Here is a 115,343-nt window from a genome sequence, read left to right on the forward strand (position 1 = left end):
CTTTCATTTAGAGGATAATATTCTTTTGATACACCATTATAAATAATTCTTATTTTATTATCGGGGACAGCGCAAAAAATTTGTAAATCTTTGGCTGTATTTTCAGAAACACAGATCACCAAATCACTATTATCTATAGCCCTCTTCTTTTGCCAGGAATGAACCCATTTAGCAGGCCCTTGAATGAATCGTTCATAAGTAAAATCATGTACAGTAGTAACTGTAGGCAATTTAATTTTTGGTATTCTATAATAAGATGAGTGGAATATTGAATTATCATAAATCTGGCTATCTATTAAATCAGTGACAAAGAAATCGCGATATCTTTCAAGAAAACGAGGAGAAAGAGTGACGCTATTAGATGGGCCAATATCAGAGAATTTATCATCATATTGATACCAACGAAAATCATCAGGAGAGATGCGTGATAGTAACTCTTTGAAATAAACAGTTATTCCACCATTCTTTTGGAGAGAACTAATTATTCCGTCATAAATTATATCCACTACCTACCCCATTTTGTTTTTTGATAAAAAGGCTTTATTAAATACGATAATAAAAATAATATTATCGCATTAGACTATTTCCCTATCACCTTAATATAAAGACTTCTTAGGCATGTTCTTACTAACATTAGCAACAGATGACAAGTGATTAAAAATCTACTTTTATTTAATAACAGTGAGTTTTTATATACAGATAAATAGCTCTCAAATCTCTTCTTATCAGAAACTCCTCCACCAGAATAATTTGCAATAGGTATATTTTCTAGCATCAGAAACTGCTCATTTGCAAGATATTTTCTTATTAATAAATTATGGTCAGCTGCTGAACCTGCATTAATATCATATTCTATAGGTGTTACAGATCGTCGTTTAAATACCATCGCCTGATGAGATGTTGGCATCTCTTTCCATAAGTTATCTATTTTTTTTGCAATCCTATAGCCATTATGCCTAAAAGCATCGTGAACATAATAGTCACCGTATATAACATCGTAATCACTGATAGCTGGGTATGACATAACATTATCTATTGAATGTTCATTAAAAAAAGTATCACCTGCATTCATGAAAATAATAAAATCTCCTGTTGCTAATTTCACTCCTTTATTCATTGCATCATAGATACCATTGTCTTGTTCGCTGCACCACCAATAAATTTTGTCCTCATTATTTTTTATAATTTCAACAGTTCCATCATCTGAGCCACCATCAACAACAATAAACTCTACATTTTTATATGTCTGTGATGTAATCGAATCGATGGTTTTCTTAATCTCAGATACATTATTATACACGACGGTAATAACACTCACTTTTGGGTGAGCAATACACTCATTATTATTTTCCAAATTTAAAACCGCTCCATACTTTTCTCGTCGCATAGCATTTTATATACGTTATTATATTCAGAAGCGATTACATACTCTGAGCGAATAGAAGCGCTCAAAGTTGACAGTATATTGCTATTACGCTTGACTGATAGTTGTTCTTGAATAGCATTATACAAGCTATCTACATCAATGGGATTCACTAGATGCCCATATTCGGATGTTGATATCAGATCCGGCATACCTCCGAGATCAAAAGCGATACAAGGAGTTCCACATGCAAGAGACTCGACTATAGTATTAGGTAAGTTATCTTGCAACGAAGGTGCAATAAAAATATCTACCGCTGAGTACAGCAAACAAAGTGTTATATCATCATAAATTCTCCCCATATAATGGGTCGGAATTCCTACATCTTCATCTGATTTTTCACCGCTGGAGCCAAAGATGATTAACTCTACGTCATTAATTTCATTACTTTGCTTTAGCTTGAGTAAAGCATTTTTAAGTAAAGCATATCCTTTCCGCGGATCGCTAGTACTAGACATAGCCCCAAAAAGCAGCAATTTCTTGTTCATTGGTAAACGCATTATTTCGCGAGCGATCTTTTTATCTATAGGACGATAGAGTTCATGGTCTATACAATTACTGATTACTGTAACTGGATGTTCCTTGAACAAGGAACTAGAACTTACGCACCCACCAAGCCATCTGCTTGGTGAAACAAAAAGTATAGATTTATTTCGTAAGTGATTATATTTATGTTTATAAATTATGCGATCTATATCAATGCCAATAATACCCTTCACCCGATTTAATTTAGAGTATGCATTTTTATAGCGTTCTGCAAATGTATCATCATAGTGTTTACAACCCGAGAAGGCCCACATGTCATGTAAAGTCCAGACTATTGGCTGCTGAATACGGCTAATTTCTTTTATTGATAACATTTCCCCTCCAATCCAATGTAAGTTAATAACATCAGGGGAAATAGTATTAATATATGAGTGTAGACCAGAAGGAAATATATTAAGTGAACGTCGAGCAGTACTTGAATCTTTCTGCAATTTAAGAAGTTGTACTGAAACAAAATTCATTATTTTTATTCTTAACTTTATTAATTTAGAAACAGTAAAAACATGAGGGTCATCAGACATTTTATGCACGACCAACATATTACTATCTAGCCCAATCTTACGTTGAGCTCTATGTAATCTATATGCTGCTCTTGCCGCTCCACCATCGAGATCACTATAGCAAATATGTAATATTCTCATTTCAGTTTTTGTTCAATTTATTTTTAAGTAGTGTGCTAAAAGTTAGTATATCTTTAGATAAAGGCAGAGGTTTGGGGGATTTCAATGCTTTTTCTAGAGTAGTAACTAATTGATCAGCGTCCATTGTTATCATAGAAATTAGTTCTACTCCGTATTTTTCTGCCAAAGAGCATACTTTCCCTTTTCCCAGCGTATAATCTAGTGCTACTGAATTAGTTCCCAATCCAAGAGAAAAGACTAAGGAATGAAACCTCATACCTAATAAAGCATCAGCAGTGCTAAACGCATTGCAATACTCAATAGGGGACATTTCGGGTCCGAGTAATGATTCATCGGTACTGGCCATTATGTCTTCATGCCCACGGAAAAGTTTTCTGTAGAACCAACGATCGTCAGATCCAAAGTGGTTTGTGCACATCGGTAATGGACGGATAACCAGAGATGGATCTTTTGCAATTAATTGCTTTAATGCATCAACTATTGTTTTTTCATAATTATTTTTAATTGCGATGCATTCATTTTCTGATAAGTCACGAGCATATTCTTTATAAGGAAAATCGCGTAACCCTAATAGCAGAATTTTTTTACTTCGATCATCTTTTTCTGTATGTAGCGACGGCTGGATAGTAGACAACCATGTGAATGCTGGATCTTCCGCTACAACATCCTCTTGCGTGTCAATACCTAATTCAGAGGCATAGTCTTTTGAACGTTTATCTCGATAAATTCGGATATCTGATAGTCCTAAAATACTAGCCATACTACGGTTATGCCACTTACTTCCGTAGGGACCAACACCACATCCTGCGAGGATTGTTTTTGTACCAGCTGATTTAGCTCGTTTGAATATAGCCTCAATAGGTGCTAGAGAGTTAATTCCCATTATTGGACCACCACCAAAGACTACATAATCCATATTAGCTGCCATCGACGCACCTCCTTCAGGCGTCACGATATGTGTATTATGAAATTCAGGCATCTGAATACGCGTCATTTGGCTTACATACGGGAATAGCGAGACAACTATAAATTGTGTATCTTCTCCGAGATATTCTCGTAAACAATGCATCACTCCAGCAATGATACCTTTATCACCTAATGTTTCGGTACCATACCAACCACAAATCAATACACGCTTGCCAATTTTTAATTTTATTGTCGGCTGTTCTTCAATAGAAAGATAATATTTAAGATTCTTTGCAAACTGCATTTTATGTCGTAGTTCATTTAAAAAATTAAATCCTGGGATTTTTTTGGCTTTATCTTTTAGTTTTATTTTAAACTTCTCTTCTAGTCGTTCAATAAATATTGAACGATATAGTTTTTTATCCGGTATCCCTACATAATCATGATGACAGCTATCACATTTAGTTTGTATGATTTCTTTTAGATGATCTTTATTGTCGAAAAATACCTTTAGAGGATCTCCTTCTGAAATATCCTTCATTAATACTTTACTTTGTACAGCACAATAAGCCAATTCTCCTTTTGCAGTAATTGTTGCACCGCGATGTTTCCAATCACATCCGGCGCCCCTTGGCTTATCCAATATTATTTGATTGATTAATGAACGATAAAACAAACGTTGCATTGAATCTGTTTCGTAAAATTTAATAACACCTTCAAGAAACTCAACAAATTCATATTTTTCTTCAAATGTTAATGCGTAAGGATCAAGCAAATTTGCTGTATAAAGGCGTTGATGAGGAACACCCTGTCGAAATTTTATATAAACTCCCTTTCTTATACAAAATTCGAGTAAATCAGGCAAATGGAATACATTTTCACGTATTACGGTACATCCAATTCTCACATTATCGACCAATGGGTACTCGATAATAAAATCAATGACTTTTTGAGCATTTGCAAAGTTACCACTTCTTCCTCTAACCAAATCATGAATTTTTTCAAAACCATCTAGTGATACCATTACGTCAAACTTAATATTTTTTTCGCGTAGTATCGGTGCAATAGTTTTTATTTTTTCAATAACTTGAATGTATTTATACGCATTAGTTATTAGAGATACATGCTTCAATTTAGGTAGCGATGCAACTACAACCTCAACTAGTTCATGTAAATCCTCTCTAAGGGTCGGTTCTCCTCCATTAAAACCAATTCCTTCGACTTCACTAAAAAGCTCACTAGCCAACCCTTTTCGTAGTTGCATTACTGTTATGTCAGTACTTTTTTTATTTTCCCAAATACGACACATTTGGCATTTTGAATTACAAATATCGATAACTGGAAATTGGATTACTGTTGGCTTTTGTAATGGTAATGGCCGCGGAGCGAACAAACATCTAAGTTGGTTTATAATTGATACTAGTTTCATAAAAATCCTACAAGTTACTTTTTTTGCATCCAGTTATAATTTAATAGGGTCACTATTAATTTATATGCTTGTGTTGGTAGAAAAGATTTTGTTTTCAACCAAAACATGCCTCTTAATGATGGTATAAAAAAATCAAAAATATAAAATGCTGATGCTAATCCTGCAACCGTGGCTATTGCTGCACCTTTCACGCCGTATATTGGTATTAATGCAATATTTAAAATGAAATTAATAAGCAATCCAAATAAATTTCTGTACAAATTTAATTTTAATTTTTTCTCTGCAACAAGCCATGAACCTGAAGATATTCCCATACAAAGAAATACAGCTCCCCAAGTATGTAGTATAACTACGCCAGCACTATCTAAGTATTGACCACCATAGATAACTCTAATAATAAAACCACCAAACAGAGTAAAGAAAATAGCCATTAATAGTGACATATAAACCAGGAGTGTACTTAACATAGACACCCCGTTAAGAAAGCTTATATTAGATACTTTTCTTAGTTCTATTAGCTTTGGAAAAGTCGCTGCGACAATAGCTGTGGGAACAAAGTACCAAGCTTCACTAATTCTTGTTGCAGCTGAATATATACCAACACTAGCTGGACCTTTCATTAACTGCAACATTATTTGATCCATTTTCATAAATAGTATCGCACCAAACCCCGCGATTATTTCTGGCCATGACTCAATTAATAACGCTTTAGTTTTCTGCATATTAAAGTTTCGATAAGAGACAAAATATGGCCCATTACTTCTATTGCAAATAAAATAAATAATAATTGCTGTTATGGCATATTCTATTGATACTGCACTTACAAACCATATAAGTGGAAGTTCTAGTAATATAAAAACCATCCGAATTAAAGCGGATATAATAAACCCAACCGTTCGGCAAAGACTAATTATCTTAAATGATGATAAGCCTTGTTGATGATAATCTAGAACATCTATCGAAATAAAAACAACTGAAGAAAGAATAATCGCTATATTTAAACTATCTTGGGAGGTAGATATGGCATAAAAAATAAATGAGATTATTATCCAAATTAGTAACGATGCTAAAAGTCGAAGATATAATGATGTAGAAACAATAACTGAGCGTTTGGTTCGACTCATAATTTTGTCAACGACTTCTCGGACTATAATTCTATTTAATCCGAGAGAGGATAAAACCGTAGCTATCGTTAAAATTGCTATATAATAGTTTAGCTGTCCAAATTCGACAGGCCCTAAATAACGGGCTATTATAGCGCTTATAAATACGCTAACAATAAGCCTAATTACCTTTTCACTTACCATCCAAAATGTATTTTTAATTACCACCAGTTCTACACCTAATTAAGTTTTTGGAGTGTATGCCAGATCTTATCTATTAATAATATAATTTACCGCAGTGTGCCAGGAGTTCAGAAAATTGCATATCCATAAAGGTTACTTGGTTTTAAAAACGCTACCGCCCTTGGCTCACAGCAACCAATACACTGATAGATAACACACCAAACTAGTAATACTCTCCATTGAGGCCATCTGTATGTGCTTTACAATAAGCCCTTACCACACTTCAAGTAAGAAAATACAGAGCCTTGCAACTAATTATTCTTTTAATTTTCCAACATATAGCCCATCATTACAAGAGAAATGTGAAACATATCATTTTTAGATATTTCACAACACACAACTAATTACCATCATGAAAATATTGAAATATCAATTCGTCTTATTCTGATTTAAAAAATAAAAACTACTCTTTCTTACTTTATTAAATTGGAAAACCACTCTTGCACATGTAATTATTACAGATAATACGAATATAGCCACTATAAGACACTTTATAATTATCACTACAAATGTTACCTAACTAACTGTTCTAAAAGATCAATATGGCTCTCGTCGTCGTTCAGTGCCGGAATATATTCAAATTTCTCGCCGCCTGCATGTAAGAAAATTTCTCGGTTTTGCTCTTTGATCTCTTCCAGTGTTTCCAGGCAATCAGCAGAAAAACCGGGGCAAATCAGCTGAATATGCTTAACACCTTGGGAAGGTAGACTTTTTAATGTCTCGTCTGTATAGGGGGTAAGCCAAGGCTCGCGGCCAAATCGAGATTGATAAGTCATCATGATCTGTTCTGCGGGCAAAGTTAATCCTGCTCGTAATGCATAGCTGGTATCTTCACAACGCTGCGGATAGTCATCCCCTAAGCGGGCATAGCGTTTGGGAATGCCATGGAAAGAGAGCACTAGCCGATCAGGTTTCCCATGTTGCTCAAAAGCACGTTCAACACTTTGCTTCAACGCCGAAATATAAGCTGGATGTTCAGCATAATCACGGATAAATGACACCGACGGTAAGCGGCGATAGCCTTTCAAAATACGAGCAACAGCATCCCAAACCGCAGCACTTGTCGAGCAAGAATATTGCGGATAAAGCGGCAAAACCACCAGCTTGGTCACGCCTTGTGATAATAGTTTATCAATTGCATCAGGTAGATTTGGCGAACCATAACTCATCCCCAGCTCGACGGGAATATCAGGCATACGTGCGGCTAGCGCTTTTTGCTGTCGCCGACTATAAACCAGTAAAGGCGAGCCTTCATCCATCCATACTGACTGATATAATTTTGCTACGCGCGGTGAGCGAATCGGCAAAATAACGCCACGTAACAATGGCCACCACAGCAAGGGGGAAGTATCAACCACTCGGCGATCACTCAGGAACTCAGCCAGATAGCGTTTGACCGCTTGTGGTGTCGGGGCATCCGGTGTCCCCAGATTAACCATCAGTACGCCAAGCTTGCTTTGCATCATGCATAAGTCCTTGTTGTGGGTATTGCGTCGATTATTTTAGCGGGTGAAGACAGTGTCGACGATATCCGTAAAATAAGAAAGGCGACCTTAGGCCGCCTTAGCTATCTTACCATCCAGAATTAACCGAGAATAGTCGCCAGTTCTGCACTGACTTCTGCTACTTTACGGGTTCCGTCCAGTTTAAAATACTGTGTGTTTCCTGCATCAGCTTCTTTGCGATAATAAGAAACCAAAGGCGCAGTTTGTTGATGATATTCAATCAGACGTTTACGAACCGTGGCTTCCTGATCATCTTTACGAATAGTCAGATCTTCACCAGTGGCATCATCTTTATCTTCAACTTTTGGCGGGTTGAATTTAATGTGGTAAACACGGCCTGAAGCAGCATGTACCCGACGACCGACGATGCGCTCAACAATCAGCTCGTCCGGAACATCGAACTCCAGCACATAATCAACCTTGATACCGGCTTCTTTCATGGCATCAGCCTGAGGAATGGTACGCGGGAACCCATCTAACAGGAAACCGTCACGACAATCGTCCTGTGTGATGCGCTCTTTAACCAATGCGATGACCAGCTCATCAGTAACCAGCTTGCCGGCATCCATAATTTCTTTCGCTTTCAGACCTAACTCAGAACCTGCTTTTACAGCGGCGCGCAACATATCACCAGTAGAGATTTGCGGAATACCGTATTTCTCCATGATGAATTGAGCCTGAGTACCCTTACCAGCGCCCGGAGCGCCCAGCAGAATGATACGCATTGCGTAAATCCCCTTGCTATGTAGTTTTTCTATACCCTTCATCTTTCAAGTTGCAGGTGTGTTGGCTGCTCTCGGTCACCAGAATCACTCACTTATGTAAGTTCATCGGGAATTTCTCGTTTGTCGCCTTGCTGCATGATGAAATCTATTGGGTATTTGTGTTTTTACTTAAAAAAAATCGAAATTGCGGAAAACAAGCAACCATACCATTTTCAGGGGGGTTGGCTCAAGGCATGCGAGTTTGCTTCAAGAGACAGGATTAATACGAAGAAGGTAAAATAAAAAAATAACACGATGAAATTAAACAAAAAAACGCCCCAGATAAAATATCTATCCAGGGCGCTTCATTACTTAATTAAGCTGTTAATAACTGATTCATTCTACGAATGAACTGGTTAGGATCTTCTAATGTCCCGCGCTCAGCCAGCAGCGCTTGATCCAGTAATAGCTCGACCCATTCGGCAAACTGAGCATCATCAGCGACATCAGCAGCTCGTTTGACCAAACCATGTTCTGGATTCAACTCAAAGATGTACTTCACTTCCGGCGCCTGTTGACCCGCAGCAGCAAACAATTTTGCCATCTGCGTGCTCATTTCGTCAGCATCGGTGGTCACAATCGCCGGAGTATCAGTCAGACGATGTGTCAGACGGACATCTTTTACGCGCTCACCCAGCAGAGTTTTCACCCGCTCAACAAAAGGCTCCAGCGCTTTATCCGCTTCTTGCTGCTCTGGACGCTCTTCATCTGCCAGCTTGTTCAGTGAATCATCTGCTTTACTGACTGACTGGAAAGCTTTGCCATCGAATTCAGTCAGGTAGCTCATCATCCATTCGTCTATACGATCGGATAACAGCAAGACTTCAATGCCTTTTTTACGGAACAGTTCCAGATGCGGGCTGTTCTTCGCTGCGGCGTAGCTATCGGCAGTGATGTAGTAAATCTTCTCCTGCCCTTCCGCCATGCGACTGACATAGTCTTCTAATGAGACAGTCTGCGCGGAGCTGTCAGTATGGGTTGAAGCAAAGCGTAATAGCTTAGCGATGGTGTCTTTGTTGCTGCCATCTTCCGCAGGGCCTTCTTTTAGCGCCATACCAAACTGCTGCCAGAACTGCTGATACTTCTCGGCATCGTCTTTTGCTAGTTTCTCTAGCATTTGCAGCACACGCTTGGTCAGCGCACTGCGCAGGTTCTGGGTAACACGGCTGTCTTGCAGAATCTCACGCGATACGTTCAGCGGCAGATCATTCGAGTCAATTAAACCACGGACAAACCGCAGGTAATTCGGCATGAACTGCTCAGCGTCATCCATGATAAAGACACGCTGGACGTACAATTTTAAACCATGCTTATGGTCACGATTCCACATATCCCAAGGCGCTTGTGCCGGGATATACAGCAAGCTGGTGTATTCTTGCTTACCTTCAACGCGGTTATGGCTCCAAATCAGTGGGTCAGTGAAGTCATGCGCGATATGTTTGTAGAATGCCTTGTATTCGTCGTCGGTTATTTCTGCTTTACCGCGAGTCCACAGCGCCTGGGCCTTGTTAATTTTTTCCCAAGTTACAGTGCCATCTTCTTCATTTTTGCTTTGGATTTCGACCGGCAGTGCAATATGGTCTGAATACTTGCTGATAACAGAGCGCAAACGCCAGTCATCCAGATATTCATCTTCACCTTCGCGCAGGTGCAAGGTGATTTCTGTGCCGCGATCTTCTTTGGTGATATCCGCGATGGTGTAATCACCCTCGCCTGCTGATTCCCAGAACACACCGGCATCGGCTGGGGCACCCGCAGCACGAGTACGAACAGTGACTTTATCCGCCACAATAAAAGCAGAATAGAAGCCCACACCAAACTGGCCGATTAACTGGCTATCTTTGGCTTGGTCTGAACCAATAGATTCAAGGAATGCTTTGGTCCCTGATTTGGCGATAGTACCGAGATTATCAATGACTTCATCACGGCTCATACCGATGCCGTTATCACTTAGGGTCAAAGTGCGTTTTTCTTTATCAAAAGATAAGCGCACGCGCAGCTCGCCATCCCCTTCGAACAGCTCAGGGTGAGACAGTGCACGGAAACGTAGTTTATCTGCCGCATCAGAAGCGTTGGAGATCAACTCGCGCAAGAAAATTTCTTTATTGGAATAAAGCGAGTGAATCATCAAATGAAGAAGTTGTTTTACTTCAGATTGGAATCCACGGGTTTCTTGACCTTTCATACTCATTAATTACCTCAATCCAAATTACCGACAGGTAGATAAAATCGAACAATGAGTATCAAGTGGGGCCAATAGAGGGTGGTTTCAAGTCGTAATGCAGAAAAAAATCAAGAATCAGGGGCGATTCACTGAATATCAGGAATAGAAATATTCATATGATAATCAATGATAAAAACTATCGCCCACCAGATTAAATAGGATGGTACTGAGTCAGCTTGTACTTCACAAAACTAGTACTTAATGGGATTACGCCCAGCTAATGAGTGGGATAATGTGGTGCCATCGACCATTTCCAACTCGCCGCCAACAGGCACGCCATGCGCGATCCGACTGGCGAGCACCCCATACTGACCGCACATCTGGCCAATATAGTTAGCGGTTGCATCCCCTTCAACCGTCGGGTTAGTCGCCAGAATGACTTCACTGATAGTTTCAGTTTCAAGCCGTTTTTCAAGCAAATCCAAACCGATATCACCAGGACCAATACCATCCAGAGGTGATAAATGCCCCATCAACACAAAATAACGCCCACCAAACTGACCGGTTTGCTCAATGGCATGGATATCTGCCGGGCTTTCGACCACACAGATTTGGCCATTTTGCTGGCGACGTGGATTGGAGCAAATAGTGCAGCGCTCTTGCTCGGTAAATGTTCGGCAATCAGCACAGTGGCCAATTTCAGACATTGCGCGAGTCAACGATTGCGCCAGGCGCATTCCACCACTGCGATCACGCTGCAGCAGTTGGAATGCCATACGTTGCGCCGATTTCGGGCCAACACCCGGCAAACAGCGCAACGCCTCCATTAATGATTCAAGGAGTGGGCTGGTTTGCATCAGAACGGCATCTTAAAGCCTGGTGGCAATTGCATCCCACTGGATACAGAAGCCATTTTCTCTTTCTGCGTTTCATCAATACGACGTGCTGCATCGTTCAATGCCGCAGCAATCAAATCTTCCAGCATTTCTTTGTCTTCTTCAACTAACAGGCTTGGGTCGATTTCAACCCGGCGGCAGTTATGCGCCCCATTAATTGTCACTTTTACCAAGCCCGCGCCAGATTCACCGGTAACTTCCAATTTGGCGACTTCTTCCTGCATCTGCTGCATTTTTTCCTGCATCTGCTGGGCTTGTTTCATTAAATTGCCAATACCGCCTTTACCAAACATAGTCATCTCTCATAGCAAGGGGCTGCGTCGGTGCACCATGCACTTATCACAGCGATTAAACCGGCCGGATACTTTCTTCATCCAGCTCCGCGTCGAAGAAACGACGCAGTGTCTGAATATTATTATCCGCAATAATTGACTGGCGCGCTTGTGCCAGTTTTTCTTCATAAATGGCCTGCCGCCACTCCAGCGGGGTACGCTCCGCCAGATTATCATCTTCAATAACGCTAAGTGTAACCGCGTTACCGTGTAATTCACTCAGTGCATCAGCCAGCGCCTTTTGCGCCGATGGCGAATTTAAATGGCGCTGAGCAGAACGCAGGTGAAGGCGAATATTACCCGGTTCTATTTCTTCTTTAAATGCATTCAGCGCAAGTTGTTGCACCAATTTCGGAATCTGTAACTTATCTATCTCTGCGGCCCACGGGTCTCTTTCCATCGCGGCTTCAGCCAATTTTGCTGACAGCTCCGGGGTTTTTTCATGCTCCAACGCAGAACGCAATGCTTTCGGTGTGGCTACCGGCTCTGCCGACACCTCTGGTTGATTCTGAGCCGTCCAGCGATAAGCTTCTTTCTTCGCCGGTTTCTTTTCTTCCGTTGATTTAGCTGCCAGACGCTGCTGGCTACGCTCAGTCACCGAAGCTAAGCGCTCCAGTGCTGAGTTTGCCGGCCGCGCTTTTCCTGGCGCTGCCGGTTCATTCTTTTTTGGTGTGGTCGCTCCCGACTGTCGGAGTAACTGCGTTCGCGCCTGAAGCAGTTGCGCAGTCGAATCCGGTAACTGGGCGTTCTCCTGCGCAGCCGCACCTAATGGCGGGGCTTCTTGTGCAGGTGCATGCTGAGCATAAACAGGAGATTGCTGGTGTTGTTGAGCTGTGGCGTTATTGGCCACTGCCATCGGCGCACTCACTGGCACCATCTGAGACTCAGCAATTATCGCTTTAGGATGAAACGCCAGAGCACGCAAGAAGGTCATTTCAACCCCCATGCGGCGGTCAGGTGCGAAAGCGAGCTCTTTACGCCCCACCAATAAGGTTTGGTAATAGAGCTGAATATCTGTCGGAGGTAGTGTCCGGGCTAGCTCACGCAGTCGCGGCTCAATGGTGGCGTAGTGATTATCCAACATTGACGGCAACAATTGCACCATCGCAATACTGTGCAGCAAGCTTAGGGTTTCGACTAATAGATTTTCCCAGTCAATACCACGTGATGCCGCTTGTTCAAGCTGAGCCATCACCCGCGCACCGTCGGCACTCACTAAAGCTTCAATAATCGCTAACGGCTGCTCATCATCCAGTGTTCCCAACATCTGGCTGACGGTGGCTGTCGTTACACTGCCATCACCCATCGCGATGGCCTGATCCGTCAGACTTAGCGCATCGCGCATGCTACCATCTGCGGCTCTGGCCAATAACTGTAAGGCACGGGCGTCACTGCTAATCTGTTCCGCCTGCAATATTTTTTCAAGCAGCGCGCGAATGACTTCAACATCGATAACTTTAAGATGGAACTGCAAGCATCGGGAAAGAATTGTCACCGGCAACTTCTGCGGATCTGTGGTCGCCAGCAGGAATTTCACGTGAGCTGGCGGCTCTTCAAGCGTTTTCAGCAAGGCGTTGAAGCTGTGCCGCGACAGCATATGGACTTCATCGATCAAATAGACCTTGAAGCGGCCGCGGGCTGGGGCATATTGAACATTATCCAGCAGCTCTCGGGTATCTTCGACCTTCGTCCGGGAGGCGGCGTCTATTTCGATAAGATCAACAAAGCGGCCTTGCTCTATTTCCTGACAATTAGCGCAGACACCACAAGGCGTCGCGGTAATGCCGGTTTCGCAATTAAGACCTTTGGCTAACAACCGAGCAATGGTGGTCTTGCCAACACCACGGGTACCAGAGAATAAATAGGCGTGATGAATTCGCCCTAACGAAAGGCCATTAGCCAACGCCGTCAGAACATGTTCCTGACCAACGACGTCTAAAAACGTTTTTGGGCGCCACTTACGGGCAAGTACCTGATAGCTCATTAATGCTTCATCGTTGATTTATGATGGATAATTTAACCTAGTATATCTAATTTGGCCGTTTTTCGGACATATGCAAGTCGCATAATGACGATGCTCACCGTAGTGTATCAGTACGCCCATCCTCATTCCCATAAATTTACTTTGCCGATGTAACCCGGCCCTGGCAGACAATGGCGCAAGCTTGGGAGTAACACGAGGAGGAGTCAGAATTTGTTGGTAGGAATATTTTTACTACTGGGTGCACTTCCCTGACCTAAATTTTATCAGGCTTGAGGAAAGGGCTGGGGCACTTAGATATAGCCTCACGACTGACGGCGAGGCTACTATCGGCAAACAACCAATTTTCAATAAAATCAGCTATTAGTGACCGCTGAAAGAGACCAGGCTGTAGCAAGTAATCCCTTGCTGAGTCAGGCGTGTTTCGCCACCCAGTTCAGGCAAATCAATAATAAATGCAGCGTCAGTCACTTCACCACCCAGACGACGAATCAGCTTAACAGTTGCTTCAATCGTCCCACCGGTAGCCAGTAAGTCATCAATAACCAAGACTTTATCGCCTGGTTGAATACTGTCCGTGTGGATCTCGAGTTTGTCGGTACCGTATTCCAACTCATAGCTTTCGCTGATGGTTTCACGTGGCAGTTTGCCCGGTTTACGGACGGGAACAAAACCTACGCCCAGAGACAAAGCCACTGGCGCACCGAACAGAAAGCCGCGTGCTTCAGTACCCACGACTTTGGTCACGCCTGCATCCAGATAGCGCTCAACCAGTAGTTCAATGCTGGCAGCATAGGCTAACGGATCTTCCAGCAAGCTGGTCACATCACGGAACAGTATTCCCGCTTTTGGATAATCGGGGATGGTTTTGATACTGTTTTTAATATATTCAAGCTGTTGTGCTGTATTAGGTGCAGTAGCGGTCATAATTTGTGCCTGATAAAACTGCTGTACATACTAAAGCGCGGCCAGTCGGTGCTAAATTGGCATCAACTGAGTAACTTGTCCTATCTGGCAATATTTCGGTCTACCATGTCGCCATAAATGGAGCAAATTACTGCATCCTTAACCCTAAGGACGCAACGAGGGAATACCCCGCGCACGAAAACGCTCAAATCTATGCAAACTGATACCAAAAAGCAACTGATGTGAACTGCTCAGGGCTTTTTTTGTTGCGATAGGTCAATAACTGGCATCCGTAACATGAAAGTCAGCAATATCGCTAATATAACGAGCAATATGCTCCTGACCCACCAAATTTTCACCAGCCACAGCGAAAGGGCGAAAGTCAGCACGGTAACAAATATTGCTTTCCATTTTGCCCCTGGAGGCAAAGCTCGATGTTGCTGCCACGTGCGTATATAGCTACCAAACCAAGAACGGTAAAGTAGCCAATGATGAAAACGCGGAGAGGATCGAGCAAAGCACCACGCGGCCAATAATAAAAATGGCGTGGTCGGTAACAGAGGCAGCACGACACCTAAGGTCGCCAAAACTACTGCCAACCAACCCAAGGCAATTAACAACCAACGAGACATACACTCCCTTTCGTACCCAATAAAATCCAAGTTGTAACTCAGTGACAACTGATTTGTATCACGTCTGCGCTAATTCGCGGGGTGAACGATAGCCGCCAATACACTTACAGCTTGAAAGATTACCGGGATCTAATATTCATCAACGCAGCCCTATCAATAACGCATGCGCTAACCATCATCAATAGATATTCTTGGCATTATTAGCACAATAAATATATTTACTCGCCTCTTGCTTGTAACTCCGCTCTTTCAAAGGCAAGCTGGCGAAAAACGCTAAGGAGAAGCGCCATGAGTACAGAAAAGTTATTACAGGTGCTTGAAAGCCAAATTGAAGCATTGTCTGCGCAGGTAGGGCCGCAAGCTAATACACCTTCTCAGCAAGCCCGCTTTGATCTGAAATTGTTTAGCAATCATGGTAACCGCTTTCGCGATTATCTAATGGAAGTGCACAAGAATATGGCGCAACTGAAACAGGTTGTGGCTGAGAATCGGACACAGCAGGTTGCTTTTCTGGCTGAGAGATTGGTGGCACAGATATCCGCATTACAACGAGAGCTGGCAACACAGAAGTTAAGGAAATCTAACCCTGAACCGCGAGATAATAAACTGGACCCTTACCATAAACTGGCTGAACACCAAGATTATGAACGCCGCATTTTGGCCATGATTCAGGACCGAGAAAGCCAGCTTGGTAAGCAGAGTTTATTAATCGAGCAGCAAAAAATACAGAAAGAGCTCGCCGCATTAGAAGGCCGTCTAATGCGCTGCCGGCAAGCGCTGATAAAAATAGAGCGCAGTATTGAAAAGAAAGAGAACGGTTTTTGAATATTTGTCACATTTTTTGAATCATTGTGGTTCCGACAGCGTATAGTTTTCTATAATGTTAATGCCCATTAGCAGCTGTGTTCGCTACTTTAGTTTGCAGTTCTCCTGCACATTGAGATCCGTTGGGCATAAATATTGAAATCAAGTCAGGTGAGAACCCAGAACAAGGGTCTTGCTACCGGGCTTTTCCTATTAACTGAAAATCAAATGTTGGCCACGTTATGTCAGTTGAAAAAGCTTCACCAGAACTGCAACTGGCAGTAGATCTTATCTACTTGCTGGAATGCAATGAGATAGCGCCAGAAACAGCACTGGCAGCGTTAGCGATCGTGCAACTTGATTATCAGCGTAAGCTCCGTCATCAGACTACTGATTAACCAAGTTTCACTGATGCTTTGATGCTTAGCCAAGGCGATACACACCGGTATCGCCTTGTTGCCAGTAATGGTATTCACCAATACCCCCCGCTAAATGATCTCAGGCGAGTGGTTTGTTGATATCCGGTAACTTAGGTTTCTTATCCCCAGCGTCAGATTGGCCTGACGGCAAACCATGGGTATCAAACGGGCGGTTGACTTCCTGCACTTCGGTGCCATTAGCTTGGTGTAAATACACTTCTAACTGGTTGAAGGCAATATTGATGTCATTCTCATGACATAGTTTATCAATCGCTCGGTTCAATTCATCTACCGTATAACTTCGGTCACCTAATTCACGCACATACACACGCAATTCATGATCAAGAGTGCTGGCACCAAAGTTTAGGAAGAATACATGAGGTTCCGGGTCAGTCATTACTCGTGGATTTTCATGTGCTGCTTTTAGCAAAATCTCTTTTACTTTTGCTAAATCAGAACCATAGGCCACACCGACTTTAATGATAATTCGAGTGACGGTATCGGATAGTGACCAGTTGATCAGGCGCTCGGTAACAAAGGCCTTATTCGGAATAATTACTTCTTTGCGGTCAAAGTCGGTAATAGTGGTCGCGCGGATCCGTATCTTGCTGACATTCCCTGAGAAAGTGCCAATGGTAATGGTATCGCCAATACGAACAGGGCGTTCGAAGAGAATAATCAAGCCCGATACAAAGTTGGCAAAGATTTCCTGCAAACCAAACCCTAGCCCCACAGACAGTGCTGCCACCAGCCACTGTAGCTTATCCCACGAAACACCCAGTGAACCCAGCGCCGTTATCCCCCCAATCGCGGTAATCAGATAAGTCAGGATCGTGGTGATCGCGTAAGAAGTCCCCTGCCGCAGTTGCAGGCGCGACAATACAACGACTTCAAGTAAACCTGGCAAGTTACGTGTCAGAATATAAGCAACCACCAGCGCCATTAGAGCGACTAGCATATTGCCCAATGTGACAGCCTGTGTGACGCTCGCCCCCGCCACCGTCGCGCTGTAATGCCACAACGAGATGCTGTCCAGATAGGAAATAACGGTGATGAGATCTGCCCAAATCCCGTAGAAGGCACTGGCAAATATCAGGAACAGCGCCATCGTGGTCAGGCGTAATGATTGCTGGTTAATTTGATCCAACGCCAGCGGCGGTTCTTCTATTGGTTCACTGCCTTCGGCTCCCTCTTTAACCAGACTTTGTCGCCGCGCAATTGCGCGCCGGTATGCCAAACGCCGCGCTGCAACACCTAAACCACGAATAGCTGTTAGGTAAACGATATTCCATAAGAATAATAAATACAGGCTATCAATCCAGCGGCCAGCCAGCTGTAGCGTGGTATAGAAATACCCAGCAATCATCAACCCAATTAATATAATGGGGGTTACAGCCACAGCGGTAACAATGACTAACCTGACTGCATGAGAGTCTTTCTCGCGCCAGCTATCACGGCAGAAGGGATAAACGAACAAGGCCAGCAGTGCCAGAGCTATAACAATCACCACCTGTCCGATAACATCATCGACTAACCGAAGTGGGCTTTTCTCTCCGAGCACAGACCAGAAGATAACCGGCAATAATGCCGCCCCCAAGCGCACCATCTGACGGCGATAATGCGCGCATCGGTCGGCCGCTATCATAAAGTGGCGCTCAGTGATGCCACCTGGCGATAACATTCGATATGTCAGATCAAACACGAGCCAGAACAAGGCTAAACGTTGGAAGAAGCTCCAAAGCACATCACTAAGATTGAAATCTGAGCGCAAACACCAGTAACCGACGCCTAAGATGATCAGGGTGCCTGGTAGCACTTTCAGCAAAGTGAACATGATGGCAACCGGGGTGTGCATCTGGCTGTCGCGTTTTAATTGCCCAACATCATCAGCCAGGCTACCCAGATGCTTATTGATGATGGTATAGCGCGATCGGATCACCCCCACCGCAATTAGCATCGGAACCAAGAACACCAGGGATTTAAGCAAGCCGGCGAAGATATCCCCCCATGACAGAGTAAAATGGAAATTACTTATTTCTGCCTTGAGCGCCCCCGGTAGTGCTTTCAGCCAAGACCAATCCATCGGCTTGTTGCTACTAACCCAGAAAATCTGCTGCGTTAGCGTATGTTGTAGTGATTGATTGACGCTCAATAGCTGCTGCTGGTTAATTTGCAGATTAATAGCCAGTGTCAGTTGGTTACCCAGCTGTTTATTTAATTGATCCAGTAATTCGCGCCGGATATCAACAATTTGCCCCAGCGCGTCTTCCACATCAGGGCTAATTTTCTCTTTACTGTCACTCATCAGGGTTTGAATATAGTCATCCCCTTGGAAGAGTTGGTCGCGCTGCTGATTAATTTCAAATTGCTCAAGCCGTAAATCGGCAATGCGCGGCCCCATATTGGTAATCAAACCAGAGGTCGGTAAATTCAGCTGCTGCTGATACAAAATGCGAGAAAGCAATAAGCTGCCGCGTAATACGGTAATTTGTTCTTTTAAATTTCGCTCAGATTGTAGGGCGCGATCCAGCCAGTTTTTAACCCGAATATTCTGTTGAACCAGTGTATTGCCTTCTTTAGTGGCATTAATTAATCGCTGGCTCAACTCTTTGTTAATCGCTAATTCACGACTGACTAAAGGGTCATTTTGGATATCTGTCGCGTCAGCGGGTGCTTGCGCTTCTTTGGCTGTTTTCTCTGACAGAATTAACCGTTTACCACTCACCACTTCTTGCAGTAGCTGGACATAGCGCTCCAACTGATCGATGTGTGCGGTAGTGTAATCTCGTTGTTTTTGCAGCAAATCTTGCAAAGTAGTATTAGCATCCAGATTTTTACGCTGTAAATCTAACTGCGCGTTTAACATGACCTGTTCTGTCAATAACTCTTGCTGCTGGGTTGGCCGTAAAGCTTCTTGGCTCGGCGCTAAGCCATTAAGTTGATTGCGAATTTGCATTAAACGTGTCGATGCATTGTACATCGCACTCTGGACGCGTTCAGGCTGTGTTTGCAGGGAAATGAGTTGGCTATTATAGGCGGAGAGGTCTTCCTGAGCCGACTGCAAATCATCCAGCGTTTCGTTTAGACGTGTCTCCAACTGGCGTAATGAGTAGTTCGCCAGTGACTCACGGGTCATTGTGTCGGCGGAGTTATTCTTGAGTGCATCCAGCCCTTCGGTCGCCTGACGTAACTTCGCCGGGGCTTGAGCCAATTGTTGCCTAAGCTGGTTGGTTTCCTGCTTGGTTCGCTCAATAGTATCAAGGTACTCAAGCGTCTTGGTCAGATCTTGCTGCGATAGTTTTTCCGCTGGGGACAATATCTTTTGCTTTGATAATGCATCCAGTTGGCTCAGTACTTCATTGCGGGTCGGTACATCTATATTGATTCCCGCAGCAAAGAGTGACGGGGAAAATAACAATGCAATTATAAGCAGAGTAAGCATTATCTGTAGGCGTAATAAAAACGCGCTCGTTAGCGTAATTATTGGTGCAGAGAGTGGTAAAGAATATTGATTGTGAAATTTGCTGCTCATATTTGAACTTCATTTCAACACAGAGGATGAGATCCTATCACGTTCAATCTTGGCTCATAATAAGAAAAGTCTTTCAGAGCGTGAATAGCAGTAATAATGCGGGCAGTTACGCACTTGCTGCGCAATGTTATGTAACTGCCAGAAATATAAGTTGATTAGATAATAAAAATCAGGAGCGCCAAGTCACTCAGAATGTCAGGACTTTCTCAGCAGCCAGCGTCCATTGCGCAAGTTCTACCAGAGTACCAATTTCTACACCATCAACCAGCGTTAACTCACTAATACCTCGCGCATCCGCGCAGGTTTTACAAAGTTTTACCGGAACATTCTGTGCAGTTAATATTTCCAGCATCTGCTGCAAATTATAACCTTCTCGTGGCTGCTGCCCATTAAGGCCAGCAATAACCGCATCTGACATTAAGAATAGACGTAAATCGAGATTTGTTTGCTGTTCTTTCAAGGTGATGGATAAACGTAGGGCATTAAATAGTGACTCATGGCCATAAGCCGCGCCATTGGCAATCACCACCAGCGAATTGACTTCAGAACTCATATAAACCTCTCCAGTTAATCCGATACCTTGCTATTAGTCTCATTTTGCAATGAAAGGCTGTGGGCTAACATATCCAGGAAGGCATCAATTAATACCGGTGCCTCTTGTTTTATATCAAAACTTTCCGGCATAAAAAGCCAGTTTTCCATCAAACCTGTAATATAAGCTCTCATGATTATCGCAGCACGGCGAGTATCAAGATTGACGGGCAATTGATTTGCTTCAATACAGCCTTGCAAAACCGATTCAATTCGCTCATAACTAGCTAAATCAAGAACTTTACGCGCGTCATGGACGGAGGTCATCTCACCGACAAATTCACATTTATGGAATACAATCTCCATTAATGCGCGGCGTCGGCAATCCTCACGCGTAGAAACAAGTACATAGATGAGTATTTCGCGCAGAATACGTAGTGGATTATCAGGATATTTTACCTGATACTCTAGCTCGAGCTGATCAATTTTAGACTCTGATAACGCCCAAACCTCGTTAAATAGGTCTACCTTATTCTTGAAGTGCCAGTAAATCGCGCCACGGGTAACACCTGCGGCGGCGGCAATATCAGTAAGCGAAGTGCCAGAAACACCGTGCGCAGAAAATTCCCGCACTGCGGCATCTAGAATTTGTTGCCGGGTCTCTTCGGCTTGCTGTTTGGTTTTTCGTGCCATAGCGTTGTTTTTTCGAGGGGGTGCGATTTACATACATTCACGAATGTATGTACCATAGCACGCACATATAATTTACGCAGCAATGGGTTTTAAAGCTTGTGATCCATTGGATTAAATTAAAAATCGGACACTTGAGGTTTATCTATGAGCAAAAACAGAGGGGTAATGCCTCTGGCTGCAATTCTGGTACTTTCAGGCAGCTTAGTACTTATAGGATGTAATGACAAAGATGCGGCGCAAGCCCATGCTCAACAGGCACCTGAAGTCGGTATTGTGACATTGAAAGCAGCACCGCTGAATATCACAACCGAGTTGCCAGGCCGCACGTCCGCATTCCGTGTTGCAGAAGTTCGCCCGCAAGTTAGCGGGATTATTCTTAAACGTAACTATGTTGAAGGCAGTGATGTCACCGCCGGAACATCTCTTTATCAAATTGACCCAGCCACGTATCAGGCTGCTTATGACAGTGCGAAAGGTGATTTAGCTAAGGCGCAAGCTGCTGCTGACATCGCACGCCTGACTGTGAACCGTTATAAACCACTACTGGGTACCAACTACATCAGTAAGCAAGAATATGACCAGGCAGTGTCTGACTCTATGCAAGCCAATGCTGCAGTTCTTGCAGCAAAAGCGGCGGTAGAAACAGCGCGTATTAACCTGGCTTATACTCAGGTCACCTCGCCAATCAGTGGTCGCACGGGTAAATCTTCAGTGACTGAAGGGGCTTTAGTGACCAGTGGCCAGGCAACTGCGCTGACAACAGTTCAGCAGCTTGACCCTATGTATGTTGATGTCACTCAATCAAGCGATGAATTCCTGCGCCTGAAAAAAGAGCTGGCTGATGGCACGCTCAAACAAGAAAACGGCAAAGCCAAAGTTCGCTTGTTGTTGGAAAACGGTACTGAATACCCTGAAACAGGTACGTTAGAGTTTTCTGGTGTCACTGTGGATGAAACCACAGGTTCAATCACCATCCGTGCAATCTTCCCTAACCCGAATGAGGCATTACTGCCAGGGATGTTTGTCCGTGCCCGTCTGGATGAAGGTGTCAGACCTGATGCACTGTTAGTGCCTCAACAAGGTGTGACCCGTAACCCACGTGGGGAAGCAACAGCGATGGTTGTTGGTGCCGACGACAAAGTTGAAATGCGCACGTTGGTTGCTAATCAAGCTATTGGTAACAAGTGGTTGGTTACCGAAGGGTTGAAAGCAGGCGATCGTCTTATTGTTTCCGGCTTGCAGAAAATCAGACCGGGTGTGCAGGTAAAAGTGCAGGAAGTTACTGACGAGACACCAAAAGCAGCCCCAGCTGATACAGCGAAGAAGTCTTAAAAGGAGCCGGTAATTCATGGCTAAGTTCTTTATAGATCGCCCTATTTTCGCTTGGGTTATCGCTATCATAATCATGTTGGCGGGCGCTCTTGCGATAATGAAATTACCTGTTGCGCAATATCCGACCATTGCGCCACCGGCAATTACAATCTCCGCCAACTACCCTGGCGCCGATGCGACCACTGTGCAGAATACAGTTACACAGGTTATCGAACAGAACATGAACGGTATCGATAACCTGCTGTATATGTCTTCCAGCAGTGACTCCTCCGGTAATGTGCAGTTGACGTTGACCTTTAACTCAGGCACTGACCCGGATATCGCTCAGGTTCAGGTCCAGAACAAACTGCAATTAGCGATGCCATTGCTGCCGCAAGAAGTACAGCAGCAAGGTGTGAGCGTTGAAAAGTCCAGTAGTAGCTTCCTGATGGTTGCCGGCTTTATTTCTGAAGACGGTAACATGCAGCAAGAAGACATTGCTGACTATGTTGGTTCTAACATTAAAGATCCGATTAGCCGTACTACTGGGGTGGGTGATGTTCAGCTGTTTGGTTCCCAATATGCGATGCGTATTTGGATGGACCCGCACAAACTGAATAACTTCGGTTTGACGCCAGTTGATGTTATCAGCGCCATTAAAGTACAGAACAATCAGGTTGCAGCGGGTCAGTTAGGTGGGACACCACCGGTGCCAGGTCAGGAACTGAACTCATCAATTATTGCGCAAACCCGTTTAACAAATGCGGAAGAATTCAGCCAAATTTTGCTGAAAGTGAATACTGATGGTTCGCAGGTTCGCCTGAAAGACGTTGCTATCGTCAAACTGGGTGCTGAAAGCTACAACATCATTGCCCGTTATAACGGTAAGCCAGCGGCAGGTATTGGTATCAAGCTGGCAACAGGGGCTAACGCCCTGAACACCTCCGCGGCAGTAAAAGCTGAACTGGCGAAATTACAGCCGTTCTTCCCTGCCGGGTTGAAAGTGGTTTATCCGTACGACACCACACCGTTCGTTAAGATCTCTATTAACGAAGTGGTTAAAACACTGGTAGAAGCCATTATTCTGGTGTTCTTGGTTATGTACCTGTTCTTGCAAAACTTCCGTGCAACGTTGATTCCAACGATTGCGGTGCCGGTCGTATTGATGGGGACTTTTGCCATTCTCTCTGCCTTTGGCTATTCGATAAACACCCTAACGATGTTCGGGATGGTGTTGGCGATAGGGCTATTGGTGGATGACGCCATCGTGGTCGTAGAGAACGTCGAACGTGTGATGCAAGAGGAAGGGCTACCACCGAAAGAAGCCACCAAGAAATCCATGGAGCAGATCCAAGGTGCATTGGTGGGGATCGCGTTGGTGCTTTCTGCGGTATTTATCCCGATGGCCTTCTTCGGCGGCGCAACCGGGGCGATTTATCGTCAGTTCTCTATCACTATCGTTTCAGCCATGGTGCTCTCGGTTCTGGTGGCATTAATTCTGACACCAGCACTGTGCGCAACAATGCTGAAACCGATCGCCAAAGGCGAACATGGCCCGAAAACCGGCTTCTTTGGTTGGTTTAACCGCATGTTCGACAAGAGTACCCACCATTATACCGACAGTGTTGCCAACATCTTGCGCAGCACCGGTCGTTATCTGGTGATCTATCTGGCACTGGTTATTGTGATGGGCTTGCTGTTCATACGGCTCCCTTCTTCATTCTTGCCAGAAGAAGATCAGGGCGTGTTCCTGACCATGGTACAAATGCCGGCGGGGGCAACCCAAGAACGTACTCAGAAGGTGCTAAATCAGGTTACTGACTATTATCTCGACAAAGAAAAAGATGTGGTTAACTCGGTGTTTACCGTTAACGGCTTCGGTTTCAGTGGTCAAGGTCAGAACACCGGTCTGGCATTCGTTAGTCTGAAAAACTGGGACGAGCGCCCAGGTGAGCAAAACAAAGTCCCAGCCATCGTAGGCCGTGCCTCTGCTGCATTCTCACAAATTAAAGACGGTTTGGTGTTCGCCTTTAACTTGCCAGCGATTGTGGAATTGGGTACAGCCACCGGTTTCGACTTCCAGTTAATTGACCAAGGTAACTTGGGGCATCAGAAGTTAACTGAAGCACGTAACCAACTGCTTGGTATGGCAGCGCAACATCCAGATATGCTAGTCGGTATGCGTCCTAACGGGCTGGAAGACACCCCTCAGTTCAAAGTGGAAGTTGATCAGGAAAAAGCACAAGCCCTTGGTGTGTCAATTTCTGATATCAATACCACCCTCGGTTCCGCGATGGGCGGCAGCTACGTAAACGACTTTATCGACCGTGGTCGTGTGAAGAAAGTTTATGTGCAGGCTGATGCACCATTCCGCATGTTGCCGGGTGACATTGATAAATGGTATGTCCGTAACAACGCCGGTCAAATGGTGTCGTTTGCAACCTTCTCCAGTGCCAAATGGGAATATGGCTCTCCACGATTGGAACGCTACAACGGCTTACCATCCATGGAGATTCTGGGTCAGGCTGCTCCGGGTAAAAGTACCGGTGAAGCAATGGATCTGATGCAGGAATTGGCAGCTAAGTTACCAAGTGGTATTGGTTATGACTGGACGGGTATGTCCTATCAAGAACGTTTATCCGGTAACCAGGCTCCAGCACTGTACGCCATCTCGCTGATTGTGGTCTTCTTGTGTCTGGCTGCATTGTATGAAAGCTGGTCGATTCCATTCTCAGTTATGTTGGTGGTACCACTGGGTGTGGTCGGTGCACTGATGGCGGCTTCGCTACGCGGCTTGGAAAATGACGTTTACTTCCAGGTAGGCTTATTGACCACTATCGGGCTATCGGCCAAGAACGCCATCTTGATTGTTGAGTTCGCCAAGGACTTAATGGACAAAGAAGGCAAAGGGTTGGTGGAATCAACCTTGGAAGCGGTGCGTATGCGTCTGCGTCCAATCTTGATGACCTCACTGGCCTTTATCCTTGGGGTTCTGCCGCTGGTTATCAGTAGCGGTGCCGGTTCTGGTGCACAGAATGCGGTTGGTACCGGTGTAATGGGCGGTATGATAACTGCAACCGTGCTGGCTATCTTCTTTGTTCCGGTATTCTTCGTGGTGGTTCGCCGCCGTTTCAGTCGGAAAAGCGAAGATGTAGAACACGCACACACCGTTGACCATAAGGTGCCGTAAACCTTACTGACAACTGATGATGTCATACTTAGAAGGCCGCTATATTGCGGCCTTTTCTTTTATCTTTTTCTACCACTTGCACGCGTTTTTTGCCACGTTGACACAGCAGAAAACAGGGCACTATCCCCGCGCCAGAGCAGCCAATCCCGCAGTGATGATTATATTGTGATCAATATACCAAATAGCGAGTTGAGTATTTGCAGCAAGGTAATAAGTTATTATTATGTAAATATTCATAAAAATGAAGATAAAGACAAACCGCATCAAGGAAAGATAAATGGAAGTAAGATTAAAAATCCTTTATGACGCACAGGTTATTGATTCAGATGTTTATTTCGGCATGCTTAATGTTCTCAAGCGGCTGGAGCAACACTGGCAATTATCTATTCGCCATCCTCAGGGTGAAATGTTAATCACTCATATGGCCAATGCGTTGATGCGGGCAAGTCAAGGACAGGTTATTCCGGCTATCGATAACGAGATATTAACAGAGATCGAAGCCGCAGAAATTTTTGCCAATATCAGGGAAATTAATAACGATTTACTCTCACTGTTTGCCTTCGAGGTACCCGATTACGAAGTAGGATATCTATTAGCAAACTTATATGGCTTACACTTGGCCCAGTAGGCAGAGAGCTAATTATATTTACATAAGCTAAATATTCAAAAAAATGAATAATAAAATATCAATATTTGGGAATTTAATATGCTATTGAAAGCACTACAAAAACAAAATCCAGCACTCATGGATGCGGCACTTTTACTTTGGCAACAAGGGGCCATTAAACCTGACAGCTATGTCATTGATGTTGATCAGGTCAAACAAAATGCACGTTTATTGTTAGCTACAGCAGCACGTTACGGCATCACACTTTATCTCATGAGTAAACAATTTGGCCGAAACCCGCAGCTCTGCAAACTACTGCTGGAATGTGGCTATCAAGGGATTGTCGCAGTAGATTTCAAAGAGGCACGCCAACTCTATCAGCATAATTTACCCGTGGCTCATGTCGGTCATTTGGTGCAAATCCCCAGTGCTATGGTGGATGAAGTTGTTGCCCACCACCCAGAGGTGATTACGGTATACAGTACTGCTAAAGCGCGTGAAATTGCAGCCGCAGCTCTGCGTCAGAACAGAGAGCAAGCGCTGTTACTTAAAGTTTGGCACCACGGTGACCTTATTTATCCGGGGCAAGAGGCTGGATTTTCGCTAGATGAACTGCCCGGTATTATTAACGAAATAAAAGCCTTACCGGGGGTTCGTTTGGTGGGAGTCACCCATTTTCCTTGCATGCTTTTTGATAGTGAAAAAGGAAAAACATTGCCCAGCCCCAACCTCAATACACTTATTGAGGCAAAAAGTATCTTTGAGCAACAAGGGATATCTGTGGAGCAGGTCAATGGCCCTTCAGCTACTGGGGTAGAAAGCCTGCCGCAGTTAGCACGCTTTGGGGTAACACATGCTGAACCGGGACATTCATTGACCGGAACTATGCCATCCAATCAACAGGGCAACCAACCCGAGCATGTCGCGATGCTGTATCTGACCGAGATTTCCCATTGTCATCAAGGCAAAAGTTATTGTTATGGTGGCGGATATTATCGCCGCGGCCATTTAAGCAATGCACTGGTCTATGAGCAACAATGGCGCGCAAGCAAGGTACTGAAACCGGCCAATGACAGCATCGACTACACGCTCAGCCTTGTCGAACCCTTTGCCGTCGGCAGCCCAGTTATCATGTGCTTTCGCACCCAAATTTTTGCCACCCGCAGTGATGTAGCCCTGGTTGCAGGGATTCATACCGGCCAACCAACACTGCTAGGAATTTATGATAGTCAGGGTAATACCATTCCAACGTCCACAGGACAGGAGAGGTTATGAGTAAGTTTATCGTACTGGTCATCGACAGTTTTGGCGTGGGTGCCATGCCTGATGTTTGCGAAGTTCGCCCACAAGATAAAGAGGCCAACACCTGCGCCCATATTTTGCAAACCTATCCAGAGCTGCGGTTACCTAACCTGGAAAAGCTGGGGCTACTCAATGCACTGCATATTGGTTCACCTGATTTCAATGACAGTGTGATGCAAGATAATCCGCATGCCAGTTTTGGTGTGGCGCTATTGCAGCATGAAGGTGGAGACACCTTTATGGGTCATCAGGAAATTATGGGTACCCTGCCCCGCGCGCCCTTAAGCATGCCCTTCGCTACGGTAAAATCACGGGTGGCTGATGCATTACGCCAACAGGGATATCAAGTTGAAGAGCTCAGTGCTGCTGATGATAACAGCGATTTACAGTTCTTATGGGTCAATGGCTGTGTGGCAATTGGTGATAATCTTGAGGCAGATTTAGGTCAAGTATTTAATATTTGTGCTAATTTAAGCGCCATTGATTTTTCTCAGGTAGAAAAAATAGGTAGGATAGTGCGCGGTTGTGTCGAAGTGAACCGCGTCATCGCCTATGGAGGGCTACTGATGGACAGCCTGGCAATCATCAGTGCAGCTGAAGTTAAGCAAGAACACTATATTGGCATTAATAGCCCAAAATCCGGTGTTTATGATCGCGGTTTTCAGGTTATTCATCTCGGTTATGGTGTTGATACTGATGTTCAGGTGCCCCAGCAGCTAGAAAAAGTGAACATTCCAACGGTTCTGATCGGTAAAGTGGCAGATATTGTTGCCAACCCTGCCGGGCGAAGCTACCAACAATTGGTTGATTCCCAAGTTATTTTGGATATCACATTGGCCGAGGTTCAACGCGCAGGGAGTGCCTTTATCTGTACCAATATTCAGGAAACGGATCTGGCGGGCCATGGGCAAGATGTTGAACGTTATGCTGAGCGCCTGCGATTGGTTGACACAATGTTAGGTAACATTACCGCCGCTATGGCTGTAGGTGATTGTCTGGTGGTGATGGCCGACCACGGTAACGACCCAACCATCGGTCACAGTAAACACACTCGGGAGCAAGTCCCGCTGCTGGTTTATCATGCCAGCACGGATAGTTCACTACCGCGGGCCATTCGATTAGGTATCCGCAAAACAATGTCTGATGTCGGCGCGACAGTTTGTGAGTTTTTTGCCGCTCCTGCACCACAAAATGGCCACTCTTTCTGGCAGCAACTAATGAATGCCAGCAAATAAGGGAATATATCTAGGCTATTTAAAACATATTCAAAAGTGGGGAAACAGAAATGCTTAAAATCGCTATTGGTGGGCAGCTTAATAAAAACGAAATACAAGATTGTTTAATTAAATATGGTGCAGGTAAAGTCTCTTCTGAAATATTTACCGACATGGATGCCGCCATGAAAGTAAAAAATGGCAGTTTCGATTATTACGTCGGGGCTTGCCAAAGTGGCGCTGGCGGTGCACTGGCCATGGCCTATGCCCTGATAGGCCGCGATAAGTGCGCCACTATTGCTAATGCCCTAACCCAGCCCTCTGAGGCAGCAGTCAGCCAATTGATAGAACAGGGGAAAAAGGCATTTGGCTTTACCAATGATCGTGTTGAAAACTCAGTTAAAGCCCTGTGTGCCGTTTTATTAGCTGACAAATAACAATGCAAATAAATAACGCCAAGTGACTTTATTGTATATAACTAAAAAACTTGGCGTTGCCACCAACAACAATAATAAACAAATTAGCCTGGAGCTGGTTAGCTCCGATGGGGTCGTGATATGGAATCGTTTAATTTAGTTAAGATTATTCTTTTCTCGCTAATGGGGGGGTACGCCACCTTTCTGGCCAATAAATCTATCGCGGTTTATCACGATGGATTGCGGCCTATCATGCCAGAGTTTATGAATGGCAATATGAGCCGAAAAGAACTGGCCGGTATCTCGTTTGCTATCAGTATTGGCTTTATCACCGGTTTTGCCATGCCGATTACGCTGGCAACCGGGATTATTGTTATTCATATCGTGTTGCTGACCGCCGATATTATTGGGGTATCACTGAACAATACTAAGCTCGCAGTATTCATTGGTACTCTTTATGGTGCGTTAGTGACCATCGCGCTGGATGGGCTGATTAAAGGTTTCTCTTATCTGCCGGTCAATTTCCTGGATGCTCTGGCGTCAGTGGGTGACCCTATTATTTATGCCTTTGTCGCCTTCCCTGCTATTGCCGTCGGTTATCAGTTTGGTAAGAAAGCCGGGCTAATCACGATTATTATTGCCTTCTTGGCCCGCGTAGTCATTGAGCGCATAAACCCGGTCACTATTGCCGGTAATGAAGTGGCACTCAGTCCTGAAGGGATTGCGATGCTGTTTGGCATGATTTGCCTGCTGTTTTTTGCCTCGCGCGATAAACGCCATGGCGAGGAAGTGGAACACAGCCTGTTTGATGACAACATAAAGCGTATTCGGAAGAATGCTATTTATCTATTACCGATGGCGGCCTTGATCACCATCACTGCCCACTACCATTGGATCGCTGGCGAACCCATTGCTGCGGCGCTGCTTGGTAAAGGACAAATTACTTCAGCAGCTATCGTCGCCATCGTACAAGCTCTCGCCTTTATGCCGCTGATTATTACCACCGCAATGATAAGCGGTGTGTATGGTACTAACGGCTGGTGTGACTGGTTCCTCGGATTAGGCTATCTCGCTCCGAATCCAGTCGTGGCTGGCATCCTCGGCGCTGGCGCTATGGGGGTGGAGATTACCAGTTTAAGTCGAATTGGTAAGGCAATGAACCGCTTCCCATCACTGAAAATGTCGGGTGACAATATTCGTACGGCCATGACACAGATTCTTGAAATTGCACTCTTGGTTGGCGGGGTCAATGCCGCAAATCAGATCTGGCCCGGTACCGGTATTTTCGTGGTCGTCAGCTTATATATCCTTAACGAAATATGTGGCCGCCCAGTCATGAAGTTGGCGGCTGGCCCCATCGCCGCAATTATTGTTGGGATACTGGCCAACATCTTCGCTGTTCTCGGGCTGCATGTCGTCGCCTAAAAAACAGCAATAGCACCACCCAGATTGCAAAATCCGCAGATTTAGGTTTGCGGATTTTTTTTATTCGGACTTGAAACTGAAAAATGAAAGGTGCATAATTATTGTTATAGTATAACATAACATATGGAGTTCTTATGAAACCTGGCATCCATCCTAACTATCGAACCGTGGTTTTCCACGATACCAGTGCAGACACCTATTTCACTGTGGGTTCAACCATCGCCACGCAACGCACGATTGAACGTGATGGTCAGACTTATCCTTATGTCACATTGGATATCTCCTCGGCCTCACATCCGTATTACACCGGTAAACAAAAAGAGTTCTCAAAAGAGGGCAGCACTGCACGTTTCCATCAACGTTTTGGCAGTTTCCTGACCAAAAAAGCCAGCTAATTCTGAGAGTTAATCATGCAAGTATTGAGCTCATTACGTTCTGCAAAAAACCGTCATCCCGACTGCAAAATCGTCCGTCGTCGTGGTCGGGTGTATGTTATTTGCAAAAGCAATCCACGTTTTAAAGCGGTTCAAGGAGGGACACATAAGAAACGTTGATATTGAGTATATTGTCAGTCTACCAGTAAGCCCCGTTGCTGCCCAACGGGGCTTTTTTCTGTCACAAAAGGCACTAAAATTCAGCCTCTGACGCTAATTATCAGAGGCTGAATACTCTTTTCCTGCAACTACTTCATACTGGCCACCAGAGTATCTACATTGTGTTTAAATGCCTCGGCATAGGTCGTGGCTGGGCCACCTGCGGCAGACAACGCTTCTGGATAGAGTTCCCCGCCCGCTTTAGCACCACTGGCGGTGGCAATCTGTTTCACCAAGCGCGGATCGGTTTGATTTTCAATAAAATAGGTTTTTATTTTCTCTTGTTTGATTTGATTAATCAGTGCTGCCACACCGCTGGCACTGGCTTCAGATTCAGTAGAGAAACCCACTGGTGACAAGAAGTTAACCCCATATTCCTGGCTAAAATAACCAAAAGCATCATGGCTGGTTAGCACTTTTCGCTGCGCGGCTGGAATTGCTGCAAATTGTGCTTTGGCGTAAGCATCCAGTTTTTCCAACTGCTGAATATACTCCCCGCCCCGTTTGCGAAAATAATCCGCATCTTCAGGATCGGCGGCAATCAATGCATTCATTACGTTGTTAGCATATTTAATACCATTCGCCATGCTGTTCCATGCATGGGGATCAGTCACTTCCTTACCCTCTTCATCCATTTTGCGGGTATCGACTCCGGTTGATGCGATAACCACCTGGCCTTTATAACCAGAGGCGGTGATCAGCCGCTCCAGCCAACCCTCCAATCCTAACCCACTGACAAATACCACATCCGCTTTGGACAGCTGCTTGCTGTTTTTCGGCGTAGGTGCAAAACCGTGAGGATCACCATTTGGCCCAACCAAAGTCACCACATTGACATGCTCGCCCCCAACTTGCTGGACGATGTCTCCTAAAATAGAAAAACTGGCAACGGCTTCAACCGTTTTTGCCATTGCCAATGGGCTTGACAGTAGGGCAGCCACCGCCAAACTAATAGGTAAACGCTTCATTTAACTCTCCTTTTATGACAGATACTTCTCAACGGCGCGCAGTTGCCAACACACCACCACGCGTTCCAAATAAAATAGACACAAAGAAAATCAGGCTGGCGCTAAGCACGATGGCGGGCCCAGCAGGCAGCGAAGCATAATAAGACCACAACAGGCCAACAATGCTGGCAAGCATGCCAATCGCCATCGCAACTCCTAATGTTTGCGGCAGATTTTTAGCCCAAAAACGTGCGCTGGCCGCCGGTAACATCATTAATCCGACCGACATCAAGGTGCCAAGAATTTGGAACCCAGCAACCAGATTAAGAACAACCAAAGAGAGAAATAGCGCGTGGACTACCATCAGCCAACGCCCCATACTGACCCGCAAAAAAACCGGATCGAACGATTCGACGACTAACGCGCGATAAATAGCAGCCAAAGCCAGCATGGAAAATGTGGTGATCGTGCCCACCATGGTCATGGCGCTAGCATCGACGGCCAGAATAGAACCGAATAACACATGCAGCAGATCCATGCTGGAACCCCGCAGCGAAACCAAAGTGACCCCTAAAGCCAGAGAGCCAAGATAGAAGCCGGCAAAACTGGCATCCTCCTTTAATAGTGTTCGCCTACTGACCCAGCCGGACATCATGGCAACCGCCAGCCCGGCAATAAAACCACCAATGCCCATGGCAACCAGTGACATACCCGAGATCAGATAGCCGATAGCCGCACCGGGTAGTACTGCGTGAGACAGGGCATCACCGACTAAACTCATTCGTCGCAGTAATAAGAAAACACCTAGAGGTGCTGAACTGAGTGACAGTGCCAAGCAAGCCACCAAAGCCCGGCGCATAAAGCCAAAATCCATGAAAGGATCAACAAGTAAATGAAACACTGTCATGAATTGATGGCCCTCAGTGGTTGCTGTGGGAGCAAAGAGGAAAGCGCGCAAGATGAACTGTGGATATGATGCCATTGTGCTAGAACCTGATCACACGGCTGCCAGCAGCACCCTTGCGGGGTCATCCACAATGCATGGGGAAAGTGATCGGCAACCATCGACATATCGTGCAGGACAGCAATAATAGTCCGCCCCTCGTCGTGAAGTTGATGAATAACCTCAAGCAATAGCCGAACAGTTTGACTATCAATACCGGTAAAAGGCTCATCCAGCAAAATCAGTTGCGCCTGCTGCACTAACAGGCGGGCAAACAGCACCCGTTGTAATTGTCCGCCGGACAACTCACCCACTGGTTGGCACGCCATATCCTGCATGCCAACGGTGTCTAATGCCTGTTGAATGCGCTGCCGTGATTGAGGGTTAATCCCTCCGAGCAAGCCACTTTGTGGCCAGCACCCCATTGCCACAACATCTTGAACAACAATGGGAAACTGCTTATCTAATTCAGCTTGTTGCGGAAGATAGGCCATTTGCGGCGCTTTACCGCCAGTGAAAGTGATTTGCCCGGCAACTGCCGGTTGCAAGCCTGCCAATGTTTTAAGCAGAGTCGATTTACCTGTGCCATTTGCGCCGATAATAGCGGTCAGAGAGCCCGCGATAAAACAGCCGTCAATGGGTGGCGTCAGCGCATGACGTTCATAGCCAATTTCAGTATTTCTCAAATTTATCATGGCAATACATTCGCCCAATAAATAGCACACCACAGCAGCAGGCAAAGCAGAGCAACCCCCGCCATACGCTGTAACGAAGAAAGTGAGAATAATGTCCAATAAGGAAGAGAATTAAACCGAGCTGAAAGCTTATTCATATAAGGAAGAAACAGATATTTAAGTGATACATTATAACATCACATATTATCACTAAGTTCAAGAGTCGTGCACTGGCTTATCTATGTCAAAAGTAACAAACCATGACGAGATGCCCCATCGGCAGAATTGCGTGCAGGAAGTAAAACTTCCGCTGTGGATAAAACAAGCGGCACTAACATGGTTAGTTACAGTAAATTAAACTATCTTTACTGCTACTTTGCTGATGAGGACTGGTAAGCTTTTGCCACTCCAGTATCATAATTACTCGTGAATGCTCGCAAAACAGTAAATTACATAATAAAAAATAACTAATACAGCAGCACCTCTACTTGATAAAACCCGCTGAGCATTCTAAATTAATAGATATGGGGTAAATTAACTGTAGGTAATAACCTTAAATATTGAGATTTCTATTTAAGCCTTGTTATTTTATTGCAAGATAGTGTTATTGGTCGATAGTGATCCAAATAACATCACTGGGTGTTAACTAAGCCTTTTGGTTGATAAATCTCATTAAAATTGAATTTTTTGATTCAAATCATGTCAATAGTAGTTGGAAAATAAATATCATCGCATTTTTTGTAACGATAACGGCACAGTAATGAATTAATCTTACCACCATGAGCGGACAATTAATGAACAATGAAATAGCTGGGGACTTCTCATCAGGGTGTTACCCGATTTCATTACTGAAGAATGTTATCAACAATAATATCCGTGAGATTGAAGGAAATTTAGTTTCCGGGTTAATGTATTATTCAGAGGATGCTAGATACAAGGTTGGCTCATTAGAGATCCTTGATATTCACAATGTGAAAGCTAATTGTTATTCAATGACTTACTGTTATCGGTGGTATATCTTCAATCCATGTTTGGATATCAATACTGAAGAATCACTAACAAATGCTGTAACATTTATTGTACATCCCGAAAAAATCGTCTTTGATATAATTAACAATGATAGACCTTCAACCGCTGACGAATTGTAAGCTTAAGTAATAAAGTTGCGCGGTGAGCGGAGAAATGATTTATATTCATAACAAGACTAGTTTATTTACTTTACCGATAAGCTTCTTCGTTTATATGATTACCGATCTACTCACATTGTGTTATCAACACCGAATTAAGAGTTTACGGAGGGGATGATATGGATGAGTACTCACCTAAACGGCATGACATTGCCCAATTGAAGTTTCTATGTGAGAGTTTGTATGATGAAGGCATTGCTACCCTTGGTGATAGCCACCATGGCTGGGTAAATGACCCGACATCTGCCGTAAACCTGCAACTCAATGATTTGATCGAGCATATAGCTTCATTTGTGATGAGTTTTAAAATAAAATACCCAGATGGCGGCGACCTTTCAGAGTTAGTGGAAGAATATTTAGACGATACATATACTCTGTTCAGTAGTTATGGGATCAATGATCCTGAATTGCGTCGCTGGCAAAAAACCAAAGAGCGTTTATTCAGACTTTTCTCAGGGGAATACATCTGTACCCTGATGAAAACTTAAGGGATAGTTCCCCTATATTATTTGTATATTGAGAAGAAAAATTACCATGACAAAAACTGACTACCTGATGCGTTTAAGAAAATGTACGACTATTGATACGCTGGAACGTGTAATTGAAAAAAATAAGTACGAGCTAAGCGATGATGAGTTGGAATTGTTTTACTCAGCTGCCGATCATCGCTTAGCTGAACTCACAATGAATAAACTTTATGATAAAATTCCACCTACTGTCTGGCAACATGTGAAATAGTCTGCTTAACGCTGGTTAAGACACACAACGTTGAGCCGATAATCGCTATCGGCTTCAATGAGGCAAGTGCTTTGTAAGTGTTTTAATTTAGGATAAATGTGGTGACAAAACTACGGTATTGAAGGTTAGCTTCAATCCCGCGCTATTGCACATCTACACGTCAACCAAACTATTAGCGTTATCAAAGCGGTTAAGTAAAGGCACATTGTTGCTCTATTTAATTTATTAAGGCTCCAGCTGATAGCTAATAATTTAGAGACATTATTAATTCATTGCTAAACCTAAAGCGTAAATAGAAAATCTAATCTATATAAATACAAGAAAAATCCCATTTCACTGTTCAATACTCAGCCTATGCCACACCCTGCTATTTTTGATGGAAAAAGTATAAATACATAACAATAAGTAAGGGCGATGAAGAATGGTGTTTGAGGCGGTTATCAGAAAAAATCAGCTTGAGGATTAGGAGTTGATATTTTAGAAATGGTGGAGGCCCTGCCAGCTACATCCCGGCACACACCGCGCCTGCTACGGCTGCTTCCTTCCGGATCTGACCGAGTTCACAAGTTAGTGTTGCGGGAGAACCAACAGGGCCTCCATTGACGTTAACGGCTCCTTATACTCTGGAGCGGTGGGCATTATCGACCATGCCCCACCAAATAGCAAGACAACCTGCGCTAACCGGTGGTTTCTTGCCCAGTCGTGTTCAGCTATCGACTAAATTCATTTTCTTCTGGCACCAAAATCGCTGATGATGTTATTCATTTCTATACCATCATGCGGATAACAGACAACCAAGAGGATGCAGTGACATCATCAACAATGGGGCGACAAGACCAAGATGAAGCTGAAGCGCTGGATGAAATAACAGAGCAAAGCAGCCCACCAGCCATAGATAGCTTTCGCCAACGAGTATTCCACGTGGTGGCGGCAATCCCCTATGGCCAGGTAACCACTTATGGTGATATTGCCCGGCTGATAGGCTCCCCAAGAGCAGCGCGACAAGTTGGTGGTGTGTTAAAGCGTTTACCGGAAGGCTCGACATTACCCTGGTATCGGGTTATCAATCGCCATGGCGAAATTTCGTTGGTTGGGGAAGATTATCTTCGGCAGAAAAATGCATTGTTAGCTGAAGGTGTTGAGATAACGCCAGCTGGGCGCATTGATTTACAACAGTATCGTTGGCAATACCAATAATAGCAGCGCTACAGAATCATTAATACTCTGTAGCGCTCTCAGTGGTTACTGTATCGTCCCAGTACCTGATGTTGTTGCTGTTGGCGCAGTTTCGATCGCCACAGAGGTCACAGGCACCAGCAACAGGTTGGCCTGAGTACCCGTGCCATTATTAATCACTTCCTGAATGGTATCAGTGATAAACATTAGCTGACCATTATGCGTGATAGCTGCGCTGACAATAATACGGGCATTGGGCTGAATTTCTGCTGGGTTAAACGGCAAGGCAAAAGTAAAAGGTGCCTGTTTACCCTCGGTACGAATCGCTTTTTGAGCAATCACCCGAGTAGGAGCATCAGCCAGTGAAGCATCCGACAGCGTAACCGTTACGACGGAATCAGGTGGCAAGGCAATGCGCTCGCGGATATTCACTGTCCCTTGCACAGCAGGTTGCGCAATAGGTGCCGCAGCTGTCGTTGTCCCTGCGGGTGCAGGAACCGGAACATCAGCTCCCTTGTGAGCACACCCAGCCAGACTCACTACCAATGCTGCCCCACCCGCTATCTGCCAAAATTTTATTGATTGCCAAGGTTTCATAGGTCGCACTCCTTCTTATTATTAAGATGCTGGCTATTCACAGAAAAGCCCGCGTTTAATAAGTGGCTTCAACCACCTAGCAAGCTAATTATAGCACAATATGCTGAGCCATGGCGCTTGCCGCCCGATTAAGCTATTTATCAGACTATTCCTTATCAAATGCTGATCAACTGAGCAGCCGTTTCGCAGCAATATATTGACGACCGACCAATGGATTCAGCACACTGTGTATGAACTCAATCATCAGGGGCCACAACATGAGTCAGGCATTAGAAAAACTGCTCGATCTACTCGATCTGGAAAAAATTGAAGAAGGGATCTTCCGTGGCCAAAGTGAAGATCTGGGCTTGCGCCAGGTATTTGGTGGTCAGGTTGTGGGTCAGGCGATTTATGCAGCCAAACAAACCGTTCCGATTGACCGGCTTGTTCATTCATTTCACAGCTATTTTTTACGCCCAGGGGACAGCAGCAAACCCATTATTTATGACGTCGAAACGTTGCGTGATGGCAACAGCTTCAGCGCTCGTCGGGTGAGTGCGATTCAGAATGGTAAACCTATCTTCTACATGACGGCATCGTTCCAAAGCCAGGAAGAGGGTCTTGAGCACCAAAACACGATGCCAGATGTCCCCCCACCAGAGGGGTTAATGTCTGAGACTGAAATTGCCCGCCAATTTGCCCATCTCATCCCCGAAAAAGTGCGGGAGAAGTTTATCGGCCATCAGCCCATTGAAATGCGCCCGGTAAAATTCCACAACCCGCTGCAAGGTTCAGTAGAAGAGCCCAATCGTTATGTCTGGTTCCGTGCCAATGGCAAAATGCCGGATGACTTACGAGTTCACCAGTATTTACTGGGCTATGCCTCTGATTTCAATTTCCTACTGACCGCCTTACAGCCGCACGGGATTGGCTTCCTTGAGCCGGGTGTGCAAATTGCCACCATCGACCATTCCATGTGGTTCCATCGGCCATTCCGTTTGGATGATTGGCTGTTGTATGCGGTAGAAAGCACGTCGGCCTCCGGTGCTCGGGGCTTTGTTCGCGGGCAGATTTATACTCGGGAAGGGGTGCTGATAGCCTCAACGGTGCAGGAAGGGGTTATTCGCTTGCATCGTTGATAGCAAACAGTCGGTATCTAAATAGTTCAGGGGCGATGTTTCCATCGCCCCTGTTGCTATCATCATCTTTGTTATTTTTTCTAACCTATCAGCAGATAATAACCACTTAGCTTACTGGTTGTATGCATTTTCGCCGTGGCTGTTAACATCCAGACCTTCGCGTTCTTGTTCTTCTGGCACCCGCAGACCAACCACCAGGTCCGCAATTTTGTAAGCCACGAAAGCAACAACACCAGACCAGACCAAACAGACACCCACACTGAACAACTGCACACCGACTTGATGGCCCATAGTCACGCCAGTCGCGTAACCTGTACCGCCCAGAGAAGCAGAAGTAAAGACGCCAGTCAGAATACAACCGATAATCCCACACACGCCGTGGACGCCGAACACGTCACAGGTATCATCCACCCGCAGCCATTTTTTCAGCAGAACCACACCCCACAGACCAGCAACCCCACCAACCAGACCGATAATCAGTGCACCACCGACGCCCACAGTACCTGCCGCTGGAGTAATCGCAACCAGACCGGCGATACAGCCAGAACATGCACCTAACAGTGAAGGTTTGCCACGTAAAATCCACTCAGCAAATACCCAAGAAAGGATGGCACCGGCGGTAGCAACAACAGTATTCAAGAAGGCAAGTGCGGCAATTTCGTTAGCGGCACTGGCAGAACCGGCATTGAATCCAAACCAGCCGATATACAGGATAGCTGTACCAGTGAACACCATCGGTAAGTTGTGTGGTTTGAAAGCTTCTTTGCCAAAACCAGCACGTTTACCCAGCAAGTATGCCCCCACCAAGCCAGCAATCGCGGCGTTAATATGCACCACAGTGCCGCCTGCGAAGTCCAGCGCGCCATCCAGTGCCAGGAAACCGCCGCCCCATACCATGTGCGCCATTGGCAGGTATGAGAAGGTGAACCACAGCACCGCAAAAATTAATACTGCGGAGAAACGAATACGTTCGGCGAATGAACCCACCACCAACGCGACGGTAATACAGGCAAATGAGGCTTGGAACGCCACATGAATATATTGATAGAAAGTGCCGCTCAGGCTGGTCAAACCAATACCTTTGAGCATCGCCATATCAAAACCACCGAAGAACGCATTACCACCGGTACTGAACGCCAGGCTGTAGCCATACAGTATCCACAGCACGCAAATCAGTGCAAAGGTCACCATGACCTGAGTCATCATCGATAATACGTTTTTAGAACGCAGCAGGCCGCCATAGAACAGGGCAATACCGGGCACAGTCATAAACAGCACTAAAGCGGTGCAAATCATCATAAAAGCGTTATCGGCTTTGTCAGCTACAGCCGGTGCTGCGGCCATTGCCAAAGAGGGCAGCATCGCTACCGAACTCAGGCCCAACACGGATAAAAGTTTTTTCATCATCAACCCATCCCTATTCACTAAATTTGAGCCTGCAAATTACAGTGCTGCTTCGTCTGTTTCGCCGGTACGGATGCGAATAACACGTTGCAATTCAGCAACGAAAATTTTGCCATCACCAATTTTGCCGGTATAGGCGGCCTTACTGATCACATCAATGACTTCGTCCAATTGATCATCAGCAATAGCGATATCAATTTTCACTTTAGGTAAGAAATTGACGCTGTATTCAGCTCCCCGATAGAGTTCTGCATGTCCTTTCTGGCGACCAAATCCTTTTACTTCGGTTACGGTCAGCCCCTGAATACCTACAGAGGACAAGGCTTCACGCACATCCTCCAACTTAAATGGTTTGATCACCACGGTAACCAGCTTCATATTTGCCCCTTCTCGAATTAGGTCGAATTCATGTCTGCCACGCAACAGATAAAGCAAAGGCTATGCCATAAATATGAGTCATGAGAATTTAATCTAGAAAGGGCGAACAGAGGGCGGTTGAGATAACTCATCCAACGGAGCAGCAGCTGAATCGATATTATCGAACAGTTTTTGTGCACCAAATTAGTGCGACGCGCGTCACAGAAGTGCAGGGTCGCCTCTGCGCGCTATAGTCTTGCCAGATTATGGTGCGCGAGTCGCACCGAGTGGACATTAACGGGGATATTCACGGGAAGGATTAAAGCGAAAAGCTCTCAGATATAAGTTGCAGGGCCCATCAGCCCCGCAGCTTATTGTTTAACTCACCGCGGTTTCTACTTGGTCTATAGCGGCTAAATCTTCACTGACCAACTGCAACTGATACATTTGATAATAACGCCCATGAGCCGCCAATAACTCTTGGTGCTTACCTTGCTCAACTGCGACACCACGGTGCAATACCAAGATGGTATCCGCATCGACAATGGTTGAAAGGCGGTGAGCTATCACCACCAACGTGGTGTTTTTCCGGATAAGTTGCAGGGCTTTCTGGATTGCTTGCTCAGTACCAGAGTCAATATTCGCCGTGGCTTCATCCAAAATCAGGATTTGTGGTGCCTGCACCAATACTCGCGCCATCGCCAGCAACTGTTTTTGCCCAACTGACAGGGTGTTGCCCTGCTCGCCGAGCAAACTGTGCAAGCCATCAGGTAAAGCATGGACTAACGGGGCCAGTTGCACGGTTTCCAGTGCATCCCACACTTGTTGCTCACTGATATCACGGCCTAAAGTTACATTGGCAAAAAACGAATCAGCCAGTACCACCGGGTCTTGCTGCACCATCGCCACGCCTTGGCGCAATGTTTGGTGTGATAATTGTGGTAGCGACCGGCCATCAAGCAGAATTTCACCTTTTTGCACCGGATAGTAGCCCATCAACAGATTAGCCAATGTGCTCTTACCACTGCCGGTGTGCCCCACCAAGGCGACAAAACCGCGCGAAGGCACATCAAGGGAAATATTTTGCAGTACCATTTTATCGCTACGGTAAGCAAAACTGACGTTTTTAACCTGAATGTGACCACTGGACAGTGGGCGGTCATCAGTACCATAGCCTTGTTGGGCACGATCCATCAGCTCGAAAATACGCTCCCCGGCCACCACAGCTTGCTGCATGATCGACTGTTGTGAGGTCAGTTCAATCAGCGGTTCATTGAGTCGGCCCAAATAGTTAATAAATGCATACAGCACACCAACCCCGACAGAGCCTTCTGGACTGAAGCCAAAAAGCAGCAACAAACCACACAACACCAAAGCAGAAAATAAGCTCAGCAGCGGACGCAATAGAAAACCTTCCAGACGCAAGGTTTGCATACGCGCGACATAATGCGCGCGGCTGGCTGATTCCATACGTTCCCCAAAGCGCGCTTGCTGACGGAACTGCTGAATCACGCCCATACCATTTATGACTTCATTGAAACCGTCATTAATATCCGCCAAATAGGCCCGAACACGGCGGACAACTGGCGTGCTATAACGCTGAAAAATAGCCATAACCACCAGCACAGCAGGGAAAATACAGATCGAAATCAGCGCCATGCGCCAATCCAGACTGAACATCGCCACCAGCATCGCACCGATTAATGCCGCACTTTTCAGTACGGTGGACACCACCATTACATACAAATCTTTTATAACTTCGGTGTCATTCGTCACGCGGGAAATCAATTGCCCGACTGGTTGGGTATCAAAAGCACTGAGCGGCTGGCGTAAAGCCGCATCCATCACTTCAATACGTAACCGTTGAACGACGCCCACGGCGGCCCGATTGAACAGCAATGCCTGAAAATAGTGCAACGCTGCCGCCAGTAATTGCAACAGCAAATAAGCTAATGCCAAGCCACTAACCAGCCCCAGAGGCAGAGTCCCCTTGGCGACCACATGGTCAATGAAATAGCTAATTAGCAGCGGGCCGCTGACCTCAGCGGCCGCGGCCACCCACAGCATCAATACCGCCAACCCGAGGGGCTTACGATAAGGCGATCCATAAGAGAGTAGGCGCTTTAGAGTGGGCCAGAGTTTACGTATCGGCAGAGGTTGCTGAGTTTTACTCATCAGTTTTAACCTCCGGTTCGCCCTCATCCAAGGCGGCCTCCAGTTGCTGATAACGGTACATTTCCCGATACCATCCAGACTGATTAATCAACACGTTATGGGTGCCTCGTTGCATTACGCCACCATGTTGCATAACCAAAATTTCGCTAGCTTCGGTCAAAGCAGAAAGACGATGTGCGCTGATAATCACAGTGCGGTGCTCACCCCACTCCCGCAGGTTTTTTAAGATTTCATGCTCTGTCTGACCATCAACCGCAGAGAGCGCATCATCAAGAATTAAAATTTCGGTGTCTAACAGCAGAGCGCGTGCAATGGAAATGCGCTGCTTTTGCCCACCGGATAACATCACACCGCGCTCACCTACTTCAGTGTCATAGCCGTGAGGAAGGCGCAAAATATCTTCATGCACACTGGCTAAACGAGCGGCTCGTTCAATCTGTGCTTGAGTAGCATCGGGTTTACCTAATGCAATATTGCCCGCGACGGTATCAGAGAACAAAAATGGGGTCTGGCTAACCACAGATAAACGCCCGCGCCAGTCATTTAAGCGGATATCAGATAGCAGATGCCCTTGATAGCAGATCCCGCCGTCATCAATATCAAATTGCCGCTGAATTAATGCCAGCAAGGTACTTTTGCCGGAGCCTGTCGGCCCGCATAAGCCCAGCATTTGCCCCGGAGCCAGTGTCAGCGAAACATCATGCAGTGATGGCTGTTCAGCCCCCGGATATTGGAAACGGTGAATATTGACGACTAAGGTGCCGCGCTCGTCAGACAGTGCAATGTCGCCGTCTTTTACCACCGGCGCTTCTTCCAGCAAGCTGCGAATGCGGCTATAAGCAGCACTGCCTCGCTCAACAATATTAAACATCCACGCCAAGGCCAGCATCGGCCAAATCATCAATCCCAAATACATCACAAAACTGGTCAGTTGCCCCAAGGTGATACTGTAATTTACTACCATCCAGCTACCACCGCCGATAGCCAGTAAATTCGCGACACCAATGGCGATATAAATCGTCGGGTCAAAACGGGCATCAATACGTGCAACATACATATTCTTAGCGCCCGCCTCTTCTGCGACTTGCGCAAACTGTTGCGACTGATGATTTTCCAGGCCAAAGGCCTTGATCATACGGATGCTGGTCAGGCTCTCTTGCGCCTGATTATTGAGGGCAGAAAATGCTCCCTGAGCTGATTTAAAGCGCTGATGCAGTTGGTCGCCGTAATACTTGATGACTACCGCCATGACCGGCATAGGCAACAGTGACAGTAAGGTCAATTGCCAGCTAATTTGGGTGCTCATCACAATCAGCACCGCACATCCCATCACTAGTGAATCGACTAACGTCAAAACCCCTTCCCCCGCGGCAAAAACCACACGGTCGACGTCATTAGTGGCGCGCGCCATTAAATCGCCGGTACGGTGACGTAAATAGAAGCCAGGGGTTTGCCGGCTGAGTTGGCGATAAAAGTTTGCCCGCAACTCTACGGCTAATTGATAGGAAGCACCAAAAAGTAAGACTCGCCACACATAACGCAACAGATAGACCACAATGGCGGTCACCAGCATCACACCGATCCACACCAGTAACATATTGGTCGACATCTGTTTTGTGCTGATGCCATCCACAATGACGCCGACCAACTTAGGTGGCAATAATTGCAAGATAGCAATAATGATCAACAATAATACCGCGCCAATATAACGGCGCCATTCACGGCGGAAATACCAGCCTAATTGTGCAAACAATCTCACGCAGTTTTATTCCATGGTCTGACACCGAAGAGCCTCGGTATTGCTCGTTATACGCGATAAGTAGAATACCATCACTTAAAAGGCTTTTTATACTGTATCGACTTCAAGAAGCAGGAAGTTGGCAGAGGCGTTCACCCCATTAAGCTGACGTAAGTCAGTGATTGCAGTGAGTGGGAACAGCCAACACGGCTACAGCTTGAAAGATAAAAAGTATAGTTACTCAGGAACCGGTAACACAGTCGTATATTTAATCTTTTCCATCGCAAAGCTTGATGTCACATCAATCAGCCCCGGAACACCGTTAACCATACGTTTGTAAAAGCTGTCGTAGCTTTTCATATCGGCAACTTCGACCTGCATCAGATAGTCATACTCCCCCGCCATACGATAGAACGCCAACACCTCTGGCATTTTGCGGATAAATTCGACGAACTCCTGATACCAGCCGCTATTATGCTGTTGCGTTTTGATCAGCACAAATGCGGTGAGTCCTAATCCTAGCTTTTCGCTATCCAACAGAGCGACTCGCCCACGAATAAAGCCTTCATCCTCAAGGCGTTTCAAACGTTTCCAGCATGGCGTAGAGGTCAAATTGACCGCTTCTGCCAACACTTGCAGTGATTGCGTGCAATCTTCTTGCAGCATGCACAGGAGCTTACGGTCAGTTTTATCTAACATATCCAGTAGCCATAGAATAAATTTCTACCATTTGGCGATATAGAAGTAAAAATAGCAACGTTTTTTTCTTCAGGAACCGTTAACCTAATCATCATTAGTTTACTACCTACATCGCAGGCCATAAAATGACCAATACTTGGGTAAAAAATGCTATCAGTGAAATAGAAGCCGATTTTCAACGCTCCGCTGATACTCACCTGATCCGCTTAAATCTGCCAGCATTCCCCGGCATTTATCTCTATTTAAAAGATGAAAGTACCCATCCAACCGGCAGTTTGAAGCACCGTTTAGCCCGCTCATTATTTCTCTATGGCTTATGTAATGGTTGGATCAAAGAAGACACCACCATTATTGAGGCCTCCTCAGGAAGCACCGCGGTGTCTGAAGCCTATTTTGCGCGTTTGATTGGTTTGCCTTTTATTGCCGTTATGCCAAGTTGCACTGCACGGCGTAAAGTCGAACAAATTACCTTTTATGGCGGCCGCTGCCACTTTGTAGAAAGTGCTGGGCAAATTTATGCTGCATCCGAACAATTGGCTCGTGAACTTAACGGCCACTATATGGACCAGTTTACTTATGCGGAGCGGGCTACAGACTGGCGCGGTAACAATAATATTGCTGACAGTATCTTCCGCCAAATGGCCCGCGAACCTTTCCCAGTACCGGACTATATTGTGATGAGCGCAGGTACCGGCGGCACATCGGCAACCCTAGGCCGTTATATCCGCTATCAAGGTCATGATACTCAACTCGTCGTGGTCGACCCGGAAAACTCGGTATTTTATGACTGTTTCTGCAACCGTGACCGCACCGTAACCGGCAGCTGTGGCAGCCGCATTGAAGGTATTGGTCGGCCGCGCGCGGAGCCTTCATTTATTCCAGAAGTGATCGACAGTATGTTGCGCGTACCGGATGCCGCCAGTGTTGCCACCATCCATTGGTTGGAAGGCATTCTTGGCCGCAAAGTGGGAGCTTCAACCGGCACTAACGTCTGGGGGGCATTACAGTTAGCTAAACAGATGCGTGAACAGGGTAAAACTGGCGCTATCGTGACATTACTCTGTGATAGCGGTGAGCGTTATCTCGATACCTACTATAACCCTCAGTGGGTGAGTCAAAATATTGGCGATTTGACCTCATTCAGCAATGAGCTAAATAACCTGTAACTGATCGACAAAAGGGGCCGGTTTAAGGCCCCTTTTAGAAGAAAAAAACCGGATGGTCATCCGGCTGGCTAATAGCTATCCCCAACGTCAAAGACGAAGGAGATAAACCTCAGAATTCGGGGGAATAGGTGAGGTGTGGTGAACTTAGCCAATGTTGCAAATAGTGCGCTACGCCTTGTTGTTCGCAGCGGCCAATAACCTGTAACTGGGGTAACTCTAGCTTCAATTGCGGTAATGCATTCCCCATTACCAGCCCACGACCCACTCGCGACAACATCTCTTTATCATTCATCGCATCGCCGAATGCCATACAATCCGCCAGGGTTAAATCAAGGTGGTGGCTTAATCGCTCCAGCGCCGTTCCTTTATTGCAACCCAGAGGCAATACTTCCAGACATTCCAGAGCAGAGAAACAGAAATCAGCTTTCCCTCCCATTTGCTGCTCAAGCTGAGTCTTCAGCTCAACCAGTTCTTCATGCGGCGCAATAAAACAAATTTTGTGGTTGCCGGTCAGAGGTAATGCATCCCATGCGGTATGCTGGAACTGAAAACCGCTGGTTTTATGTGCCGTCAGCAGGGCGGGATCATTGCAGTTGGTAAACCAGCCTTCATCACGGAAAATATGGATACTGGCATCGGTTTTCCACGGCGTGTGCAGTGCAAATTCCACCAACTCGGCGGGCAAGTCCATACCATAGAGCTGTTCGCCATCCATGTCGCAAACTCGGGTACCATTACCGGTAATCAAATAACCATTAATACCGGAGTGGGATAAAATCCCTTTCATATCAATATAATGCCTGCCAGTAGCAAATGTCAGAATGATTCCGTTCTCCACTAACTGATGCAACGCATTCAATGTCGCGCCACCAATATTATGGTCACGCATCAGTAAGGTTCCATCCATATCAAAAGCGGCTAAACGGTACATTCAAAACCTCATAAAGAGTGAAACTGGTGGTATGCATAAAATTATGGCGTAGTATTTACGGAACTAATAGTGAACAATTAATTTAAACTGTTCCGTATTTAGAACCGATGCCAATCAGTACGGCTATGCGGGCACTGGATAGGCTTAAACTAGCTGATAACATAATGGAATAGGTTATTGATTATGCGAATTATTCACCGACTAGCTCAATATCAGCGTTTATATCAGAAATTCGCCGACCAGCAAGTCTCAACCACGGTAGGTGAAGTCGCTGGCCTATTATTTTGCAGTGAACGCCATGCCCGCACGCTAATCCAGCAGCTACAGGCGAATGACTGGCTTAGTTGGCATTCACAAGTTGGCCGAGGAAAGCGAGCGCAACTGCAATGTCTGAAAAGCCCGGATACACTCCGCGCAACTTACCTGCAAATATTCCTTGAGCAAGGTGATCATCAGGTGGCACTCGAATTAGCTCAACTGGAACCTGAGCGCCTTCAAGCTTTACTTAACCCTCATATGGGTGGGCAATGGCAAGCGGACAGCCCAATATTGCGAATTCCTTATTACCGCGAGCTTGAATCGTTAAACCCACTCACCGCCACTGGCCGAGCTGAACAACACCTAATTTATACTTTGCATGCGGGCCTGACCAGATTTAACACCGGTGATCCACAACCAAAACCTGATTTGGCCCATCACTGGCAAGTGAGTGAGGATGGCTTAACCTGGCAATTCTTTTTACGTAGTCAGTTGCGTTGGCACAATGGTGAACACATTCGGGGCGAGCAGCTATTACAAACATTGGCACAGCTGCAAGCAAATACGCGCAGTCGACCCAGCTTTACTAATATTCGCTCTATCACCCTCCCCCATGCTCTCTGCTTGCAATTTACTCTTTCACAGCCAGATTACTGGCTGGCTCATCGACTGGCTGATTTACCCTGCCGGCTGTTTCATCCAGACTATCCACTATTGGGCGCAGGTCCATTTAAACTGGCGACTTTCGAACAGCATCTGGTGCGGCTAGAGCAACATGAGTTTTATCACTTGCAGCACCCCTATCTGGAAATCATCGAATACTGGATAACCCCGAGCCTGGTGGTGCAAACAGCAGACGGCAGTTGCCAACATCCGGTGCGCATTACTATCGGTCAGGAGGAGGACTTCCCGCTAGCTCGCCCTGTTCAGCGCAGTATGAGCCTTGGGTTTTGTTATCTGGCCATTAATCAGTACCGGCGTAACATTATACCGCAGCAAATAGCTAAGTTACTGATGCTAGTGCAAACCTCCGGCATATTAGAGCAACTATCCATTATGCGCGGCATCATAACTCCTAGCCATGAAATGCTGCCCGGCTGGCCAATTCCACAATTTACATCTGATGAAAACCCACCATTGCCACCCCGCCTAACGCTGGTATATCAACCACCAATGGAGCTTAAAGTTGTTGCCGAACAACTCAAAACAGTATTGGCAGCGCATGGTTGCACATTAGAGATTTACGCCAGCCATGATAAGCAGTGGAAAAATACCGAACAAATCGAAGAGGCTGACTTACTACTTGCAGACCATTTAGTGGGTGAATCACCAGAAGCCGCAATGGAAAGTTGGTTGCGCCTTGATCCACTCTGGCGTGGCATTCTCTCGCCAGAACAGTGGGAACAGCAGCAAGTGACATTGACCCAGATTCAGCAAATCGAACCGGCTCCAGAACGTTTTCGCCAATTACGTGAACATTACAATGAGCTGATGTTGTCAGGGCTGATTCTCCCGCTGTTCAACTATCAATATCAAGTCAACGCCCCACCGCGCATTAACGGTGTTACGTTAACCGCGTACGGCTGGTTCGACTTCAGCCAGGCATGGTTGCCACCAGCCACCACCTAACGACTAAACTCAGCTAACTACCCTTTCTCACACTAACTGAGTACCATACGGTCAGTTTTTAATTTTGCTGTGGGATGACACATTAAGATACCCATAGCCGCACGAGGTAACTACATGAGACGCGCCGTCGTTGTTTTTAGTGGTGGGCAAGATTCCACAACCTGTTTAATCCAAGCATTACAGCAATATGATGAAGTCCACTGCATTACATTCGATTACGGGCAACGCCACCGCGCAGAAATAGAGGTTGCCCGCAAACTGGCAGCCCAACTTGGCGTCAAAGCACACAAAGTGCTGGATGTCGGCATGCTTAATGAATTAGCGGTTAGCAGCCTGACCCGAGACAGTATTCCAGTCCCTACCTACAATGAAGACGAAAAGGATAGGGTTCCCAGCACCTTTGTACCTGGGCGTAATATTCTATTTCTCACCTTAGCGGCCATTTATGCTTATCAGGTACAAGCAGAAGCGGTTATCACAGGCGTCTGCGAGACAGATTTCTCCGGTTACCCGGATTGTCGGGATGAGTTCGTTAAAGCACTCAACCATGCGATAGATTTAGGTATTGGCCGAGATATCGCCTTTATCACCCCTTTGATGTGGTTAGATAAGGCTGAAACATGGGCCTTAGCCGATTATTATCAGCAACTAGAACTGGTTCGCCATAGCACCCTCACCTGCTACAACGGGGTTCAGGGCGATGGTTGCGGTCAATGCGCAGCCTGCCACTTGCGCGCCAGAGGGCTTGAGTCTTATCAAGCCAATAAGGCCAAAACTCTGCTAAGCCTGAAACAAAAAACCGGGCTGGTTTGATCCATTTGCTACTGTAGCGCGGATGACCGCCCTACTTTCACTACCTCACTCCATCGGGGCGAGGTAGTGATTGATAAATAACAGAACAACCTCCTTTAGCACCCTCGGTTAACAAACTCCTCCAACTTGGCGCGTAATTCTCCCTCAATAGGCAATGCCTTTTGACTACGCAAGTCAATGCAAACAAAGGTTAATTCTGCGTCAGCCACAGGAGTAGACTCGGGCTCCAGCGTGATAGTTTGTTTCATCACACCACTTTTACCATTCAGTTTTAGCAGTTGGCTGTCGATACGCAGTAGGTCGCCCAACACAGAGGGCCGACGATAGTTAATATTGATATTAACGACGATAAAAGCGATTTGGTTTTCAGCCATCCACTGCGCTGCTGGCTCACCATCGAGCCATTCCCAACGGGCTTCTTCGAGAAACTCTAAGTAGCGGGCATTATTAACATGTTGAAAAACATCAATATGGAAACCCCTGACTTTAATATGAGTATGCATGACGACGAGCTTCTCCAAACAGTTAATAGTCATTATAGAGTGGCATACACAACTGGTATGACCTCAAAAAGAAAGATTAGCAGAGGAAAAACTCTTCATAGCACGCTTACTATATAATCTAGAACAACGTCACAGTTTTACCCCGCAATTACACCTTACAGTATGAAATGCTGGGAGTTATTTGTTATGAAGATAGCGAGCTGAAATAGCCAGACAAATACTCGTCAGTACCTGCCTGACTGCAATATTCACATTCTAAGCTTGCTACCGTTCTTCTCTAAGAAAGAGGGACCAATGCCAGGAACTTCAAGCAACTGCTCAGCATCCGTAAAAGGGCCGAACTGTTCACGATAGTTAACAATTGCCTCAGCTTTCTTCCTACCAATGCCACTGAGGAACTGCGCCAACTGTTCAGCATCGGCACTATTGATATTTATTAGGCTTGGGTCACTTGTTGCTGTCGCCGTGACAACCATTTTATCCTGCACAGTTTTTACCTGAGGACTGGCTGTTGTGGCCTTGGTCGTTTGACTAAGGGCTTTTTCCTGCGAGGGGCTGGCGGGTACCGCATAAGCTAAGGGCTGGATATTAAAGCCGGCTAATAATGTCGTGATTACAAATAATTTTCCTATAAATTTCATGCTGTATCCTCCTTGTATTTGACAGCATGACTACCTTGCCGCAGCCTTCGATTCACCGCAAAGGGCAGGTTTCAGATATGCGAAAGGCCGCCAAAGCGACCTTTCGTTGTTACATTGATTTGCAAATGAATGCGAGGCTTATTGCGGTTGCTGCTGCTCCGCAGGGCCCATTTTGATAGTGGCCTGTTTGTGCAGGTTCGCCATCAGCGCATCGAAGGTCACGCCACTGGAGCCCTCTTGCATTTTAGCTATAAAGGTCTTCATCTCGCCTTCCGGCAATTTACCCGGCGTTACCGATAACAGCTCGATCAATACAATGTTGTCTTGACGATCCTGAGACAAGCCATAAACCGGCTGATCTTTTTGTGGATGAGGCAATGCAAAGACAGTCTGTACTAACTGATCGTCGTCCGGCGCGCGCGACAAGGTTTTCTTCTCACCGAAGCTGATACCAGCGGCTTTCATGGCTTCATCGCCTTTGCCTTGTTTCAGCGCGGTTAGGATCTTCTCGCCATCAACGCGAGCCACTTGTTCCGCTTTCTGACGTTTCACCAATTCGGCAACTTGATCACGGACTTGAGAGAATGGCTCAATACCTTCTGGTTTATGGCCATCGATACGAATAACAAACGCGCGATCACCATCAACGGTAATGACATCTGAGTTGCTGCCCGGCGCGCCATTCTCGCCCACTAAACCACCCTCAAAGATGGCTTGGATAACAGGTTTGAAATTGATTTCAGCAGGCACTGCATCACGAGTAAACCAACCCGTCTGCTTAGCTTTAGCTCCAGCGGCTTCTTCGGCAGAAGCTAAAGATTCGTTATCACTGGTTGCCGCTTCGCTCACTTTTTGCTGCAAGGCATAATAAGCATCAACAGCTTTTTCCTGCTTAACCTGCTTTGCCAACGCATCATGCACTTCTGACAGCGGTTTAACCTGCTCTGGCTTGATGTCATTTAAACGAACAATCAAATAACCAACAGAGGATTTAACCACATCAGATAACTGACCTTTTTCAGTCAGATTGGCTTGCTTCAGCTCATCAGCGGTAGTTTCCGGCTCTAACCAACCCAATTCACCGCCATTTTTACGGGAAATGATGTCAGTCGATTTCTCTTTTGCCATCGCGGCAAAATCAGCCCCTTTCTTCAGCTCTTCCAACGCAGCTTTGGCTTCAGCTTCAGTCTTAAACTGAATAACACTGTAATTGCGTTGTTCTGGCTGGGTATAGCTACTTCTGTGTTGGTCGTAATAGGCAGCGATATCTTCTTCAGTAACGGTAATTTTGTCCTGCATCGCTGCGGCATCCATGGCAATGAAACTGATTTTCATCTGTTCCGGTGCAATGAAGTTATTTTTGTTCTGATCGTAGTAGGCTTGTAGCTCTTCATCAGTGACTTTCTGCTGCGCTTGAAGTGCTTTAAGGTCGATTGTCGCCAGACGGACATCACGCTGCTGCAAAATCAGCTCTGACATCGCCTGTGCTTCGACAGGAAGAACAAAGCCAGTGTCACCAAAGGCTTGTAGCAATTGTTGATTAATGAGCTGCTGACGCTGCAATTGAGCGAATTGGTCTGGGGTGTAACCCATCCGATTAACCAGCTCAAGATATTTGTTATTGTCGAACTTACCATCAGTCTGGAAGTAAGGTGCCTGACGAATGGCATCTTTAACTTGTTCATCGCTGGCAGTCAGGCCCAATTTTTTAGCATATTGGTCAAGTAACATATTGTTGACCAACTGCCCAAGCACCTGCTGACGCAATTGCAGCATGTAGCCTTCATTCGCGGCCAGTGCGGAGAATTGTTCACCTAATTGCTGTTGCAAGCGGCCACGTTCACTCTGTACAGCCTGTTCTAACTGAGCACGACTAATCTCTTGGCCATTAACTTTGGCTGCAAAGTCGTTGGAACCGCCAATCAGATAGCTGCCAACCCCAGTCAGGATAAAGGACAACATGATCAAGGCCAGAATGATTTTGAGCACGACGTTATTAGCAGCCGCGCGTAAATTGTCCATCATAATGTGACAATACTCCGCTGTAATATGGATTAAAACTGTTGCGCAGGTCTAAATAAACCCAGCATTCCTTGCGACAGCCCTTCGTGCTGCTGCGCGTTAAAACTGCTTACTGTACTTTCTAACTACTGTGTTTTGTCTAAAAAGGCTGCTGATATTTTTCGCCAGACCAGTATGTTACGTGACTTCAGCTCTCCGTCACTTCAACTGTTAGTCAATTCAACTCGCTAAACGAAAAAAAAGCGCATCATTAACGATGCGCCTTGTATCTTACCTTACCAGCTCAACTGCGTCAGGTTATTGTTTAACACAAACAATATTCGCGGCAGGTGAGAATTGACGCGGTAATCAGTTTACAGCGTCTTTCAGGCCTTTACCGGCACGGAAGCCTGGTACTTTAGCTGCTGGAATACTGATTTCTTTGCCTGTCTGAGGGTTGCGGCCAGTACGTGCAGAACGCTCACGTACTGCAAAAGTACCAAAACCAACCAGAGCTACGTCATCCCCTTCTTTCAAAGATTCAGTAACAGAAGCAATAATTGCGTCCAACGCGCGCCCAGCGGCCGCTTTAGAAATATCAGCACCTGCGGCAATTTTGTCGATCAGTTGTGACTTATTCACTCTTTCATCCCCTTTAGAATTCTATCGTCGCGCCGAAATCCCTACGGACAACACGACAGCGCAGCTGTTATATCAATCCTGTCTAGCCATAGCAAGTAGCCCAAAGGCTTAAACTTTTGCCAGACAGCCGAACTAACTTAGCGGCACAAAAAATAGCTGGCAAGTAGGATTTCACTCACCAGCATCAGTTTTATCAATACTTCTTGCGATCCGTCACTATTTTGACGCTACCGGCTGTGCCCCGAAGGCAGGATTTTGCAATGCAATGGCTAAAACATCATCAATTCGTTTCACCGGATGAATCTCCAGATCAGCAATAACATTGTCTGGAATCTCTTCCAAATCACGTTTGTTATCATCTGGAATCAGCACAACTTTAATCCCACCACGATGCGCGGCCAGCAATTTCTCTTTCAAACCACCGATTGGCAATACTAAGCCACGTAAAGTGATTTCGCCGGTCATCGCAACATCGGCACGTACCGGGTTACCTGTCAGGCAAGAAACCAGTGCGGTACACATTGCAATACCTGCACTTGGACCATCTTTCGGCGTCGCACCTTCTGGCACATGCACGTGAATGTCACGTTTTTCGTAAAAATCAGGATTAATACCCAATTTATCCGCACGTGCGCGAACCACGGTTAATGCGGCCTGAATAGACTCTTGCATGACTTCCCCCAGAGAACCGGTGTAAGTCAACTTACCTTTGCCCGGAACACAAGCAGTCTCGATGGTCAGCAAATCACCACCCACTTCAGTCCATGCCAGGCCAGTGACTTGACCGACACGGTTTTCAGTATCAGCGCGGCCATAATCGACTTTCTGTACGCCAAGGAAATCTTTCAGGTTGTCACCCGTGATTTCAATGTGCTTAACCGTTTTATCCATAAGCAGATTTTTTACTGCTTTACGGCACAGTTTGGAAATTTCACGTTCCAAACTACGCACCCCAGCTTCACGGGTGTAATAACGGATAATGCTCATGATGGCACTGTCGTCGATGGTCAACTCGCCTTTCTTAATGGCGTTGCGCTCAAATTGTTTCGGCAACAGATGCTGCTTGGCAATATTGAGTTTTTCATCTTCGGTATAACCGGACAGGCGAATCACTTCCATACGGTCCAGCAATGGCGCTGGAATATTCATGGAGTTAGACGTCGCCACAAACATGACATCGGACAGATCATAATCAACTTCCAGATAATGATCGTTAAATGCCACGTTTTGCTCTGGATCTAGCACTTCCAGCAAGGCAGATGCCGGATCACCGCGCATGTCGGATGCCATTTTATCAATCTCATCCAACAGGAAGAGTGGGTTTTTTACCCCAACTTTTGCCATCTTCTGGATCAATTTACCCGGCATAGAACCGATATAGGTACGACGGTGACCACGAATCTCCGCTTCGTCACGCACGCCACCCAGTGCCATACGCACATATTGACGGCCTGTGGCACGGGCAATAGATTGCCCCAGAGACGTTTTACCGACCCCAGGAGGCCCCACCAGACACAGGATTGGCCCTTTGATTTTGCTGACCCGGCTCTGTACTGCGAGGTATTCCAAAATACGATCTTTAACGCGTTCTAAGCCGTAATGGTCGGTATCCAGAACTTCCTGTGCTTTAACCAGATCTTTTTTAACTTTGCTGCGGCTGTTCCACGGAACCTGCAACATCCAATCAATGTAACCGCGAACCACGGTAGCTTCCGCCGACATCGGCGACATCATTTTCAGCTTTTGCAGTTCAGCTTCGGTTTTTTCGCGTGCATCTTTCGGCATTTTTGCCGCTTCGATTTTGCGTTTCAGCGCTTCGTGCTCATCAGGCGTATCGTCCATCTCGCCCAATTCTTTCTGAATGGCTTTCATTTGCTCATTCAAATAGTATTCGCGCTGACTTTTTTCCATCTGTTTTTTGACACGATTGCGGATCCGTTTTTCGACCTGTAACAGATCAATTTCAGATTCCATCATCGCCATCAGATATTCCAGACGTTCGGTGACATCGAACATTTCCAGAACAGCTTGTTTATCATTTAATTTCAACGGCATATGGGCCGCGATAGTATCAGCAAGGCGTGCCGCATCATCAATACTGTGCAATGAAGCCAGTACTTCTGGTGGGATCTTCTTGTTCAGCTTGATGTAACCTTCAAACTGATTAATCGCCGTGCGAACTAATACTTCTTGCTCACGGTCGTCCATCACCGGTGATTCTAAATATTCCGCTTGGGCAGCAAAGTGCTCGCCGCTGTCGGAAAGCGTGGTGATACGCGCACGCTGTAGCCCTTCAACCAGCACTTTGACTGTGCCATCAGGCAATTTCAGCATTTGCAGAATCGAGGCTACAGTGCCGACTGAAAACAGATCGTTGATACCAGGCTCATCAGTTGAGGCTTCTTTCTGCGCAACCAGCATGATTTTTTTATCATGGTCCATTGCAGCTTCCAGGCACCGAATCGACTTTTCCCGGCCAACAAACAGTGGGATCACCATATGCGGATAAACCACCACATCGCGCAGAGGCAATACGGGGATTTCTATGCGTTCGGAACGCTCAGGGTTCATAGAGCTCTCTCTTAGTTTAGCTTCCGCCAGATTTCTGGGAATCTCGTGAAACACGAGTCATCACGAGTTTCACTAAATAGGTAATTGAGTATATGGGGACGAATGTCTTACATTCAACGATTACAATGCGAGGAAAAAGAAATGGGGGATAAAATCCCCCATTGTCATACTAACCATCTGGATTATTTGGCTAATTATTCGCCAGAAGCTTGGGCTTCAGGCTGACCATAAATCAGCATTGGCGCAGATTGACCAGCGATAACTGACTCATCCACAACCACTTTTTCCACACTGTCCATTGACGGTAAATCGTACATGGTATCCAGCAAAGCGCCTTCTACGATAGAGCGCAGGCCACGAGCACCTGTTTTGCGCGCCATTGCTTTTTTGGCAATGGCTGTCAACGCTTCATCGCGGAACTCAAGTTCAACACCTTCAAGATTGAACAACGCCTGATATTGTTTAGTCAGGGCGTTCTTCGGCTCTTTCAGGATCTGAATCAGCGCGTCTTCGCTCAATTCACTCAAAGTAGCAACCACAGGCAGACGGCCGATAAATTCAGGGATTAAACCGAATTTAATCAAATCTTCCGGCTCAGCCTGGCGCAATAACTCGCCTTCTGTAGCCTTCTCTGACTTGCCTTTTACCTGGGCACCGAAGCCAATACCACTGCCGGTATTAATGCGCTGCTCAATAACTTTATCCAGCCCCGCAAAAGCACCACCACAGATAAACAGAATTTTAGAGGTATCAACCTGCAAAAATTCCTGCTGTGGATGCTTACGACCACCTTGAGGTGGAACAGCAGCAATAGTCCCTTCGATCAATTTCAACAGAGCCTGTTGCACACCTTCACCCGAAACATCGCGAGTAATAGATGGGTTATCAGACTTACGTGAAATCTTGTCAATTTCATCGATATAGACGATGCCACGTTGTGCTTTCTGAACATCGTAATCGCATTTCTGTAGCAGCTTCTGAATGATGTTTTCAACATCTTCGCCCACATAACCCGCTTCGGTCAGTGTGGTCGCATCAGCCATGGTAAATGGCACATCCAGGAAGCGAGCCAGAGTTTCTGCCAGCAGTGTTTTACCGCTGCCCGTTGGGCCGATCAGCAGAATATTACTTTTACCCAATTCGATACCATTGCTGGTGTCGCCATTGCGTAAACGTTTGTAATGGTTATATACCGCAACCGCTAATACTTTTTTCGCCGGTTCCTGTCCGATGACGTAATCATCAAGGTGACGACGAATTTCGTGTGGCGTAGGCAGCGAGCTACGCTCGCGATGCGGTGCGACTTCTTTGATCTCTTCGCGAATAATGTCATTACACAAATCGACACATTCATCGCAGATATACACTGACGGCCCGGCAATTAGCTTACGCACTTCATGCTGGCTTTTGCCGCAGAAAGAGCAATACAGCAGCTTTCCAGAACCGTCTTTGCGCTTATCTGTCATCAGTAAACCTCTTCTTTAATATCTGCCACATCTGAAACCTGCGGCAGGGAGACTATTCTCGCTACTTCTGTACGCCACGTTAGCCTTCAACGGACAGCCGATATCATGAGGATTGCACAAACAATACGCAATTAGGCTTATTCAGCATCACGAATTGTTCTATTTACATTCACTATAGTATATCGGCTCACAGAAATAAGTCGTTAGTCACGACGGGTGAACACAGAATCAACTAAACCGTATTCTACAGCCTGTTCAGCAGACAGGAAACGGTCGCGCTCAGTGTCTCTCTCTATTTCTTCAAGAGATTTTCCCGTGTGATGCGCCATCAGTTCATTCATGCGCGATTTCACTTTTAAAATCTCTTTGGCATGAATTTCAATATCTGTGGCCTGGCCCTGGAAGCCGCCCAACGGTTGATGGATCATCACCCGTGAATTCGGCAGGCAGAAGCGTTTACCCTTAGCACCCGCAGTCAACAGGAATGCACCCATTGAACACGCCTGGCCCATACAAATAGTGCTGACATCAGGCTTAATAAATTGCATGGTGTCATAAATTGACATCCCAGCAGTAATCACCCCACCTGGTGAGTTGATATACAAGAAGATGTCTTTCTCTGGATTCTCTGCTTCCAGAAACAGCATTTGCGCGGTAATCAAGTTGGCCATATGGTCTTCAACTTGACCGGTCAGAAAAATAATGCGCTCTTTCAGCAGACGGGAGAAGATATCGTAAGAACGCTCTCCACGTGAAGTCTGCTCAACCACCATTGGCACCAGAGCCATGTTAGGTGCAAATTGATCTCGTTCGCCACTGTATGACATTACCGTCTCCTAATAGAATTTACTTTGGCGCCATTCATAACCGATTCTACTTGAGATAAGCAATGATGACTATGTTCATGCATCAAGGTCGCATGCAAACAGTCTGGGTATCCAGACACATTCGACGGTGGTAATCAGCCAGTGTTCCATCAACATCAGATATGAACGTCTATTAAGTTAATTGGGGGATTAATATTCTTTTTCAAGCCCCATACCCATTTTTTAGCCTAATAACCGCCCGCGATCCCTGCCGTAATCCCGACGCCCTATTGATTTTTTATCTGTTAAGTACTTCATTTCACTTTTCAAATATAGCGCAGATTACGACGAAACATGCCAGATTAATCATACTATTGAGGGATTATTGTTACTAAAAGAAAAAGCCCGCAGCCAAAGGCAACGGGCTTTTTCAATTTAATGCGCTAAAAAAACATTACGCAGTAGTGGTCTGATTCATCAGCTCACTAAAGGTAGTTGGTTTTTCAGTAACTTTGGCTTTAGCCAGCAGAGTTTCTACTGCTTGTTCTTCCAGAGCAACGTTACGCATATTGTTCATCAGCTCTTTGTTTTTGCTGTAGAACTCGATCACTTCTTGTGGATCTTCGTAAGCAGAAGCCATTTCTTCGATCAGTGCTTTAACACGATCTTCATCAGCTTTCAGCTCGTGCTGGCTGATAACTTCGCCCAGCAACAGACCAACAACAACGCGACGCTTAGCTTGTTCTTCGAACAGTTCACGTGGCAGTTCAGCAGCTTGTTTCTCGTTGCCGCCGAAACGCTGTGCAGCCTGACGGCGCAGAACGTCGATTTCACCTTCAACCAGTGCAGCTGGAACGTCGATTTCGTTAGCGCTGACCAGACCGTCGATTGCCTGAGTCTTCACACGGTTACGCACTGCGCCTTTCAGCTCACGTTCCATGTTTTTACGCACTTCAGCACGCAGACCCGCTAATGAACCATCAGCAACGCCGAAACGTTTGATGAACTCTTCAGTCAGTTCTGGCAGCTCACGCACTTCAACTTTCTTCAACACGATGTCGAATTTCGCTGATTTACCTTTCAGGTTTTCGGCGTGGTAATCTTCTGGGAAGTTTACGTCGATGGTGAATTCTTCACCGGCTTTGTGGCCGATTACACCTTCTTCGAAGCCCGGGATCATACGACCCTGGCCCATTGCCAGCACGAAATCAGACGCTTTGCCACCTTCAAACACTTCACCATCGATAGAGCCGGTGAAATCCAGAGTTGCACGATCTTCAGCAGTTGCTGCAGCGTCAGTTTCTTTCCAGGTTGCTTGTTGCTTACGCAGAGTTTCCAGCATGGTATCAACGTCAGCGTCATTAACTTCAACAACTGGCTTTTCTACTTCAATGCTTTCCAGATCTTTCAGCTCAACTTCCGGATACACTTCGAACTCAACGGAATAAGTAAAATCTTCACCCTGCTTGTACTCGCCCGGTACATAGTTAGGCGCGCCAGCTGGGTTGATTTTTTCTTTAATGATCGCATCAACGAAATTACGTTGCATCAGATCACCCAGTACGTCCTGACGAACAGAAGCACCGTAACGCTGTTCAACGATGTTCATCGGCACATGGCCTTTACGGAAACCGTCGATACGAACATTTTTAGCGGCTTTAACTAATTCGCTTTTTACTGCTTTCTCAATGCTGTCAGCAGCAACAGTAATTGTTACACGGCGGCCAAGGCCTTGAGTGGTTTCAACAGAAACTTGCATCTTGTTACCTCAAAAAAATCACAGTGCTCGGTCAACTCCAGAAGCTGCAAACGAAGCAGCACCATTACCCTTTCAGGAATGATGCGAACTCTGAAAACACCCTCTAAGAACCGGGACGGCCGCATTAAACAGAACCGAGTATCCCAGATGTCAGAAGCGTCCCGAAACCATTCCGGAAAAATAAGACGCGACATTATAGCGGCGCACAGGTTATGAGTCGAGGAAAGCAAGCGAATGTTGTCGCGGTAAAATTCACGCGTGAATCGTTCCCTCGGCTAAAACTCCTGTGGCGCACGGTTCAAACTAACACGTCGCCTATACAGAAACAGAAGCGGCCCTATAGGCCGCTCGCAAAATTCTCACCTACTAATACCCTAAATCAGACCAGAATTACTACTGTTATCCGGTTTGTATTTGATTACGCTCGCAGATTAAGCCAATGTCCCCGCGCCACGACATGGCGGCGAGGCAGGAACCGTATCTTGTAATCCAGCCCACTCTTTCTGAGTGTAAGTATGTAAGGCCAGCGCATGAACCGTGCTTGCCAGCTCATCAGCCAACACACTATAAATGGCCCGATGACGGCTCAGAAAGCGCTGGTCTTGAAATTTATCGCTGACGATCACAATTTTAAAATGACTCTCAGAACCAGCAGGAACATTGTGGCGGTAACTTTCATTGATTACCTCCAGATGATCCGGTTCGAAGGCCATTTTTAGTTTTTCTTCAATTTGTTCTCGAATCAAAATCATCATGCTCTCCTTACTGCTGAGGCAAAAAACTGCCTACTCTCTATTGCAATATTAGTTGATTTTGGCTGTTTTATAACATTTCAGATACAAAATATCCTGAATATCTCAACTCGAGCAGTTTAGGTTAACGGACTTATCTGATAGTCAGCAAAAAGGCAACTTGTAAGGTCTTAACATTAAATGAAGGGGTACTTGGCGGAAAATCATATTTTTTGGTGAATTTCTCTCCATCAGGATCTTCCACCAGCCACTCGCAGTGCTATGATGTCGCAACTGCAAACTCGCAAAATAACATGGCTGCTATCCCGCTCTGATTATTAAAAAATTCCATAACTATTGAGAAAGTGAACATGCTAAAGAAAATTCTTTTCCCGCTGTTGGCTGTTTTTATATTGGCGGGTTGTGCTGCCAGTAACAACACCTTGAATGTCACCCCGAAAGTGGTATTACCGCCACAAGATCCAACATTAATGGGGATTACAATCAGCATTAATGGGGCCGACCAACGTCAAGATTCGGCACTGGCTAAAGTCAATCGTGATGGTCAACTGGTGGTGTTAACCCCATCCCGTGATCTGCGTTTCCTGCTACAAGAAGTGCTTGAAAAACAAATGACTGCTCGTGGTTATATGATTGGCACTAATGCACCAGTTGACCTGCAAATCGTGGTAAATCAGCTGTATGCCGATGTTCAGGAAGGCAATCTGCGTTATAACATCACCACCAAAGCCGATATCTCTATTACTGCTACCGCGAAAAACGGCAATAAGCAGGTGAAGAATTACCGTGCCAGCTATAACGTTCAGGGTGCATTTACTGCAACCAACGAAAAAATCACTAATGCCGTCAATACCGTGTTAAGCGATGTTATTGCGGATATGGCGCAAGACACCAGCGTCAGTAGCTTTATCAAGCAAAATGCGCGCTAATCTGCTATTTGCTTAACATCATTATTACTGCTTAACAGAATGCTCTGCCCCGCACATGGGGTGGAGCATGTAGGTCTCACATGTCCAATCGCTATTCGAACCTTTTTACCCAGCGCAACTCTCTAGTTCTTCTTTTGTTGGGATTTGCTTCCGGTCTCCCTTTAGCTCTTACCGGCGGGACGCTGCAAGCCTGGATGACGGTTGAAAACGTCGATCTAAAAACTATTGGTATTTTCTCTTTGGTCGGTCAGGCCTACGTCTTCAAGTTCCTCTGGTCCCCGTTGATGGACCGCTATACGCCCTCATTTCTTGGCCGTCGACGCGGTTGGTTGTTAATCAGCCAATTGCTGTTAATTGTCGCCATCATCGCCATGGGCTTTATGGAACCGGCTAAACATTTATGGTGGTTAGCCGCTATCGCCGTGCTAGTTGCATTCTGTTCTGCATCGCAAGATATTGTTTTTGATGCTTATAAAACCGATTTACTCAGCGCTGAAGAGCGCGGCACCGGTGCGGCAGTTTCTGTATTAGGCTATCGCTTGGCAATGTTGGTGTCCGGTGGTCTGGCCCTGTGGATAGCCGACCGTTATCTCGGCTGGCAATCGACCTACTGGCTGATGGCCGGGCTCATGTTAATTGGGGTGTTTGCTACCCTATTTGCTCCTGAGCCTGTGATTCGAATTGCCCCCCCCAAAACCTTAGAACAGGCGATCGTCGAGCCCTTACGTGATTTCTTTGGCCGTAACAATGCGTGGCTGATTTTGCTGCTTATCGTGCTGTACAAAATGGGGGATGCCTTTGCTGCTAGTCTGAGTACCACATTCCTGATCCGTGGGATAGGTTTCGATGCTGGTGAAGTCGGTCTGGTCAATAAAACATTAGGATTGATTGCCACGATTATTGGTGCGCTCTATGGCGGCCTGTTGATGCAGCGCTTGAGCTTATTCCGGGCATTAATGATTTTCGGGATTCTACAAGCCGTTTCCAATATCGGCTATTGGCTGTTATCTATCACCGACAAGAATATATTCTCCATGGGCAGCGCCATCTTCCTGGAGAACTTGTGCGGCGGGATGGGGACTGCGGCCTTCGTCGCCCTACTGATGACGCTCTGTAATAAATCGTTCTCTGCCACACAATTTGCTTTGTTATCAGCATTATCGGCAGTAGGTCGAGTTTATGTCGGCCCAATTGCCGGCTGGTTTGTTGAAACTCATGGCTGGCCTCTGTTCTATTTATTCTCTATTGCTGCGGCGATTCCGGGGTTAATTCTGCTTTATATCTGCCGCCAGACACTGGAACACACCCAAAAAACAGATGAGTTCATGCCTCGTACTGCATTTAAAACAGCTTATCGTTGGGCGCTACGCTTTTTGACAATTGGCTGCATTTTATTAGCCGCCTGGCTGATTTTACTGATATGCAACGCGCTGGATTGGACCGCTGCCCCACAATTGGCCGATATATTACTGCTGCGAGGCATTCAGCTCAGTGTGGTCGGTATGGTTCTGGGTGGCGTATTGGATTATCTCGCGCTCAGACGAGAGAAATTAGCTTAATAAACTCCCGTCATTAACTAAAGCCGGTACTTGTGCCGGCTTTTTTGCATTTGTCAGTTAGAAAAATAACTTCAGCCCATCCAATCTTTGACGCTCCCTTAGTACATTAATTGAACCATGTCACAAATTTAAGCAACACTTGCAAAATATTATTCACAAAACGAGATCTACATCACTTTGAGCTATTTATCCTTTCGTGCTCTGGGACTATGATGTGCGCACTTTTTGTTAAGGACTGTGTCCTTTTGTTTCTCCTGACATCTTTCAACTACACAGAGGCATTTATGCGTAAAATTCTTATCGGCGCAGCCGCGCTGACTGCGGTCACGATGGCTCCCGCTGCACAAGCTGAATACCAGTGGGGATTTGCTAATATCAGCATGAACTACCTTGACTGGAGTCGCAGTACTACGCATAAATCAGGCAACTCTTCACACAAAGATGACTTTGCCTATATCGAGTTGGAAGGTGGTGCAGGTTATAGCTGGGGCGAGGTCTACGGCTTCTTTGATTTAGAAAACCCGTTCAATTCAAAAACGGCACAGCCAGGTGACAACCAGCGCTATACCTTCAAAACAACCGGCCGTTATTACTTAGGCGATTCCGGTTTCAACCTTTATGGCCATCTTTATGGCACTTACTCGTTGCCGAGTGCTGAAGGTAACAATTACAGCAACTTCCACGAAGTGAATACTCTGTACGGTATCGGCTATAACGCCACGGTAGCGGGCGTGTGGATGAAACCTTTCGTCGCGCTACACTATGTTGATCAAACCTATTATTCAGGCAACAACGGCTATGTCGTGGGCTGGGTCGCAGGTTATGACTTTACCGCATTCGATGAGAATTTCAGCATCACTAACTGGAATGAACTGGAGTTTAACCGGGCAGAACGTTATGCCGCAGGTAATGGTGGCCGTAACGGGGTGAATGGTGCCATTGCACTTTGGTGGACACCAATTAAACAATTTACCACCGGTATTCAGTACCGTTATGCTTATAACAAATTGGGTGAAGATTTCTTACAAGACGCTATCGTTTACTCTATTAAATATAATTTCTAGCTAAATGATTCAGGGGTGACTATTTATAGCGCCCCTGAATATATTTTAATTTACCTTGGCATCACATATTATTTACATAAAATAAGCCTAAGTATTAATTTAAAATCAGTATTTCCCGTGAATAAAACACTAATTACCGTTGTTTTTCCTTAACATCCGCTGTTTTCCCGTCAGGTGCCATCGCCAACATATTGTTGCTATTAGTAAATTGTCACGCATGGCAACATCTGTGACCCCCTTAACATAAAGTGTCAACAAGCCGCTGACACAATCTTAAGCATGTTTACAGTCCTGCAACCTTCCCGTAAAATGCCCGCACACATGAAACGACAATAGAGCCCTTTTGTAATTGAGGTCGTTAGATGAGACTTAAGAAATACATTAAAAATATGGGTATGTTGTCTTTATTAGCAGCCACAGTAATGCTTAGTGGTTGCGATATGGTATTGATGAATCCCAAAGGCGCAATCGGAGTCGAACAAAAAACACTGATACTTACAGCTATCGGTTTAATGTTGATCGTCGTTATTCCGGTTATTTTTATGGCGTTTGCTTTTGCATGGAAGTTCCGCGCGTCCAACAAAAGTGCGACCTACACCCCAAACTGGTCCCATTCCAACAAAATTGAGCTTGTTGTTTGGGCTGTTCCAATCATTATCATTGCTATTTTGGCAACGATAACCTGGAAAACCTCCCACGAACTTGACCCGTTCAAACCGCTTGAAGTGGCTGGCAAAGAACCGATCACCATTGAAGTGGTCTCCCTTGACTGGAAATGGCTATTTATCTATCCAGAACAAGGTATTGCTACAGTAAATGAACTGGCTTTCCCTACTGATGTTCCGGTGAACTTCAAAATCACCTCCAACTCAGTAATGAACTCGTTCTTTATTCCTCAGTTAGGCGGGCAGATTTATGCGATGGCCGGGATGCAAACCAAACTGCATCTGATCGCCAACGAAGCCGGTAAATACAATGGTATTTCCAGCAGCTTCAGTGGCAAAGGCTTCTCTGGTATGAAATTCACTGCAATCGCAACACCAACGCAGGAAGACTTCAACCAGTGGGTCGCACAGGTGAAAAAATCGCCGAACACCCTGAATACCACTGACGATTTCAATAAACTGGCTGAGCCGAGTGAAAATAACCCGGTTGAGTATTTCTCCAGTGTTAAACCGGAGCTGTTTAAAGGAATCATTGGCAAATTTATGGGCGATATGAACATGCACAAGAAAGGCGATGATACCCATAAAGGTATGGACATGAGCCAGGGCATGGATATGGGCGAACACGCCGCTCACGCCGGAGCCGAGGAATAAAACGATGTTGGGAAAATTAACACTTGATGCGGTTCCGCTACACGAACCAATCATTATGGTTACCGTTGCTGCAATTGTTCTGGGTGGGCTGGCAGTTGTCGCTGCCCTGACCTATTTCGGCAAATGGAAATGGCTATGGAGCGAATGGCTGACTTCGGTTGACCATAAAAAAATCGGTATCATGTACATTCTGGTCGCCATGGTCATGCTGCTGCGTGGCTTTGCCGACGCCATCATGATGCGTAGCCAGCAAGCACTTGCTTCTGCTGGTGAGGCCGGATTCCTCCCGCCTCATCACTATGATCAGATTTTCACCGCGCACGGCGTTATCATGATTTTCTTCATGGCGATGCCTTTTGTGGTGGGCTTGATGAACGTGGTTGTACCGCTACAAATCGGTGCTCGCGACGTTGCCTTCCCGTTCCTGAACTCACTGAGTTTCTGGTTCTTTGTCGTCGGGGTGGTGTTAATCAACATCTCTCTGGGAGTCGGTGAATTCGCACAAACCGGTTGGTTGGCATATCCGCCACTATCAGGTAAAGAGTACAACCCAGGTGTCGGGGTCGATTACTGGATCTGGAGTCTACAGATTTCTGGTTTGGGGACCTTGCTGACCGGTGTTAACTTCTTCGCGACTATCTTGAAAATGCGTGCGCCTGGCATGTCGATGATGAAGATGCCAGTCTTCACCTGGGCTGCACTGTGTACCAACATTTTGATTATCGTTTCATTCCCGATCCTGACTGTGACCGTCGCGTTACTGACACTGGACCGCTACCTTGGCACCCATTTCTTTACCAATGATATGGGTGGCAACATGATGATGTACATCAACCTGATTTGGGCCTGGGGCCATCCGGAAGTGTACATTTTAGTTCTGCCAGTATTCGGGGTGTTCTCCGAAGTTACCGCGACCTTCTCAAGAAAACGTCTGTTTGGTTACACCTCTTTAGTCTGGGCAACCATCGCGATTACCGTACTGTCGTTTATTGTTTGGCTACACCACTTCTTCACCATGGGGTCCGGTGCCAACGTTAACGCCTTCTTCGGTATAGCCACGATGATCATTTCCATCCCAACTGGGGTGAAAATCTTCAACTGGTTGTTCACGATGTACCAAGGCCGTATTCAGTTTAACTCCGCAATGTTGTGGACCGTTGGCTTCATCATCACCTTCTCTATCGGTGGGATGACCGGTGTTCTACTTGCCGTTCCGGGTGCAAACTTTGTACTGCATAACAGCCTGTTCCTGATTGCGCACTTCCATAACGTGATTATCGGTGGTGTGGTATTTGGTTGCTTCGCTGGCCTGACTTACTGGTGGCCTAAGTCCTTCGGCTTTACGCTGAATGAGAAATGGGGCATCCGTGCTTTCTGGTTCTGGATAATTGGCTTCTTCGTTGCCTTTATGCCGCTGTATGTACTGGGCTTTATGGGCATGACCCGTCGTCTGAGCCAAGACATCAACCCAGAATTCCACCCGATGTTGATGGTGGCAGCAGGCGGTGCAGCACTGATTGCTTGCGGTATCTTCTGTCAGGTTATCCAGGTGTTCGTCAGTATTCGTGACCGCGAGCAAAACCGCGATCTGACTGGTGACCCGTGGGGTGGCCGTACGCTGGAGTGGTCTACCTCTTCCCCACCGCCGTTCTATAACTTCGCTGTCGTGCCTGAAGTTGTTGACCGTGACGAATTCTGGGATATGAAAGAGAAAGGCGAAGCGTACAAACGCCCAGCGAAATACGAAGAAATCCACATGCCGAAGAATACCGGTGCAGGTGTGATTATTGCTGGCTTCAGCTTGATCTTCGGCTTTGCCATGATCTGGTATATCTGGTGGCTGGCCATTATTGGCTTCGCTGGCATGATTGTGACCTGGATTGTGAAAAGCTTCGACGAGGATGTTGATTACTATGTGCCGGTTGCAGAAGTTGAGCGCATTGAAAATCTTCATCATGAACAAATCAGCAAAGCAGGCGTGAATCATGTCAACTGAAACTCTGACTAACCACAACGTCGCCCATGCCGAGCACGGGCATCACGATGCAGGAGCAACGAAAGTATTCGGCTTCTGGATCTACCTGATGAGCGACTGTATTTTGTTTGCGACTTTGTTCGCAACTTATGCAGTGCTGGTAAACGGGACCGCTGGCGGTCCTTCCGGCAGGGATATCTTCGACTTGAACTTTGTTCTGGTCGAAACCTTCCTGTTACTGTTCAGTAGTATTACTTACGGCATCGCTATGCTGGGCATGAATAAAGGCCATAAAAACCAGGTGAACACCTGGTTAGGTCTGACCTTCCTGTTCGGTCTGGGCTTTGTGGCAATGGAAATCTATGAATTCCATCACCTGATTGTTGAAGGCTACGGCCCGGATCGCAGTGCGTTCCTGTCTAGCTTCTTCGCACTGGTTGCCACCCACGGTATTCACGTTACTGCTGGCCTGGTTTGGATCATCATTATGATGATTCAAGTAGCAAAACGCGGCCTGAATGAGATGAACCGTACCCGTCTGATGTGCCTGAGCTTGTTCTGGCACTTCCTGGACGTGGTCTGGATCTGCGTATTCACCGTTGTCTATCTGTTAGGAGCCATGTAATGAGTCATCCAACAACTACTCACGGTGGAGCCAGCCACGGTAGCTTGAAGTCATATCTTATTGGCTTCATTCTGTCGGTCATTCTGACAGTTATTCCATTTGCTATGGTGATGAGCGGTACCGCCTCCCATACGACTATTCTGGCCACAGTGGTCGGTTTAGCCGTAGTGCAGATTATTGTGCACTTGGTGTACTTCCTGCATATGAATGGATCGTCCGAAGAACGTTGGAATCTGGTGGCGTTCCTGTTCACCGCTATGATTATCGCAATCGTTGTTGTGGGCTCACTCTGGATTATGTACAACCTCAACATCAATATGATGGTTGACTGAAGAGCTGCATGTGATGATTAAGCAATACCTGCAAGTAACTAAACCAGGAATTATTTTCGGCAATTTAATTTCTGTCGTTGGGGGATTTCTCCTCGCTTCCAAAGGCGTGATTGATTACCCCCTTTTTCTCGCCACCCTGTTCGGTGTCTCGTTAGTTGTTGCCTCCGGGTGTGTATTTAACAACTATATCGACCGTGATATCGACCGTATCATGGAGAGAACGAAGAATCGTGTCCTGGTAAAAGGGCTTATCGATCCGAAAGTGAGCCTGATTTATGCATCAGTACTGGGTATTGCTGGCATGCTGTTGCTCTACGTCGCCGCCAATCTATTAGCAATGATGCTGGCCGTCATTGGTTTCGTTATCTATGTTGGGGTTTATAGCCTCTACATGAAGCGCAAATCAGTCTACGGCACGTTGATTGGCAGCTTGTCAGGTGCCGCACCACCAGTGATTGGTTACTGTGCGGTTACCGGGCAGTTCGATATGGGCGCCTTGATTCTGCTGCTTATCTTCAGCTTGTGGCAAATGCCGCACTCTTATGCCATCGCGATTTTCCGCTTTAAGGATTATCAAGCTGCCAACATTCCGGTTCTGCCGGTGATAAAAGGAATATCGGTCACCAAAAACCATATTACCCTTTATATTTTGGCATTTATGGTCGCGACCTTGATGCTAACCTTAAGTGGCTATGCCGGTTATAAATACCTGGTTGTCGCTGCGGCGGTGAGTGTCTGGTGGCTGGGAATGGCATTGCGCGGTTACAAGGCAACCAATGACATCGTGTGGGCGAGAAAACTCTTTGTCTTCTCTATCATTGCCATTACGTCATTGAGCGTCATGATGTCGGTTGATTTCAATGTCCCTTCCTCGGCGGGATTACTGACTTACGTCGGGTAATTTCAGCCCTATTGATGTAAAAATGGCTGTTTCTGACAGCCATTTTTTATTTCTGCACTACCCTGCTGTTATCTTAAAACTCACCTGTAATACATTCTAAACATCAATAGATTTACCGGTAGGCATTAACATCATTACAATAGTGCAATTGGTTTTTCTGAGGTGGTAATGAACGACAATAAAATGACCCCGCTAGAGCTTCGGGCTACTTGGGGGCTGGGTACGGTATTCTCTTTGCGCATGCTTGGCATGTTCATGGTTTTGCCGGTTCTCACCACTTATGGTATGGCACTTTCTGGAGCCAGTGAGGCGTTGATTGGCCTAGCTATTGGTATCTACGGTCTGGCTCAGGCCATTTTCCAAATCCCTTTTGGGCTGGTTTCCGATCGCATTGGCCGCAAACCCCTGATCGTTGGTGGCTTATTAGTCTTCGCATTGGGTAGCGTGATTGCCGCATTGAGTGATTCTATCTGGGGCATCATTCTAGGTCGCGCATTGCAAGGCTCTGGCGCAATTGCCGCCGCAGTCATGGCACTATTGTCTGACCTGACACGCGAACAAAACCGCACCAAAGCGATGGCATTTATTGGTGTCAGTTTTGGTATCACCTTTGCTATCGCGATGGTTATTGGGCCAATAGTCACCCATGCCTTTGGTCTGCAAGCCCTGTTCTGGGGAATAGCCATACTGGCACTATTAGGTATTGTCATCACTCTAGCAGTGGTGCCCGATGCCGACAGGCATGTACTTAACCGCGAATCCAGTATCGTCAAAGGCAGTGTGAGCAAGGTTCTCAACAACAGCCGGCTGCTTAAACTCAACTTTGGCATCATGTGCCTACATATCTTGTTGATGTCGAGCTTTGTTGCTTTACCGCAAATTATGGCCAGTGCCGGATTGGCCCCTGCCCAGCATTGGATTGTCTATTTGGTGACTATGCTGGTCTCGTTCGCCGCCGTAGTGCCGTTCATTATCTATGCTGAAGTCAAACGCCGTATGAAGCAGGTTTTCATGGGGTGTGTCGCAGTACTGTTTGCCGCCGAAGTGGTGCTGTGGTCTGCCGGGCACCAGTTATGGGTCATTATCGCCGGTGTGCAGCTGTTCTTTATCGCCTTCAATGTCATGGAGGCTATCTTGCCTTCACTAATCAGCAAAGAATCTCCGGCAGGTTATAAAGGCACGGCAATGGGGATCTACTCCACCAGCCAGTTTATTGGTGTGGCTATCGGCGGGAGTTTAGGCGGCTGGATATTTGGTATGGCAGGGGCAAGCACGGTGTTTGCCGCCGGAGCGGTTATCGCGCTGGTGTGGTTTGCCGTCAGTACCACAATGCAGGAGCCCCCTTATGTCAGTAGCCTGCGAATTACTTTGTCAGAATTGGCAGTAAAAGACTCAGCATTAGAAGAGCGGATTAAAGCCCAACCGGGAGTAACCGAGGCGGTAGTTGTGACTGCGGAACGCAGCGCTTACGTGAAAGTTGATACGAAAAAGACCAATCGTAGTCAGTTGGAGCAGTTGGTTAATGCAACCTAGCTAGCCGGTAAACAGCCCACCAGATAATAAAATGAGGAACAAAAACCGCGCGTCGGTCAGAGTTCCTCTTTGTCCGCGGATTTAGTCGCGGAAATTATTGAACTGGAATGGCTGGCCCAGATCAGCACCGCGAACCAATGCCATCACACTCTGCAAATCATCACGCGCTTTGCCGGTCACGCGCACTTGTTCGCCCTGAATTTGTGCCTGGACTTTCAGTTTGCTGTCTTTAATTAGCTTAACCAGCTTTTTGGCCTGCACACTTTCAATGCCTTGTTTCAGCTTGGCTTCTACACTGTAGGTTTTGCCGCTGCGATCCATTTCTTCCGGGATCTCCAGTGCTGCACCTTCAATGCCACGCTTAGTCAGTTGAGCACGCAAAATATCCAGCAATTGCTCAACCTGAAAATCAGATTCACTGGCAACTTTGATACTTTCGTTCTTCTCATTTAATTCAAAACTCGCTGGAACATTACGAAAATCCCAACGGTTCGCCAGATCACGGGTGGCGTTTTCAACGGCATTACGCACTTCCTGCATATCAATTTCAGATACGATGTCGAAAGATGGCATATTCCCTCCTCCTGATAAGATGAATGGCGAGCATAATAACTGCTTTATCCCCCACAGACAAAGCCAAGCTGCTGACAATGGCTCAACTAAGCTGCGGTTCTTCACTAACCGAGCTGGTAGCTAACTCTGCTTTTAATGACCAAAAAGTCTATAATCAAAGCATAACACCTAGAAAGAAGTCGTGTATTACTGCTCACACCAAGGAGGTCTCAATGAAAATTACTGTGCTTGGTTGCGGAGCTCTCGGGCAATTATGGCTATCCGCGTTATACCAGCAAGGCCATGATGTACAAGGCTGGCTTCGTGTGCCACAGCCCTTTTGTTCAGTCAATGTCATTACGTTAAACGGCGAGGCTTTCAATCAGAACCTCCCGACGAACGATCCAGAGCATTTGTCGAAAAGTGAATTACTGTTGGTTTGCTTAAAAGCATGGCAAGTTTCCAGTGCGGTTAGTGCTTTGCTCCCTAAACTTAACCCTGAATGTCAGATTTTACTGCTACATAACGGAATGGGAACACAGGAGGAATTGCCTCGAGATGAGCATGTTTTCTTGCATGGCGTCACCACTCATGCCGCTCGTCGCGACGGTAACACGATTGTCCATGTTGCCAGCGGTATAACACATATCGGCCCAACCTCACCCACCATCATGGATATCAGTCATCTGGCCGATGTATTGCATCAGGCACTACCCGATGTTGCCTGGCATAATGATATTTCAGCCGCTTGTTGGCAAAAGTTGGCGGTAAACTGCGTAATTAACCCACTTACAGGGCTATATAACTGTCGGAATGGTGATTTGCAGCGCTACCCAGAGTTGATTACCAGTTTGTGTGCTGAAGTCGCCAGTGTGATGGAGATGGAGGGTTACCATACTTCAACTGAGAGCCTACTCAGTTATGTTAATGATGTTATTCAGAATACAGCAGATAATATCTCGTCTCTATTGCAGGATTTACGTTGCCAGCGGCACACGGAAATAGACTATATCACCGGTTATTTACTGCGGCGCGCACGCAATCACGGCATGACATTACCGGAGAATTCCCGGCTGTATGATTTAATTAAGCGTAAGGAAAATGAGTATGAGCGTATCGGCGCTGGTTTGCCTGGCTCCTGGTAGCGAAGAAACAGAAGCGGTTACCACTATTGATATTCTGGTACGCGCGGGTATTCAGGTCACAACCGCCAGTGTCGCCAGCGACGGCGCATTAGAAATCGTCTGTTCACGCGGTGTGCGGTTATTGGCTGATGCTCGGCTAGTTGATGTCGCAGATGAAAAATTTGATGTGGTGGTACTGCCCGGCGGCGTTAAAGGGGCAGAATGCTTTCGTGACAGCCCACTATTAGTCGCGACTGTGCAGCAAACACATAATGAAGGCCGTCTGGTCGCGGCAATCTGTGCCGCCCCCGCCTTAGTGCTTGAACACCACAATCTGTTCCCGGTGGGGAATATGACAGGTTTTCCGGGGCTGAAAGATAAAATCGCTGCCACTAAGTGGATGGATCAGCGCGTTGTTTATGACCGACGGGTGAATCTGGTGACCAGCCAAGGGCCGGGAACCTCCATTGATTTCGCCCTGAAGATTGTTTTCTTGCTACTTGGGCGCGAGAAAGCGGAAGAAATTGCCTGGCAGTTAGTATTACCGCCGGGAATTTATAACTACCGCGAATAGCTAATCAAATAAACCGCCCATGTTATCTGACTAAAAATGAGCGGTTTTTTATCTCTAATACATCAAGCTAATGCTTCTTTGCCTATTTGAGCCTGCTGACTTTTACGATCACGTTCCAGCTCCAACACCCCACGGTGTGACAGGTAACAGAAAATAATGCAGCAGACAATCCCACCCATCAGTAAATAGAAACCGCCGTGCCAGCCCACTCTGTCAACCATGATACCAAACAGACTGGTGCCTAACGATGCCCCCAAAATATAGCTCATGAAACCGCGCAAACCGACCGCGGAACCCACAGCAAAGCTTGGAACAATCTCCATGGTTTGCACTGAAGCCAGGAATTGCGGTACGTAGATTAAGCAACCCACGATAGCGGCAAAGAAAGTGACCATCAGCAACGAATCACACTGCCAATAACCAATCAGGCAGATAAATATCATCGCCATACAGATCATCGCCAGAGGCATACGGCGTCCACGGAAGAACTTATCGGATAACCAGCCAGCCAATAGTGTCGAAGGAATTGCCGCCCATTCAAAGAATAAGAAAGCGACGCTCATCTCTCCTTTGGTGAAATGCTTTTCTGTCAGTAAATAAATAGGCAGCCAGCTAATCATGCCGAAGCGCACCATATAGACGAAGACATCAACAAATGAGACATACCAGGCATGCTTATTTTTCAACACGTAAGTACAGAAAATCTGAAATGCTGACATATTCTCTGGTGCTTGTTGCCCAGCTTTTACTGGCTCCACAACCAAGTCTTCAGGCATGATTTCTTGTAGCGGAGGTAAGCCCTCACTTACCGGCGAGCCTTTACCCAGCAGTAAAACCAGTGAACCTAGCACAACCGCAACACCGGCGGGCACAATGTAGCTGGCGGTTTGCCAATGTTCAGCACCTAAAATAGCAAACGCCCCGCCGACGATAGGCGCGACAATACCGCCCCCGACGTTATGTGAAATATTCCAGATAGCCCCGACCCGACCACGTTCACGGCGCGGGAACCAATTGGCGATGGTAATAAAAGATGGCCCTACCCCCATGCCTTGGAAGAAGCCGTTAAAAATGACCAAGACCGCGAATAGCCAAAATGCCCCGCTAAACCCTAGACCGACGTTAACCAATGCACAAAGTAATAATCCGACCGCCATATACACTTTGGGATTGGCTTTATCCGCCAAACTACTCATGATGCCTTTGCTGATACCATAAGCAATTAACATACAACTACTCAGCAAACCTATTTCTGTTGCACTGAGATGTAATTGCTCTTTTAAATAAGGTGTTGAGAGTGTGAAGTTATTTCTCACAATATAGTAGGAAAGATAACCAATAAATATACTGAACAACGCTTGAACCCGATAGCGATTATATGTAGCAATAACTTTATCATTGGGGACTTTATGCGTTGCGACTTTAGGCTTCATAAATGAGAGCATAGTTCACCTTACCGATTTATTATTAAATTAATTTTTAGAAAAATAGAAACCCTGGCATTGAGGCCAATAATTATTTTTGTGGCAATATCACCATCGAAATAAACAGACAGCAGCACAGACATAAACCAGTTGATATTACTGGGTCTACTGCGTCATTATGTTGCCAGACCAGCATGCAGTGATGCCTTGATGGATGCAACAGTGCTAATATGTTTCAATATCGACACAATGGGCGGGAAATTATGAGTCAAAATTAACTCATTTATCATTATTGTTATTTTATTGGTCCGAAAAAGATAAAAATGGGACAAACGAGAACAATATCCCCTGAGAAGATATAACGTTTATTTATTGTTTTTTTGATATTAGTCACACATTGCCAGAGGAAATAAAATATATGCGAGCATTAACTACATTGCTGCTGAGTATAATTTTCACTGTCAGTTTTACGTGTGTCAGTATGGCGAATGAACTGGTTATTGCGACGACATTCTCCCCTGAAGCCACCGCGCATATTATTTCCCAGTGGCAAAAACAGCCGCAATCTATTGCCGTGCGCACTCTTAATCGGACCAGTTCTTCACTTGAACGGCTACTCGATACCCCAATGGGAGAAAGTATTGATTTAATACTGACATCGTCACCGATGTTGATGCAGCACTTGCAAGATCACCAACAATTAAACCCTCTGCCACCACTGCCACGGCAAAATCAGCAACAGTTAGTTCCTGAATCCATCCGCAACTCTACGGTTGCGGTAGCAATTTCGGGCTACGGTATTTTGGCAAACAGTGCGCGATTAAAAGAGAAACATTTACCCACGCCTACGACATGGGAAGGGCTGAAAGATGCCCGCTATCAGGGAATGATTTTGATGAGCAGCCCCTCTCGTTCGGATACTAATCATCTGATGATAGAAACCTTATTTCAGGAGCGCGGCTGGGAGCAAGGTTGGGCAACTTTGTTGGAGGTTTCGGGGAATTTGGCGACGATTTCATCGCGCAGTTTTGGCGTCTCGAATAAAATTAAAACCGGATTAGGTGTCGCTGGGCCAATTATCGATAACTATGCCACCTTGCTGTTAAAAGACCCGCAACTCACTTTCAGTTATTTCCCACAAAGTGGCGCTTCCCCGACTTTTATCGCAATAACTAAAAACAGCGCGCACCAGAGTGATGCCACCCGCTTTATCCATTTCTTGCTCAGTGACATTGGGCAACAAGCCCTGTCCGATACCGCAACGGGTAAATATCCGGTCACTCCGTTGCCAGAAAATGACCCTCGCGCCAAACAACAGCAACGTTTATTGCAACAAACGCCGCTAGACTACCGGCAAATTTTGCTGCGTCAGCCGTTGGTGCAACAGCTATTCGATACCGCCATCAGCTTCCGGTTACATCAATTGCAGGATGCCTGGAAAGCACTACACAGTGCAGAAGCTCGCCTAAAGCGGCCACTGCCTGAAATCCGCGCCCTGCTGACAGCTATCCCCGTTTCGGCGCGCCAGGCCACTGATCCTCGCTATCTTTCACTGTTTAACCAACCTAAAAATGCCGATAACTCACAGGAAACCGAGCTAATGGCGTGGCAGCAGTTCTTTCAGCAGCAACAATTTTTGGCAATCCAACAATTGGAGTCGCTTAAATGAACCTGTTGTGGCAGCGCATCACCATCAGTTCTATCCTGCGCTGGGCATTTGCCTTTGGTGCCGTCTTAACCCTGTTTGTCAGTGCCGTCAGCCTCTATTCATGGAATGAACAACGCCAACAAATCCGTTATGCACTGAATGAATATTTCCCTAAAATTCAGGCTTCTTTTCAGTTAGAAGAAAATCTCAATGCGCTTATTCAGGAACTAAATGAATTCCAACATGCGCCCAACACCAGTGCCCGCATTCAGATGCGTGACCAAATTGCACATCGTTTGGATACGATTGAACAAGCCAGTCACCGGCTGACGCCGGAGAATCAACAACAGCTGGCCATTACTCTCCGTCACAGCCGCGAATTGCTTTCGCAGTTGGACAGCGCCCTGTACAGCAATTTTCTGGCAAAAGAAAAAGTGACCGAGATAGCCGCACGGATTAACTGGCTACATGATGATTTTAATAATGAGCTGACGTCGCTTTCGCAAGATATCAGTTGGCAGCAAGGCTCATTAATTGATCAACTCACACAGAAAACCAGCTCGACGAAAAGCCAACAACTGCAAACAACACTGCGGAATGTGCAGGATGAGCTGCAACTGGTCTACGCACTGGCCCATATCGAAACACAGATTGTCGATGATCTGCGCGAGCAACTGAACAATACAAATATTGATAGCCTGAATAACCACGTTCGTTATCTCAGCTATCTCAAGCAAACCGCTGAATCAAATATGCAGTCACTGGCTAAGCACCCCAGTACTATTACCTTGCGCCAAACTATTGATGAACTGCTCAGCCTCGGTATCGCTGATAAGAAAATGCCGGCTATTTTGCAAGAGCGCGCAGCGGCACTGGCGCTACTGGAGCAAACCATCGACGCCAAGGAGCAGACACTCAGCCGGTTTCGTACCCAGATAGAAAACCAGCTCGGTAGCAGCCATCAAGAACTACAAACATTTAATCAACGGCTCGGACATATCATGAGCATCAGCGGCCTGTTGATTGCTATTGCCACCCTGCTGGCACTGCTGTTTGCCTTTATTCTTAATCATTTCTATATTCGCTCCCGCTTAATCAAGCGCTTCACACTACTGAATCAATCCGTCGCCCGCCTAGGATGTGGTGAATTAGACACGACTATCCCGGTCTACGGCGGTGATGAGCTTGGGCGAATTGCCGGTTTACTGCGGCGGACTATCGGCCAGATAAATCAGCAAAAAAATCAGTTAAAACAAGAAATCAGCGAACGAATGGTCATTGAGAATAATTTGCGCACGGCTCAGGATGAGCTGATACAGGCGGCAAAACTGGCCGTGGTTGGGCAAACCATGACCACTCTGGCCCATGAAATCAATCAGCCACTCAATGCGTTATCACTTTATATTTTCAGTAGTGAACGCGCGCTACAAAGCGATGATAAGCAGACGCTACAGAGTAATTTAGCCAAGATGCAGGGGCTTAATCTACGGATCGTCAATATCATCAAACAATTACGTCAATTCTCACGGCGTAGCGATGCAGACCAAAAATTACAACCGATCGACCTTAACCGCAGCCTGAATGATGCGTGGGATTTACTCGCCTTACGTCATCAGCCACTCAATGCGCGCCTTATCGCCCCGGAGAGTATTCCCCTGGTCTATGGCGATGAAGTTCGCATTCAACAGGTACTGGTGAACCTACTGACCAATGCGTTAGAAGCCAGCCCGCAAGCTGCCCCAGTCATTACCGTCTGCTTGGATGAACAGCCGGATTACCTGTTATTGATACTCAGTGATAATGGTCAGGGTTGGCCCCTCGCATTGGCTAATCGCTTGCTACAACCTTTTACCACCAGCAAGGAAGTGGGTCTGGGGATTGGATTATCCATTAGCCAGTCAATTATGGAACAGTGCAGTGGAGAGCTGCGGCTGGCCTCGACATTGGATCGCCATGCCATGGTGATCCTGCAATTCAGGAGCCTTGACCATGTCAAATGACAAACCCTCGCCATTAACTCATGAGCATCAGATTCTACTGATCGATGATGACGCGGATGTGCTGGAGGCTTATCACCACATGCTGACGCAAGAGGGATACCAAGTTTATCCCTGTAGCTCACCCACCGCCGCGGCAGAGATGGTGCCGCCAGACTGGCGCGGCATGGTGATCAGTGATGTTTGTATGCCTGGATTATCGGGAATGGCACTACTGGAAATTTTACTGCAACAAGATCGCCACCTGCCCATCTTGCTGATAACCGGTCATGGCGACGTTCCTATGGCGGTCGAAGCGGTTAAAAAAGGGGCATATGATTTTTTAGAAAAACCGGTTAATCCAGAAAAACTACTGTTCACGGTGAATCAAGCACTTGCTGACCGCCATGCGCTGATTACCCGGCGCTGCTGGCAGCGTGAGCAGCTAAGTGAGCACTTACTGGGTAACAGTGGTTGGGTGAAGCAACTGCGTGAACGGTTACAGATGCTGGCCGATGTGGATGTGCCGGTGTTCTTCTATGGTGAACTGGGAACCGGGCGCACACTGGCCGCACGTTATCTGCATCAATTGAGCCGCCGTAGAGATAAGCCGTTACTGGTAGCAGACCCTGCCAGTGAAGCGGGTGTGCAACTGGAGAGTTGGATAGCACAGGCATCAGGCGGCACTTTAGTGATTAAAAATATCGAGTTACTGAACCAGCAACAGCAACGTTCATTGGCTCAGCAGCAAAGTCCAGACGATTGTTGTTTCCGCCTGATTGCCTTGAGCCATACCCCAGCAACCCAGCTAGCCACACAGCAACAATTGGTACCGGAGCTCTATTATCGTTTCTCACTGAGCCATATTGAGTGCCTGCCGCTGTCCCGACGCCCAGGTGATATTGAAGTGCTCTTCCGCCATTATCTGGAAAATGCTTGCACCCGACTAAGCCGCCAACGCCCTCAGCTCACCGACGCTTTCGTGAAGAGCTTATGCCGTCGTCCTTGGCCGGGAAATATCCGCGAATTACTTAACGCAGCTGAATTATTCGCCGTCGGCGTTATGCCACTGGCGGATACCGCGGGAGAACTGGCTAATGATACCGACTGCACCCCTCTGGATGAGCGAATTGAACAGTATGAGTGTCGGATTATTAATGAGGCGCTAAATATTCATCAAGGGCGGATTAACGATGTCGCGGAGTATTTGCAGGTGCCACGTAAGAAACTCTATTTGCGGATGAAAAAATATGGCATCGATAAAAAAGATTACCGTTATTAGGATTAGGGATTGAAGGGGGGACAGTATCGATTCACTTTATTCCTAGCTTTCCCCTAAGAGGCGTAGCGAGCGAAGTCAGTCTGGGTACGCCCAACGGAATGTACATGACAGCCGCGAGCACTGCGCAATCCCTGAATGGCAAAGCGCAGTAGCCGTCAACAACTCAAAAACTAAGGGCGATAGACTTTCACGTTAGAATACCCTTGCTCGCGCAGATACAGTGCCTGCAAACGGCTCATCACCCCGCGATCGCAATACAGCAGGTAAGTCTTGCTCTGATCCAAATCGGCAAATTGCGTGCTCAGTTTATAGAAAGGCAAAGGGCGAACTTCAACACGGTCTAATTTCAGCGGCTTTTCATCTTGTTCATCGGGTGCACGGATATCCAGTAGCACATCGGTATCTGCCAACTCTGCAACCGTTTCAACTTCAATGACTTGCTCGCGACTTTGCTCGGCGATTTCACGAATATCGACGTTTTTAGCTTCACTGACCACGCGGTCCAGAATAGAGAAATCAAAATGAGATTCCTCTTCTTCAATTTTGGCTTTAACCGCCTTCACCGTCGGGCTTTTTGAGATCACGCCACAATATTCTGGCATGGTTTTCGCAAAATCTTCGGTACCAATTTCCCGCGCCAAATTAATAATGTGTTCTTTATCATGCGAAATAAGTGGGCGCAGAATCAGGGTGTCAGAAGCATTATCAATTAAGCGCAAATTAGTCAGTGTCTGACTGGAAACCTGCCCCAGAGCTTCACCAGTAACCAAAGCCTGCACACCATAGCGCTCAGCAACCTGAGACGCCGCACGCACCATCATGCGTTTCAAGACCACGCCCATCTGGCCGTCTTCGACTTTCTCAAGGATCTCGCCAACCACTGGCTCAAAATCAATGGCAACAAAACGCACTCGATGGGAGCTACCAAAACGATTCCACAGATAATGCGCCACTTGTTTCACGCCAATTTCATGGGCGGAGCCACCAAGATTGAAGAAGCAATAGTGCACACGGCAACCACGACGCATCAGCATATAACTGGATACACCGGAGTCAAAACCACCGGAAATCAGAGATAAAACATCTTCTTGCGTGCCGATCGGGAAACCACCTAACCCTTCATGGCGAGCTTTGATCAGTGTCAGTTTATCTTGATCAATTTCCAGATGAACGGTCACTTGTGGGTGGTTCAGTTTAACTTTGGCACTTTCAATATGTTGATTCAGGCCGCCACCGACATATCGCTCAACATCGCCAGAAGAAAACTCATGTTTACCACGGCGTTTCACACGCACACAGAAAGTTTTCCCGACCAGTGTTTCACGGTAAGCTTCCAGCGTTTGCTCAAAAATATTGTGCATATCGGTGTAGCTGCGATCTTCCACTTCGAGAATATGGTGAATCCCCGGCACGCGGGTCAGCGCATCACAAATCTGTGGGCCAAGATTGTCATCTTTGGTGCGGATTTCAATATGATCCCAATGACGGACCACCGCAAGGGTGTCATCCTCAAGGTTTTTCAGTACGTTGCGAATGTTGGTTGTGAGGATCTTAATGAAGCGCAATCGCACAGATTGACTCTTGATGGTGATTTCTGGGAACAATTTAATGATAAACTTCATGGCGGTCTTTAGTTGTCTGGTTATGGAGTGATGGCGTCGCTATCGATTAGCAACAGTCAAAGGTGTTAGCGAAAACATGCAAGCCGTGGAGTATATCACTATATGAGGTGCCGCTGCGTACTAAAAACCAGACTTAAACGCCACGATTTCCCCTGCATTATCCGCTAGAATAGCCGGTAATAAGTTTCAGACCTGAAAAGTTGCTTTCAGCAAGCAGGAAGACATTACGCGCCATCAAGGTTACGTTTCATAAAAGATATCGAGTCAAATAAAAACTATGCCGAAAAAAGCCGCATCACCCGAAACCAAAGCCGCCAGTTTTGAGACATCGCTCAGTGAACTGGAACAGATTGTTACTCGCCTGGAGTCAGGTGAACTCCCGCTGGAAGAAGCATTAAACGAGTTTGAGCGCGGTGTACAGTTGGCACGCCTTGGGCAACAAACCTTGCTGCAAGCCGAACAGCGTGTTCAAGTTCTTCTGAGTGATGATGCCGACGCCCCATTAGTTCCTTTTACTCCGGATGCTGAGTAGCCTTATGTCTAACGCCCACTCAACTGTTGATTTCAGCCAGCAACTTACTGCACACCAGCAACGAGTTAATCAGGCCATACTGGACTTTATCGCCCCCCTTCCCTTTGGGAACAGTGATTTAGTCAAAGCCATGCGCTATGGTGCTGTGCTCGGCGGTAAACGGCTACGCCCGTATCTGGTTTATGCCACCGGCCAAATGTTTGGTTTGTCGCTGGCTAATTTGGATGCTCCAGCAGCGGCAATTGAATGTATCCATGCTTATTCATTAATGCATGATGATTTGCCGGCAATGGATGACGACGATTTACGTCGTGGGCAGCCAACTTGCCATGTGAAGTTTGGCGAAGCCAATGCCATTTTGGCGGGTGACGCGCTACAAACTTTGGCTTTCTCTATACTGTCAGAAGCCCCAATGCCCGACGTGGCAGATAAAGATCGCCTGTCAATGATTGCCGAATTAGCCTATGCCAGTGGTGTCGCCGGGATGTGTGGCGGTCAGGCATTGGATTTGGAAGCCGAGGCACGCCAAATTTCACTGGCTGATCTCGAGCAGATCCACCGCCACAAAACCGGTGCGTTGATCCGCGCCGCTGTTCGCCTTGGCGCACTGGCTGCAGGAACTCCTGGGCGTGAAGCATTGCCATTGCTTGACTGTTACGCTGATGCCATCGGTCTGGCCTTTCAGGTACAGGACGATATTTTAGATGTTATCGGCGATACCGCTACAATTGGTAAACGCCAGGGTTCAGATCAGCAACTGGGAAAAAGTACCTATCCCGCACTTTTGGGATTGGATTGCGCCAAAGCTAAAGCCATGGATCTTTATCAGGAAGCCATTAGCGCCCTGAATGCGTTGTCAGAGCAATCCTATAACATAGCGCCGCTGCAGGCGTTAGCCTGTTTTATTATTGAGCGCGATAACTAGAAATATACTGGCAGTCCGTGAATGCCTACTTACCATTTTTGATATGAGCATCGAATGAGTCTTGATATAGCCAAATACCCGACATTGGCACTTGCGGAGAATCCTGAAGAACTGCGCATGTTGCCGAAAGAAAGTCTGCCGAAGTTATGTGATGAACTCCGGCAGTATTTGCTCGCCTCTGTCAGCCGATCCAGTGGGCATTTTGCCTCCGGGCTAGGTGTGGTCGAGCTCACTGTCGCGTTGCATTACGTCTACAACACCCCATTTGATCATCTGGTGTGGGACGTGGGCCATCAGGCTTATCCGCACAAAATATTAACGGGTCGCCGCGAGCAAATTGGCACTATTCGCCAAAAAGATGGTTTGCATCCTTTCCCGTGGCGCGGTGAAAGTGAATATGACGTGCTTTCTGTCGGTCACTCCTCAACCTCCATCAGTGCGGGTTTGGGGATGGCGGTTGCTGCTGAACGTGAAGGTAAAGGGCGGCGTACCGTGTGTGTCATTGGTGACGGGGCAATTACTGCCGGTATGGCTTTCGAGGCGATGAATCATGCGGGTGATATTCATTCCGACATGCTGGTTATCCTCAATGATAACGAAATGTCTATATCAGAAAACGTAGGCGGCCTGAACAACCATTTGGCTCAGTTATTATCTGGCAAGCTCTACGCTAGCCTGCGTGAAGGGGGTAAAAAAGCATTCTCCGGTTTACCGCCAATTAAAGATTTGCTGAAACGTACTGAAGAACACCTTAAAGGCATGGTCGTGCCTAGCACCTTATTTGAAGAGTTGGGTTTCAATTATATTGGCCCGATTGATGGTCACGATGTGCAGGCATTGACGCAAACATTGAAAAATATGCGCGACCTGAAAGGCCCGCAACTGTTGCATATCATGACCAAAAAGGGCAAAGGCTACGCCCCGGCAGAAAAAGATCCGATCGGCTGGCATGCGGTGCCTAAATTTGATCCGGCCTCCGGCACATTACCGAAGAGTCAGGGCAACTTGCCGACTTACTCCAAAATTTTTGGTGAATGGTTATGTGAAACTGCCGCTAAAGACAGCCAATTAATGGCCGTTACCCCGGCCATGCGTGAAGGCTCCGGTATGGTGCGCTTCTCGCGCGAATACCCGCAGCAGTATTTTGATGTTGCGATAGCGGAACAGCACGCTGTCACTTTTGCAGCAGGCTTGGCTATTGGTGGCTATAAACCTGTCGTGGCGATCTATTCGACTTTCCTACAGCGAGCTTACGACCAGTTGATTCATGATGTTGCCATCCAGAATCTGCCGGTATTATTCGCTATTGACCGTGGTGGTTTGGTGGGTGCCGATGGTCAAACCCATCAGGGCGCGTTCGATCTTTCATTCATGCGCTGCATTCCTAATATGGTCATCATGGCTCCAAGTGATGAGAACGAATGCCGCCAAATGCTACACACCGGTTATCACCACAATGGGCCAGCAGCAGTGCGCTACCCACGAGGCAATGGCACCGGGGCAGTACTGGAGCCATTAGAGATCTTGCCTATCGGTAAAGGAATTGTGCGCCGTGAAGGTGAAAAAGTTGCCATTTTGTGCTTCGGTACGTTATTGGCCCAAGCACAGATTGTCGCCGATAACCTTAATGCCACGTTGGTAGATATGCGTTTCGTCAAACCATTGGATGAAGAGCTAATATTAGAGATGGCAGCCAGCCACGAAGTTTTAGTCACGCTGGAAGAAAATGCCATTATGGGCGGTGCGGGCAGTGGTGTGAATGAGTTGCTGATGGCAAAACGACAGTTAGTCCCAGTGCTCAACCTTGGTTTACCTGACCACTTTATTCCGCAAGGTGAACAAGATGAAATGCGGGCTGAATTTGGTTTGGATGCCGCAGGTATACAGCGCCAGATTGAAGCATGGCTGGCGTGATAACTCAATTTAAGGCATAACCACGCGGTTATGCCTTTATTCTATTCAGCACCGCCAACTCCCCCTGCAACTTGGAAGATGGTAAGCGAAATAATCCTGATGAGCTGATATAAGTCAGTGATTCGGGTTATTAAGCGCAGCCAACACACCTGTAACTTGAAAGATGACCGCACAGATACCCTATAGATTTCAAGGTACAGGAAGGCGGCAAGCGAGATAATCCTGATGAGCTTACATCAGTAAGTGATTCGGGTTATTAAGCGCAGCCAACACACCTGTAACTTGAAAGATGACGGGTATCAGTAAAACAAATCTATTGGCCAATAATGCCCAATAACAAAAATAATCGCGGCAGCAATTACACCAGCGATAATATCATCAATCATTATCCCCATGCCGCCATGGACATTGCGGTCAAACCAGCGAATCGGCCAAGGCTTCCAGATATCAAAAATACGGAATGCCACAAAACCGGCGGCGACCCATTGCCAATCATTCACTGGCAAGGCCATCAAGGTAATCCACATTCCGACAAATTCGTCCCACACGATACTGCCGTGGTCATGAACTCGCATATCTTTGGCAGTACGATGACAGATATAGACACCGATACAGATGCTAAACATCACTGCCAGAGAATAAACTTGCCAGGGTAACTGAATTAATAACAGCCAGAATGGGATAGCAGCAATCGACCCCATGGTGCCCGGAGCCCACGGAGACAACCCGCTGCCAAAGCCGGTTGCCAACAAGTGCCAGGGGTTAGATAGCCGCAGACGACGTTTGGCTTCATCCATGGGATTTACCTACTGAGAAATGGTCAAAACCCTGAAAATCCAACTCAACAGCTTTACCTTCGCGGAAAAACTTGAGCCCTTCCGACTGCGGGCCAATCTGGCCAATACAAGTATAACCAGCGCCGGTGTTACTCAGTGCGACTTCCAGAGCACCGCGGTTTATCTCCGGTACAGTGAAGCACAGTTCATAATCTTCACCGCCACTCAATGCCCAGCGCAGGGCTTGTTCAGCATCCACCTGCCGTGTTAATGCATCAGAATAGGGTAATTCATCCAGTTCAATGCGTGCCCCACAATGACTGACTTTCAAAATGTGTTGCAGATCAGAAATCAGCCCGTCCGAAATATCAATCGCGGAACTGGCAAGATCACGTAATGCTTGCCCCTGCAATATGCGTGGCTGTGGTCGTAAATGGCGATGAATTAACGCCGCACGGTCTGATTCATTATCAACCCGCAGTTCATCTTGCAAGATAGCCAAACCAGCAGCGCTGTCCCCCAAAGTGCCGGTGACATAAATCCAGTCACCAATCCGCGCCCCTGCACGAGTCAATGCCCGCCCTTCTGGTACTAAGCCCTGAATAGTTAATGTCAGACTCAGTGGCCCACGCGTGGTATCGCCACCAATCAATTGCATACCGTAATAATTCAGTTGATCAAACAAGCTGTCGCTGAATTTTTGCAACCAATCTTCATTAACATTAGGGAGAGTCAGTGCGAGAGATAACCAAGCAGGATCGGCACCCATTGCAGCTAAATCGCTAAGGTTTACCGCTAAAGATTTGTAACCAAGATCAGCCGGATCAATATCCGGAAGGAAATGAATACCGGACACCAGTGTATCTGTACTGATGGCCAACAGCTGTTTATCTGCCACTGTAAGAAGTGCGCAGTCATCTCCAATACCCAACTCTACATCCCGGCGATTACTTCTGAACCGGTCAAAGTAGCGGGCAATGAGGTCAAATTCGCCACATGCCATAATACAATTCCAGAAATGTTTGCCGATACATGATTAAGGCCGGAAACCGGCCTTAATTCAAACTACTTCAGGTATAGCCCAAATAGCTTCAAGTTGCAGGGAGCTAATAGTCCTGTAGCTTCAAGTACCAAGGTGTATAACAAGATTATTTTTTCTTACGTACCATCGGAGCTATCTTATCGAGCACTCCGTTGACGAACTTATGGCTATCTTCCGCACCGAAAGTTTTGGCGAGTTCGATCGCTTCATTGATTGCCACTTTATAAGGGACATCATTGCGTTTGCTCAGTTCAAACAGAGCAATACGCAGAACCGCTCTTTCAACCTGGCCTAATTCTTCGAGCTGGCGGGAAAGAACTGGCGCCATCAACGCATCCAGAGATGCAGCATTAACAGCAACCCCAGACAGCAATTCGCGAAAATAGGCGATGTCTACGTCTTTGACATCCTGCTCCGACAGGAACTGTAATTCAACATCAGCGATGTCGTTTTTAGACAACTGCCAAGAGTAAAGCGCTTGAACAGCGCACTCACGAGCGCGGCGACGAGCAGCAGGTTTCACGGAATTCCCCTTAACTTAACTAAATTCAGCCTTTAATAGCTTTGATTACATTAATCATTTCAAGCGCGGTCAGGGCAGCTTCTGCACCTTTATTACCCGCTTTAGTACCGGCACGCTCAATTGCTTGCTCAATACTCTCTGTGGTCAGCACACCGAAAGCGACTGGGATATCACTGTTCATGGCAACACTTGATAGACCAGAACTTGCTTCACCAGCAACATACTCAAAGTGCGCAGTGCCCCCACGGATAACTGTACCTAGCGCAATTACCGCATCGTAACGATTTGTTTTTGCTAACACATTGGCAACCAGCGGCAACTCATAGGCACCCGGCACCCAAACAACAGTAATGTTGTCGTCCGAGACTTGGCCAATGCGCTTAAGGGCATCAATGGCACCCTCCAGCAGGCTGTCGTTGATAAAGTTGTTAAAACGCGCAATTGCAATCGCCACGCGGGCATTAGGAGTAGCAACAACACCTTCGATAACGTTCATAGCTTTCCTCAATATGGGTTCATACCCCGCAGGGGGGCGGATTCTATCATATTCTTTCGTGCCCCGCCCCTGCGCATTTGTAAAACGCGGGCAAGGCTGTGATTGGGCTTTGGGGATCTCAGCCGAATAATGTCATTAATACTTCGGTTTCAAACGCAAGCGGAGATCTGGCCCCACCCGACGCACATCACTGAATTCAAATTCTGGGGCTTGCGATAAATGGGTTAATCCTGCTAACTGGCACAAGCCACGAGCATCGCTACCTAATAGTTTTGGCGCGATATAAAGAATCAACTCATCAACCACACCCGCCTGCAACAATGCCCCGGCCAATTGCGGCCCAGCTTCAACCCACACCGAGTTAATTTGCCGTTTACCCAGTTGCATCATCAATAAAACCAAATCCACGCCATTGCCATGACGAGGTAACAAAAGTTGCTCGACGTTGGCAGGCCATGGCTGTTCATCCGCCTCAACCCGAGCCAACCAGCATGCACCCTCTTGCTGTATAACTTGGTGCTCGGGCGTCACACGGTTATGGCTATCAAGAATAATACGGGTCGGCTGGCGCAAGGTATCTTGGGAATACCGCGCTTGAGTCTCCGCATCTAGCTCCTGCCAGCGTACCGTCAGAGAAGGATCATCAGCCAGAACAGTGGCGCTGGTACTGAGGATCGCCGAGCTTTCGGCACGAAAACGCTGCACATCCTGGCGCGCCTGTGGCGAAGTAATCCACTGGCTTTCACCCGAGGCCATCGCCGTACGACCATCCAGCGATGCCGCCATTTTCAATTGCAAATAGGGAAAACCGGTGCGCATCCGTTTCAGGAAACCAAGATTAACGGCTTCGGCTTCAGCCAGCATCAGACCGTGATCAACTGCAATCCCTGCTTGCTTTAGCTTATATAATCCACGCCCGGCAACCTGAGGATTGGGGTCTTGCATGGCCGCGACCACACGAACCACTCCTGCCGCCACCAGTGCATCGGCACAAGGCGGCGTGCGCCCATGATGGCTACAGGGTTCAAGGGTGACATAGGCTGTAGCTCCCCGTGCTTTCTCACCCGCCATACGCAGCGCATGGACTTCCGCATGGGGTTCTCCGGCACGTAGGTGATAACCTTCGCCAACAATCTCGCCATCGCGCACCAGAACACACCCGACATTAGGGTTAGGCGACGTAGTAAAACGCCCCAACCGCGCCAATTCAAAGGCGCGGGCCATATAGAACTCATCGGGCTGCATGGTTTTCCTTACTTTTTATGCTGCAATACTGTGCTAAAAGCTTTACTGATACGCCGACTAATCCTGCAAACGGGCAATCTCTTCACCGAATTCGCGAATATCTTCAAAGCTGCGATAGACCGAGGCAAAGCGGATATAGGCAACTTTATCTAAGCGTTTCAATGCTTCCATCACCAAGTTACCCACCATTTTGGTCGGGACTTCGCGTTCGCCAGTGGCGCGCAGTTGGGATTTAATATGGCTGATGGCGGTTTCGACATCATCAGAACTGACAGGCCGTTTTTCTAATGCTTTTAGCATCCCGCGCCGTAATTTATCTTCATTGAATGGCTCGCGCACATCATCACTTTTAATGACGCGCGGGAGCACCAATTCAGCCACTTCAAAAGTGGTAAAGCGTTCATTACAATCTAAACACTGGCGGCGACGGCGCACTTGCGAACCATCGCTCACCAGACGGGAGTCAATGACTTTGGTATCCACAGCGGCACAAAACGGGCAATGCATAGCGCTTCCTGATTGGTGAGCTTAAACTTAGCCACAGTTTACCGCGAACTGCCGCGACAACAAAGGCCGGATCAGTCAGTGTTGTGTATCAAAGCGCTATTTGACGGTTCAGATAGGGTTGGCGCGGCTGCCTGCTCCCCAGACCACCAAGATTTAATCGCACCTTTACGATATTTCCATGCTTCTCCCCAACTGACATCGTGGCTATCCAGGTAAAAGTCTTTTTGGTAAACCAAGCCTGACATCGCATCAGTCAGTTGTTTGCTCATCTCACTTTTTTCCAACTTGGGTTTACACTTTATAAAGAGATAGAAGATACCGACACAACAGATTCCGATAGCAAGTACCGGGGCCAAAGCCGCACCGCCAATACCGGCAACCAGCACCCCCACAGAAAGCACCGCAGCTAAAGGAGCAACAACCTTAACTCTGGTTAAGAATTTATTAAAATTGATTGATTTTGATTGTTGCTTAAGATCAACACATTCCGATGCCACTGAATAGCAAAAGGCAAAAGTCACTTTTTTGGCCATATCTACCGAGAGCAGACGATTTGATATTAAATAATCTAATGTTTCAGCCTGTTTTTCTATTCGGTTAAGTCCCTCGTTAATTACTTGGTATTTATAGTTATTTAAAGCAGTTTTTTCATAGTTTTGATTGTTTAAATTTCTATTGAGTATCTCTCTTAACTTTCTTATCGTATCTATGGGTTTATCATTTTCCCCACCCAAATAAGTCTTCGTAGTTACATTTCCAATGATGTTCCCCCATTTAACATTTAACCACCGCTTAGCTGAAATAAACATCCCCTGTGGTTCGGTGTACAGGGAGGGATGAATATCAAAGGCAAGTGCCTGGTCGAAATAGTACTCTTGCAATTCTTTAAGGGAAGTACCTTTAGCCGGTAATGCAGGAAAGTCATTTAATTGAGTATTAACATATTTTAGATGCTTGCCAATAAAACCCATTAAATCACTTAAATGCGTTATTTTATCTCTTATCGACTCTTCTGTATCTTGATTTAAAGCCACATGCACATTATCCCCATTTAATAATGGCTGTAATTGCATGTGTGCGCCAAGACGAGACACTTTCAAATACTCAGCTATCTTTTCACTAAATGATCCATTCGACTTGTGCTTCTTTAGCAGTTCAGTCAGCATTAATGCTATCTTTTCGTTACTCTCAGGAAAATTTCTGATAATAATATTCCCATTACTCTCCAATTCAATTGATGCAGTGCTCCTGGGGGTTAAGTTTCTCAAATCAGATTTTATTTTCTTATAATGCTCTGGTTGTAGTAGAGATTTATTTTTATCTGGGCCATTTACATATTCATTGAGTATTTTCTGAAGTAACAGCCCATTGTCACAAGTTACCTCGCTGCCTTTAACATAAAAATCCTCTGGGTAACCACGCATTTTTCCAAACAGATCTTCGGCTTCTTTATTTTTAAAGAAATCAACTAATAAGTTAAATCGTGAACTTTGCGGTGACTGGCTAGTACTATTTTTTATTCTATTAACTTCTTGGCAAAAACGCTCTATTGTGTCGATACTTCCTGCTAGAGTAATATCTTTCTTACCGTTATAGGCATTAACAACTTTCTCGTTATACAGATTTATTAGTTGTTCAATCTTCGGTTCAGGAGCTAAAAAAGGATTGCCATGAGCTTCACTAGGCCTTACTGCAACTTGCCGTTGATTGGGCACAGTGGAGGCTGTTAATTCATCTGGCTTTAAATATATGGGCTCGGTTCTAGCAACTGTTGGTTGCGAGTTGAAATAATGAATATTATCTTGAGTAAAACATTTGTCATTTATTTCGTTTATAATCTGGTGTTCTTTATCAATTAGCTGGTAGAAAAAACTATTTTTTTTCTGCGTTCCTATGACGTCCCTAACATCGTCATGCTTAGCGAAATCAATTAATATAGGTTTAAGATTACTACGTGTTTTAGAATTTATACGGCCATAGACTTTATTAATTTCATGACAAAGTCCTTCTACAGTTAAAATATCACTTCCCAATTCAATATCTTTTCCCCCTTTATACTTTCCGATGACGTTAGTCCGGTACAACTCAAGCAATCTTTCAACCTCTGGGGGTATTTCATCAAATGGATTAGTCGACTCATTCACTGAACTTACTTCTCCTGCACCTTTATTACTCCAAGGTATTGGATAGAAGTGACCGTGAATTTCTTTTATTTCATATTTCTCATTAATTTTTGAAAATTCATCCTGCCGAATCATCTCAATGAAAGATGAACAGCCATTTTTACTTTTATTCCCCTCAAGATAAACATTGATGCTATTTATTAGATCATTTAAAGAAGAGCTATTTTTAATACTTTCAAAAAAATAGGGATATTTTTCTTTTTCGATGTATAAACTATTAACTATTTTTATCTTTATTTCATTAAATATATTATTGCAATCCTGTCCTTCTGACTCTGACATAATATAATCAACATGAATACTATCACTTGAATTAATTGATGATGTTCGCATTAAACCCCCTAACAAGAAAAAATTGAAGTATTGACTTCAAAAAAAATAACGATAGCGCCTGACTAATGTGATAACTATCAAATCAAAGCACTATTTTATAAAACAGTGTTATTTGATCTTTTATTTTCATTAAAAATTTATATTTATGATTTTAAAAAATACGACCACTAGGAGGATGGTTTGCCTCAATGCCATCAAAATAAGTTTAAACAAACTTTAAGAGTCAAAAATCAAGATAAAGTAATACGAGTCTTGTTACTGCGGGAGAGTGGCAGGGAAAATGACAAATGTAGCGGCAAAAAAAAGCCCTGATGCCACAATCGCGGTATCAGGGCTTACCTTAGACTAAGCTATCACGGCAGAATTGAAGGCTGATCAGCACCTTCTTTCTCAACTTTCTGCTGCAACATATGCTCACGTTTCATACCCAGCTTCAACGCCAGCGCAGACGCTACGTAGATGGATGAAACAGTACCGATGGAAACACCGATCAGCATCGTCAGTGAGAAGCCTTGCAGCATCGCACCACCGAAGATAAACAGCATCAATACCACCATCAGCGTGGTTGCAGATGTCATGATAGTACGGCTTAAAGTCTGGGTCAGGGACACGTTCATGATTTCATAAGGCGTACCGCGGCGAATCTTGCGGAAGTTCTCACGAATACGGTCCGAGACCACGATACTGTCGTTAAGTGAGTAACCAATAACCGACATCAATGAAGCGATGATGGTTAGGTCAATCTCAATATGGAATAACGACAAGATCCCCATGGTAATGACCACGTCATGTGCCAGAGCGATAACCGCCCCCAGCGCCAAACGCCATTCAAAACGGAAACCAACATAAACCAGAATACAGAGCAACGCGACTAACAGCGCCATACCACCCGCTTGAGCTAAATCACTGCCCACGCTTGGCCCGACGAATTCGATGCGTTTTACTGATGCATTCTTATCAACTGACTCATTGATGACTGAGATGACTTTGTTACCCAGCTCCTGCCCGGCAGTCCCGGTTGCAGGTGGCATACGTACCATTACATCTCGAGTGCTACCAAAGTTTTGCAGGATTGGCGATTCAAAGCCCGCTGCTTCCAGAGTGTCACGCAGTTGATCCAGATCCGCAGGTTTCTCCAGGTTAATTTCAATCACCGTACCACCGGTGAAATCCAGACCCCAGTTAAACCCTTTAGTAGACATCACCACAATGGATGCCACTAACAACAGCAGTGAGATGCCGAAAGCAACGTAATCCCAGCGCATAAAGTCATAGACTTTACGGCCATAGTTCAGTTGTTCAACAGTATAATCCTGTGCCACAACGTACTCCTCAAATAGACAGCTTGTTAATGCGCTTGCCGCCGTAAAGCAGGTTGACGATGGCACGAGTACCGACTATTGCGGTGAACATTGACGTTACAACACCGATTGCCGTTGTAATAGCAAAGCCTTTAATCGAACCGGTACCCACAGCATAAAGAATGATTGCTGTGATAAGTGTCGTTACGTTTGCATCGACGATACTTGAGAAGGCACCTTTGTACCCTTCATGAATCGCTTGCTGTATCGTCCGCCCGTTCCTGTACTCTTCTTTTATTCGCTCGTTAATCAGTACGTTAGCATCAACTGCTACCGCCAGCGTCAATACGATCCCGGCAATACCCGGCATGGTTAATGTCGCCCCCGGTAACAGGGACATCACACCCACGATCAACACGAGGTTAGCCAACAATGCAGTACTGGCAATCACACCAAACTTACGGTAGTAAATCACCATAAACAGGATAGAAACCGCCAAGCCCCACAAGCAAGCTTCCAAACCTTGAGCAATGTTCTGTGAACCCAAAGTTGGCCCGATGGTACGCTCTTCCACGATCTGGATTGGTGCAATCAATGCACCAGCACGCAGCAACAGGGAAAGCTGACGAGCTTCAGCTGGGTTATCAATACCAGTAATGCGGAAACTGTTACCTAAGCGAGACTGAATAGTCGCGACGTTGATAACTTCTTCTTGCTTAACCAGAATCGCCCGGCCATTGGCATCTTTCTTACCGCTGTCTTTATATTCTACGAACAAAGTCGCCATCGGCTTGCCGATATTGTCTTTGGTAAAATTAGACATCAATGAACCACCGGCACTGTCGAGCGAAATATTAACCTGAGCTTGGTTATATTCGTCGGTGCTGGAAGTTGAGTCGGTAATATGGTCACCAGTCAGGATCACGCGCTTGTACAAGACAACCGGACGACCTTCACGGGTATTTTTGACTTCAGAGTCACCCGGCACACGACCGGAAGCCGCCACAGAGGCATCAACATTGCTGTTTACCAGACGGAATTCTAGAGTTGCAGTCGCACCAAGAATTTCTTTAGCACGAGCGGTATCTTGAATACCCGGTAATTCAACCACAATACGATCTGAACCTTGGCGCTGAACCAACGGCTCGGCTACACCTAATTGGTTAACCCGGTTACGCAGAATAGTAATGTTTTGCTGAACAGCATATTCACGCGCTTCACGCAGACGGTCATCGCTCATCACAGCTTTTAATGTATTGCTGCCATTGGAGCCAATCACCAGATCACGGTGGCGAGAAGAGAGGTAGCTGATAGCGTCATCGCGCGTTTGATCATCGCGGAAACGCACTTCAACACCATAGTTGTCGAGTTTACGTACAGTGGCATACGGGATATTTTTCTCACGCAAATCGGTGCGCAGGGTATCCATCGTTTGCTCTTGCAGCTTGCTAAGTGCGGTATCCATATCCACTTCCATCAGGAAGTGCACACCACCACGCAGGTCAAGCCCAAGTTTCATCGGCTCTGCGCCTAATCTAGCAAGCCAAGAAGGCGTTGCTGGAGCCAGGTTCAAGGCGATTACGTATTGGTCCCCCATCGCAGCCATCAGTGCCTCACGGGCGCGCAGCTGGACGTCAGGATCTCTAAAGCGAGCCAAGATTGCACCGTTTTCCAGCGCAATAGACTTGCTCGCTATGTTGTCTTTTTCTAAAACGTCACGGACTTGGACCAGCGTTGTTTCACTGGCGGCGATTCCTCGCGCACCAGTGATTTGAACAGCCGGATCCTCACCATAAAGGTTGGGAAGTGCATATAGCAGACCGACGAAGATCACAACGATCAACATCAGATACTTCCACAAAGGATAACGGTTTAACACGGCAATTCCCTTCGGGAAAATCGAAAATTACAGAGCTTTCATTGTACCTTTCGGTAAAACGGCAGCAACGAAGTCACGTTTGATCATCACTTCAGTGGTGTCGTTCAGTGCGATTACGATATAACCCGTTTCCGCTACTTTAGTAACACGACCAAGCAAACCACCAGTGGTCAGCACTTCATCACCTTTACCAATAGAATCCATCAGTTTTTTGTGTTCTTTGGCACGTTTTTGCTGTGGACGCAGGATCATGAAGTAGAAAATCAGACCAAATACCACCAGCATAATCACCAGGGAGTACGGGCTGCTCTGAGCCGGAGCCCCAGCGGATGCGACAGCATCGGAAATGAAAAGACTCATTAAAATTCCCTCATTGTTATCAATATCAGTGTGAAATCAGTGCGATAGAATCAGTAACAGCAAATCGTAACTGCTCAATCTATAAATACAAAGACAATAATTTTAAAATCAAACGCTTAATTCTGAAGATAATAATGGTGGAACAGGTTTCCCTATTCGGCCATAGAAATCTTCGACGAAGTTCTCTAATTTACCCTCTTCAATAGCCTGACGTAAACCCGCCATTAAGCGTTGGTAGTAACGCAGGTTATGAATGGTATTTAGCCGTGCACCCAGTATTTCGTTGCAACGGTCGAGATGATGCAAGTAGGCACGACTATAATTGCGACAAGTGTAGCAATCACAGTGTTCGTCCAACGTTGCAGTATCACTCTTATGCTTGGCATTACGGATTTTTACTACACCGTCGGTGACAAACAGATGGCCGTTACGAGCGTTACGTGTCGGCATTACACAGTCAAACATGTCGATGCCACGACGCACACCTTCAACCAAATCCTCAGGTTTCCCCACGCCCATGAGGTAACGTGGTTTATCCGCTGGAATCTGCGGGCAAACATGCTCCAAAATACGATGCATATCTTCTTTTGGCTCACCTACCGCCAAGCCGCCCACAGCGTAACCATCAAAACCGATATCTACCAGCCCTTTTACTGACACATCTCGTAAATCTTCGTAAACGCCACCCTGAATAATACCGAACAAGGCATTTTTATTGTTCAGTTCATCAAAGCGTTGGCGACTACGGGCAGCCCAGCGCAGTGACATTTCCATCGAGCGCTTGGCATAAGCCCAGTCTGCAGGGTATGGGGTACATTCGTCAAAAATCATCACGATATCGGAGCCGAGATCGTACTGAATTTCCATCGATTTTTCTGGGCTAAGGAATACTTTATCGCCGTTGATAGGGTTCTGGAACGTCACCCCCTCTTCTTTGATTTTGCGCATCGCACCCAGACTGAATACCTGAAAGCCGCCTGAATCAGTCAGAATAGGGCCATGCCATTGCATAAAATCATGCAAGTCACCATGTAACTTCATGATTTCCTGGCCCGGACGCAACCAAAGGTGGAAGGTGTTGCCCAGCAAGATCTGTGCGCCCGTCTCTTTGACTTCTTCCGGTGTCATCCCTTTTACGGTGCCATAAGTACCCACTGGCATAAATGCCGGAGTCTCAACGACACCACGTTCGAATATCAGGCGACCACGACGAGCACGCCCGTCAGTTTTTTGTAATTCGTACTTCACATAACCTCCAGCATCGGAAAAACAGTCCAATGTTGTTTTGCCGGATCACACCGCGAGTGTGACCTAAAATTTACGGGTTGACCGTCTCTTCCGGTGCCCGTGGATTACGGCTGATGAACATTGCATCACCGTAACTGAAAAAGCGATATTGCTCTGCAACTGCCTGCTGATAAGCATTCATGGTATTTTTATAACCAGCGAAAGCAGAAACCAACATTATCAATGTTGATTCAGGCAAATGGAAGTTGGTGACCAAAGCATCCACGACCTGATAGTGATATCCCGGGTAAATAAAGATGCGAGTATCACCAAAGAAAGGGGAAATAAGGCCATTCTCGGTGGCCTTAGCGGCACTTTCCAATGAACGGACTGATGTGGTACCCACAGCGACCACACGATTACCACGAGCCTTACAGGCCAGAACTGCATCTACTACCTCTTGAGGCACTTCTGCATATTCGGAGTGCATAATATGCTCTTCAATGGTATCGACCCGCACTGGCTGGAATGTCCCGGCGCCAACATGCAAGGTGACAAAGGCCATCTCAATACCCTTCTCACGCAACGCTGCCAACAGCGGCTCATCAAAATGTAGCCCGGCGGTTGGTGCTGCGACGGCCCCTGGACGCTGGCTGTATACTGTCTGGTACAGTTCGCGATCAGCATCTTCATCAGGGCGATCAATATAAGGAGGCAAGGGCATATGACCGACCAGATTCAGGATGGTGAAAACATCCCGCTCATCGTCAAAACGTAGCTCAAATAAAGTGTCATGGCGCGCCACCATAGTCGCTCGGATGCTTTCATCATCCCCCAACAGCAACTCAGCACCGGGTTTAGGCGCTTTCGAGGCTTTTACATGGGCCAGCACGCGGCTATCATCCAGAACCCGCTCTACCAGCACTTCCAGCTTGCCACCACTGGCTTTACGACCAAACAGGCGCGCGGGAATAACCCGAGTATTATTGAATACCAGCAGATCGCCTGGCTCCAACTTATCCAGCAAATCGGTGAAAATACCGTGCGTTAACCTTCCCGTAGGGCCATCCAGCGATAATAAGCGGCAACCGCTACGCTGGGGCTGGGGGTAATGGGCAATCAGAGATTCCGGGAGCTCAAAAGAAAAATCGGCAACACGCATGGCTTTCCACTTCATAATATAAGGACAGACCCGGCCAACAAGAATGATGGGGCGGTTCATAAAAACAGGCCGCTAGTCTAGAGCCCCCAAGGGCAGGCTGCAACTTAAAGTAATAAAGGTATATACTCCGTTCATGAATTTTCTCGCTCACCTTCATCTCGCAACATTGGCTGACAGCTCTTTATTGGGCAATTTATTGGCCGACTTTGTCCGCGGTAATCCACAGGGTGAATATTCCCCTGACATTGTCGCTGGCATAATGATGCATCGTCGCGTTGATGTTATGACCGATACCTTGCCGTTGGTGAAAGAAGCCCGTGGCTATTTCAGCGCTGATTATCGTCGGGTGGCCCCTATTACTCTGGATGTTTTGTGGGATCATTTTCTTGCCCGCAACTGGGATAAACTGGTGCCTGGTTACTCTTTACCCGATTTTATTGAACACGCGCAACACCAAATTTTGCCGCATTTGCCGCAGACACCGGCGCGTTTCCAGAACCTAAATGCTTATCTGTGGCCTGAGCGTTGGCTGGAGCGCTACGCTGAGCTACCCTTTATAGCTGATGTGTTACAAGGTATGGCAAATCGACGACCTAAGCTGGCAGCCCTCGCGGGTTCTTTTCACGACATAGAACAACACTATCAGCCGCTAGAACAACTGTTCTGGGCATTTTATCCTGCCATGATGGTGCAGGCACAACACAAGCAGATATAGATTAAAACATTTTAGTTTGTGTGGCTATTAACGCTAAGTCACTTGCTCTTTCTGCAAGAATGGGTATCTTAGCAAGACTACGAAACTAAAATCGTTGTAACAATAGGTAAAAGCTATCACAGCAATCGGTATTTATCCCTTTATTCATTGAGCTTAAATACCTATGCTGTGCCGATACTTTTAAGACAACTGGTTAATCCATCCCTATTAACAGGAGTAATTTATGGTTCTGGTAACTCGTCAAGCCCCTGATTTTACAGCAGCTGCTGTTCTTGGTAGCGGCGAAATCGTTGAAAACTTCAACCTGAAAAAACACCTGAACGGCCGCCCTGCCGTCCTGTTCTTCTGGCCAATGGACTTCACTTTCGTTTGTCCTTCAGAGTTGATCGCTTTCGACCACCGTTACGAAGAATTCCAGAAACGTGGCGTTGAAGTTGTAGGTGTTTCTTTTGACTCCGAGTTTGTACACAACGCATGGCGTAAAACCCCAGTAGATAAAGGCGGTATTGGTGAAGTTAAATACCCAATGGTTGCTGATATCAAACGTGAAATTCAGAAAGCCTACGGTATTGAGCACCCAGATGCTGGCGTTGCACTGCGTGGTTCTTTCCTGATCGACAAAAACGGCGTAGTTCGTCACCAAGTGGTTAACGACCTGCCACTGGGCCGTAACATTGACGAAATGCTGCGTATGGTTGACGCGCTGCAATTCCACGAAGAACATGGTGATGTTTGCCCTGCTCAGTGGGAAAAAGGTAAAGCAGGTATGGGCGCATCTCCAGATGGCGTTGCTAAATATCTGTCAGAAAACGCCTCTAAACTGTAATAACAGTTTATGCCTCCCCTGATTTATTCGGGGGATATAAAGCCAGTCAGTTCTCGCTGACTGGCTTTTTTATTTTGATATAACTTAAGTTCATAAACATTAAAAATGGGTGCTTGAAAGCTGCAACTAACAATAAAATGGCTACCCTGACAACGAAGGGCGGGAATCACTCCCCGCCCAGTTGCCTTACCTTTCAGATTCGTAAGCTAAAATGGCCGCAACTTCCTTGTTTCCATCTTTTAGGCGTAATTCACACAGTGATTTATGCGTAATTAATGTAAATGCCAGAACTGTTATACAAACAATCAATAGGCACCAAACAAGCGTATTTTGTGGCAACATATCAAGCCTCCTTGCCTTGCCTTTCGGCGGGGAAAAGGCTACCGTAATACTGTCGGGTATTACAGAGAGCCTCGTATTAATTAGCATTGATACGGGGCTTTTCTCTGTCTACTCTCAACCTGAAATAAGCACCTAAAGCAGACAGCTTCAAGCACCCGCCACGAAGTCTATATAATTATTATTTCTAATCCTACCTTATCTTCCTTAAGCAGATCGCTTTATTTTCAATCAGTTGTTTTCATTTAATTTAATTTTCACTGAGCAAAAACCAACCTATTAGTTCGTACATAACTGACTCAACCACCTTCCGCCGCCAATTAATTAGCTGCCACAAATATTTATTCTGCTATTAATTATTACTGGTATGTGTTTTGCACATTCCATAAGCAGCACTTTTAAGCTGCCAGACAAAAATGACCGGGTAATCCCTGGCGGACAGGAAATAACAGGAGTCAGAATGCATTTAAAAAAATGGAACAAACCCTTGGCTATATTGGCTTTGTTGGTCAGTGGTACGCTACATGCGGCCTCAACACCGGCGGTAGAGGCAAAAAATGGCATGGTGGTAACCTCCCAGTATCTGGCTTCACAGGTTGGGACGGATATTTTAAAAATGGGTGGCAATGCGGTTGATGCTGCGGTGGCTGTGGGTTACGCACAGGCGGTGGTGAATCCCTGCTGCGGCAATATTGGCGGGGGAGGTTTTATGACCATTCACCTAGCCGATGGAACTGACACATTTATAAACTTCCGTGAAACTGCACCTGCCGCAGCCAGTGCTGATATGTATCTGGATAAAGAGGGCAAAGTCACCAAAGATGCCAGTTTATATGGCTATTTGGCCGCAGGCGTGCCGGGCACCGTGTTGGGTATGGACAGTGCCCAGCAGAAATACGGCAAATTGACACGTCAGCAAGTGATGGCTCCAGCAATCAAACTGGCCCGCGAGGGCTTTATATTGACTCGTGCCGATACTGACATTCTGGACACAACCGTCAAACGTTTCCGGCAAGACCCTGAATCTGCTCGAATTTTCCTGCGCCCAAATGGAGAAGCGCTGCAACCGGGAGATCGCCTGATTCAAGCGGATCTGGCAGAGACTCTGACGGCTATTTCTGAAAAAGGACCGGATGCTTTCTATCAGGGGAAAATACCGCAAGCAGTTGAAGCAGCGGCTAAAAAAGGCGGCGGCATTCTTACCGCAGCCGATTTCGCCAACTATAAAATCACCGAAACCGCCCCTATCACTTGCAGTTATCGTGGCTATAAATTCGTCTCTTCCCCGCCGCCTAGCTCGGGTGGGGTGACATTATGTGAAACATTAAATGTCCTTGAGGGCTATGACCTGAAAAGCATGGGCTTTAACTCTGCGGCTTACATTCATACGCTGACAGAGGCCATGCGCCATGCCTATATGGATCGCAATACTTTCCTCGGCGATCCGGAGTTTGTTAAGAACCCAATTGACCACCTGCTGAGCAAAAGTTATGCCGCTGATATTCGTAAGCAAATTGTCGCCAATAAAGCGACGCCATCAGTAGAAGTTCAGCCGGGTATGCAGCCGCATGAAAAACCGGAAACAACCCACTATTCGATTGTCGATCATGAAGGTAATGCCGTCTCTACCACCTACACAGTTAATGGCCGCTTTGGTGCTGTGGTGATTGCCCCCGGTACTGGCTTTTTCCTGAATGATGAAATGGATGACTTTACGGTCAAAGTCGGCGAGCAAAATATGTATGGTTTAGTTCAGGGAGCAACCAACTCCATCGCCCCCGGTAAGCGCCCACTATCGTCGATGAGCCCAACGTTAGTGACCAAAGATGGTAAGACATTTATGGTTTTAGGGTCACCGGGTGGCTCGCGGATCATTACAATAACCCTGCAAACAGCATTGAACGTAATTGACCACGGTATGGCACCACAAGAGGCGGTGGATGCGCCACGTATCCATCATCAGTGGTTACCAGACGAGGTTTACTACGAGCAGCGCGGTGTTTCCGCAGATAGCCTTAATCTGCTGAAAACAATGGGATATAAAATGGTTGAGCAGAATCCATGGGGCGCTGCTGAGCTGATTTTAGTTGGTTTGGCTGGTGTTGAAGGGGTGAGTCCTGCTAACTCAGGGAATGATTCTGCCGTCTCCGGCAAAGTCCGTGAAGGCTATTTGTATGGAGCCAATGATGTCCGTCGCCCGGCTGGGGCTGCTATCGGTTACTAATATGTAAATTATGACTCATCCCCCATCAATGCATCGATGGGGGAATTTACCCGCAAATTATATCACCAAGGCAATGTGTGCCCCTGATAGTCAATAAAGCCATGCCCACCCTTACCGGAAGCGTGTTCAATTTGATCAACCACCCCTTTCACACTGGTAGCAATGGTCAATGGCGCGGCATCTCCTCCCATATCAGTTTTTACCCACCCCGGATGAATGGATAAAACGGTTAGCGATGGGTCGGCCACCTCGGCAACCAGATTACGCGTCATCATATTCAATGCAGCCTTACTTGCTGAATATAAAGGCTTATGACCGGAAGCATTATGATCAAGGCTACCTAATTGAGACGACATAAAGGCCAATACACTGTGGGTTGGATTACGTTGTGCTAGCAGAAGTTGGGCAATACGAATGGGTGAAACTGCATTCGTTTGGAACAATTCGAGGATCTCTTCTGGTTTAGCCTCAATCGCAGATTGATGCTCTGGCCCAGAAATGCCCGCATTAACAAATATCAGGTCAAACTTCTGGCCCTCAACTTGGGGTAAAAACTCTTTAATACTTTCAGGTTGATTGATATCTAATGTCAACCAGTGAGCCGCATGCGCGCTGGTATCTTTCGCTGCACCACGTGTTGTCGCAGTCACTGACCATCCACGGCGATTAAGTTCATCAACCAGACCCAGACCCAAGCCCCGTGAGGCTCCAATGATCAATGCCTGTCTTTTAGTTGTGCTCATATCATTTTCCCTTCGGTGAAGTTAGCTGGCAACAATTTCTACCTGTTATTACTCTCTACAACTGTCTTATATATAGTATCTCACCTAAAGGAAAAGCGGCGCTTGGCCGCTTTTAATATCTCGCACTTTGGTAACAGTTCTTAAGTTAGTGCTCACCAACCCCGCGCCACAATGTGACACTCTCGCCACACAGCTGCAAATGGATACCGCCGTCTGTGACATTCAGTTCAGATGAACCTTCAATGCGCTGCCATTGAGCAACATTAAGTAATGGCGAGCGCGGCAATAAAATATCGGTATCGCGGTTACGTTGTATGGCCACCATCACCCGCTCACGCTGATAGCTACGAATAAATATCAGAGAATCTCCATTGGCATGAATAACCTGACATCCTCCACGCCGCAGCGCCATACTTTTGTGTCGCAAGGCTGCCATTCGCTGGCACAGTTTCAGCAGGTCCTCTTGCCATAGCGCTTTATCCCACGGGAAAGGTTTACGGCAGTACGGGTCATTGCCGCCATCCAAGCCAATCTCATCGCCATAAAACAAGCAAGGCACACCAATCCAGCTAAACAACCATACTAGCGCCATTTGCATGCGGGCTTTATCACCATTGAGCAGCGTGATAAAACGGGCGGTATCATGGCTGTCTAACTGGTTAAATGCACGCAGCTGATGGCCATGAGGTAATCCAGCACGATATTCATCCATCCAATAGGCGCAATCTTCAGCCTGCAGTTTTATCGGATGATAGGCAACATCCTGACCAGCCAAGAAGCCGCGCACCGGCAAGGCAAAACCCATATAGTTCATTGCCGCATCTTCCACTCCGGCATGCAACCAGTTACGGGCATCACCAAAGTGTTCCCCCAACATATAAGCTTGAGGATTCTCTTCTTTCGCGGCCTGATAGATACCGGCCAGATGGCGCAAATTGCCTTTTGCTCCGCCCTCTTCCCCCAGCATATGCACCACATCCAGCCGCCAGCCATCAATGCTGTATGGCGGTTTTAACCAATGGCGAACCACACTATCTGCGCCACGATAAATTTGATTCACCACACCTTCATTGGCAAAGTTGAGTTTTGGTAAGCTGGCATTGCCTTTCCAATCCAGCGCCCGCCCATCGGGGAAGAAATTAAACCAACCGCGATAAGGCGAATCCTGATGGTGGCAAGCGCCATTCTCACCTTGCTGATGACGGTCAAACCAATGGTGGGAATCGCCGGTGTGATTAAACACGCCATCAAGAACTAACTTGATCCCGGCCTCACGCGTGGCATGGCGTAATTGTAGAAAAGCTGGCTCTCCCCCGAAATGAGGATCAACCTGGTAATAATCTTGTGTGTCATATTTATGGACACTGGGGGCGGTGAAAATCGGGTTCAGATACAGCGCAGTAACACCTAATTGCTGCAAGTACGGGATTTTTTGACTGATACCGGCCAAATCACCCCCATAGAAAGTCGAGGCCGCATTGGTATCATCCAGTGGCTGTTGCCATTCTCGGCGCGAGACGGAAACACCGGCGGCATGGTGGGTATAGCTGCCCTCCTGCACGCCATGTTCACCCTGACTACTGGCAAAACGGTCGGGGAATATCTGATAAAAAATCTGATCAGCGACCCAATCCGGGCCACTGTCAGGCAGATCGATGGCAAACTGGGCCAATTGCGCGGGCGGTACTTTTGAAAAGCCCAGCGGGCCGAACCACTGCTGGTCATCACTCCACAACAGTTTGAAGCAATAGCGCCGTGTCGGCTGGCCTTCGTGTAAAGCTAGTTTCGCGCGATAACACCAAAAGCCATCACGTTGCTGCCCCTTCATGCTAAGCAGCCACTCTTCGTTATCTGGCTCACAGCGTAAGAAAACTTGCTCGGGCAAATTGTCACCCAGCAACCACAAAGTAATGTGTAATGCATCGCCTCGCTGACGAACAAAAGGCGTAACCGGTAAATGCCAACCACTAAGCATAAAACTCTCCTGCTTTAACCAAAACCATTCCTGTTAAGGCTATCTGGTGCAGACATTAACGCCGCGACACATTCACCCGTAAAATAATTAATCGATATAAACAGTGCCATGTTATTGGATGCAGCCCATCATCTGTCGGCATAAATATCAGGGATGAGGCCGGGGGCGGAGAGAGATTGATTAGGATATCAGAGAGACAAAAACTACAGACTCAGTGAACTTTAAGGTGGCGGAAATAAGAAAAAGCCGGGAAATCTCCCGGCTTTAAATTGAGTTTAATTTAGTCTTACTCAGCTTCTTTCACGGCGATTGCTTGTTTCTTCTGATGACTGACTTTGAAGTAATAGCCCACCAGCAACACTACAATCCACACCAACCCGACATACAGTGAAATACGGGTGGTTGGGAACCAACCAATCAGGCCGATAATAAATACCAGGAAAATGATTGCCAGCACAGAGGTAAAAGTACCGCCGCGCAGCGGGAAATCCAGCGCCTTAATTTGATCTTTACTTAGCGAGCGACGGAAGCCAATCTGGGAGAACAGAATCATAATCCACACCCAGACAGTAGCAAAGGTCGCCAGCGAGGCGATAACCAAGAACACATTCTCTGGCATGATGTAATTGAGATAGACCGCAATCAACATGGCAAACATCATGACCAATACCGTGACCCACGGTACACCGCGCTTGGAGATGGCCGCAAAGACTTTTGGTGCATGGCCCTGCTCAGCCATCCCATTCAGCATGCGCCCAACACCGAACACATCACTGTTAATGGCAGATAACGAAGCGGTGATAACCACAAAGTTCAGGATACCCGCCGCCACGGTAATTCCCATGTGCTGGAAGGTCAGAACAAATGGGCTGCCGTTCGTGCCGACTTGGTTCCACGGATAAATAGACATGATGACAAACAGTGTGCCGACATAAAATACCAGAATACGCCACGGCACGGAGTTGATCGCTTTGGGAATGGATTTTTTCGGGTTTTCAGCTTCACCGGCAGTAATACCGATAATTTCAATACCGCCATAGGCAAACATTACCAGTTGCAATGACAGGATCATGCCAACAAAACCGTTACTGAAGAAGCCGCCGTTGGTCCATAGATTATGAATCCCGGTCGGCTGCCCGCCGTTGCCAATACCCCAAATAATGATGCCAACACCAGCCAGAATCATGATGATGATGGTGGCAACTTTAAAGAATGAGAACCAAAATTCCAGCTCACCGAATACTTTGACACTCATCATATTGATAGCACCAATAATAAGGACGACACTCAGGACCCATACCCAATGAGGCACATCTGGGAACCAGACCCCCATGTAGATACCGAAGGCAGTCACATCAGCAATAGCGACTATCAGGATCTCAAAACAATAGGTCCAACCGGTGATATAACCCGCCATTGGCCCAAGGTAATCTTGTGCATAACGAGAGAAAGAGCTGGCTTGCGGATTATTGACTGACATTTCGCCCAAAGCGCGCATGATGATGAATGCCACCACGCCACCAATAAGATATGCCAATAATACACTGGGCCCAGCCATTCTTATTGCATCAGCCGAACCATAGAATAAGCCGGTACCTATTGCAGACCCTAATGCCATAAAACGGATATGGCGTGTCGTCAGGCCGCGTTTCAGCTTATTTTTGACTGGTAATTCCATGAACATTGTCCCGTCTTTTTTCAGCAAAAAGCCACGGGGATGAGCCGTGGCTAAAAATATCCTATGACTGTGCAGTTATTGCTTGGCAGCAACTTCCTGGCGACAGCAGAGCCGATCGTACAACCCTACGACGACGAATACTAGCAGTGAAGGCGATAACCATGCCAGACCTTGTTCAGCCAATGGCAGATGCTGGGTCCACTCTGGCAGGAAATGCGCGAATGTTGACGCTTTTACCGCATCCAGAATACCAAACAGCAAGCTGACCAACATGACTGGCGCCACAATACGTGAGGCGTGATGCCACCAACGCAAGGTGAAACTCATCAGTACCAGCACAATACAAGGTGGATAAATCGCCGTCAGCACTGGGATAGAGATCTGAATCAGATGACTCAGCCCCAGATTCGATACCATCATTGAGAAGATACCGAGGATAAAGACCAGCGTCCGGTATGACAATGGCAGGTATTGAGCAAAGAATTCAGCACAGGCGCAAGTCAGGCCAACCGCAGTGACCATACAGGCGATGAAAATCAGCGCTGCCAGGAACACGCTCCCCAAGCCACCGAAAGTATGCTGAACATAAGTATGCAATACCACGGCACCGTTTTGGGCATCAGGTGTCAGGCTGCCACTGCCAGAACCCAACTTAAACAAGCTCAGGTAAACCAGTGTCAAACCCACACCGGCAATTAAGCCCGCCCAGATGGTATAGCGCGTCAACAGCCTCGGGGATACAACACCACGTGAACGCGCGGCATTGACGATAACTATCCCGAAGACCAGAGCACCTAAGGTATCCATGGTCAAATAGCCATTAACGAAACCTGAGGAAAATGGCACTTGTTGGTAAGCATCAGTTGCCGGAATCAACGGACCAGCAGGCCAAATCAAGGCGGCAATACCCAAAATAGCCAGCGCCAAAATTTTCAGCGGAGCCAGAATATGCCCGACGGTATCCAGTAAACGCCCCGGATACAGCGAAATTCCAATAACTAGCGCGAAGTAAACCACGCTATAGATAAACAGCGGCAGCGGGCCATCACCGGTCAAAGGTGCAATACCCACTTCGAAGGAAACAGTGGCGGTACGCGGGATCGCAAACAGGGGTCCGACAGCCAAATAACAGACGGTAGCCAGAACCAGACCCGCACCACGGCCAATTGGCGTACTCAGGGCATCGATACCGCCGCCCACACGAGCCAGTGCGATAACGGTAATCACCGGTAATCCAACCGCAGTAATCAGGAAGCCCAAAGCGGCCCACCAAACATGTTCACCCGATTGTAAACCAACCATCGGTGGGAAGATGATGTTGCCAGCTCCAACGAATAAGGCAAAGGTCATAAAACCTAATGCCATAATATCTTTAGACGATAAACGATGACTCATAGTGGTGTGTGTTGCCTAGTTAAATGACCAAAAGAAAAAGTTCTACGTTGTGGCCTTTCCGATGTGATCGAAACAATACAAAGCTCTGATAAACGCAAACTCCGGCGGTTAATAAGCAATCTATTTCGTCAGTATGCAGTGTTTTTGAAGTTATTTGCAGGTGGAATAGGCCAACAACGGCGGTAAGTAGACCGTTTATAGCGGAGAAAGGCAAGTCAGGATCACAAAAGCAGAGTCTTCATCCAGACAATCTTTTCAAACCAGTCAATCATGCCAGATTTAGAGAAATACACGCCATATGATTTGTATCATTTATAGCCACCCATTAACATTTTAATCAGTAAAACCTAGCTCTTTTCGGGTATGCCTAAGCACCTCGGGGGGCAATGGCAAATAACCATCGTGAGTGACCCGTTGTTGCCCTTCGGGTGATAAAACACGCTCAAGAAAGGCTGCGGTTAAAGGTTCCAGCGGTTGGCCCGGCGCTTTATTAATATAGATGTACAAATAACGCGCCAACGGATAGTTGCCGTCTTTGACATTCTCAGCAGTTGGCATCACAAAATCCTGACCATTCACCGCCAATGCCAAGGGTTTAACCCCACTGTTACGAAAACCAATGCTGGCATAGCCAATGCCATTTAATGAACCGGCCACAGCTTGCACAACGGATGCAGAACCGGGCAATTCATTGACATTATTAACAAAATCCCCATCACACAATACTCGGTGCTTGAAGAAACCATAGGTTCCCGAGGCTGAATTTCGGCTATAGCGTTGCAGTGAACGATCCGTCCAGCCTCCCCCCAATCCCAACTCACCAAAACGGACAATGCGATGAGGCTCCCCACAGCGGCGATTCTGCGAGAAAATAGCATCAAGCTGAGGCAACGTTATTTTATTCAATGGGTTATCTCGATGAACAAACACCACTAATGCATCAACGGCAACAGGTATAGCAAGGGGGGGATAACCATAACGCTGGGTAAATGCATTAATTTCAGCCGCTTTCATTGGCCGACTCATCGGGCCAAGTTGGGCGGCCCCCGCAGCCAGTGCCGCAGGAGCCGTAGAGGAACCCGCCGCCTGTATTTGCAAATTAACGCCGGGATAATGATGATTGAAATCTTCGGCCCACAAAGACATCAGATTGGCCAAAGTGTCAGAACCGACACTGGAAAGATTACCGGATAATGTATGACTGGCAGAAATCGACGATGATGGCAGCCCGGTCACCACAGGCGCTAGCGCCGTCGGTTGCGCTAAAACGCCATAGCTAAACCACAGCATGGCATTCAATAGCGCCAGTTTTCCCCATATCATCAATTTAGTATCCGTGCAGTCTTAGGATTTGACTGCATTCTCGGTTAAAACCGTCGGAACAATCAACCGATTCGGCAAGGTAAAAATAAATCGCGTCCCCAAACCGATTTCACTCATCACATCCAGACGGGCATCGTGGTGGCTCAATGCATGCTTCACAATGGCCAACCCTAAACCACTGCCGCCAGTCTGCCTTGAACGCGCTTTATCCACCCGATAGAAGCGTTCAGTAAGGCGCGGAACATGCTCAGGGCCAATACCCGGCCCATTATCACTAACCTGAAACTGTGCACCCTGCGGCGTTTGCTGCCAACACACCTCAATTTTAGTCCCTTCAGGTGTGTGGTTGACTGCGTTATAGACCAAGTTAGAAACCGCACTGCGCAATTGATCTTCATTGCCGAAGACCTTCAGTTGCTCATTAATTCGAAACGTAATCTCATGACGCCCATTGCTCAATGCCTGAACCTCATGCTGTAGCATCTTCAGCATACGGGGAATATCCACCTGCTCATTTAGATCCACATTAGGTGCGGCTTCAATTCGTGATAGCGTCAATAGTTGTTTTACCAACCCATCCATCCGCTTGGTTTGTTCCTGCATCGTCCCTAAGGCTTTTTCACGTAATGGGCCAGCCAACTCTTGGTCATGCATCATTTCCAGATACCCCTGCAACACTGTCAGTGGGGTACGCAGCTCATGGCTGACATTGGCAAAGAAGTTACGGCGGGCACCTTCCAACTGGCGCATTTGGGTAACATCTCGGGCGACCATAAGTAATTGCCCTTCAGAATAAGGCATCACACGGAACTCAACGTAATAACCATTATTCAATTGCAGGGTCAGGGGGCGAGAAAACTCTTGTTGTTGCAGATACTGGCTAAATTCCGGGTAGCGCAGTAAGTTGAGAATATGCTGACCATTATCTTCCGGCCAACGGAACCCCAACAGTTGCTGGGCCAATCCATTACACCAGAAAATATTGCCGTCAATGGTGGTAATCACCACCGCATCAGGTAATGATTCTGCACCACTGCGGAAGCGTTTGATAAGCAAGGCTAATTCCCGCCGACGCCGACGATTTCGCAACTGCATCTGGTATAAGCCGTAAAATAAAGGCTCCCAGCTCCAGCGCCCGGCGGGGGGAGTCATGCTGCGGTCTAACCACAGCCAGTGAGATAATTTGAGTTGGTTATAGAAATTCCAGACCAGTGCCGCTACTACTGAAACCAGTAATAGCCAAGGAAGGTAGCCGATAAAGGCACCTAACAATAATGCAGGCAGACAAAAAAGAGCCAGCTCTAGAGCCAGCGTTTTCCACGATAAACGTTCTAACACAACGAATTCTCCGGCACTGAAAACTCAGTAGCGCGTTGAGAAACGATATCCAGTTCCCCGGACGGTTTGTACCATTCTGTCATGACCATTAACTTCAAGCGCCTTACGTAACCGACGAATATGCACGTCAACCGTGCGATCTTCTACATAAACGTTAGTGCCCCAGACATAATTAAGCAACTGCTCACGGCTGTATACCCGCTCAGGATGGGTCATAAAGAAGTGCAGCAGTTTAAATTCGGTTGGCCCCATATCAAGCGCCTGTTCATTGGCCATCACCCGGTGCGAGGAAGGGTCAAGGCTCAATCCTTGCATTTCAATCACTTCCTCTACAGCCATTGGTGAGATCCGGCGCATAACCGCTTTAATGCGCGCCACCAGCTCTTTTGGCGAAAAAGGCTTGGTAATATAATCATCGGCACCCACTTCCAAACCACGCACTCGGTCTTCTTCTTCACCTCGGGCAGTCAACATCATTACTGGAATATCTCGAGTCAGCGCTTCGCGTTTCATATGCTTAATAAACTGAATACCTGAGCCACCGGGCAACATCCAGTCCAACAGCACTAAATCAGGGAAAGGCTCCGACAAACGCGTTACTGCGCTGTCATAATCTTCGGCTTCTAACGGTTGGTAACCATTCTGTTCCAACACAAAGCACACCATCTCACGGATTGGTGCTTCATCTTCCACCACAAGTATGCGTCTTGCCATCATCAACCCTGCCAGTAAGTTAGTGGTCACTATGTTATGTCGCGAGCCATTATGCGTCAGTTTTGTGACATTTTTATGAAAAACATCACGCTATCATAAGCAATAAGCATAGTGATAAATTTCATGTTAATTGCAAAATACAGCACTCAAATTTGCGAAGCTTCTCGGAGATTTCTCCCATAGCTTCTTTTTAGCCGCGACATCCCGCAAACAGCGTTTATAATCAGCGCCATTCGATGAAAGATAACCTGCCATAGCGGGAGTTTTATGCGCATTATTCACACCTCTGATTGGCATTTAGGCCAACATTTCTTCACCAAAAGCCGTGCTGCTGAGCATCAGGCTTTTTTGCATTGGCTTATTGAGCAAATTGAAGAGAATCAGGTGGATGCGCTAATCGTTGCCGGTGACATATTTGATACTGGCTCGCCTCCCAGTTATGCCCGCGAGCTTTATAATCGTTTTGTGGTCGAGCTCCAACCCACTGGCTGCCAGTTGGTGGTGCTGGGGGGGAACCACGATTCAGTCTCAACACTGAATGAATCCCGGGGTTTGCTTTCCTATCTAAATACCACTGTAATTTCCTGTGCCAGCAGCCATCTGGATCAGCAAATCATTATTCTGAAAGACCGCCAGCACCAGCCCGCAGCACTGCTGTGCGCCATTCCTTTTCTACGACCCCGTGATTTAGTGACCAGTCAGGCCGGTGAATCTGGCGGGCAAAAGCAACTGGCATTGCAAGAAGCAATCGCGGCTCACTATCAGGCGCTATATCAGCGAGCTGTTGAACGGCGTTCCGAGCTAAATTTCCCCTTACCGATTATCGCCACTGGTCACCTGACTACTGTTGGTGTGACGACCAGTGACTCGGTTCGCGATATTTATATCGGCACATTGGATGCTTTCCCGGCGCAAGCTTTCCCTCCTGCGGATTATATTGCTTTGGGTCATATCCATCGTGCTCAGCAAGTGGCCAAAACTGAACATATTCGTTACAGCGGCTCGCCAATCGCCTTGAGTTTTGATGAGTTAAGCAAGGAGAAAAGCGTCTATCTGGTGGAATTTACGCAACAAACATTGTCGTCAGTTACCCCACTGTTTATTCCACAATTTCAGCCAATGCAGCTAGTCAAAGGTGATTTACCGCAGATAGAGCAACAGTTGGCTAAATTTGCTGACCACCAAGGTTTACCAGTGTGGTTGGATATCGAGGTTGCCACTCAAGACTATCTCACTGACATCCAAAGGCGAATTCAAGCACTAACTGCGGAACTCCCAGTTGAAGTGGTGTTATTACGCCGCAGTAAAGAGCAACGCAATATCGGAATAGACCGGCAAGAAAAAGAGACCCTCAATGAGCTGAGTGTGTCTGATGTATTTGAGCGCAGACTGGCACTGGAGGCCGATTTAGCCGAGCCGCGCCAACAGCGTATGCGCCAAATGTTTCATCAAGTTATTGAAGACGTAACGCAAGGCAAAGATGCCGCAGAGGAGCAATCTGTATGAGAATTTTAAGCCTGCGTCTGAAAAACATTAACTCTCTGCAAGGCGAGTGGAAGATAGATTTCACCGCTGAGCCGTTTGCCAGCAATGGATTGTTCGCGATCACTGGCCCCACTGGCGCCGGTAAAACCACGCTGTTGGATGCAATTTGTCTTGCGCTGTACCACCAGACTCCACGGCTGAATGTCACGCCCAGCCAGAATGAATTAATGACCCGCCATACAGCGGAGTCACTGGCCGAAGTTGAGTTTGAGGTAAAAGGCACCCGCTACCGCGCATTCTGGAGCCAGCGCCGCGCTAAAAATAGCCCAGAAGGGAATCTGCAAGCCCCTAAAGTTGAATTGGCGCTCTGCGAAGACGGCAAAATTCTGGCGGATAAAGTACGTGACAAATTAGATATGGTGGCAGCAATCACTGGGCTGGATTTTGGCCGTTTTACCAAATCCATGATGCTGTCGCAGGGGCAATTTGCTGCATTCCTCAATGCCGACGCCAATGATCGTGCGGAATTATTAGAAGAGTTAACCGGCACCGACATCTATGGGCGGCTATCTGAGCATGTATTTGAGCAACATAAGCAGGCTAAAATCTCGCTGGATGCTTTACATCAGCGTGCCAGTGGTATTGAACTGCTGAATGAAGAGCAGCGCCTGGCTGTGGCGCAACAAATTGATGCTCTTGGCGAACAAGAAAAGCAACTCATCTCAGAGCAACAAACCAATCAGAAACAGATAAACTGGCTAGTCGGTTGGCAGCAGCAGCAAAAAAATCTGCTGGAATTTCAGCAACAGCAAAAACTCATTGAGCAAGAATACCAACAGGCTCAGCCGGAGTTGCAACGACTGGCGCGTAGTGAGCCCGCAGAAAAACTACGTCCTTTGCTGCGAGAATGTTCACGCAGCCAGCAAGATTTGCAACAAATACAACTGCGTGTCACTACTCTGGCCCAACAACGGCAACAACTTCAGGCGCAACTTACCCCGCTGGCTGAAGCACTGGAGCAAGCCAACTTAGCTCGCCAGCAGCAAGCTACCAAACAGCATGAGCAAGAAACACTGATTGAACAAAAAGTGGTGCCACTGGATAACCTTATTACCCAGCAACAGCATCTCTTGGCGCAGCTTGCTACACAGCTACAGCAACTGCGAGGTAAAGAGCAACAAAGTAAACAACAGCTAGAACTCAATGAGCGGCAACTGCAACAAACCCATCAACGCCTGCAACAACTGGCTGAATATGCACATATTAATGCTCACCATCAACATTGGGAAAAAAATCTACCTTTGTGGCGCGAGCAATTCCGTCAGTTACACATACAGCAACAGCAATCCGTTGAAAGCGAGCAACAGTTACAGCAACTGGTTACGTTACTCAACAACTTGCAACAGCAAACTGCCACACTGAACGAGCAGGATAAACAGCAGCAAGCGGCATTAGTGCAAGCCAACTTGCAAGCAGGCAGCATCCAACAACAACTATCGGCACTTGAGCAATTGCACCCCTCGGCACAGTTACGCCACCAGTTGAGTGAACTCCAGCAACAGCGGGCAGTGCGACAGCAATTAGCGGCATTATCCCCTTTAGCGCAGCAAGTTCAGACACAACACGATAAACAGCAGCAACAGTTAATTAGTCAGCAACAGCAGCTAAAGCAACTGGAACAGCAGTTAGCCGAAAAACGTCAACGATATAAACAACAAAAACAACATCTGACGGATTTGGAAGCCCTTCTGGATCGCGAAAAGCAGATAGTCCGCCTAGAAGCAGAGAGGGCCAAACTGCAACCAGGTGATGCTTGCCCACTATGTGGCGCAGTAGATCACCCGGCGATTACTGAGTATCAAGCGGTAAAACCATCAGAAACTATGGTTCGAGTTGAGGAGTTGCGCCTTCAGGTTGAACAACTATTCACCGCCGGAACAGAATTACGGACACAAGTAGGAAATACCCAACAGCAGCAGTTGCGTCTGGAACAAGAGCTACAACAAAGCCAGCAGCAACTGGCGGATTATCACCAACGCTGGCAAACACTGACAAAACCGTTGGCGCTGACATTGGCATTAAATGACGTGGCGGCGTTAACAATCTGGCTGGAACAACAGGAGCAGTCTGAACAGTTCTGCCAGCAAAAACTGGCCGAATATGAACAACTGAACCAGCAACATCAACAAGCCAAAGATATGCTGGCCCAAGCAGAGCAACTGCAACAAAAGCATCAACAACAGTTATCACTGGTGCTTCAGCGTCAACAAGATACCCAGCAATCCCACCAACAATTGCTCGCCCAACATCAGCGCCAGCAAGATGAGTTGGTAAAAATGCGCCAAAGTTTCAGCGATGCTCTGGCGGCAGTTTCGCTATCAATACCTGAAACAAGTCAGCAGGAAAGTTGGCTGGCACAACGCGAAGCAGAAAATCAGCGCTGGCATCAGTATCAACAAGAGCAACAACAACTGGAACTTGGGCAAAAAGCACTGGTAACGCAGATTGAAAATGAGCGCCGCCACTTGCAAGAATATGTCGACCA

99 protein-coding genes, 1 other RNA gene, 1 pseudogene and 1 other annotated feature (1 of these 102 running past the window's edge) are annotated in these 115,343 nt (G+C 46.6%); of the genes and pseudogenes, 42 read left to right on the plus strand and 59 right to left on the minus strand.

The window, feature by feature from the left end; genetic code table 11:
• From FTA96_RS13050 to apt, 12 genes are all read right to left on the minus strand, one after another.
• The coding region (locus tag FTA96_RS13050) for a glycosyltransferase (RefSeq protein WP_145574016.1) at positions 1-506 on the minus strand (506 nt) is incomplete at its 3' end.
• Positions 507-580: 74 nt separating this feature from the next.
• On the minus strand, positions 581-1,387 hold the full coding sequence (locus tag FTA96_RS13055) for a glycosyltransferase family 2 protein (protein WP_145574017.1): 807 nt from the start codon (positions 1,385-1,387) through the stop codon (positions 581-583).
• Positions 1,357-2,610, minus strand: a complete 1,254-nt coding sequence (locus FTA96_RS13060; protein ID WP_145574019.1) for a glycosyltransferase — start codon at positions 2,608-2,610, stop codon at positions 1,357-1,359. The genes FTA96_RS13055 and FTA96_RS13060 overlap by 31 nt, the downstream gene beginning before the upstream one ends.
• 1 nt (position 2,611) lies before the next feature.
• Positions 2,612-4,945 carry a polysaccharide pyruvyl transferase family protein gene (locus FTA96_RS13065; protein WP_145574021.1) on the minus strand — a complete coding sequence of 778 codons (2,334 nt, stop codon included), beginning with the start codon at positions 4,943-4,945 and terminating at the stop codon, positions 2,612-2,614.
• A 14-nt stretch (positions 4,946-4,959) separates the two neighbouring features.
• The gene (locus FTA96_RS13070) at positions 4,960-6,276 is read right to left on the minus strand and encodes a flippase (RefSeq protein ID WP_145574022.1); all 1,317 of its coding nucleotides are present in this window, start codon (positions 6,274-6,276) and stop codon (positions 4,960-4,962) included.
• A 527-nt stretch (positions 6,277-6,803) separates the two neighbouring features.
• Positions 6,804-7,757 carry a ferrochelatase gene (gene hemH, locus FTA96_RS13075; protein ID WP_145574024.1) on the minus strand — a complete coding sequence of 318 codons (954 nt, stop codon included), beginning with the start codon at positions 7,755-7,757 and terminating at the stop codon, positions 6,804-6,806.
• 119 nt (positions 7,758-7,876) lie between these two features.
• Positions 7,877-8,521 (minus strand): adenylate kinase, encoded by a 645-nt coding sequence (gene adk, locus FTA96_RS13080; RefSeq protein WP_050108884.1) that lies wholly within the window; start codon positions 8,519-8,521, stop codon positions 7,877-7,879.
• 355 nt (positions 8,522-8,876) lie between these two features.
• The gene (gene htpG / locus FTA96_RS13085; RefSeq protein ID WP_050109002.1) at positions 8,877-10,745 is read right to left on the minus strand and encodes a molecular chaperone HtpG; all 1,869 of its coding nucleotides are present in this window, start codon (positions 10,743-10,745) and stop codon (positions 8,877-8,879) included.
• A gap of 230 nt (positions 10,746-10,975) precedes the next feature.
• Positions 10,976-11,581: a recombination mediator RecR gene (gene recR, locus FTA96_RS13090; RefSeq protein WP_050108885.1), complete on the minus strand. Its 606-nt coding sequence runs from the start codon at positions 11,579-11,581 to the stop codon at positions 10,976-10,978.
• Positions 11,581-11,913, minus strand: coding sequence for a YbaB/EbfC family nucleoid-associated protein (locus tag FTA96_RS13095; RefSeq protein ID WP_019081276.1), 333 nt, complete (start codon positions 11,911-11,913; stop codon positions 11,581-11,583). The genes recR and FTA96_RS13095 overlap by 1 nt, the downstream gene beginning before the upstream one ends.
• A 55-nt stretch (positions 11,914-11,968) precedes the next feature.
• Positions 11,969-13,936 (minus strand): DNA polymerase III subunit gamma/tau, encoded by a 1,968-nt coding sequence (gene dnaX, locus FTA96_RS13100; RefSeq protein WP_050151534.1) that lies wholly within the window; start codon positions 13,934-13,936, stop codon positions 11,969-11,971.
• Positions 12,575-12,639, minus strand: a sequence feature (DnaX frameshifting element). Its footprint overlaps the gene before it by 65 nt.
• A gap of 360 nt (positions 13,937-14,296) precedes the next feature.
• The gene (apt, locus tag FTA96_RS13105) at positions 14,297-14,860 is read right to left on the minus strand and encodes an adenine phosphoribosyltransferase (protein ID WP_050108889.1); all 564 of its coding nucleotides are present in this window, start codon (positions 14,858-14,860) and stop codon (positions 14,297-14,299) included.
• Positions 14,861-14,933: 73 nt separating this feature from the next.
• Between apt and FTA96_RS23780 the strand changes: the two are divergent.
• Positions 14,934-15,002, plus strand: a pseudogene (locus FTA96_RS23780) (SWIM zinc finger family protein); the annotation flags it as partial.
• 88 nt (positions 15,003-15,090) lie between these two features.
• Here FTA96_RS23780 and FTA96_RS13115 read toward each other — a convergent pair.
• Complete coding sequence (locus tag FTA96_RS13115; protein WP_050108891.1) at positions 15,091-15,471, minus strand: DUF454 family protein; 381 nt, start codon at positions 15,469-15,471, stop codon at positions 15,091-15,093.
• A gap of 288 nt (positions 15,472-15,759) precedes the next feature.
• Between FTA96_RS13115 and priC the strand changes: the two genes are divergently transcribed.
• The gene (priC, locus tag FTA96_RS13120; protein ID WP_050122670.1) at positions 15,760-16,296 is read left to right on the plus strand and encodes a primosomal replication protein PriC; all 537 of its coding nucleotides are present in this window, start codon (positions 15,760-15,762) and stop codon (positions 16,294-16,296) included.
• Positions 16,297-16,517: 221 nt separating this feature from the next.
• Positions 16,518-16,673 (plus strand): pleiotropic regulatory protein RsmS, encoded by a 156-nt coding sequence (rsmS, locus tag FTA96_RS13125; protein ID WP_050122667.1) that lies wholly within the window; start codon positions 16,518-16,520, stop codon positions 16,671-16,673.
• 100 nt (positions 16,674-16,773) lie between these two features.
• On the opposite strand, the gene mscK is transcribed toward rsmS, so the two are convergent.
• From mscK to acrR, 3 genes are all read right to left on the minus strand, one after another.
• Entirely contained in the window at positions 16,774-20,226 is a 3,453-nt protein-coding gene (gene mscK / locus FTA96_RS13130; RefSeq protein ID WP_050133550.1) for a mechanosensitive channel MscK, read from the minus strand.
• 187 nt (positions 20,227-20,413) lie between these two features.
• Complete coding sequence (locus FTA96_RS13135) at positions 20,414-20,779, minus strand: DsrE/DsrF/TusD sulfur relay family protein (protein WP_050108898.1); 366 nt, start codon at positions 20,777-20,779, stop codon at positions 20,414-20,416.
• 14 nt (positions 20,780-20,793) lie between these two features.
• Entirely contained in the window at positions 20,794-21,450 is a 657-nt protein-coding gene (gene acrR / locus FTA96_RS13140; protein ID WP_050108900.1) for a multidrug efflux transporter transcriptional repressor AcrR, read from the minus strand.
• A gap of 144 nt (positions 21,451-21,594) precedes the next feature.
• Here acrR and acrA point away from each other — a divergent pair, with 144 nt between their 5' ends.
• From acrA to ykgO, 9 genes are all read left to right on the plus strand, one after another.
• On the plus strand, positions 21,595-22,782 hold the full coding sequence (gene acrA, locus FTA96_RS13145) for an efflux RND transporter adaptor subunit AcrA (RefSeq protein ID WP_050108902.1): 1,188 nt from the start codon (positions 21,595-21,597) through the stop codon (positions 22,780-22,782).
• A 16-nt stretch (positions 22,783-22,798) separates the two neighbouring features.
• Positions 22,799-25,951, plus strand: a complete 3,153-nt coding sequence (gene acrB / locus FTA96_RS13150; RefSeq protein WP_050108904.1) for an efflux RND transporter permease AcrB — start codon at positions 22,799-22,801, stop codon at positions 25,949-25,951.
• Between the two features lie 277 nt (positions 25,952-26,228).
• Positions 26,229-26,579: a PRD domain-containing protein gene (locus FTA96_RS13155; protein WP_050108906.1), complete on the plus strand. Its 351-nt coding sequence runs from the start codon at positions 26,229-26,231 to the stop codon at positions 26,577-26,579.
• A gap of 78 nt (positions 26,580-26,657) precedes the next feature.
• Positions 26,658-27,833 (plus strand): YhfX family PLP-dependent enzyme, encoded by a 1,176-nt coding sequence (locus FTA96_RS13160; RefSeq protein WP_050108908.1) that lies wholly within the window; start codon positions 26,658-26,660, stop codon positions 27,831-27,833.
• The gene (locus tag FTA96_RS13165; RefSeq protein ID WP_050122658.1) at positions 27,830-29,095 is read left to right on the plus strand and encodes a phosphopentomutase; all 1,266 of its coding nucleotides are present in this window, start codon (positions 27,830-27,832) and stop codon (positions 29,093-29,095) included. The genes FTA96_RS13160 and FTA96_RS13165 overlap by 4 nt, the downstream gene beginning before the upstream one ends.
• 50 nt (positions 29,096-29,145) lie before the next feature.
• The gene (locus FTA96_RS13170; protein WP_050108911.1) at positions 29,146-29,511 is read left to right on the plus strand and encodes a DUF2620 domain-containing protein; all 366 of its coding nucleotides are present in this window, start codon (positions 29,146-29,148) and stop codon (positions 29,509-29,511) included.
• A 120-nt stretch (positions 29,512-29,631) separates the two neighbouring features.
• Entirely contained in the window at positions 29,632-30,915 is a 1,284-nt protein-coding gene (locus FTA96_RS13175; RefSeq protein ID WP_050108913.1) for a YhfT family protein, read from the plus strand.
• A 134-nt stretch (positions 30,916-31,049) separates the two neighbouring features.
• Positions 31,050-31,310, plus strand: a complete 261-nt coding sequence (locus FTA96_RS13180) for a type B 50S ribosomal protein L31 (RefSeq protein ID WP_145530903.1) — start codon at positions 31,050-31,052, stop codon at positions 31,308-31,310.
• Positions 31,311-31,325: 15 nt separating this feature from the next.
• The gene (ykgO, locus tag FTA96_RS13185; protein ID WP_002208618.1) at positions 31,326-31,469 is read left to right on the plus strand and encodes a type B 50S ribosomal protein L36; all 144 of its coding nucleotides are present in this window, start codon (positions 31,326-31,328) and stop codon (positions 31,467-31,469) included.
• A gap of 128 nt (positions 31,470-31,597) precedes the next feature.
• Here the strand turns inward: ykgO and FTA96_RS13190 are convergent, their stop codons facing one another.
• Genes FTA96_RS13190 through FTA96_RS13200 form a run of 3 tightly spaced genes read right to left on the minus strand, consistent with a single transcriptional unit; the run spans position 31,598 to position 34,093 of the window.
• Positions 31,598-32,476: a metal ABC transporter substrate-binding protein gene (locus FTA96_RS13190; RefSeq protein WP_050108916.1), complete on the minus strand. Its 879-nt coding sequence runs from the start codon at positions 32,474-32,476 to the stop codon at positions 31,598-31,600.
• Between the two features lie 28 nt (positions 32,477-32,504).
• Entirely contained in the window at positions 32,505-33,362 is an 858-nt protein-coding gene (locus FTA96_RS13195; RefSeq protein ID WP_050133565.1) for a metal ABC transporter permease, read from the minus strand.
• A complete protein-coding gene (locus tag FTA96_RS13200) occupies positions 33,359-34,093 on the minus strand; it encodes a metal ABC transporter ATP-binding protein (protein ID WP_145574026.1) in 735 nt (244 codons plus the stop codon). Before FTA96_RS13200 ends, FTA96_RS13195 begins: the two co-directional genes overlap by 4 nt.
• A gap of 773 nt (positions 34,094-34,866) precedes the next feature.
• Between FTA96_RS13200 and FTA96_RS13205 the strand changes: the two genes are divergently transcribed.
• From FTA96_RS13205 to ymoA, 3 genes are all read left to right on the plus strand, one after another.
• Entirely contained in the window at positions 34,867-35,220 is a 354-nt protein-coding gene (locus tag FTA96_RS13205) for a hypothetical protein (protein WP_050108920.1), read from the plus strand.
• Between the two features lie 158 nt (positions 35,221-35,378).
• Positions 35,379-35,747 carry an Hha toxicity modulator TomB gene (gene tomB, locus FTA96_RS13210; protein ID WP_004392643.1) on the plus strand — a complete coding sequence of 123 codons (369 nt, stop codon included), beginning with the start codon at positions 35,379-35,381 and terminating at the stop codon, positions 35,745-35,747.
• A gap of 46 nt (positions 35,748-35,793) precedes the next feature.
• On the plus strand, positions 35,794-35,997 hold the full coding sequence (gene ymoA, locus FTA96_RS13215; RefSeq protein WP_002208622.1) for an expression modulating protein YmoA: 204 nt from the start codon (positions 35,794-35,796) through the stop codon (positions 35,995-35,997).
• 493 nt (positions 35,998-36,490) lie between these two features.
• On the opposite strand, the gene ffs is transcribed toward ymoA, so the two are convergent.
• An RNA gene (gene ffs / locus FTA96_RS13220) (signal recognition particle sRNA small type) lies at positions 36,491-36,587 on the minus strand.
• Between the two features lie 301 nt (positions 36,588-36,888).
• Here ffs and FTA96_RS13225 point away from each other — a divergent pair.
• Positions 36,889-37,194 carry an MGMT family protein gene (locus FTA96_RS13225; RefSeq protein ID WP_050109004.1) on the plus strand — a complete coding sequence of 102 codons (306 nt, stop codon included), beginning with the start codon at positions 36,889-36,891 and terminating at the stop codon, positions 37,192-37,194.
• Between the two features lie 45 nt (positions 37,195-37,239).
• Here FTA96_RS13225 and FTA96_RS13230 read toward each other — a convergent pair whose 3' ends face one another.
• Positions 37,240-37,770 (minus strand): YbaY family lipoprotein, encoded by a 531-nt coding sequence (locus FTA96_RS13230; RefSeq protein ID WP_050108933.1) that lies wholly within the window; start codon positions 37,768-37,770, stop codon positions 37,240-37,242.
• Positions 37,771-38,027: 257 nt separating this feature from the next.
• Here FTA96_RS13230 and tesB point away from each other — a divergent pair, with 257 nt between their 5' ends.
• The gene (gene tesB, locus FTA96_RS13235; protein ID WP_050108936.1) at positions 38,028-38,888 is read left to right on the plus strand and encodes an acyl-CoA thioesterase II; all 861 of its coding nucleotides are present in this window, start codon (positions 38,028-38,030) and stop codon (positions 38,886-38,888) included.
• 111 nt (positions 38,889-38,999) lie between these two features.
• On the opposite strand, the gene amtB is transcribed toward tesB, so the two are convergent.
• From amtB to FTA96_RS13260, 5 genes are all read right to left on the minus strand, one after another.
• Positions 39,000-40,292 (minus strand): ammonium transporter AmtB, encoded by a 1,293-nt coding sequence (gene amtB / locus FTA96_RS13240; RefSeq protein WP_050109005.1) that lies wholly within the window; start codon positions 40,290-40,292, stop codon positions 39,000-39,002.
• 39 nt (positions 40,293-40,331) lie between these two features.
• Positions 40,332-40,670, minus strand: coding sequence for a P-II family nitrogen regulator (gene glnK / locus FTA96_RS13245; RefSeq protein ID WP_002208627.1), 339 nt, complete (start codon positions 40,668-40,670; stop codon positions 40,332-40,334).
• A 357-nt stretch (positions 40,671-41,027) separates the two neighbouring features.
• Positions 41,028-42,824, minus strand: a complete 1,797-nt coding sequence (locus FTA96_RS13250; protein ID WP_134956971.1) for a SmdB family multidrug efflux ABC transporter permease/ATP-binding protein — start codon at positions 42,822-42,824, stop codon at positions 41,028-41,030.
• The gene (locus FTA96_RS13255) at positions 42,817-44,583 is read right to left on the minus strand and encodes a SmdA family multidrug ABC transporter permease/ATP-binding protein (protein ID WP_145574028.1); all 1,767 of its coding nucleotides are present in this window, start codon (positions 44,581-44,583) and stop codon (positions 42,817-42,819) included. The genes FTA96_RS13250 and FTA96_RS13255 overlap by 8 nt, the downstream gene beginning before the upstream one ends.
• Positions 44,584-44,799: 216 nt before the next feature.
• Positions 44,800-45,261, minus strand: coding sequence for an Lrp/AsnC family transcriptional regulator (locus FTA96_RS13260; protein WP_050108941.1), 462 nt, complete (start codon positions 45,259-45,261; stop codon positions 44,800-44,802).
• Between the two features lie 125 nt (positions 45,262-45,386).
• Between FTA96_RS13260 and FTA96_RS13265 the strand changes: the two genes are divergently transcribed.
• Positions 45,387-46,427: a PLP-dependent cysteine synthase family protein gene (locus FTA96_RS13265; protein WP_050108943.1), complete on the plus strand. Its 1,041-nt coding sequence runs from the start codon at positions 45,387-45,389 to the stop codon at positions 46,425-46,427.
• Positions 46,428-46,536: 109 nt separating this feature from the next.
• Here the strand turns inward: FTA96_RS13265 and cof are convergent, their stop codons facing one another.
• Entirely contained in the window at positions 46,537-47,358 is an 822-nt protein-coding gene (gene cof, locus FTA96_RS13270) for an HMP-PP phosphatase (RefSeq protein WP_050108944.1), read from the minus strand.
• A 183-nt stretch (positions 47,359-47,541) separates the two neighbouring features.
• Here cof and FTA96_RS13275 point away from each other — a divergent pair, with 183 nt between their 5' ends.
• Together FTA96_RS13275 and queC are read left to right on the plus strand one after the other, a co-directional pair.
• Positions 47,542-49,245: an SgrR family transcriptional regulator gene (locus FTA96_RS13275; protein ID WP_145574030.1), complete on the plus strand. Its 1,704-nt coding sequence runs from the start codon at positions 47,542-47,544 to the stop codon at positions 49,243-49,245.
• 114 nt (positions 49,246-49,359) lie between these two features.
• Positions 49,360-50,058, plus strand: coding sequence for a 7-cyano-7-deazaguanine synthase QueC (queC, locus tag FTA96_RS13280; protein WP_050108948.1), 699 nt, complete (start codon positions 49,360-49,362; stop codon positions 50,056-50,058).
• Between the two features lie 95 nt (positions 50,059-50,153).
• Here the strand turns inward: queC and FTA96_RS13285 are convergent, their stop codons facing one another.
• The 9 genes from FTA96_RS13285 to bolA all read right to left on the minus strand — a co-directional run bounded on the left by FTA96_RS13285 (position 50,154) and on the right by bolA (position 61,199).
• A complete protein-coding gene (locus tag FTA96_RS13285; RefSeq protein ID WP_145574032.1) occupies positions 50,154-50,561 on the minus strand; it encodes an acyl-CoA thioesterase in 408 nt (135 codons plus the stop codon).
• Positions 50,562-50,809: 248 nt separating this feature from the next.
• A complete protein-coding gene (locus FTA96_RS13290) occupies positions 50,810-51,202 on the minus strand; it encodes a ComEA family DNA-binding protein (RefSeq protein WP_134956975.1) in 393 nt (130 codons plus the stop codon).
• Positions 51,203-51,340: 138 nt separating this feature from the next.
• A complete protein-coding gene (ppiD, locus tag FTA96_RS13295) occupies positions 51,341-53,227 on the minus strand; it encodes a peptidylprolyl isomerase (protein WP_145574033.1) in 1,887 nt (628 codons plus the stop codon).
• 345 nt (positions 53,228-53,572) lie between these two features.
• Positions 53,573-53,845 (minus strand): nucleoid-associated protein HU-beta, encoded by a 273-nt coding sequence (gene hupB / locus FTA96_RS13300; protein WP_004392663.1) that lies wholly within the window; start codon positions 53,843-53,845, stop codon positions 53,573-53,575.
• Positions 53,846-54,061: 216 nt separating this feature from the next.
• Positions 54,062-56,416, minus strand: coding sequence for an endopeptidase La (gene lon, locus FTA96_RS13305; protein ID WP_057630636.1), 2,355 nt, complete (start codon positions 56,414-56,416; stop codon positions 54,062-54,064).
• 194 nt (positions 56,417-56,610) lie between these two features.
• Positions 56,611-57,882: an ATP-dependent protease ATP-binding subunit ClpX gene (clpX, locus tag FTA96_RS13310; RefSeq protein ID WP_050108955.1), complete on the minus strand. Its 1,272-nt coding sequence runs from the start codon at positions 57,880-57,882 to the stop codon at positions 56,611-56,613.
• Between the two features lie 203 nt (positions 57,883-58,085).
• Positions 58,086-58,709 carry an ATP-dependent Clp endopeptidase proteolytic subunit ClpP gene (gene clpP, locus FTA96_RS13315; protein ID WP_004714577.1) on the minus strand — a complete coding sequence of 208 codons (624 nt, stop codon included), beginning with the start codon at positions 58,707-58,709 and terminating at the stop codon, positions 58,086-58,088.
• A gap of 433 nt (positions 58,710-59,142) precedes the next feature.
• Complete coding sequence (gene tig / locus FTA96_RS13320) at positions 59,143-60,447, minus strand: trigger factor (protein ID WP_050108958.1); 1,305 nt, start codon at positions 60,445-60,447, stop codon at positions 59,143-59,145.
• Between the two features lie 431 nt (positions 60,448-60,878).
• Positions 60,879-61,199 carry a transcriptional regulator BolA gene (bolA, locus tag FTA96_RS13330; RefSeq protein WP_072077912.1) on the minus strand — a complete coding sequence of 107 codons (321 nt, stop codon included), beginning with the start codon at positions 61,197-61,199 and terminating at the stop codon, positions 60,879-60,881.
• A gap of 350 nt (positions 61,200-61,549) precedes the next feature.
• Here bolA and FTA96_RS13335 point away from each other — a divergent pair, with 350 nt between their 5' ends.
• From FTA96_RS13335 to FTA96_RS13375, 9 genes are all read left to right on the plus strand, one after another.
• Positions 61,550-62,128, plus strand: a complete 579-nt coding sequence (locus FTA96_RS13335) for a lipoprotein (RefSeq protein WP_032910677.1) — start codon at positions 61,550-61,552, stop codon at positions 62,126-62,128.
• An 80-nt stretch (positions 62,129-62,208) separates the two neighbouring features.
• The gene (ampG, locus tag FTA96_RS13340; protein WP_050108959.1) at positions 62,209-63,687 is read left to right on the plus strand and encodes a muropeptide MFS transporter AmpG; all 1,479 of its coding nucleotides are present in this window, start codon (positions 62,209-62,211) and stop codon (positions 63,685-63,687) included.
• Positions 63,688-63,971: 284 nt separating this feature from the next.
• On the plus strand, positions 63,972-64,751 hold the full coding sequence (locus FTA96_RS13345; protein ID WP_050108960.1) for a nucleoside-specific channel-forming Tsx family protein: 780 nt from the start codon (positions 63,972-63,974) through the stop codon (positions 64,749-64,751).
• A 362-nt stretch (positions 64,752-65,113) separates the two neighbouring features.
• Positions 65,114-66,070, plus strand: coding sequence for a cytochrome o ubiquinol oxidase subunit II (cyoA, locus tag FTA96_RS13350; RefSeq protein WP_050108961.1), 957 nt, complete (start codon positions 65,114-65,116; stop codon positions 66,068-66,070).
• Between the two features lie 4 nt (positions 66,071-66,074).
• Positions 66,075-68,066: a cytochrome o ubiquinol oxidase subunit I gene (cyoB, locus tag FTA96_RS13355; protein ID WP_145574035.1), complete on the plus strand. Its 1,992-nt coding sequence runs from the start codon at positions 66,075-66,077 to the stop codon at positions 68,064-68,066.
• Entirely contained in the window at positions 68,056-68,670 is a 615-nt protein-coding gene (locus FTA96_RS13360) for a cytochrome o ubiquinol oxidase subunit III (RefSeq protein WP_050108963.1), read from the plus strand. Before cyoB ends, FTA96_RS13360 begins: the two co-directional genes overlap by 11 nt.
• Positions 68,670-69,002 (plus strand): cytochrome o ubiquinol oxidase subunit IV, encoded by a 333-nt coding sequence (locus FTA96_RS13365; protein ID WP_025377412.1) that lies wholly within the window; start codon positions 68,670-68,672, stop codon positions 69,000-69,002. The genes FTA96_RS13360 and FTA96_RS13365 overlap by 1 nt, the downstream gene beginning before the upstream one ends.
• Positions 69,003-69,015: 13 nt before the next feature.
• Complete coding sequence (gene cyoE, locus FTA96_RS13370; RefSeq protein ID WP_050109007.1) at positions 69,016-69,903, plus strand: heme o synthase; 888 nt, start codon at positions 69,016-69,018, stop codon at positions 69,901-69,903.
• A gap of 168 nt (positions 69,904-70,071) precedes the next feature.
• Positions 70,072-71,436 (plus strand): MFS transporter, encoded by a 1,365-nt coding sequence (locus tag FTA96_RS13375; protein WP_186372876.1) that lies wholly within the window; start codon positions 70,072-70,074, stop codon positions 71,434-71,436.
• An 81-nt stretch (positions 71,437-71,517) separates the two neighbouring features.
• On the opposite strand, the gene FTA96_RS13380 is transcribed toward FTA96_RS13375, so the two are convergent.
• The gene (locus FTA96_RS13380; RefSeq protein WP_050108965.1) at positions 71,518-72,009 is read right to left on the minus strand and encodes a YajQ family cyclic di-GMP-binding protein; all 492 of its coding nucleotides are present in this window, start codon (positions 72,007-72,009) and stop codon (positions 71,518-71,520) included.
• 212 nt (positions 72,010-72,221) lie between these two features.
• Between FTA96_RS13380 and panE the strand changes: the two genes are divergently transcribed.
• Positions 72,222-73,133: a 2-dehydropantoate 2-reductase gene (gene panE, locus FTA96_RS13390; RefSeq protein WP_050122637.1), complete on the plus strand. Its 912-nt coding sequence runs from the start codon at positions 72,222-72,224 to the stop codon at positions 73,131-73,133.
• Positions 73,096-73,686: a protein deglycase YajL gene (yajL, locus tag FTA96_RS13395; RefSeq protein ID WP_050108967.1), complete on the plus strand. Its 591-nt coding sequence runs from the start codon at positions 73,096-73,098 to the stop codon at positions 73,684-73,686. Before panE ends, yajL begins: the two co-directional genes overlap by 38 nt.
• A 62-nt stretch (positions 73,687-73,748) precedes the next feature.
• Here yajL and pgtP read toward each other — a convergent pair whose 3' ends face one another.
• Positions 73,749-75,131 carry a phosphoglycerate transporter PgtP gene (gene pgtP / locus FTA96_RS13400; protein ID WP_145574037.1) on the minus strand — a complete coding sequence of 461 codons (1,383 nt, stop codon included), beginning with the start codon at positions 75,129-75,131 and terminating at the stop codon, positions 73,749-73,751.
• Positions 75,132-75,528: 397 nt separating this feature from the next.
• Between pgtP and FTA96_RS13405 the strand changes: the two genes are divergently transcribed.
• Genes FTA96_RS13405 through pgtA form a run of 3 tightly spaced genes read left to right on the plus strand, consistent with a single transcriptional unit; the run spans position 75,529 to position 80,016 of the window.
• Entirely contained in the window at positions 75,529-76,779 is a 1,251-nt protein-coding gene (locus FTA96_RS13405; RefSeq protein ID WP_145574039.1) for an ABC transporter substrate-binding protein, read from the plus strand.
• Complete coding sequence (gene pgtB, locus FTA96_RS13410) at positions 76,776-78,758, plus strand: two-component system sensor histidine kinase PgtB (protein ID WP_050151567.1); 1,983 nt, start codon at positions 76,776-76,778, stop codon at positions 78,756-78,758. Before FTA96_RS13405 ends, pgtB begins: the two co-directional genes overlap by 4 nt.
• A complete protein-coding gene (gene pgtA / locus FTA96_RS13415; RefSeq protein WP_145574042.1) occupies positions 78,748-80,016 on the plus strand; it encodes a two-component system response regulator PgtA in 1,269 nt (422 codons plus the stop codon). The genes pgtB and pgtA overlap by 11 nt, the downstream gene beginning before the upstream one ends.
• Before the next feature lie 170 nt (positions 80,017-80,186).
• Here the strand turns inward: pgtA and thiI are convergent, their stop codons facing one another.
• Positions 80,187-81,638, minus strand: coding sequence for a tRNA uracil 4-sulfurtransferase ThiI (gene thiI / locus FTA96_RS13420; RefSeq protein WP_050108971.1), 1,452 nt, complete (start codon positions 81,636-81,638; stop codon positions 80,187-80,189).
• Between the two features lie 277 nt (positions 81,639-81,915).
• Between thiI and xseB the strand changes: the two genes are divergently transcribed.
• Genes xseB through dxs form a run of 3 tightly spaced genes read left to right on the plus strand, consistent with a single transcriptional unit; the run spans position 81,916 to position 85,009 of the window.
• Positions 81,916-82,170 (plus strand): exodeoxyribonuclease VII small subunit, encoded by a 255-nt coding sequence (gene xseB, locus FTA96_RS13425; RefSeq protein ID WP_050108972.1) that lies wholly within the window; start codon positions 81,916-81,918, stop codon positions 82,168-82,170.
• A gap of 4 nt (positions 82,171-82,174) precedes the next feature.
• A complete protein-coding gene (gene ispA, locus FTA96_RS13430) occupies positions 82,175-83,095 on the plus strand; it encodes a (2E,6E)-farnesyl diphosphate synthase (protein WP_050108973.1) in 921 nt (306 codons plus the stop codon).
• A 54-nt stretch (positions 83,096-83,149) separates the two neighbouring features.
• Positions 83,150-85,009 (plus strand): 1-deoxy-D-xylulose-5-phosphate synthase, encoded by a 1,860-nt coding sequence (gene dxs, locus FTA96_RS13435; RefSeq protein WP_145574044.1) that lies wholly within the window; start codon positions 83,150-83,152, stop codon positions 85,007-85,009.
• 299 nt (positions 85,010-85,308) lie between these two features.
• Here dxs and pgpA read toward each other — a convergent pair whose 3' ends face one another.
• The 12 genes from pgpA to queA form a co-directional block, all read right to left on the minus strand.
• Entirely contained in the window at positions 85,309-85,806 is a 498-nt protein-coding gene (gene pgpA / locus FTA96_RS13440) for a phosphatidylglycerophosphatase A (protein WP_050108975.1), read from the minus strand.
• The gene (gene thiL, locus FTA96_RS13445; RefSeq protein ID WP_050108976.1) at positions 85,799-86,788 is read right to left on the minus strand and encodes a thiamine-phosphate kinase; all 990 of its coding nucleotides are present in this window, start codon (positions 86,786-86,788) and stop codon (positions 85,799-85,801) included. The genes pgpA and thiL overlap by 8 nt, the downstream gene beginning before the upstream one ends.
• A 145-nt stretch (positions 86,789-86,933) precedes the next feature.
• Positions 86,934-87,350 carry a transcription antitermination factor NusB gene (gene nusB / locus FTA96_RS13450; RefSeq protein ID WP_050108977.1) on the minus strand — a complete coding sequence of 139 codons (417 nt, stop codon included), beginning with the start codon at positions 87,348-87,350 and terminating at the stop codon, positions 86,934-86,936.
• Positions 87,351-87,375: 25 nt separating this feature from the next.
• A complete protein-coding gene (ribH, locus tag FTA96_RS13455) occupies positions 87,376-87,846 on the minus strand; it encodes a 6,7-dimethyl-8-ribityllumazine synthase (RefSeq protein WP_050108978.1) in 471 nt (156 codons plus the stop codon).
• 135 nt (positions 87,847-87,981) lie between these two features.
• Entirely contained in the window at positions 87,982-89,091 is a 1,110-nt protein-coding gene (gene ribD, locus FTA96_RS13460; RefSeq protein WP_050108979.1) for a bifunctional diaminohydroxyphosphoribosylaminopyrimidine deaminase/5-amino-6-(5-phosphoribosylamino)uracil reductase RibD, read from the minus strand.
• Between the two features lie 57 nt (positions 89,092-89,148).
• A complete protein-coding gene (nrdR, locus tag FTA96_RS13465) occupies positions 89,149-89,598 on the minus strand; it encodes a transcriptional regulator NrdR (protein WP_004707531.1) in 450 nt (149 codons plus the stop codon).
• A 71-nt stretch (positions 89,599-89,669) separates the two neighbouring features.
• On the minus strand, positions 89,670-92,114 hold the full coding sequence (locus FTA96_RS13470) for an MFS transporter permease (RefSeq protein WP_235897492.1): 2,445 nt from the start codon (positions 92,112-92,114) through the stop codon (positions 89,670-89,672).
• Between the two features lie 353 nt (positions 92,115-92,467).
• A complete protein-coding gene (secF, locus tag FTA96_RS13480) occupies positions 92,468-93,436 on the minus strand; it encodes a protein translocase subunit SecF (protein ID WP_050108980.1) in 969 nt (322 codons plus the stop codon).
• A gap of 10 nt (positions 93,437-93,446) precedes the next feature.
• Positions 93,447-95,294, minus strand: coding sequence for a protein translocase subunit SecD (gene secD, locus FTA96_RS13485; RefSeq protein ID WP_072077566.1), 1,848 nt, complete (start codon positions 95,292-95,294; stop codon positions 93,447-93,449).
• 27 nt (positions 95,295-95,321) lie between these two features.
• A complete protein-coding gene (gene yajC / locus FTA96_RS13490; protein ID WP_005166605.1) occupies positions 95,322-95,654 on the minus strand; it encodes a preprotein translocase subunit YajC in 333 nt (110 codons plus the stop codon).
• Between the two features lie 108 nt (positions 95,655-95,762).
• Positions 95,763-96,902, minus strand: coding sequence for a tRNA guanosine(34) transglycosylase Tgt (tgt, locus tag FTA96_RS13495; RefSeq protein ID WP_145574046.1), 1,140 nt, complete (start codon positions 96,900-96,902; stop codon positions 95,763-95,765).
• A gap of 70 nt (positions 96,903-96,972) precedes the next feature.
• On the minus strand, positions 96,973-98,043 hold the full coding sequence (gene queA / locus FTA96_RS13500) for a tRNA preQ1(34) S-adenosylmethionine ribosyltransferase-isomerase QueA (protein WP_050109010.1): 1,071 nt from the start codon (positions 98,041-98,043) through the stop codon (positions 96,973-96,975).
• A 133-nt stretch (positions 98,044-98,176) separates the two neighbouring features.
• On the opposite strand from queA, the gene FTA96_RS13510 reads away from it, so the two are divergent.
• Positions 98,177-98,758: an acyl carrier protein phosphodiesterase gene (locus FTA96_RS13510; protein ID WP_050108983.1), complete on the plus strand. Its 582-nt coding sequence runs from the start codon at positions 98,177-98,179 to the stop codon at positions 98,756-98,758.
• A 223-nt stretch (positions 98,759-98,981) separates the two neighbouring features.
• A complete protein-coding gene (locus FTA96_RS13515) occupies positions 98,982-99,584 on the plus strand; it encodes a peroxiredoxin C (RefSeq protein ID WP_004707520.1) in 603 nt (200 codons plus the stop codon).
• Positions 99,585-99,770: 186 nt separating this feature from the next.
• Here FTA96_RS13515 and FTA96_RS13520 read toward each other — a convergent pair whose 3' ends face one another.
• Positions 99,771-99,926, minus strand: a complete 156-nt coding sequence (locus FTA96_RS13520) for a type I toxin-antitoxin system Hok family toxin (RefSeq protein ID WP_050099201.1) — start codon at positions 99,924-99,926, stop codon at positions 99,771-99,773.
• A gap of 457 nt (positions 99,927-100,383) precedes the next feature.
• Here FTA96_RS13520 and ggt point away from each other — a divergent pair, with 457 nt between their 5' ends.
• Entirely contained in the window at positions 100,384-102,147 is a 1,764-nt protein-coding gene (ggt, locus tag FTA96_RS13525; protein ID WP_050108984.1) for a gamma-glutamyltransferase, read from the plus strand.
• 62 nt (positions 102,148-102,209) lie between these two features.
• On the opposite strand, the gene FTA96_RS13530 is transcribed toward ggt, so the two are convergent.
• The 7 genes from FTA96_RS13530 to phoB form a co-directional block, all read right to left on the minus strand.
• A complete protein-coding gene (locus tag FTA96_RS13530) occupies positions 102,210-102,890 on the minus strand; it encodes an SDR family oxidoreductase (RefSeq protein WP_050108985.1) in 681 nt (226 codons plus the stop codon).
• Positions 102,891-103,035: 145 nt separating this feature from the next.
• The gene (gene malZ, locus FTA96_RS13535) at positions 103,036-104,865 is read right to left on the minus strand and encodes a maltodextrin glucosidase (RefSeq protein WP_145574047.1); all 1,830 of its coding nucleotides are present in this window, start codon (positions 104,863-104,865) and stop codon (positions 103,036-103,038) included.
• Positions 104,866-105,151: 286 nt separating this feature from the next.
• Positions 105,152-106,543 carry a proline-specific permease ProY gene (proY, locus tag FTA96_RS13540; RefSeq protein ID WP_050108987.1) on the minus strand — a complete coding sequence of 464 codons (1,392 nt, stop codon included), beginning with the start codon at positions 106,541-106,543 and terminating at the stop codon, positions 105,152-105,154.
• A 75-nt stretch (positions 106,544-106,618) separates the two neighbouring features.
• On the minus strand, positions 106,619-107,938 hold the full coding sequence (gene brnQ / locus FTA96_RS13545) for a branched-chain amino acid transport system II carrier protein (protein WP_050151569.1): 1,320 nt from the start codon (positions 107,936-107,938) through the stop codon (positions 106,619-106,621).
• A 333-nt stretch (positions 107,939-108,271) separates the two neighbouring features.
• The gene (locus tag FTA96_RS13550; protein WP_145574049.1) at positions 108,272-109,261 is read right to left on the minus strand and encodes a PstS family phosphate ABC transporter substrate-binding protein; all 990 of its coding nucleotides are present in this window, start codon (positions 109,259-109,261) and stop codon (positions 108,272-108,274) included.
• Between the two features lie 21 nt (positions 109,262-109,282).
• Positions 109,283-110,599: a phosphate regulon sensor histidine kinase PhoR gene (phoR, locus tag FTA96_RS13555; protein ID WP_050108990.1), complete on the minus strand. Its 1,317-nt coding sequence runs from the start codon at positions 110,597-110,599 to the stop codon at positions 109,283-109,285.
• A 24-nt stretch (positions 110,600-110,623) separates the two neighbouring features.
• A complete protein-coding gene (gene phoB, locus FTA96_RS13560) occupies positions 110,624-111,313 on the minus strand; it encodes a phosphate response regulator transcription factor PhoB (RefSeq protein WP_050108991.1) in 690 nt (229 codons plus the stop codon).
• A gap of 267 nt (positions 111,314-111,580) precedes the next feature.
• On the opposite strand from phoB, the gene sbcD reads away from it, so the two are divergent.
• Together sbcD and FTA96_RS13570 are read left to right on the plus strand one after the other, a co-directional pair.
• Positions 111,581-112,819, plus strand: coding sequence for an exonuclease subunit SbcD (gene sbcD, locus FTA96_RS13565; RefSeq protein WP_145574050.1), 1,239 nt, complete (start codon positions 111,581-111,583; stop codon positions 112,817-112,819).
• Positions 112,816-115,343 carry the 5' portion of an AAA family ATPase gene (locus FTA96_RS13570; protein WP_134957187.1) on the plus strand. The gene runs 1,162 nt beyond the window's last position, so the window shows 2,528 of its 3,690 coding nt (coding positions 1-2,528); it begins with the start codon at positions 112,816-112,818; its stop codon lies beyond the right edge, outside the window. The genes sbcD and FTA96_RS13570 overlap by 4 nt, the downstream gene beginning before the upstream one ends.

This window comes from Yersinia alsatica, assembly GCF_902170305.1.
In the GTDB taxonomy this organism is placed as follows: domain Bacteria; phylum Pseudomonadota; class Gammaproteobacteria; order Enterobacterales; family Enterobacteriaceae; genus Yersinia; species Yersinia alsatica.

What these genes read in the sequence shown, in the direction of transcription:
- FTA96_RS13530 (WP_050108985.1), bottom strand. Translation starts at nt 102,890, where the DNA reads ATGAGCACAACTAAAAGACAGGCATTGATCATTGGAGCCTCACGGGGC.
- ribH (WP_050108978.1), bottom strand. Translation starts at nt 87,846, where the DNA reads ATGAACGTTATCGAAGGTGTTGTTGCTACTCCTAATGCCCGCGTGGCG.
- FTA96_RS13135 (WP_050108898.1), bottom strand. Translation starts at nt 20,779, where the DNA reads ATGAGTTCTGAAGTCAATTCGCTGGTGGTGATTGCCAATGGCGCGGCT.
- mscK (WP_050133550.1), bottom strand. Translation starts at nt 20,226, where the DNA reads ATGAGCAGCAAATTTCACAATCAATATTCTTTACCACTCTCTGCACCA.
- FTA96_RS13290 (WP_134956975.1), bottom strand. Translation starts at nt 51,202, where the DNA reads ATGAAATTTATAGGAAAATTATTTGTAATCACGACATTATTAGCCGGC.
- FTA96_RS13250 (WP_134956971.1), bottom strand. Translation starts at nt 42,824, where the DNA reads ATGAGTAAAACTCAGCAACCTCTGCCGATACGTAAACTCTGGCCCACT.
- phoB (WP_050108991.1), bottom strand. Translation starts at nt 111,313, where the DNA reads ATGGCAAGACGCATACTTGTGGTGGAAGATGAAGCACCAATCCGTGAG.
- lon (WP_057630636.1), bottom strand. Translation starts at nt 56,416, where the DNA reads ATGAACCCTGAGCGTTCCGAACGCATAGAAATCCCCGTATTGCCTCTG.
- dxs (WP_145574044.1), top strand. Translation starts at nt 83,150, where the DNA reads ATGAGTCTTGATATAGCCAAATACCCGACATTGGCACTTGCGGAGAAT.
- tig (WP_050108958.1), bottom strand. Translation starts at nt 60,447, where the DNA reads ATGCAAGTTTCTGTTGAAACCACTCAAGGCCTTGGCCGCCGTGTAACA.
- FTA96_RS13335 (WP_032910677.1), top strand. Translation starts at nt 61,550, where the DNA reads ATGCTAAAGAAAATTCTTTTCCCGCTGTTGGCTGTTTTTATATTGGCG.
- ampG (WP_050108959.1), top strand. Translation starts at nt 62,209, where the DNA reads ATGTCCAATCGCTATTCGAACCTTTTTACCCAGCGCAACTCTCTAGTT.
- glnK (WP_002208627.1), bottom strand. Translation starts at nt 40,670, where the DNA reads ATGAAGCTGGTTACCGTGGTGATCAAACCATTTAAGTTGGAGGATGTG.
- ggt (WP_050108984.1), top strand. Translation starts at nt 100,384, where the DNA reads ATGCATTTAAAAAAATGGAACAAACCCTTGGCTATATTGGCTTTGTTG.
- nrdR (WP_004707531.1), bottom strand. Translation starts at nt 89,598, where the DNA reads ATGCATTGCCCGTTTTGTGCCGCTGTGGATACCAAAGTCATTGACTCC.
- FTA96_RS13055 (WP_145574017.1), bottom strand. Translation starts at nt 1,387, where the DNA reads ATGCGACGAGAAAAGTATGGAGCGGTTTTAAATTTGGAAAATAATAAT.
- acrA (WP_050108902.1), top strand. Translation starts at nt 21,595, where the DNA reads ATGAGCAAAAACAGAGGGGTAATGCCTCTGGCTGCAATTCTGGTACTT.
- pgtP (WP_145574037.1), bottom strand. Translation starts at nt 75,131, where the DNA reads ATGCTCTCATTTATGAAGCCTAAAGTCGCAACGCATAAAGTCCCCAAT.
- tesB (WP_050108936.1), top strand. Translation starts at nt 38,028, where the DNA reads ATGAGTCAGGCATTAGAAAAACTGCTCGATCTACTCGATCTGGAAAAA.
- FTA96_RS13550 (WP_145574049.1), bottom strand. Translation starts at nt 109,261, where the DNA reads ATGATATGGGGAAAACTGGCGCTATTGAATGCCATGCTGTGGTTTAGC.
- FTA96_RS13200 (WP_145574026.1), bottom strand. Translation starts at nt 34,093, where the DNA reads ATGATAAATTTGAGAAATACTGAAATTGGCTATGAACGTCATGCGCTG.
- htpG (WP_050109002.1), bottom strand. Translation starts at nt 10,745, where the DNA reads ATGAAAGGTCAAGAAACCCGTGGATTCCAATCTGAAGTAAAACAACTT.
- FTA96_RS13160 (WP_050108908.1), top strand. Translation starts at nt 26,658, where the DNA reads ATGCTATTGAAAGCACTACAAAAACAAAATCCAGCACTCATGGATGCG.
- clpX (WP_050108955.1), bottom strand. Translation starts at nt 57,882, where the DNA reads ATGACAGATAAGCGCAAAGACGGTTCTGGAAAGCTGCTGTATTGCTCT.
- amtB (WP_050109005.1), bottom strand. Translation starts at nt 40,292, where the DNA reads ATGAAAAAACTTTTATCCGTGTTGGGCCTGAGTTCGGTAGCGATGCTG.
- sbcD (WP_145574050.1), top strand. Translation starts at nt 111,581, where the DNA reads ATGCGCATTATTCACACCTCTGATTGGCATTTAGGCCAACATTTCTTC.
- xseB (WP_050108972.1), top strand. Translation starts at nt 81,916, where the DNA reads ATGCCGAAAAAAGCCGCATCACCCGAAACCAAAGCCGCCAGTTTTGAG.
- dnaX (WP_050151534.1), bottom strand. Translation starts at nt 13,936, where the DNA reads ATGAGCTATCAGGTACTTGCCCGTAAGTGGCGCCCAAAAACGTTTTTA.
- pgpA (WP_050108975.1), bottom strand. Translation starts at nt 85,806, where the DNA reads ATGGATGAAGCCAAACGTCGTCTGCGGCTATCTAACCCCTGGCACTTG.
- FTA96_RS13365 (WP_025377412.1), top strand. Translation starts at nt 68,670, where the DNA reads ATGAGTCATCCAACAACTACTCACGGTGGAGCCAGCCACGGTAGCTTG.
- thiL (WP_050108976.1), bottom strand. Translation starts at nt 86,788, where the DNA reads ATGGCATGTGGCGAATTTGACCTCATTGCCCGCTACTTTGACCGGTTC.
- FTA96_RS13510 (WP_050108983.1), top strand. Translation starts at nt 98,177, where the DNA reads ATGAATTTTCTCGCTCACCTTCATCTCGCAACATTGGCTGACAGCTCT.
- brnQ (WP_050151569.1), bottom strand. Translation starts at nt 107,938, where the DNA reads ATGAGTCATCGTTTATCGTCTAAAGATATTATGGCATTAGGTTTTATG.
- ymoA (WP_002208622.1), top strand. Translation starts at nt 35,794, where the DNA reads ATGACAAAAACTGACTACCTGATGCGTTTAAGAAAATGTACGACTATT.
- acrR (WP_050108900.1), bottom strand. Translation starts at nt 21,450, where the DNA reads ATGGCACGAAAAACCAAACAGCAAGCCGAAGAGACCCGGCAACAAATT.
- recR (WP_050108885.1), bottom strand. Translation starts at nt 11,581, where the DNA reads ATGCAAACCAGCCCACTCCTTGAATCATTAATGGAGGCGTTGCGCTGT.
- bolA (WP_072077912.1), bottom strand. Translation starts at nt 61,199, where the DNA reads ATGATTTTGATTCGAGAACAAATTGAAGAAAAACTAAAAATGGCCTTC.
- proY (WP_050108987.1), bottom strand. Translation starts at nt 106,543, where the DNA reads ATGGAATTACCAGTCAAAAATAAGCTGAAACGCGGCCTGACGACACGC.
- FTA96_RS13195 (WP_050133565.1), bottom strand. Translation starts at nt 33,362, where the DNA reads ATGACAGTGTTTCATTTACTTGTTGATCCTTTCATGGATTTTGGCTTT.
- FTA96_RS13470 (WP_235897492.1), bottom strand. Translation starts at nt 92,114, where the DNA reads ATGCGAACATCATCAATTAATTCAAGTGATAGTATTCATGTTGATTAT.
- FTA96_RS13345 (WP_050108960.1), top strand. Translation starts at nt 63,972, where the DNA reads ATGCGTAAAATTCTTATCGGCGCAGCCGCGCTGACTGCGGTCACGATG.
- FTA96_RS13375 (WP_186372876.1), top strand. Translation starts at nt 70,072, where the DNA reads ATGAACGACAATAAAATGACCCCGCTAGAGCTTCGGGCTACTTGGGGG.
- FTA96_RS13515 (WP_004707520.1), top strand. Translation starts at nt 98,982, where the DNA reads ATGGTTCTGGTAACTCGTCAAGCCCCTGATTTTACAGCAGCTGCTGTT.
- FTA96_RS13095 (WP_019081276.1), bottom strand. Translation starts at nt 11,913, where the DNA reads ATGTTTGGTAAAGGCGGTATTGGCAATTTAATGAAACAAGCCCAGCAG.
- FTA96_RS13065 (WP_145574021.1), bottom strand. Translation starts at nt 4,945, where the DNA reads ATGAAACTAGTATCAATTATAAACCAACTTAGATGTTTGTTCGCTCCG.
- FTA96_RS13360 (WP_050108963.1), top strand. Translation starts at nt 68,056, where the DNA reads ATGTCAACTGAAACTCTGACTAACCACAACGTCGCCCATGCCGAGCAC.
- clpP (WP_004714577.1), bottom strand. Translation starts at nt 58,709, where the DNA reads ATGTCATACAGTGGCGAACGAGATCAATTTGCACCTAACATGGCTCTG.
- FTA96_RS13175 (WP_050108913.1), top strand. Translation starts at nt 29,632, where the DNA reads ATGGAATCGTTTAATTTAGTTAAGATTATTCTTTTCTCGCTAATGGGG.
- FTA96_RS13265 (WP_050108943.1), top strand. Translation starts at nt 45,387, where the DNA reads ATGACCAATACTTGGGTAAAAAATGCTATCAGTGAAATAGAAGCCGAT.
- FTA96_RS13190 (WP_050108916.1), bottom strand. Translation starts at nt 32,476, where the DNA reads ATGAAGCGTTTACCTATTAGTTTGGCGGTGGCTGCCCTACTGTCAAGC.
- FTA96_RS13260 (WP_050108941.1), bottom strand. Translation starts at nt 45,261, where the DNA reads ATGTTAGATAAAACTGACCGTAAGCTCCTGTGCATGCTGCAAGAAGAT.
- yajL (WP_050108967.1), top strand. Translation starts at nt 73,096, where the DNA reads ATGAGCGTATCGGCGCTGGTTTGCCTGGCTCCTGGTAGCGAAGAAACA.
- cyoE (WP_050109007.1), top strand. Translation starts at nt 69,016, where the DNA reads ATGATTAAGCAATACCTGCAAGTAACTAAACCAGGAATTATTTTCGGC.
- hemH (WP_145574024.1), bottom strand. Translation starts at nt 7,757, where the DNA reads ATGATGCAAAGCAAGCTTGGCGTACTGATGGTTAATCTGGGGACACCG.
- apt (WP_050108889.1), bottom strand. Translation starts at nt 14,860, where the DNA reads ATGACCGCTACTGCACCTAATACAGCACAACAGCTTGAATATATTAAA.
- FTA96_RS13405 (WP_145574039.1), top strand. Translation starts at nt 75,529, where the DNA reads ATGCGAGCATTAACTACATTGCTGCTGAGTATAATTTTCACTGTCAGT.
- panE (WP_050122637.1), top strand. Translation starts at nt 72,222, where the DNA reads ATGAAAATTACTGTGCTTGGTTGCGGAGCTCTCGGGCAATTATGGCTA.
- FTA96_RS13170 (WP_050108911.1), top strand. Translation starts at nt 29,146, where the DNA reads ATGCTTAAAATCGCTATTGGTGGGCAGCTTAATAAAAACGAAATACAA.
- FTA96_RS13275 (WP_145574030.1), top strand. Translation starts at nt 47,542, where the DNA reads ATGCGAATTATTCACCGACTAGCTCAATATCAGCGTTTATATCAGAAA.
- rsmS (WP_050122667.1), top strand. Translation starts at nt 16,518, where the DNA reads ATGTCAGTTGAAAAAGCTTCACCAGAACTGCAACTGGCAGTAGATCTT.
- tomB (WP_004392643.1), top strand. Translation starts at nt 35,379, where the DNA reads ATGGATGAGTACTCACCTAAACGGCATGACATTGCCCAATTGAAGTTT.
- FTA96_RS13060 (WP_145574019.1), bottom strand. Translation starts at nt 2,610, where the DNA reads ATGAGAATATTACATATTTGCTATAGTGATCTCGATGGTGGAGCGGCA.
- adk (WP_050108884.1), bottom strand. Translation starts at nt 8,521, where the DNA reads ATGCGTATCATTCTGCTGGGCGCTCCGGGCGCTGGTAAGGGTACTCAG.
- FTA96_RS13205 (WP_050108920.1), top strand. Translation starts at nt 34,867, where the DNA reads ATGAACAATGAAATAGCTGGGGACTTCTCATCAGGGTGTTACCCGATT.
- FTA96_RS13155 (WP_050108906.1), top strand. Translation starts at nt 26,229, where the DNA reads ATGGAAGTAAGATTAAAAATCCTTTATGACGCACAGGTTATTGATTCA.
- thiI (WP_050108971.1), bottom strand. Translation starts at nt 81,638, where the DNA reads ATGAAGTTTATCATTAAATTGTTCCCAGAAATCACCATCAAGAGTCAA.
- FTA96_RS13180 (WP_145530903.1), top strand. Translation starts at nt 31,050, where the DNA reads ATGAAACCTGGCATCCATCCTAACTATCGAACCGTGGTTTTCCACGAT.
- cyoA (WP_050108961.1), top strand. Translation starts at nt 65,114, where the DNA reads ATGAGACTTAAGAAATACATTAAAAATATGGGTATGTTGTCTTTATTA.
- pgtA (WP_145574042.1), top strand. Translation starts at nt 78,748, where the DNA reads ATGTCAAATGACAAACCCTCGCCATTAACTCATGAGCATCAGATTCTA.
- cyoB (WP_145574035.1), top strand. Translation starts at nt 66,075, where the DNA reads ATGTTGGGAAAATTAACACTTGATGCGGTTCCGCTACACGAACCAATC.
- malZ (WP_145574047.1), bottom strand. Translation starts at nt 104,865, where the DNA reads ATGCTTAGTGGTTGGCATTTACCGGTTACGCCTTTTGTTCGTCAGCGA.
- ppiD (WP_145574033.1), bottom strand. Translation starts at nt 53,227, where the DNA reads ATGATGGACAATTTACGCGCGGCTGCTAATAACGTCGTGCTCAAAATC.
- FTA96_RS13520 (WP_050099201.1), bottom strand. Translation starts at nt 99,926, where the DNA reads ATGTTGCCACAAAATACGCTTGTTTGGTGCCTATTGATTGTTTGTATA.
- pgtB (WP_050151567.1), top strand. Translation starts at nt 76,776, where the DNA reads ATGAACCTGTTGTGGCAGCGCATCACCATCAGTTCTATCCTGCGCTGG.
- FTA96_RS13380 (WP_050108965.1), bottom strand. Translation starts at nt 72,009, where the DNA reads ATGCCATCTTTCGACATCGTATCTGAAATTGATATGCAGGAAGTGCGT.
- ribD (WP_050108979.1), bottom strand. Translation starts at nt 89,091, where the DNA reads ATGCAGCCCGATGAGTTCTATATGGCCCGCGCCTTTGAATTGGCGCGG.
- queA (WP_050109010.1), bottom strand. Translation starts at nt 98,043, where the DNA reads ATGCGTGTTGCCGATTTTTCTTTTGAGCTCCCGGAATCTCTGATTGCC.
- ispA (WP_050108973.1), top strand. Translation starts at nt 82,175, where the DNA reads ATGTCTAACGCCCACTCAACTGTTGATTTCAGCCAGCAACTTACTGCA.
- priC (WP_050122670.1), top strand. Translation starts at nt 15,760, where the DNA reads ATGAGTACAGAAAAGTTATTACAGGTGCTTGAAAGCCAAATTGAAGCA.
- ykgO (WP_002208618.1), top strand. Translation starts at nt 31,326, where the DNA reads ATGCAAGTATTGAGCTCATTACGTTCTGCAAAAAACCGTCATCCCGAC.
- FTA96_RS13285 (WP_145574032.1), bottom strand. Translation starts at nt 50,561, where the DNA reads ATGCATACTCATATTAAAGTCAGGGGTTTCCATATTGATGTTTTTCAA.
- cof (WP_050108944.1), bottom strand. Translation starts at nt 47,358, where the DNA reads ATGTACCGTTTAGCCGCTTTTGATATGGATGGAACCTTACTGATGCGT.
- acrB (WP_050108904.1), top strand. Translation starts at nt 22,799, where the DNA reads ATGGCTAAGTTCTTTATAGATCGCCCTATTTTCGCTTGGGTTATCGCT.
- FTA96_RS13230 (WP_050108933.1), bottom strand. Translation starts at nt 37,770, where the DNA reads ATGAAACCTTGGCAATCAATAAAATTTTGGCAGATAGCGGGTGGGGCA.
- FTA96_RS13115 (WP_050108891.1), bottom strand. Translation starts at nt 15,471, where the DNA reads ATGTCTCGTTGGTTGTTAATTGCCTTGGGTTGGTTGGCAGTAGTTTTG.
- FTA96_RS13165 (WP_050122658.1), top strand. Translation starts at nt 27,830, where the DNA reads ATGAGTAAGTTTATCGTACTGGTCATCGACAGTTTTGGCGTGGGTGCC.
- queC (WP_050108948.1), top strand. Translation starts at nt 49,360, where the DNA reads ATGAGACGCGCCGTCGTTGTTTTTAGTGGTGGGCAAGATTCCACAACC.
- yajC (WP_005166605.1), bottom strand. Translation starts at nt 95,654, where the DNA reads ATGAGTCTTTTCATTTCCGATGCTGTCGCATCCGCTGGGGCTCCGGCT.